The organism is Parviterribacter multiflagellatus, assembly GCF_056863265.1.
Genome location: NZ_JBXPIZ010000014.1, coordinates 53574 through 164850, shown reverse-complemented (window position 1 = coordinate 164850; position 111277 = coordinate 53574). Strand labels below are relative to the sequence as shown.

The window sequence follows — 111277 nt, the reverse complement described above, 5'->3', positions numbered from 1 at the left end:
AGTACGGCAACAGGTCGGCCTCGCGGGCGGCGCGCAGCTGCTCCTCGCGCTCGTGACCGCGGACCTTGGCGAAGACGTCGATCTGCGTGGGCATGAGCTAGGTTGGCCGACCGTGCCAGTTGACGTGACACCGGTGGGCTCGCGAGCGGAGCTCAAGGAGTTCATCGAGCTGCCGTTCCGGCTGCACTCTACCTCTGACCAGTGGATCCCCCCGCTGCGTCTCGAGCGCCACGCCTACCTCTCGCGGCGCCTGAACCCGTTCTTCGGCCACGGCGACGCGCGCCTCTTCCTCGCCCGGCGCGACGGGCGGGTGGTCGGGCGCGTGTCCGCGCAGTACGACGACAACTTCAACGCGTTCCACGGGACGAAGTGGGGCAACTTCGGGTTCCTCGAGTTCGAGGAGGACCCGGAGGTGCTGCAGGCGCTGCTCGACGCGGCGTCCGGCTGGCTCGCGGCGCGCGGCTTCACCGAGATGGTCGGGCCGTTCGACCTGACCATGAACGAGGAGGCCGGCATCCTGATCGAGGGGTTCGACGACACCCCGTCGATCCGCATGCCCTGGCACCCGCCGTACTACCAGCGGATGGTCGAGGAGGCGGGCCTGGAGAAAGCCGTCGACCTCCTCGCGTGGCACCTGGAGGTGTCGCGGCGCAAGGACATCATGCCGTTCATGTTCGACCTGGACCGGCAGGCCCGGGAGGAGCACGGCATCCGCATCCGCAAGATGACGCGGCGCTCGCTGCGACGTGACCTGGAGGCGTTCCGGGAGGTCTACAACGCCGCGTGGGCGCAGAACTGGGGGTTCGTCCCGTACTCGAAGGAGGACCTCGACGCGTACGCGTGGGACCTCCAGCTCCCGTTCCACCCGGACTGGTTCATGGTCGCCGAGACGCCCGACGGCGAGGTCGCCGGCGTGGCGATCTCGCCGCTGGACATGAACCAGGTGCTGCGCCGGATGAAGGGGTCGCTCCTGCCGCTCGGCTGGTGGCACTTCCTGCGCCGGAACTCCTACGTCGATCGCGTGCGCGTCGGCTTCCTCGGCGTCCACCCGGAGCACCAGCACACCGGCGTCGCCGCGTCGCTCTACATCGAGCACTACGACATGGCGGAGAAGGGCCAGGTCTACCGCGGCGAGCTCGGCTGGATCCTCGAGGACAACCCGATCAACCGGGGCATGGAGGCGTTGGGCGCGCACGTCGTCCGCAAGATGCGGGTGTACCGGCGCGACCTCGTCGGGAAGGCCGTCTAGCATGCGCCCCATGGAGACCGCCGCCGAGCCGACGACGACCGAGACCACCGCGGCCGAGGTCGTCGCCAGCGAGCCGCGCGTGATCGAGCCCGCCAAGCCGGCCGGCCAGGTCGTGACGCAGGCCGCGGCGGTGGCCGCGACGACCTTCGTCGCCGGCGCCGGCCTCGCCGCCGTGGTCCGCTCCCGCGCCCGCCGCGGCGGCCTGCTCCCGCGCCGCCGCCGCAACCTCCCGATCGTCGCGACGCGCTCCTTTCTCGTCGACGTCCACCTGCTCGACCCCCGCCGCTAGCCGCGGCGGGGCGGCCCGAACCACCGCTCCAGCGCGGCGGTGAGGCCCGCGTCGGTGCCGTCGCCGACCCACGCGACGTGGCCGTCGGGGCGGACGAGGACGGCGGAGGGGGCGTCGACCGCGCCGAGGACCGGGAGGTCCCACTCGCCGTCGTAGCCCGCGCGGACGTGCTGCACGCGGTCGGCCCACGGAGCGATGTCGAGGGTGTGCGTGAGGTCGAGCAGGACCGGGCGGGCGGCGTGAAGGTGGCCGTAGACCGTGGCGCCGCCGTCGAGGTCGAGGTCGGGCATCCGGCGGCCCAGGAGCGGGTGGCCGGGGCCGAGGTCGTAGTGGAGGCCGAGCCCGGAGAGGATCCCCGCGTAGCGCTTCGCCGCCGCGTCCTCACCCAGCAGGTCCGCGACGACCGTGCGCAGGGCGTTCGTGCGGTCGTCGGTGCGGTTGAGCGCGGTCATCGCCATGGTCAGGCGCAGCACCTGCGCGCCGATCGGGTGGCGCTCGGCGTGGTACGTGTCGAGCAGCGCGTCGGGCGACACGCCCCGCACGACCTGCGCGAGCTTCCACCCGAGGTTGACCGCGTCCTGCAGCCCGGTGTTGAGGCCCTGCCCGCCGACCGGCGAGTGGATGTGCGCGGCGTCGCCGGCGAGCAGCACCCGCCCGGCGCGGTACGCGTCCGCCTGCCGGGAGGCGTCGGTGAACCGCGAGATCCACGTCGGGCTGTGCGCGCCGAAGTCCGTCCCGTACACCTCGACCAGCCGCGCGCGGAGGGCGTCGAGCGTCAGCTCGCCCGGCCCCTCACCGTGCGGCTCCTCGCTCAGCATCACGCGCACCGGGCCGGCGTCGGCGTAGACCACCTCGCCGTCGACGATCTCGTACTCCAGCCGCCCGAGGGCGTGGAGCCCGTGCGCGTCCCGGCGCGTGCCGAGCTCGGGCTCCTCGGTCATCTCCACCTCGGCGATCAGCGCGCTGGTCGACGGCGCCGACCCCGGGAACGCGATCCCCGCCGCCTTGCGCACGAAGCTCCGGCCGCCGTCGCAGCCGACCACGTACGCCGCCCGCAGCGTGCGGCCGTCGGACAGCTCCAGCGCCACGCCGTCGTCGTCCTGCGCGAGACCCGTCACCTCGACCCCGCGGTGGAACGTGACCGGCAGCTCGTCGAGCCACCCGGCGAGGATCCGCTCGATGTGGTGCTGCCACAGGCCCAGCACGTACGGGTGCCGGGACGGGAACCCGCCGATGTCGAGCGGGATCATCGGGAAGCCCAGCGCCTGCACGACCTGCCCCTCGGCGAGGAACCGCTCGGCGACCCCGCGCTGGTCGAGCACCTCGATCGACCGCGCGTGCAGGCCGCCGGCGCGACCGCTCTCCAGCGTCGCGTCCGCGCGGCGCTCCACCACGCCGACGTCGATCCCGGCCAGCGCCAGCTCGGCTGCCAGCATCATCCCGGTCGGCCCGGCGCCGACCACTGCCACCGCATGCGTCAAGAGGTTCTCCCACTGCTCGTTTCCGGCTTGCGGCGAGGCATTGTGGGACACACAGGGGGGCTTGTTTCAAGCCCCCCTGTCGGCCATAATCTGGAACTGGAGAGGACGTCAGCGCCAGAAGTCGGGGTCCTTCTCGGTGTCGCCGCGCGCCGGCTTGCGGCCGCCGATGCAGATGACGTCCATGCCCTCGGGGCCCGCCTCGAACGAGCGCATCACCGGCGGCGCGACGCGCAGGACGTCCCACGTGCGCAGCTCCACGACCTCGTCGCCGAGCTTCGCCCGCCCGGAGCCGCCGACGACGACGTAGACCTCGTCCTGCTCCTTGTGCCGGTGGCCCCACGGCATCCGCGCGCCGGGCTCGTAGGTGAAGCGGCTCACGCCCAGCTCGGGGGAGCCGAGCACGCCGCGCGTGAAGCGCCACTGCATCGGGACGCCCTCCGGGGCCTTGTCCGCCACGTCGTCGAAGCTCGTCTTCTTCCACTCCATCACGCGCACGCTGCCAGACCGGCGCACCCGCCGCGGTCCGAGCCCGCGCAGGTCGTCTTCGCGGACGACACGTCAGACAGCTGACACCCGGCCCGCGAGGGTGGAGCGAGGACACCGTTCACCGCCGGACGGGCGGCTAGGGTCCCGCCGCGATGGTCGAGCGCTCGGTCGAGATCACCCCTCCGTGGCCGTTCAAGCTGCCGCGGATGCTGGGGCGCGACGGCGTGATGCTGCGTCGCGACGGCGTCCTGATGCGGCTCATCCACGTCGGCGACGAGGCCGTCGTCGTGCGCGCCCACCAGCCGGCGCCGGCGCGCGTGGTCATCCGCGCCGACGGGCCCAGCGCCGAGGCGTGCGAGCACGCGATCGAGCGGATGCGGTTCGCGCTCGCCGTCGACGAGGACCTGCGCGAGTTCCACGACCGGTTCGCCCGTGACCCGCTCATCGGGCAGATCGTCCGCACCCAGCCGTGGATCCGCCCCGTCCGCCGGCCCGAGCCGTTCGAGGCGCTCGCGTGGGCGATCACCGAGCAGCTCATCGAGTACGTGCGCGCCGCGGAGATCCAGCGGCGCATCCTGCGCCGCTACGGCCGGCGCTGCCGGCTGACCGGCCTGCGCGACCTGCCGGCGCCCGCGACGCTGGCCGCCGAGGCGCCCGTGAAGCTCCAGGCGCTGGACCTGAGCGCGCGCCGCTCGGTCGCGCTGGTGAAGGCCGCGCGCGAGGTGGCGTCCGGCCGGGTCGACCTCCACGCGCCCGACCACGAGCGCGGCTGGGAGCGGCTGCGCACGATCAACACGATCGGCCAGTGGACGCTCGACATCCTCGCGTACCTCGGCCAGGGCCGGATGGACGTCGTGCCGGCGGGCGACCTGAACCTGATCAAGTTCGTCGCCCGCCACGAGACCGGCAACCCGCACGCCCGCTCCACCGAGGAGGACGTGCGGGCGTTCTTCGCGCCCTACGAGGAGTGGGCCGGCCTGGCCGCCACGTACGCGCTCAGTCGGCCGTCGACTGCGGGCCCTCGCCGGGCAGGAACTCGGTGGTCAGGGCGTTCTTCGGATCGGCTCGCTGCGTGATGAGCTCGTTCTCGAACATCCACCGCGCGTAGGTCACCCACTCCGACTCCTCCATCCACCCGAACGGCTTGTTCTCGTCGTCGGGGAAGAAGACCGGCAGCGTCGCCTGCACCTGCGCGAGCTGCGACTCGCGGTCGAGGTCCTTGTTGGCCTCCAGCAGCGGGGCGATGCCGGTCTCGGGGTCGTCGCGCACGGCGGCGTGCCCGCGCCCGAGCGCCGCGACGAAGCGCCGCAGGACGTCGCCCTTGTCGCGTGCGTCGTCCTCGCGGGCGACGACGATCAGCTCCTGGTAGGTCGGGACGCCGAGCGCATCGACCTTGAGGATCGTCGGGTCCTTCTTGCGCCGGTCGAGCTCGACGCCCTCGACGTTCCAGAACGCGCCGAGCGTCGCGTCGACCCGGCCGGACTCCATCGCGGGGACGAGGTTGAACCCGACGTCGACCTTCTTGACGTCGTCCTCGGCCAGCCCCGCCTTGGCGAGGATCGCCTTCAGGTAGGCGTCCTGGTACGGGATGCCGGCGGTGCCGATCTTCTTGCCCTTCAGGTCCTCGGCGCGCTTCACCGCGCCCTTGCCCAGCGACATCACGCTGGTCAGCGGCTGCTGGACGATGGCCGCGATCGCGACGAGCTTGGCGCCCTTGTCGCGGGCGAGCAGCAGCTCCGGCTCGTAGGTGATCGCGAGGTCGGCGCGGCCCGCCTCCAGCAGCCGCAGCGGCGCGGCCGGGTCGCTCGGCACCTGCGGCTGGACGTCGAGCTTGACGTCGGAGAACGCGCCCGTCCCGATCGCGGCGTACAGGCCGGCGTGGTCGGCGTTGGGGACGTAGTCGAGGACGAGGTCCAGCCGGTCGGTCGCGCCGGAGCCGGCGTTGCCGTCCGTCGAGGGCTGGTCGCGCTCGCCGCACGCGGCGAGGCCGACCGCGCACAGCAGCGCGGCGAGGAGCAGGGGCAGGCGTCTCACAGGGTGGATCCTCCGGGTCGGTCGGCCCAGGGCGCGATGCGCCGCTCGGCCGTGTGCAGGGTGAAGAAGAGGGCGAGCGCGAACGCCGCGAGGACGACGACCGCCGCGAACGAGTCCGCCACGTCGTACTGCGCGTTCGCCTGCGTGATCATGTGGCCGAGGCCCTCCTCGGAGCCGGCGTCCTCGGCGAGCACCGCGGCGATCACCGCGATGGCGACGGCGAGCTTGGCGCCGCTGAGCGAGGCGGGCAGCGCGGCCGGCAGCTCGACCCAGCGAAGCACCTGCCAGCGCGACGCGTCGAGCGTCCGCATGAGCTTGAGCAGGTCCGCGTCGGTGCGGCGCAGCGCATCGAGCGTCGTGACGACGACGGGGAAGAAGCAGACGATGCCGACGATCGCGAGCTTGGGCAGGATGCCGAAGCCGAGCCACACGACGAGCAGCGGCGCGAGCACGGCGATCGGGACCGCCTGCGAGGCGACGAGCAGCGGGTAGAGCGCCTCGCGGGTGCGCGGGGAGACGTGCATCCCGACCGCCAGCAGGGCGCCGGCGACGAGCGCGATCACGATGCCGCCGCCGACCTCGACCGCGGTCGCGGTGAAGTTGTCCCACAGCAGCGCGCGCTCCTCGACGAGCGCCTTGGCGACCTCGGTCGGGGCGGGCAGGACGATGTCGGAGACGTCGCCCAGGTCGACGTACAGCTGCCAGGCGACGCAGGCGACCACGAGGAGGACCAGGGCGGGGAGGGCGCGCTTCACGCGAGGGCCTCCATCGCCCGGGCGCGCAGCGCGACGATCTCGGGGTCGGTGGTCGCGCGGGGGCGCGCGAGGTCGACGCGCAGGTCGGCGACGACGCGGCCGGGGCGGGGGGAGAGGACGACGACGCGGTCGGCGAGCACGAGCGCCTCCTCGACGTCGTGGGTGACGAGGAGGACCGTGCGCGGCTCGCGCTGGAGCGCGGCGGCCAGCCACTGCTGCGCGCCGGCGCGGGTGATCGCGTCGAGTGCGCCGAACGGCTCGTCGAGGCACAGCACCTCGCGCTCGGCCATCAGCGTCCGCACGAACGCGACGCGCTGGCGCATGCCGCCCGACAGCTCGTGCGGCCGCGCGTCCTCGAAGCCGTCGAGGCCGAGGTCGTGCAGGACCGGGCGGGCGCGCTCGCGGGCGGTGTCGCGGTCGAGCCCGGCGAGCCGGTGGGGGAGCGCGGCGTTGTCGAGCGCGCTGAGCCACGGCAGGAGCGCGTCGCGCTGGGGCATGAGGACGGCCGGCTCGGCGTCGACCGTGCCGCGCGACGGCTCGGCCAGCCCGCACACGAGGTCGAGCAGCGTCGACTTGCCGCACCCGCTGGGTCCGACGACGGCGACGACCTCGCCCACGGCGATCTCGAGCGTGACGTCCGCGAGCGCGTGGGTCGGGCCGTACTGGCGGCTGACGCCGTCCAGGCGCACGGCCAGCCCCGCGCGTGCGCGCGCATCCTCGTGCAGTGCTGTCGCTCCCTTCGCGGGCATTACCCCACAGGTTCGAAGGGTCAGCGCCGGATCGTGGCGCTCATCTCAGCCGGCCGCCTGCCAGCCCCCCTGATGGTCCGATGACCGAGCCAAGGCTACAGGTTGCACCCGCGATCGCCGTCCTGGTACGGATTGATCGTGCTCACGGACGCGCGCACGCTGCCCCCGGACGCCGAGCTCGACACGGAGGTGTGCATCGTCGGGAGCGGACCCGCGGGGCAGGCGGTGGCGCTGGAGCTGGACGGGCTGCCGGTGCGCGTGGCGGTGCTGGAGACCGGTGGGGAAGAGCCCGACCCGGCGCTCGACGACCTCGGCGTCAGCGACCCGGTGACGTTCGGCGGGCTGGAGCGCGTGGACGCGCTGCGCCGGTTCGGCGGCAACGCGAGCGCGTGGTGCGTGCAGACGTCGCGCACGGCGCACGGCATCCGCCTCGCGCCGTTCGGCACGGCCGACCTCGACGCGTGGCCGATCGGCTACGACGAGCTGGCCCGCCACTACCCGCGGGCGCTGCGCGTCTTCGACCTGCCGGGCACGGGCTTCGACGCCGACCCCTGGGCCGACGCTGACCGCCCGCCGCTCGCCCTCGACCCGGCGCTCGTCGCCACGCGGATGTTCCAGTTCGGCGACGGCGCGGTGTTCACCGAGCGCCACCGGCGCGTGCTGGCGGCGTCGCCGAACGTCACGGTCCTCCACCACGCGACCGCGCTCGGCCTGCACGGCGACCCGCTCACCGGCCGGGTCGCCGCGGTGCGCGTCGCGACGGCTCCCGGCCGGGAGCTGACCGTGCGCGCGCGGCACGTCGTGCTGGCCGGCGGCGGGCTGGGGAGCACGCGGCTCCTGCTCACGTCGGTGGCCGACGGGACCCTGCGGCTGGGGCCGGGCGCGCACCACCTCGGGCGGTGGTTCAACGACCACCTGCTGATCGAGGGCGGCCGCCTGCACCCGGCGTCGCCCCGCACGCTCGACGCGCTGCGGCTGTACGACCTGCGGACCGTGGACGGCGTGCCGGTGATGGCGCACCTGCGGCTCGCCGACGACGTCGTGCGCCGCGAGGGCATGCTCCAGCTGAGCGCCGCGTTCTTCCCGCGCGGCCGGCCGCTGAGCGCGCGCCAGCAGGCCGGCGTCGACGGCGTGCTCGGGCTGCGCGACGCGCTGCGCGCGCGGACGCCGTCGTCGCGCGAGGACGTGGTGCGGGCGGTGCGCGGGCTCGACGGCGTCGCCCGGCGTGGGGCGACGAGCGTGCTCGCGGCGCACAGCCACTGGTCGCGCGGCGGCTGGTCGGAGCTGCCGGCGGCGCGCCGGCGCCTGCTGCGCGAGGTGCAGGTCGACCACTCGGTCGAGCAGGCGCCGCACTACGACAACCGGATGCTCCTCGGCGCCGGGCGCGACGCGCTGGGGCAGCGGCGCATCACGGTCGACTGGCGCTGGCACGACGAGGACGTCGCGTCGACCATGCGGGCGCAGGAGCTGTACGCGCGGGAGCTCGAGCGCGCGGGCGTCGGCCGCTACGCGCTCGCCCGCCCCGACGGCCGCCCGCTCGTGCTCAGCCCGACCACGGGCCACTACCTGGGGACGACGCGGATGAGCCACGCCGCGCGCGACGGCATCGTCGACCCCGCGCTGCGCGTGCACGGCGTCGACAACCTCCTCGTCGTGAGCAGCTCGGTGTTCCCGACCGGCGGCTACGTGAACCCGACGCTCTCGATCGTCGCGCTGGCGCTCCGCGCGGCCGACGAGCTCCGGCGCGCGCACCGGCCGGCGCCCGTGACGCTCCGCGCCGCGGCGGAAGCACCGGCGCCGGCGTCCTCACCGACCGGTCGCGAGCGCGCGCTCGCCGGCGCGGCGCAGATGCTCGTCTCGCTCGCGGTCGCGCTGGCCGTCGCCGCGCTCCTCGCGCTCGCGGCGCTCCTCCTGCACCACTAGGAGGAGGTGTCCTCGTAGCGGTTCGTGCCCGGCACGCGCCGGACCGAGCCCCAGCCGAAGCGGGCGTAGAGCACGAGCATCGTCGCGCCGCACAGCGAGCCGAGCGTGTCCGCGATCAGGTCGCCGACGGTGTCGTCGTTGCCGGTCTGGAGCTTCGAGCCGAACGTGCTGTCGGAGGTGTACTCGAAGATCTCCCACACGCCGCCGACCGCCACGCCGAGCGCGAACGTCACGACGAAGATGCCCAGGTGGTGGTTGGGGAGCAGCTCCTCGCGCAGGTCGGGCAGGACCTCGATCCGTGCGAGGCACAGGTAGAGGACCTGCGACGTCAGCAGCGGCACGGTGAAGTGGACGACGTTGTCGTACCAGGAGATCGCGTCGTAGAGCCCGAGCGCCTCGCCCCAGCCGGTGAACGTCATCGCGACGATCACCGCGAGGTCGTACAGGCGCGGCAGCTCGGCCAGGCGCGCGAGCACGACGGCGACCGTCGCGACGAGCAGGTTCCCCACGCCCTTCGTGTCGCCCAGCGCCGCGAACAGCACGACGCCCGCGACGAACACGAGCCGCAGGACGTCGAGCGGGTCGCGGACCGGGCCCGGCCAGTCCCCGAGCAGCAGCCGCCGCAGCGGCCCGCCCTCAGCGTCGCGCGCGCTGGGCGACGGCGCCGTCATCCGTGCGCGGATCCGAGGCGGCGAGGCGGCCGCCGGTCTCCTCCGGCGGGATGCCCGGACGTGCCGGGACGAGCCCGGCGGCGTTGACGCGCGGCCGGGTGCCGTACTCGCCGAGGCGCTGCAGGCGGTGCCCCCGGCGCTCCAGCTCCGCGAGCGCGGCCGGGTCGAGGCGCGCGTCCTCGATCTCCACCGCGCCGCCGGTGCCGTTCATCGCATCGACGCGCGGCGCGTCGAGGGCCTGGTCGAGCGGCAGGTCGAAGTCGACGGACTGCACGATCGCGTTGAGGACGCCCATGATGATCCGCGCGCCGCCCGCGCCGCCGACCACGAGCGTCGGGCGGCCGCCGGGCTGGACGACGATCGTCGGCGACATCGACGAGCGCGGCCGCTTGCCCGGCGCGGGCGCGTTCGCGGTGCCGGGCGCGCCGAAGTCGGTCAGCTCGTTGTTGAGCAGGATGCCGGTACCGGGCGCGACGACCGCGCTGCCCATCTCCTGCTCGATCGTGCACGTCACCGCGACGGCGTTGCCGCGCGCGTCGATCACCGAGATGTGCGTGGTCGACTCCTCCGGGCGCGTCGGCGGGTCGGCGACCGGCGCGTACGTGCCCGCGCGGTCGGGCGCGATCTCGGCCGCGCGCACCCGCGTGTAGTTCGCGGAGATCAATGTGGCGGTGGGCTGCGGGACGAACGCCGGGTCCGCGACGTGGCGGCCGCGGTCGGCCCACGCGATCTTCTGCGCCTCGATGATGCGGTGCAGCGTGTCGGCCGAGCCCGGGCCGCTCGCGGTGAGATCGAAGTTCTGCAGGATGCCGAGCATCTCCGCGATCGCGATCCCGCCCGACGTCGGCGGCGGCATCCCGATGATCGTCCGGTCGCGGTAGGTGGAGCGGATGGGCGTGCGCCACACCGCCTCGTAGCCGGCGAGGTCCTTGACGGTGAGCAGCCCGGCGTCCTTCGTGGCAGGCCGCGGCGCGCGCATGTCGCGGACGATCCGCCGGCCGATCTCCCCGCCGTAGAGCGCCTGCGGGCCTTCGCGCATGATGCGCCGGTAGGTCGCGCCCAGCTCGGGCTGGCGGAGCGTCTCGCCCTTGGCGTACGGCGTGCCGTCGGGCTTGAGGTACGTCCGCACCGAGGCGGGGAAGTTCGCGAGCCGCGCCCGGTTGTCGGTGATCGCCTTCGCCAGCGACGCCGTGACCGTGACGCCCTCCCGCGCGTACGCCTCGCCGGGCGCCATCGCCTCGCGCAGCGAGATCGTCCCGTAGCGCTCCAGCGCCGCCGCCATCCCCGCGACCGTCCCGGGCACGCCGACCGTCAGGTGGCCGGTGAACGCCTTGTGCAGGCCGGGCGGGACGAGGGTGTCCTCGCGGAACGCGGCCGGAGCGGTCTCGCGGAAGTCGAGCGTACGCGCCGCACCGGTGCGCGAGCGGTAGACGAGGAACCCGCCGCCGCCGATGCCGCACGACTGCGGCCGCGCGACGCCCATCGCGAACACGGCGGTGGCGGCGGCGTCGATCGCGTTGCCGCCCCGGTCGAGCGCCGCGCGCGCGGCGCGGCTCGCCGCGGTGGACTCGGTCGCGATCACGCCCGCTGTGCCGGTGGCGGCGGCGCGGAAGCGCGAGCCGGGCTCGGCGGCCGGCGCGGCCGCGACGGCGGCGCACCACAGCGCCACGACGAGCATGAACACGACGGCGACACCCCTGCGCATGGCGCGGCTCTACCCGGCAGATCGGGGCGCGACGCGGACCGCGCTGGGGGTTCCGCCGATGCCGCGCTCCGCGAGCCGCCGGAGGATCGGCGTCATGCACCGACTCCGACGGCCGCTCCTCGCGGCGCTCCTCCTGGTCCTCGCCCTCCCCGCGGCCGCGTCGGCCGCCGCCGACCGCCGCTACGCGGTCACGCTGACCGGCATCCACGTGCTCGACTGGAAGTACGCGAGCCTCGACTACCCGGACCGCTGCAAGCAGTGGAGCGAGGGCTCGGGCCAGCAGACGCTCGGCTTCTCGACGCCGAAGGCGATGACCTTCAAGGGGAGCGGGTCCGACCCGCGCGAGTTCACGTTCTACCCCGACACCTCGCGGAGCTGGAACGAGGCGATCAAGGTCACCGCGACCCGCAAAGGGGAGTGGACCGCGCACAAGATCCCGCCGAACTGCACCCCGTGCGGGGACCTGAGCGAGTACGGGCCATGCCCGCCGGACGAGGACGACCTCCTCGCGCCGCTGTTCGTCTGCGGGACGAAGAAGCTCAAGCCCGGCTCGGTCAGCGCGGACTACGGGGGCGGGAAGCTCGAGGCCCTGCTCCAGCTTCCGCCGGTCGACGATCCCCCGCCCTTCACGAACTGCCCGCCGAACGTCGGCCGGGGCTCGCTCGCGAAGTTCCAGCAGGCGAACCCGCTGCCGGTGCTGTTCAGCGGCGAGGCGGTCGCGAGCCTCCCCAAGCTCGCGCGCGGCCGCAGGCTGACGCTGAAGGGGTCGGCCGAGCAGGGCTACGCCCTGCCGAAGGGCGACTACCCGGGCGACTGCCGCAAGGCCAAGGCCAAGGCCGATCGCGGCTACTGGGAGTGCGCGACGACCGACCTCACGCTGCAGATCCGCCGCACACGCTGACGGGTTCGAACCTGCCGCGATGACTCACGGGCTCGAACCCGGTCTTGACTTCGACCCGAGTTGAGGGCCGATACTCGGGAGGCACCCCATGACTGGAGCGCGACGACGATGAGCAGGGAGCTGGCGATCGAGGCGACGGGCCTCGTCAAGACCTTCGGTGAGACGCGGGCCGTGGACGGTGTCGACCTGGCGGTCGAGCAGGGCACGGTGTACGGCGTGCTCGGGCCGAACGGCGCGGGGAAGTCCACGACGATCCGGATGCTGGCGACGCTCAGCCGGCCCGACGGCGGGAGCGCGCGCGTGTTCGGCCACGACATCGTGCGCGAGGCCGACAAGGTCCGCGAGCGGGTGAGCCTGACCGGCCAGCTCGCGTCGGTCGACGAGGAGATCACCGGCCGCGAGAACCTCGTGCTGCTCGGGCGGCTGTGGGGCTACGACCGCGCCGCCGCCCGCGTGCGCGCCGACGAGCTGCTCGAGGCGTTCGGGCTCACCGAGGCCGCCGGCAAGCAGGTGCAGCACTACTCCGGCGGCATGCGGCGGCGGCTCGACATCGCCGCGTCGATCGTCGTGACGCCGGACCTGCTCTTCCTCGACGAGCCGACGACGGGCCTCGACCCGCGCTCGCGCAACCAGGTGTGGGACATCGTCCGGGCGCTGGTCGCGCAGGGGACGACGATCCTGCTCTGCACGCAGTACCTCGACGAGGCCGACCAGCTCGCCGCGCGCATCGCGGTGATCGACCACGGCCACGTGATCGCCGAGGGCACGCCGGGCGAGCTGAAGGCGTCGGTCGGGCAGGGCGCGCTGCACGTGCGGCTCGCCGACCCGGCCGCGCGCGAGGAGGCCGCGGCGCTGCTGGCGCCGGCGCTCGGCGCCGAGGTGCAGCGCGAGTCCGACCCGGCCGCGCTCTCCGTTCCGGTCACCGACCCCGACCGCGCCGCCGAGGCGGTCGCCGCGCTGGCCCGCGCGGACATCGCGCTGGCCGACTTCTCGCTCGGGCGCCCGTCGCTCGACGAGGTGTTCCTCGCCCTCACCGGCCACGCCGCCGAACCCACCGACGCCGACCTGGAGGAGGCCGCCGCATGAGCGCCACCGCACCACGTCCCGCCGAGGCGCTCGACGCGCCGATCGTCGACGAGCAGCGGCTCCACGCCGCGCTGCAGTCCGGCCCGCGCCCGGCCAAGCCCGGCGCCGGCGCCGCCGCGGTCGCCTTCGGGTGGCGCGGGATGCTGAAGATCAAGCACGTGCCCGAGCAGCTGCTCGACGTGACGATCACGCCCGTCCTGTTCCTGCTGATGTTCACGTACCTGTTCGGCGGCGCGGTCGCGGGCTCGACCGACGAGTACCTGCAGTTCCTGCTGCCGGGCGTGCTCGTCCAGGCCGTGCTCTTCACGACGGTGTACTCGGGTGTGACGCTCAACACCGACGTCACGAAGGGCGTGGTCGACCGGTTCCGCTCGCTGCCGGTGTCGCGCTCGGCGCCGCTCGTGGGCGCGATCCTCGCCGACACCGTCCGCTACGCGGTCGCGTCCACGATCGTCGTCGTGCTCGGCATCGTGCTGGGCTTCGACGTCGGCGGCGGGGTGCTCGGCGTGCTCGGGGCGGTCGCGCTCGTGGTCGGGTTCTCGTTCGGGTTCTCGTGGATCTTCACGACGCTCGGCCTCATCATGCGCGCGCCGAACGCGGTGATGAACACGGGCTTCATGGGCCTGTTCCCGCTGGTCTTCCTGAGCAACGTGTTCGTCCAGCCCGAGACGCTGCCGCGCGTGCTGGAGGGGTTCGTCGACGTCAACCCGATCTCCCACCTCGTCACCGCCGTGCGCGGCCTGATGGCGGGCAGCGCGGAGACCGGCGACGTGCTCCTCGTGATCGGCGAGGCGGTCGTCATCGCGGCGATCTTCCTGCCGCTGACCGTGCGGCTGTACCGCTCACGCGACTAGGCGTCTGGCGGTGACCTCGCGGTGGGTGCTTACCGCGAGGTCACCACGCACTTCCAGGTGCGATCTTGAAGGCGCTCCGCCGGCCGCCCATGGTGGTCGGCATGAACGCAGAGAGGACGCATGTGGCGGTGCTGGGGCTCGGGTCGATGGGGCGCGCGCTGGCGGGCGCGCTGCTCGACGCCGGGCACCAGGTGACCGTCTGGAACCGCACCGCCGGCCGCGCCGGCGAGCTGACCGCGCGGGGCGCGGGCGAGGCCGCGAGCGTGGCGGAGGCCGTGGCCGCGGCGGACCTGACGATCGTCTGCCTGCTCGACCAGGCGTCGGTCCACGAGGCGCTCGACGGCGTGGACGTCGCGGGCCGGACGGTCGTGAACCTGACGAGCAGCTCGCCCGCGCATGCGGAGGAGACGAGCGCGCTGCTGACCGGCCGCGGCGCGCGGTACGTCGACGGCGGCATCATGGCCATCCCGCCGATGATCGGCCAGGCCGGCGCGTTCCTCCTGTACAGCGGCGACGCCCAGGCGTTCGCCGACACCGAGACCGTGCTGGCCGCCTTCGGGCGCCCGGTGTTCCTCGGCACGGACGTCGGGCTCGCGGCGCTGTACGACTACGCGCTGCTGAGCGGGATGTACGGCCTGTTCGCGGGCGCCGAGCACGCGTTCGCGCTCGTCCGCAGCGCCGGCGCCGACACGCAGCGGTTCGCCGAGGAGCTGCTGATGCCGTGGCTGCAGGCGATGCTCGCGACGATCCCCGCCCAGGCGACCGCGCCGGGCCCCGGATCGGACGTCTCGCCGGTCGACATGCAGCGCGTCGGCCTGCGGGTCATGCTCGACGCGAGTCGCGCGGCGGGCATCGACGACGGCCTCACCGGGCACCTGCGCGCCTCGCTGCACGCGCTCGACCTCGCGGCCGCCGGCGCGCCCGCGTAGCCGCCGATGGCCACCCTCGCGCACGGTCCGGCTAGCCTCGGACGGACCGTGCGCGTCCAGCCCTACACCTGCGGCATCGATGCGGCGATGGACGTCGTCGGCGGCAAGTGGAAGGCGCTGATCCTCTGGGCCCTCGCGGAGCGCACGCACCGCTTCGGCGAGCTGCGCCGGGCGCTGCCCGGGGTCACCGAGAAGGTGCTGGCCCAGCAGCTGCGCGAGCTGGAGGCCGACGGCATCGTCCACCGCGAGGAGCACGACGAGGTCCCGCCGCGCGTCGAGTACTCCCTCACCGACGAGGGCCTTGCGCTCAACGCGGCGCTCGCCCCGCTGGGCGCGTGGGGCAGCCGGCGGATGGAGCGGCTCGGCCTGCCGCTGCACCCGGACGCCGCCTAGCGCGGCGGCGGCGTGACCGCGGCCGCGGCGAGCGCGGTGCGGACCGTGTCGGCGGTGGCGACTTCGAGGTGGGCGACCGAGAAGGCCTTGCCGGACGAGACCGCGACGCCGAGGTTCGCGAGCGCGGCGCGGCGCTGCAACGGCGATGCCGCGGTGCGGACGCGCTGGAGGCGGCGCGCGTCGGCGGTCGCGGTCGTGCGGGCGACGATGCTGCGCGAACGCAGGACGACGAGGTCGCCGGCGCGGGCCCAGCCGGCGGCGCGGTGGCGGGCGACGCCGAACGCGGCGGCAGGGAGGACGAGCGCGAGGGCGATGAGGCCGACCGGCGCGAACGCGATCCCGACGCCCGCGCCCACCACCAGCGCGAGCGTCACGGGCGGCGCGACGTAGCGGCGCAGCGCGCGCGGGGGCGGCGCCTGCAGCGCCACGCGGTCACCCGCCGCGCCGGCCAGCTCGGGGAGCAGCTCGTCCAGCACCGCCGCCACCTCGCTGCGGCGGACCAGCGGCAGGAGCGTCTGCGCCGTCGCCGCCTCGTTCGCGTAGCCCGCGGTCTCGATCCGCACCGTCGCGAGGCCGAACGGCTGGCGCAGCAGGCTCTCGACCACCCGCACCGCGTGGACGCGCGCGACCGGCACGGACGCGACGCGCCGCTCCAGGAACCCGCGCTGGATGCGCAGCCGGTCGCCCTCACGGGCCGCGCTGAAGCCCGCGAACGCGACGAGCGTCCCCGCGATCGACAGCAGCCACGCCGCCACCAGCGCGATCCCCACGACCAGCAGCGCGGCGCCGACGGAGTGGGGGAGCAGCCGCTCGGGGTCGCCGATCCCGATCACGTCGTCGGCCGTCTGCGACGCGCCGGCGACGACCGGCACGAGGACGCCGAACGAGCCCGACGTGAGCGCCGCTGCGAGCAGCGCGCCGCGGCCCAGCCGCCACGTCGCGCGCGCCCCGCCCGCGCCCGGGCCCAGCGGCGACTCGGGCCGCGCGGCGAGCGCCTCCTCCGGCCGCTCCTCGGCGCCCGCGCGGCGGACCGCGTCACGGAGCTCCTCCGCGTGCGCGGGCGTCACCGCCTTCAGCACGATCTCGCCCTGCTTGCCGCCGCCGGCCGCCTGGACGTGCAGCTCGACGACGCCGAACAGCCGCTGCACCGGCCCGTGGACGGTGTCGACCGCCTGCACGCGCTCCAGCGGGATCGCGACGATGCGCTCGCTCAGCAGGCCGGTCTTGAGGCGCACCTCGTCCGCGCGCAGCCACCACCACGACGTCTCCCACGTCAGCCACGCGAAGAAGACGGAGGCGACCAGGCCGAAGACGCCGTAGAAGAGGACGCCCGTCGCGTCGCCCGACCCGAGCAGGCCGATCGCCATCAGCGGCAGCACGATCCGGCCGATGCCGCCCACGGCCTCGGCGCCGATCGCGGCGACGTGGAACCGGCGCCCCTCGTTCGCCGCCATGCCCGTCAGACGTCGTCCCGCGTGCGGGCGAGGTCGGCCACGCGGCGGCGGATCGCCTCGGCCTCGCCCGGCTCCACCGCGGGGATCGCGGTCTTGCCCGCGGCCGTGTGGAACGTCACGGCGCGCAGGTCCATCGCGTTCTGCAGCAGGCCCGCCTCGGTGTCGACGTGCTGGACGCGGCGGATCGGCACGAGCGTGCGCGTGACGGTCCACACGCCGTGGCGCAGGTCGATCTCGTCGTCGCGGATCTCGTACCGCCAGCGCCGCCAGCGGACGGCGGGGACGAGGAACGTCAGCACGCCGCCGCCGACGAGCGGGATCAGCCACCACGGCGACCCGGCCGTGCTGCCGACGACGATCGTGGCGAGCAGCGCCGCGCCGCCGTACTGCACCGCCCACAGCCCGCGGGCGCGGCTGGGGAGCCGGTGCGCGGGCTCGGGTGCGGGGTCGCTCACGTCCAGCCCGTGGGCTGCGTGAGGGCCTTGACGAAGTCCTCGAGCTGGGTCGTCGTCCAGCACTCGAACGCGCGGCAGTGCTCCTCGTAGGCGGAGATCACCGAGTCGCCGTAGTTCCAGTACAGGCGCGGCTCGGGGTTGAGCCAGAACGTCCGGCCCGCCTTGGCGGCGATCGCGGCGAAGATGTCGGCGCGCGGGTCGCGGCCGTTGGTCCGCGCGTCGCCCAGGACGATCACGGTCGCGCGCGGGTGCAGCTCGTCCTCGACCAGCTCGCGGAACTCGGACCAGACGCGGCCGTAGTCGGTGTAGCCGGAGATGTCGGCCACGCCGGCGTCGCGGCCGATCGCCTCGCTCACCGCCTTGAAGTCGCGCTCCTTGAGGAAGACGTCGCTGACCTCGGACACGCGCTCGATGAAGACGAACGAGCGCATCTTGCGGAACGAGTCGTGCAGCGCGTGCATCACGCTGAGGAAGAACACCGACGCGCTCGTGACGGACGTGCTGACGTCGCAGAGGACGAAGATCTCGGGGCGGCGCGGGCGGACCGGCTTGGTCTTGATGACGACCGGCACGCCGCCGGTCTCCAGCGACGCGCGCATCGTGCGGCGGACGTCGACGTGGACGCGGCGCCGCTGGCCGCGGTGCTCCTGCCCCTGCGTCTTCAGGCGGCGCTTGAGCTGCGCGACGACGCGGTGGATCGCGGCGAGGTCCTGGACGGCGCCGGTGGGGAGCGCGCGGTCGAGCTCGGACAGCGCGCGCTTGGCGGGGAGCTGCTCGGTGCGCTCGATCTGGCCGCGCTCGAGCTCCCGCCGCAGGATCTGCTCGAACCGGCGGAGCTGGTCGCGGGGGAGGCCGTCGTGGCGCGGGTCCTCGGGCGGCAGCTCGGGCTGCGGCTCGGCCCGGAGCCCCAGCGCGCGCCGGATGCGCTGGACGTCGACGCCGATGACGCCGGAGCCGTTGCCCTGGCGGCCGAACGCGGCGATGGCCAGGCGGGCGAGGTCGCGCATCGCGCCCTCGGAGCCGTCGCGCAGCGCCGCCGCGATCTGCTGGCGGAGCACGTCGAGGTTCAGCTCGCCGACGTCGAACTCGTCCGCGCGCGGCTCCCCCTCGGCGCCTTCCTCTCCCGCGGCGCGCTCGCCTTCCTTGACCTGCAGGTCGACCGCGGCCTGCTCGGCGGCGCGGAAGAGCCAGCGGTCGAAGACGAGCTCGAACACCCTCCGGTCCTCGGGCGACTTGGCCATCGTCGCGGCCAGCGCCTCCTTGAAGATCTCGGGGTCGGTCCAGCCGACGTGCTCGAGCGCGGCGAACGCGTCGAGCAGGCCGGTCGTGCCGACCTGCAGGCCCTCCTCGCGCAGGTCCTCGCCGAGCTCGACGAGCCGCGCGGCGAAGCCTGCGGGGGCGGGCATCAGACCGGCCGGGGCAGCTTGACGCCGACGCGCTCGGCGACGAGGTCGAGGTCCGTGCGGTGCTTGACGATGACCGACAGCGTCTGGCTGAACGTCTCGCCGTCCACGTCCTCGGCGCCGAGCAGGAGCAGGGCGCGCGCCCAGTCGATCGACTCCGCGATCGACGGCGGCTTCTTGAGGTCGAGCTCGCGCACCATGTGGACGACCTCGACGAGGCGGCGCGCGACGTTGGCGTCCAGCTCCGGCGCGTGCAGGCGGACGATCTCCAGCTCGTGCTCGGTGTCGGGGTAGTCGAGCCACAGGTAGAGGCAGCGCCGCTTGAGCGCCTCGGTCAGCTCGCGCGAGTTGTTCGACGTGAGCAGCACGATCGGGTGCGTCTTGGACGTGACCGTGCCGAGCTCGGGGATCGACAGCTGGAAGTCGGAGAGGACCTCGAGGAGCATCGCCTCGAACTCCTGGTCGGTCTTGTCGATCTCGTCGATGAGCAGCACGACCGGCTCGGGGGAGGCGATCGCGGTCATCAGCGGCCGCTCGAGCAGGAACTCCTCGCCGAAGATGTCGTCCTGCACCTCCTCCCAGCCGGTGCCCGTGGCCTCGGCCTGGATGCGCAGGAGCTGCTTGCGGTAGTTCCACTCGTACAGCGCCTTCGCCTCGTCGAGCCCCTCGTAGCACTGGAGCCGCACGAGCTCGCGCCCGAGGTACTGGGAGAGCGACTTGGCGAGCTGCGTCTTGCCGACGCCCGCCGGCCCCTCGACGAGGATCGGCTTGCCGAGCTTGATCGCGAGGAGCGACACGAGCGCCGCGGAGGCGCTGGGCAGGTAGCCGACCGAGCGCAGGCCCTGGTCGACGTCGGCGGGGGTGGTGGGAGCGGCGACCATGCGGACCGTGGATGATAGGCGGCATGTGGCTCCTCGCTGCCTCCGACGTCCCTGCCGCCCCCGTGCTCATCTTCATGGTGGCCGGCGTGGCGCTCGCGATCTTCGGCCACCTCTACGGCTCCAAGTTCGTGGTGGGCTGCGGCATCTTCGTCGTCTTCCTGGCGACCATCGCGATGGTCGTCGGCGGCTACATCGCCTACAACGACGACCCCGGCGACCCGCGCCCCAAGGAAGACAACCGCACGTTCTGACGATCGTCAGGCCGCGGGGGCCGTGAGGTCCGGCGTCACGCCCGCGCGCGCGACGAGGTCGGCGAGGGTGGTGCGGGCGAGCTCGGCCTCGATGGCCGCGGCGGCGGCGCGGTCGAGGGCGGTGAGCTGGGTCTGGATGGCCTGGCCGGCGGTGCAACCCGGGGCGGCGGAGTGGAGGCCGAGGACCGGGTCGTCGCCGTTGACGACGCGCCAGACGTCGGCGAGCGTGGTCGACGCGGGGTCGGTGGTGAGGACCCAGCCGCCGGAGGGGCCGGGGCGGGAGGCGACCAGCCGGGCCTCGCGGAGGCGGCCGAGGAGGCGCCGGACGTGGACGGGGTTCGAGCCCGCGCTGCCCGCGAGGAACTCCGACGAGACGCGTCCCGTCTCCCCGGCGGCGGTCAGGAGCGTGAGGAGGTGGACGCCGAGCGCGAACTGGGTGTTGGTGGGCTGCGCCACACGACCCAGTCTATTCGTAGCTGTCGCTGCTACGGTAATTCGCAGTCACGGCACCTACGAATTCGGAGCGCACCCCGCATGCCCACCATCGCCATCACCGGCGCCGCCGGTCAGCTCGGCCGCCTCGTCGCCGACCGCGTCCTCGCCACCACCGCCCCGCAGGACGTCGTCCTGATCACCCGCGACCCCGCGAAGCTCGCCGACCTCGCCGCCAAGGGCGCGCAGGTCCGCCGCGGCGACTTCGACGATCCGGCCACGCTCCCGAGCGCCTTCGCGGGCGTCGAGAAGCTCCTGCTCATCTCGACCGACCGCATCGGCGACCGCGTCCCGCAGCAGGTCGCGGCGGTGCAGGCGGCCAAAGAGGCCGGCGTCGGGCACATCGCCTACACCTCGATCACGAACCCGAGCGACTCCAACCCGATCGTCGTCGCCGCCGAGCACCGCGCCACGGAGGAGGCGATCCGCGCCACCGGCGTGGCCTGGACGTTCCTGCGGAACTCGATCTACGCCGACATGGCCGTTCAGGTCGGCCAGGGCGCGATCGCGACCGGCCGCCTGGTCACCAACGCTGGCACCGGCGGCGTCTCGTACGTGACCCGCGAGGAGTGCGCCGCCGCCGCGGCCGCCGTGCTCACGACCGACGGCCACGCCGGCAAGGCGTACGACATCACCGGCCCCGACGCGCCCACGCCCGCGGACCTCGCGACGCTCTTCGCGGAGGTCGGCGGCTCGCCGGTCGAGCTCGTCCTCGTCGACGACGCCGCGGCCGCGAAGGGCCTGGAGGAGCACGCCGGCATGCCCGCGCCGCTCGCCCAGGGGATCGCGACCTTCGGCACCGGCGCGCGCCTGGGCTACAGCGCGCCCGTCAGCACCGCGGTGAAGGACCTCACCGGCGCGGACCCGACCCCGCTGCGCGACGTGCTCGCCGCCGCGCTGGCGCAGACCGCGGCGGCCTAGCGGGCCGCGGCCCGCTCGAGCCCCAGCCCCTCCGGCGCATGGAGCGCGCGCATCAGCGCCTCCGGCGCCGCCTGGGGCCGGTCGCGCAGCGACACCAGCACCATCGTCAGGAAGGCGAGCGGCACCGACACCAGCGCCGGCTGCACCAGCAGCGTGTCGGCGTTGGCCAGGCCGCCGGTCGCCATCCCGACGGCCACCGCGACCGTCGTCACGGACGCGCCGACGACCAGCCCCGCGGCGGCGCCCCGCGCGGTCAGCCGGGTCCACCAGATGCCGAGCAGCAGGAGCGGGCAGAACGTCGACGCCGCCAGCGCGAACGCCCACCCGACGAGCACGCTGATGTCGACGGCGCGCGTCGCCAGCGCGAGCACGACCGGCACGCCCATCGCCGCGACGGCGCAGATCCGGAAGCGCCGCAGCCGGTCGCGGACCCGGTCGCGCGGCGGCCGCACGCGGTCCCAGACGTCGTACGACAACGTCCCTGCGACGGACACGAGGAGCCCCGACGCGGTCGACATGAACGCCGCGAACGCGCCCGCTGCCACCAGCGCGCCGAGCGCGTCGCCCACCGGCCCGGGCCAGGCGGCCTCGGGGATGCGGAGCACCGCGAGGTCGGTCTCGCCGGTCACGTACAGCTCCGGCACGAGCGCCCGGCCGAGCAGGCCGTACACCGCGGGGAACAGGTAGAAGAGCCCGAGCAGGCCGAGCACGCGCACCGTCGTGCGCCGCGCCGCCGGCCCGTCGCGGTTGGTGTAGAAGCGGACGAGGATGTGGGGGAGCCCCATGGTTCCCAGGAACGTCGCGACGAGCAGCGAGTAGACGAACAGCGGCGACGCGCGCCCGTCGCCCACCGGGTCGGCCCACTCCTCACCCCGCATCGGCTCGATGCCCTCGGCCACCGGCACCGTGCGGCCCTCCGGCACGACGAACCGGCCTGCGGGCAGGGTCTCGCGCTCGCCGGTGTCGGGCCAGGTGACCTCGACCGGCTCCTCCAGCGTCACGACGAGACCCCCCGACGGCGCCCGCGGCAGCTCCTGCCCGAACAGCGCCGCCCGTTCCGGCAGCCCGCCGAGGTGCAGCACGAGCAGGCACGCCGGCAGCGCGATCGCGAACGTCTTGAGCCAGTACTGGTACGCCTGCACGTAGGTGATCCCGCGCATCCCGCCCAGCGCGACGTTCAGCGCGACCACGAGCGCCACCACCGCGAGCCCGAGCCAGTAGGGCCCGCCGGTCACCTCCCGCACCGTCAGGCCCGCACCCTTGAGCTGCGGCACGAGGTAGAGCGCGCCGATCAGCAGCACGACGGCGCTGGCCAGCGACCGCAGCCGCGCGCTCTGCAGCCGCGCCTCCGCGAAGTCCGCGACGGTGTAGGAGCCGAACCGCCGCAGCGGCGCCGCGACGAAGAAGAGCAGCGCCAGGTACCCGCCTGCGAAGCCGACCGGCAGCCACAGCGCCGCCGACCCGTACTTCATCTGCAGCCCCGCGATGCCCAGGAACGACGCGGCGCTCAGGTACTCGCCGCCGATCGCCGCCGCGTTCCACCACGGCGTCACCGCGCGCGAGGCGACGAGCAGGTCCGACGTCGTCCGCGCCAGCCGCACGCCCCAGGCGCCGATGCCGATCGCGCCGGCCGCCACGCCCGCGATCGCCAGCAGCGCGAGGCTCACTCGTCCCCGACCACGTCGCGGAACGCCTCGTCCAGCGCGTCGGCCCGCCGCTGGTAGAGCCACCCCAGCGCCACGTACGTCACCAGCGGCGGGACGATCACGAGCCCGATCGCCACCGGCACGCCGAGCACGTCGACGTCGCCCAGCGAGGGGACGAGCAGGATGAGCAGCGGGAGCGAGCCGACCAGCCCCGCGAGCACCACGAGCGCCAGCAGCGACAGCGACAGCTGCGCCCGCCGCAGCCGCCGCAGGTAGAGGTCGCCGTGGGCGGTCGCCTCCTCCAGCTCGGCGCGGGTCGACCGCGGCCGCGTCACGCCCGCAGCCGCCGCCGCAGCTCGCCGATCTGGCGCCGCGCGATCGGCACCCGCGACCCGTCGCCGAACACCAGCACCGCGGTGCCGTTCAGCAGCGGCCGCACCTCGACCGCGCGCGGCAGGTTCGCCAGGTAGCCGCGGTGGACGCGGACGAACCCGTGCGCCTCCCACCGCTGCTCGAGGTCGGTCAGCCGCCCGCGCAGGAGGAACCGGCCGTCGTCGGCCACGATCCGCACGTAGTCGCCGTTGGCCTGCAGGTAGAGGATCGACGCGCGCGGGATGAGCCGCGTCCCGCCGCCGCGGATGTTGTCGACCGGCACCACCGAGTCGTCCTCGGCCGGCGTCTCGCGCGTGCCGACGCGGGCCAGCGCCTCCCGCAGCCGCGCCGCGCTCACCGGCTTGACGAGGTAGTCGAGCGCGCGCACCTCGAACGCCTCCACCGCCGCGCTCTCGTACGCGCTGACGAACACCACGGCGGGCGGGTCGGCGAACCGGCGCAGCACCCGCGCCAGCTCGACCCCGTCCAGCCCGGGCATCCGGACGTCGAGGAAGAGCGCGTCGTACGTCCGGCGGCCGAGCATCTGGAGCGCGTCCTCGCCACTCGACGCGGTCTCGACCTCCGCCACGCCGGGCGCGCTGCGCAGGAGGTGGACGAGGTCCTCCAGCGCCGGGCGCTCGTCGTCGACCGCGAGCACGGACAGGGCGCCGGTCACGCGCGGACCCCCGCGCGGAACTTCGGCACGGTCATCGTCACGCTCGTCCCCGCGCCCTCCTCCGAGTCGACCGCCAGCCCGTAGTCGGCGCCGAACGTCTGCCGCAGCCGCGCGTCCACGTTCGACAGCCCGATCCCCGCGCCGCGGCCGCCGAGGACCGCCGCCGCGCGCTCGGCGCTCATCCCCGCGCCGTCGTCGCGGACGCACAGCTCGACGTCCGGGCCGAGGTCGCGGCCGCTGATCTCGACGTGCCCGACGCCGGCGCGCGACTCGACCCCGTGGCGGACCGCGTTCTCCACGAGCGGCTGGAGCGAGAGCACCGGCACGACCGCGCCGAGCACCTCGGGCGCGACCTGCACGCGGACGACGAGCCGCTCCCCGAACCGCGCCTGCTCGAGCCGCAGGTACTTCTGCACGTAGTGGAGCTCGTCGGCGAGCGTCACGTACGGGCGCTCGCGCCGGAACGCGTAGCGGATGAACTCGGCGAACTCGGTGAGCAGCTCGCGCGCGTCCTCGGGGCGGGAGCGGATGTAGCTCGCCACCGCGGCGAGCGCGTTGTAGATGAAGTGCGGTGAGATCTGCGCCCGCAGCGCGCGCAGCTCCGCCTCGGCCAGCCGCTCCTCCTGCGCCGCCACCGCGGAGAGCTCGAGCTGCGCGCTCACCAGCAGCGCGGCCTCGCCGAGCACCCGCGCGTCCTCGGGCCGCAGCCGCTCGTGCGCGGCGCGGAACGCGCACAGCGAGCCCACCAGCTCGTCGCCGATCCGCAGCGGCGCGACCACCGCGCCGAGCGCCGGCTCGACGTGCACGCGCCCGTTCGGCGCCGCCGCCAGCCCGTCCGGCACCGGGCCGTCCGCGCGCACGCCCTCGGGGACGTCGCCGTCGACCGCCAGCACCGTCTCCAGGTCGCACACCGCCACGGCGTCGGCGCCGGTCAGCGCGCGCAGGTGGGGGATCGCGCGGGCCGCGGTCGCGCGCGTCAGCCCGCGCCGCAGGTGGGGGAGCGTCGCGGCGGCGGCGTGGAGCGCCACGCGCGTGGCCTCCTCCGACGGCGCGAGCACGCGCCGCGGGGCGCGCACCAGGCGCGCGAGTGCCAGCGCCGACACCGTCAGCACCGCCCCCAGCACCGCTCCAAGCAAGACGTCCAGACCCCTCGCCTCCGCCCGGCAGCATGACAGCGCGGGCGGAGGGGAAGAGCCGATGGGGGCGCCGGCGCGGCTATGGCACCAGCACGACCTTGCCCGTCGTCGCGCGGGACTCGAGCGCCTCGTGCGCGGCGGCGGCGTCGCTCAACGCGAACTCGGTGACCAGCGGCTGCCACTCCCCGCGCGCGGCCGCTGCGAAGGCCGCCTCCTGCAGCGCGCGGATGCCGCCGGGGTGCGCGAACATCCGCGGCCCGATCGCGCCGTCGACCGTCAGGCCGCGCGCGGCGATCTCGTCGGGCGTGAAGCGGGTGATCGCGCCCTCCGACCAGCCGAAGATCACGTGCCGTCCGCCGGCCCCGAGCAGCTCGAACGCCGCCCGCCCGCGCACGCCGCCGATGCCGTCGTAGACGAGCGTCACGGTGCGCTCGCCGAGCGCCTCGCGCGCCGCGTCGGCCCACGCCGGGTCGTCGTAGTCGAGCGCGACGTCCGCGCCGAGCGACCGCACGAGCTCGGTCTTCGCCGGCCCGCCCGCCGCGCCGACGACGTACGCGCCCGCGTGCTTGGCGGCCTGGACGAGCAGCGAGCCGATGCCGCCCGCCGCCGCGGGCACGACCACCACGTCGTCCGCCGTCGGCGGCGCCGTCTCCAGCACGGCGACCGTCGTGCGGCCGGTCCCGACGAGCGCGACCGCCTGCGCGTCGGTGAGCCCGTTCTCGACCGGCAGGAGCTCGGACACCTCGCGCACGGCCAGCTCGGCGTAGCCGCCGCTCTTCATCCCCAGGTGCGTGGCGACCCGCCGGCCGAGCCACGCCGGGTCGACGTCGGGCCCGACCGACTCGACGACGCCCGCGACCTCGCGCCCGGGGATCATCGGCAGCGCCGGCGCGGCGGCGAAGGCGCCGATCTGCTCGCCCGCGCGGAGCTTCGTGTCGACGAGGTGCACGCCGGCCGCGCCGACGGCGATGCGGACCTCGCCGGGCCCCGGGGCCGGCGCGTCGGTCTGCTCGAGACGGAGGTTCGTGGCGGGACCGAAGTCCCGCAGGAGGATCGCGTTCATGGCTCCTCCCAGCATGGCCCTTCAACCATGGTTGAAGTCAAGGACCGCCTGTTCGAGGGCTGACTCGCGGTCGGCGCGGGCGGCGGCGAGGGGCGTAGGGTCTGCCGGTGGGACGACGGACCGCCTTGTCGAGCATCGCTGCGCTGCTGCTCGGCGGCACCCTCGCGACCCCGGCCGCGGCCGGCGGCGGCGACACCGTCTCGGTCGCGGACCCGGCAGGCGGCGCCCGCTGGACCGCGCGCGTGACGGCCGACGGCGACGCGACGTGCGTCAGCGTCCGGCGCGGCGACGACGCCAAGGAGCGCTGGTGCGAGGAGCTCGCGGGCGGCACGGTCTTCGACTACAACGTCCTGCGCGAGACCGCCGAGGACCCGCGCGCCGCCCGCACCATGATCGCGGTGACGTTCGCGCCGAGCGTCGTGCGCGCGCGGCTGCAGGCGCCCGGCCGGACGTTCGCCTACCGGCGCCGGGCGGGGGAGCCGCGGGTCCTCCTCGTCGTGCTGGCCGGCCTGGTCGACCGCCCGCCGCTGCGCGCGGTGGTGGAGCAGGACGACGAGCTGCGCGTCGTCCGCACCGCGCCCGTGCCCGAGCTCGACGTCGACGACCCGGCCGGCGCCGGGACGTGGCGGGCCGACGTCGCGCCGCCGGACGGCGGGCGCGTCTGCGTGAGCTGGGTGCGCGTCCCCGACCGGTTCGGCGCGCAGCCCCACCGGCTCCAGGGCGCGCCGCAGTGCGGCCGCGCGAACGCCGCGATGCCGGTCGCCACGGTCGAGACGGTGGACGGCCGCGTCGTCGTGGTCGGCCTGGCGGGCGAGGACGTGCGCGGGCTGACGCTCACCGTCGCCGGCGCGCCGCGCCCGCTGCCGATCGACGCTGACAGCCGCGCGTTCCTCGCGGTGCTCCCGGCGGGCACGGACGCGGCGCAGCTCGGCCTGACCGCGCGCCTGGCGGGCGGCCGCGACCTGCCGCGCGCGCTGGACCCGGCGGTGCGGCGGCGCTAGGAGGCTGCGGCTCCTAGCCGCGGTCGGGCGCCGGCGGGATCTCGCCGGGCTCGAGCGGCGGGCGCGGACGCTCGCGCGGGGCGCGCTGCTGGCGGGTCGGCTCCTCGTCGGACCACAGCGTCGGCTGGTCGTCGTCGTAGGCGGCGGGCCGCACGCGGCGGGTGGGAGCCTCGCCCGTCGGCGCCTCGCGCGACGGCATGTCGCGCGGCGGCGCGGCCTCGCGCGGCTCGCGGCGCGGACGCGGGCGCCGCGCGGGCTCCATGGCCGCGGGGTTCGGCGGCTCCGGACGCCCCACCTGGCGGATGCGCCACCCCGCCGCCGCGATGCCCGCGGCCGCGAGGAACGCGAAGAAGAAGCCCCACGTGATGCCGACCGTCGCGCCGACGCCCTCGACGTCCGGCCGGTCGAACACCCGCCAGAGCAGCAGCAGCGCCGCCCAGCCGCCCGCGGCGAGGATGACCGTCCCGTCGCCGCCGGGGAGGTGGAACGCCTTGCGCTCGCCCCGGGCGAACAGCAGTGCGAACACGCCGGCCGCCACCAGCAGCACGGCCGCCTCGACGAACGAGAAGACGCCGAACGCGCTGAGGTTCTGCGAGTCGAGCCCGCGGTTGCCCACCGCGACGCTCTTCTGGTACCAGGGGAGGAACAGCGTCACGAGCAGCGCCAGCGAGGCGAGCCCCGCGAGCTGCTGGTCGCGGTCGAGGTTCCGCAGCACGGCCTGCACGCGCGACGCCACCGGCTCAGGCCTCCAGCGCGTCGAGGCCCGCGAGGCGCCGCTCCACCAGCTCCCGCACCCGCTCGTCCACCGCCGGGTCGCGCGCGACGTCGCGCGCCTCCTCCAGCGCCTTGCGGGCGCGCCGCACGCGGTCGGCCTGGTCGCCCTCGTTCTTCAGCACGTTGTCCGCACGGAGCAGCAGCGTCCGGATGCGGTCTGCGGGGGTGGCGGTCACGTGCGCTGGAGCGTATCCAGCGCGGGCTGCCACCATGCGCCGCCATGGCGGAGCCGCAGACCCACCGGTACGGCGACCACCCCGAGCAGGTCGCGGACCTCCTCGTCCCGGACGCGAACCCGACCGGCCCGGACACCATCGTCCTCGTCCACGGCGGCTTCTGGCGCAAGCGCTACACGCGCGACCTGATGGCGCCGCTCGCCGCCGACCTCGCCCGCCGCGGCCTGGCGTCCTTCAACGTCGAGTACCGGCGCCTGCACACCGGCGGCGGCTGGCCCACGACCGCCGAGGACGTCGCCGCCGCGATCGCGCACCTGCGCACGGCGCTCGGCCGCAACCCCACCGCCGCGGTCGGCCACTCGGCCGGCGGCCACCTCGCGCTGCTGATGGCCGGGCACGTCCCGCGCGTGGTCGGCCAGGCCGCCGTGACCGACCTCGTCGACGCCTCGCGCCGGCGGCTCGGCGAGGGCGTCGTCGACAAGTTCGCGGGGGAGCAGCTCGAGGCCGCCTCGCCCATCGCCCGCGCCCCGCTGCCGGCGCGCGTCCTGCTCGTCCACGGCACGCTCGACGACATGGTCCCGGTCGAGCAGTCCGAGCGGCTCGCCGCGCGCGGCGGCGACGTGACCCTGCGCGTGCGGGAGGGCGAGGGCCACATGGAGCACATCGACCCGGCCAGCGGCGCGTGGAGGGAGGTCGTGGGGTGGCTGACGCGGACGTCCTGAGCGCCGAGCACGCCGCGGCCCTCGACGCCGCCGACCCGCTGCGCCACTTCACCGACCGCTTCGTCCGCACCGCGGGCGGGCCGCTGTACGTGGACGGCAACTCGCTCGGCCGCCTCCCGCACGCCACCGCGCAGGCCGTCGGCGACGTCGTCGCGGAGTGGGGGAGCCGCCTGGTCACCGCGTGGCCGGACTGGATCGAGCTGCCGCGCCGCATCGGCGACCTGCTCGCGCTCCACGTGCTCGGCGCGCAGCCGGGCGAGGTGCTCGCCTGCGACTCGACGACGGTCAACCTCTACAAGCTCGCGTCGGCGGTGCTCGCGCAGGAGCCCGGCCCGATCGTCGCCCTGCGCGACGACTTCCCCACCGACCGCTACGTCCTGCAGGGGCTGGCCGCGCGCCACGGCGTCCCGCTCCACCTCGCCGCGACGGTCGACGAGGCGCGCGCCGCCGCGGACTCCGCGCGGCTCGCGGTCCTCTCCGCCGTCGACTACCGCACCGGCGCGGTCGCCGACCTGGCGGGGTGGCGCGACGCTCGCGCCGAGGTCGTGTGGGATCTCAGCCACGCCGCCGGCGCCGTCGAGCTCGACCTCCACGCGCACGCGCGGCTGGCGGTCGGCTGCTCGTACAAGTACCTCAACGGCGGGCCCGGGGCGCCCGCCTGGCTCTACGTCAGAGCCGACCTCCAGGAGGAGCTGCGCACGCCGATCCAGGGCTGGTTCGGCCAGCGCGACCAGTTCGCGATGGGCCCCGACTACGACCCGGCGCCCGGCATCGACCGCTTCCAGGCGGGCACGCCGCCGATCCTCGCGCTCGCGGCCGTGCAGGCGGGCGTCGAGCTGGTGGCCGAGGCGGGGATGCGGGCGATCGCCGCCAAGCACCGCGCGCTCACCGGCCACTTCGTCACGCTCGCCGACGCGCTCCTCGCGCCGCTCGGCTTCACCGTCGGCTCGCCGCGCGACCCACGCCGCCGGGGCGGCCACGTCGCGCTCCGGCACCCGCAGGGCTGGCAGGTCTGCCGAGCCCTGATCGAGCGGGCCGGCGTCGTCCCCGACTTCCGCGAGCCCGACATCGTCCGGTTCGCGTTCCCGGCGCTGTACTCGACCTTCGCCGACGTCCGCGAAGCCGCCGTCCGGACGCGCGACCTCGTCGCGTCAGGCGCCCACGAGGCGGTCAGCGCCGAGCGCCATCGCGTCACCTGACCCGAGCGCCGCCGCCCGCGCCCGCTTGCGCGCGAAGAGGGCTTCGTCGGCCGCGACGACCAGCTCGCGCACGTGCGCCTCGCCCTCGGTCGTCGCCCAGCCGAACGTGATGCACACCGGCAGGCCGTCCGGCCGCCGCACGGTCTCGGCGACGGCCCGCTCGAGCCGCTCGCACACGACCGCGACCTCGGACGCGCACGTGCCGCGCAGCAGCACCGCGAACTCGTCGCCGCCCCAGCGGAAGACCTCGTCGCCCAGCCGCGCATGGTCGGCCAGCGCCGCCCCGACGTCGGCCAGGCAGCGGTCGCCCGCGAGGTGGCCGAAGCGGTCGTTGACCTCCTTGAAGTCGTTGAGGTCGCCGATCGCGAGCGAGATCACGCCGTAGTCCTGCGCGGTCGCGTCCACGGCCTCCTCGAACGCGCGCCGGTTGGCGAGCTGGGTGAGCGCGTCGGAGCGGGCGAGGCCGCGCTCCTGCAGGCGCTGGGCGCGGACGCGGGCCATGATCGTGAGCGTGAAGGCGGCCATGACGGCCCACGTCGTGAGCTGGACCAGCGTCTCCGGCAGCGCGTCGTGGTGGTCGTCGTACGCGACGGGCAGCAGCGCGGCGGCCATCACGCAGCCGGCGAACGGCACCGCGCGCCGGAGCGGGTGGCCAGCGCACACCATGAGGATCACGAGCAGCAGGAGCTGGTCGACCGGCGACTCCCAGCCGCCCGCCAGCCACTGGAGGACCGCCACCTTGACGACCGCCGTCCCGGCGAGGAACAGCATCGCGTCGAACGACGCGCGTGCCGGCCGGAGGACGTGCAGGACGACCAGGCCGAGCGCCACCTCCATCGCCGCCGCGACCGCCCAGCCCGCGTCCCCGACGGCCTCGGTGGGCGGCGCGATCGCCAGGCAGGCGACCGTGAGCGCGACGCCCAGGCCCCACCCCGTGGCGGTGAGCTGGCGCAGGTTGTCGAGGTTGAAGCCCGCGTACGTGGGCGGTGTCGGCATCCGGACCTACGTCGGTCCGGTTGCAAAGGACCTTGAGCGGTCTGGACGGAGAGGCAGGTCCGCGCGGCTAGGTGATGGGGATGTCCTGGACGTCGTCGCGGCCGTCGCCGCCCCGGCCGTCGCCGCCGCCCTCCAGCCGGCCGATCCACCAGTCCAGCACCGCCCGGACGAACTCCAGCAGCGAGCGGACGAGCTGCGCGAGCTGGGCCCGCAGGTCCGGCGGCAGCACGTCGCGGATCGCGTTGAGCAGGCCGATCAGCGCCTCCAGCTCCGCGTTCGCGCGCTCGGTCGAGCGCGGCACGTCCCAGCCCATCGGCGGCGGGCGGTCGGACGCGGCGCCGGCGGGCTCCGCCTCGGCCTCGGCGGCCGCGGCGGCGCGGGCGGCCGCGGCGTCCTCCGCCAGCTGCTGGGCGGCACGCTGCGTGGCCTCGAGGCGCTCGCGCAGCGCCTGCAGGGCCTCAGGCGTCGCTCGCGACGGGCGCTTGGGGGGCATCGAACTGGATCACCAGGGCATCGTCCTCGAAGGTGGCGGCTGAGGGGCGGTACCCAGCCAGGGCGGGCGGCAGCAGCATCGTGCGCTTGTGGGGGCCGACGCGGACGACCAGCTCGTCCCCGATGCGGCGGAGCTTGAGCTCCCCCTTGCGCGCGAACGGCAGGTCGAGCCGCAGCCGCGCCCCATCCTCGCCGACCTCCAGGCCCTGCGTGAACGACGTGTGCAGCACGTCACGCTCCACGTGGCCCGCGAACAGCGCGTCGCCGAGCCGGTCGAGCATCGCGTCGCCGCGCACCTCCTGCTCGAAGTACGGCGCGCGCAGCACGGGGACGGGCGCGAACGCCGCGTCGACCTCGGCCAGCGCGCGCTGCTGGGTCTCGCGCCACCCCGCGAAGTAGTCGCCGACGTCCTCCGGGAAGACGCGGTTGACGACCACCGCGTCGGTGAGGAAGCCGTAGAGGTTGAGGTAGGTGAACGTGCGGCGCGCCTCGTCCACGACCATGCGGTCGGGGTTCATGACGAGGCGCAGCGTCACGTGCTCGCGGTCCCGGAGGATGCCGTGCATCGCGACCATGTTGCCGATCAGGCGCCGCACCTCGTCGAGCACCCGTTCGCCGGGCAGCTCGACGTCGAGCATCGCGCGAGCGATGGGGCGCGCCGCGTCGAGCAGCCGCCCCTGCTGGGGGAACACGCGCTCCAGCCACCACCGCGCGACGTCGGGGAACGAGAGGAGCCGCAGCGTCTCGCCGGTCGGCGCGCAGTCGACGACGAGCACGTCGACGTCGCCCGCCTCGTAGTGGCGCTTGATCTGCAGCAGCGCGAACAGCTCGTCCGCGCCCGGCGGGACGGTCAGCTCGTCGGCCGTGATGCGGTCCACGCCGCGCTCGACCATCAGCGAGCCCGCCCACTCCTGCACCGCGGACCAGTTGGCCTCCAGCTCGTCCTGCGCCGTGATCTGCTGGGCCCAGAGCCGCGGCGCGACCTCGGTCGGCTCACCGCCCAGCGGCGTGCCGAGCACGTCGGCGAGCGAGTGCGCGGGGTCGGTGGAGACGACGAGCGTCCGCGCGCCCGCGGCGGCGCACCGGCGCGCGGTCGCGGCGGCCACGGACGTCTTGCCCACACCGCCCTTGCCGGTGTACAGGATGGTGCGGCAGGGCATCAGCCGCGCGAGTGTACGCTGACGCCGCATGACCAGGTGGCTGTCCCTGCTGCTGCTCGTCTGCGCCTCCACGCTGGGCCTCGCGGCCTGCGGGGGCGACGACTCGAGCTCCGACTCCGGCGACGTCGACGCGGTGCTGAAGGAGACCTTCGGCGACGGCAAGGAGGTCAAGAGCGGCCAGCTCGGCCTCTCGGTCCGCGTCAACACGAAGGGGCTGGCGAACGTGAACGGGCCGCTCGCGCTGAAGCTCAGCGGGCCCTTCCAGTCGCGCGGCGGGACCGAGCTGCCGAAGTTCGACTTCACCGCACAGCTCGACGTCAGCGGCCAGTCGCTCCGGGTCGGTGCGGTCTCGGCGGAGGACGCCGGCTACCTGACGCTCGCCGACCAGGCCTACGTCCTCTCCGACGAGCTCTACAAGTCGTTCAAGGACGGCTACGCCGAGCAGGCCAAGTGCACCGAGGAGAACGCCGGCAAGGACTCGGGCGTCTCGATCCGCACGCTCGGCATCGACCCCGCCAAGTGGCTCAGCGACGCCAAGAGCGCGGGCGAGGAGAAGATCGGCGGGGCCGAGACGACGCACATCACCGCGTCGATCGACGTGCCGGTCTTCCTCGAGGACGTCAACCGCATCCTCGGCCGGACGGGCAGCCAGCAGCCGGACGACCCGTGCGCCGACGACCCGCAGCAGGACGACCAGGCGACCGGCTCGCAGCTCTCCGCGAAGGACCGGCAGGCGATCGCCGACGGCGTCAAGAGCGCGAAGGTCGAGGTCTGGACGGGCAAGGACGACCGCACCCTGCGCCGCCTCAACATCAAGGTCGCGTTCGAGGTCCCCGAGGGCGAGCGCAAGGACCTCAACGGCCTGAGCAGCGGCGACATCACGTTCGACCTCTCGTTCGCCGAGCTCAACGAGGAGCAGGAGATCGAGGAGCCGAAGGACGCCAAGCCGCTGTCCGAGCTGGAGAGCGCGCTGGGCGGCTCGATCCCGGGCCTCGGCGGCTCCGGCGCGTCAGGCTCCGGCTCGGGTTCCTCCGGCACGGCCACCACGCCCTCCGCGGGCTCGACCTCGAAGTACGACGCGTGCGTGACCGAGGCCGCGGGCGACCTCACCAAGCTCCAGGAATGCGCATCCCTCATCGGCCAGTAGGACACGTCGCGCTGGGGGCGTGGAGCGGCGGCCGCTTCATGCACTTCGGCCAGCAGCTCGACGACGAGCGGCTGACCGCGCTGCTCACCCCCGGCGACGACATCGACACGGTCCTGACCGCCGACGTCTACGGCACGGGCGAGGCGGACCGCGTGGTCGCCCGCGCGCTGGCCGGGCGCGGGCGCGACACGTACACGCTGATCGGCGCGGTCGGTCACGACTTCTACGAGGGCGAGCGCGAGGGCGCGAAGGGGTTCCCACGCTTCACCGACCCGCGCCTGCGCGGGCCGGACGCCTACGCGTCGTACCTGCGCACCGCCACCGAGCTGTCGCTGGAGCGGCTCGGGGTCGACCACCTCGACGTCCTGCTCCTCCACAACCCCGACCGCGCGGGCTACACGTCCGAGGCGGTCTGGGACGGGATGAGCGCGCTGGTGGACGCAGGTCTCACCGCGAAGATCGGCGTCGCGCCGGGGCCGGCGAACGGCTTCACGCTCGACGTCATCGACTGCTTCGAGCGGTTCGGGGACCGGATCGACTGGGCGATGCTGATCCTCAGCCCGATGGAGCCGTGGCCCGGCGAGCTGGCGCTGGAGGCCGCCGAGCGCCACGGCGTGGACGTCATCGCGCGCGTCGTCGACTACGGCGGCCTGTTCTGGGACGACGTCGAGCCCGGCCACGCCTTCGCCGAGCGCGACCACCGGCTCTTCCGCCCGCAGGGGTGGGTCGAGGCCGGCCGCGAGAAGCTCGACCGCATGCGGCCGATCGGCGCGCGGCACGGCCTGACGCCGCTTCAGCTCTCCTGCGCGTGGGACCTCGCGCACGGCCCGGTCAAGTGCGTCGTCCCGACGCTGATCCAGGAGCCCGGCGGCCGCCCGGTCGAGGAGAAGCGCGCCGAGCTGGCCGCGGTGCCGGCGGTCTCGCCGCTGAGCGCGGCCGAGGTCGACGAGCTGCGCGCGATCGGCGACAACCACGGCTCGATGCTCCTCAAGGGCGCGACGCCGGACCACGACGGGCCCGCGCTGCCCGACCGCTGGGACGTCGACGAGCACCTCGCGCAGCTCGCGTCGCGGTGGGCGATCGACCCCGGCCGCGACCTGACCAAGACGCAGTAGATCCCGCCGGCCGACCCTCCGCCGCGGTCAACCCCTTGCGGCGGTGGGTAGGTTGGCCGCGGTGCGTGACGTCAAGAGCTTCCTGTTGAGCGGGTCCGGGTGGCCGTACCTGCTCGTCCCGTTCATCCCGATCGCGATCGCGCTCGAGCTGGCGCACACGTCGGCGGAGATCATCTTCGTCGCGGCCGCGCTCGGCGTGATCCCCACCGCCGCGCTGATGGGCCGCTCCACCGAGGAGCTCGCCCACCGCACCGGCCCGGGCATCGGCGGCCTGCTCAACGTCACGTTCGGCAACTTCCCCGAGCTGGTGATCGCGTTCTTCGCGCTGCGCGAGGGGCTGCAGGAGGTCGTCAAGGCCTCGCTGGTCGGCTCGATCCTCGGCAACATCCTGCTCGTGATGGGCGCCGCGATGCTCGTCGGCGGGGCGCGGCGCGAGAAGCAGACGTTCAACCACACGGCCGCCAACGCGCAGGTGCTGATGCTCCTGCTGGCCGGCGCGGCGCTCGTGCTGCCGGCGGCGTTCCAGCTCATCCACGGCGGCTCGCTGCCGCGGGTGGGGGCAGAGGAGGTCGACTTCGGCTCCGACCTGGAGACGATGTCCGCGATCGTCGCGGTGATCCTGCTCGGCTCCTACGCCGCCGGCCTGGTCTTCAGCCTCAAGACCCACCGCGGCCTGTTCAACCCGCACGAGGAGGACGCGCGCGAGGACGAGGAGGCATGGTCGATCAGGCGCTCGGTCCTCTCGCTGGCGGGCGCCGGCGTCGCGGTCGGCGTCATGTCGGAGATCCTCGTCGGCTCGATCACCGAGGCGTCCGAGGGCATCGGCATCAGCCCGTTCTTCGTCGGCCTGATCGTCGTCGCGATCGTCGGCAACGCCGCCGAGCACTGGGTCGCGATCTACTTCGCCGCCAAGGACAAGATGGACCTCAGCGTCAACATCGCGATCGGCTCGAGCGCCCAGATCGCGCTGTTCGTCGCGCCGGTGCTCGTGCTGCTCTCGTTCGTCGTCGGGGACCACCCGATGGCGCTCGTCTTCAACGGCTACGAGCTCGTCGCCGTGTTCCTCGCGATCCTCGTCGCCAACTTCGTCGTCAACGAGGGCGAGTCGACCTGGTTCGAGGGCCTCCAGATGCTGGCGCTGTACGCCCTGATGGGCGTGGTGTTCTTCTACGCATGAGCAACGCCGCACACTGGATCGGGCTCGTCGTCGCCCTGCTCTTCTTCCTGTGGATCGACCTGCACTTCTTCGCGCGCGGGCGGGAGCCGAGCTTCCGCGAGGGCGTCGTCTGGTCGATCGGCTGGCTCGTGCTCAGCCTGCTCGCCGCCGTCGCGCTGCTCGTCCTCGACGACTCCGAGCGGGCGGTCAACTACACGACCGTCTACCTCATCGAGCGGTCGCTGTCGCTCGACAACCTCTTCGTCTTCCTGCTGCTCTTCGCGTACTTCCAGACGCCGGTCGAGCTGCGGGCGCGGCTGCTCTTCTTCGGGATCATCTTCGCGCTCGTGCTGCGCGGCCTGGCGATCATGGGCGGCGTCGCGCTGATCGAGGAGTTCCACTGGATCGTGTACGTCCTCGGCGCGCTGCTGATCCTGCTCGCCTACCGGATCCTCCAGGGCGTCGACGAGAGCGCCGACCCGAACAAGAACCTCGTGGTGCGCGGCGTGCGGCGCGTGTTCCCGGTCACGACCGAGTACTACGGCAACGCGTGGTTCCACCGGCTCGACCACAAGCTCCACGCGACGCCGCTGTTCCTCTGCCTGGCGGCGATCGTGGCGGCCGACATCGCGTTCGCCATCGACTCGATCCCCGCCGCGTTCGCGATCACGCGCGACGAGTTCGCGATCTGGATGGGCAACGTCTTCGCGCTGCTCGGGCTGCGCGCGCTGTTCGTCCTCGTCGAAGGGCTGATCCGGCGCTTCCGCTACCTGGACCAGACGATCGCGATCGTGCTGGCCCTGGTCGGCGTCAAGCTGCTGATCGAGGACGTGGTGCACATCGGGCCGGTCGGGTCGCTGGCGATCGTGCTCGGGGCGTTCGCCATCGGGATCACGGCGTCAGAGATCGCCGACCGGCGCGAGGCTCACTCCAGCTCCTCGACGCCCTCCGGCTCGGGGTCGATCTCGTCGTAGTCCTCGTTGGGCGTCTCGCCCGACGGCCGCTGGGTCACCTGGAAGGACTCGAGCAGCTCGTCGCGCTGCGCCTCGTCGACCGGGACCTCGTCGGAGATGAGGACCCAGTCGGCCCCCTCGAACTCCTCCATGTTGAAGACCTCGGTGTCGACGTCGACGGTGTCGTCGACGATCACGACCACGTCGGTCTGCGGGTTGTAGTAGGTCCCGGGGCGGTTGGAGAGCTCGTCCAGCTCGAAGGTTCTGGGATCAGCCATGCTCGGCGTTGTACCCCATGGCGTCGTCGAGTTGCCTGCGCACCTCCGCCTCGACGTCCAACGGCGGCTGCCCGCGACGCGCCCGGCGGGCGTTCCTGGCGTGCACGAGCGCGCGCACCTCGGCCTCCAGCTCGGGGTCGACGGATGGCCGAGTCAGACGCGCCAGCTCCGCCTCGACGTCGCGGGGCGCCTCCCCGCGGGCCACGCGGCGCGCGTTGGCGGCGGTGAGCATCTGCCGCACCTCCTCGTCGCGGACGGCGGTGGAGGTGGTCTCGCTCGCGCGCCGGCGAGGGTCGTCCTCGAACAGCCCGCCGCGGCCGATGTGGTCGTAACGATCCCCACGAAGACTGGCGATCGCGACGATCGCGGCCGCGATCACCACGCCGAACAAGACGTATCCGAACGCGGCCTCCACGCCTAGAGTCTGCCGCATGTGGGCGAGGTTCAGGCGGAGGTCGATGGCGCCGCGGCGCCCGGTCCTGTTCGAGGATCAGTGGGCGCTCGCGCTCGTGACGGGGCTCGTGCTGATCGGCGGGATCGTGGCGCTGATCGTCGTCCTGGCGGCCTGAACGGGCACATCCGGGTGCCGGGCGCGGTACCCTCTCGGAATTGTTGACTCGCGAGTCAACGAAGGCTTTCACAAGCTTCCCCAAGGAGCCCAACCCCACATGGTCGACTTCACGCTCACCGACGAGCAGAAGAACCTCCGCGATCTGGCCCACGACTTCGCGGTGAACGAGATCCGTCCCAAGGCGTGGGAGTACGACAAGGACGGGACCTGGCCGATCGACATCCTCGAGAAGGCGTTCGAGGTCGGCCTGATGAACACCCACGCGCCCGAGGAGTACGGCGGCGCCGGCCTGTCCCACCTCGATGGAGCCATCATCGAGGAGGAGCTGTCCTGGGGCTGCTCCGGCATCACGACGTCGCTCGGCGCCAACGGCCTCGCGTCCGCCCCGGTCGCGATCGCCGGCTCCGAGGAGGTCAAGAAGGAGTACTTCACCTCCCTGACCGAGTCGCTGAAGTTCGCCTCGTTCTGCCTCACCGAGCCGGGCGCCGGCTCGGACGTGTCCTCGATGCGCACGAAGGCCGTCAAGAAGGGCGACGAGTACGTCATCAACGGCTCGAAGTGCTTCATCACCAACGGCACCTACGCCGACTGGTACACGGTCTACGCCAAGACCGACATGGATGCCGGCCACCGCGGCATCTCCGCCTTCCTGGTCCCGCGTGACGAGACGATCACGATCGACAAGAAGGAAGACAAGATGGGTCAGCGGGCGTCGAACACGGCGACCGTGACCTTCAACGACACCGTGATCCCGGCCAAGTACCTCCTCGGCCAGGAGAACAAGGGCTTCAAGGTCGCGATGCAGACCCTGGACTACACCCGTCCGGGCGTCGCCGCCATGGCGACCGGCATCGGCCGCGCCGCGTTCGAGTTCGCCTGCGACTACTCGAAGGAGCGCGTCCAGTTCGGCGTGCCGATCGCGATGCACCAGGCGATCCAGTTCATGCTCGCCGACATGGCGACCAAGGTCCACGCCTCGCGCCTGATGACCTGGAACGCCGCGACGCTGCTCGACCAGGGCAAGCGCAACACGCTCGAGTCCTCGCACGCCAAGCGCTTCGCGTCGGACTCCGCGATGGAGATCGCCACGGACGCCGTCCAGGTCTACGGCGGCTACGGCTTCATCAAGGAGTACCCGGTCGAGAAGCTCATGCGCGACGCGAAGATCATGCAGCTCTACGAGGGCACCTCGCAGATCCAGCGCCTCGTCATCGCCCGCGAGACCCTGCTCCCGCGCCGCGTCGAGGAGCCCGCGAAGGCCACGGCCTAGCGCTCTCGCAGCACCAGCCGTACCGGAGGGCCGTCCGTCGAGGACGGCCCTTCGTCGTTCTGTGGGCTGCGCCTTAGGATCCGCGCCATGGCCGCCGAGCGCACGAAGTTCCTGCTCACCGAAGACCGGATCCCGACGCACTGGGTCAACCTCGTCGCCGACCTGCCCGGCGACCCGCTTCCGCCGCTGAGCCCGCGCACCGGGCAGCCCGCGGGGCCCGAGGACCTCACGCCGATCTTCCCGCTCGGGATCATCCAGCAGGAGGTGTCGACCGAGGCCGAGGTCGAGATCCCCGAGGAGGTCCGCGAGGTCTACAAGCAGTGGCGGCCGACGCCGCTGGTGCGCGCGCGGGCGCTCGAGCGGGCGCTCGACACGCCGGCGCACATCTACTTCAAGTACGAGGGCGTGTCGCCGGCCGGCTCGCACAAGCCCAACTCCGCGGTGCCGCAGGCGTACGAGAACGCCAAGGCCGGCGTCAAGAAGCTCGTGACCGAGACGGGCGCCGGCCAGTGGGGCTCGTCGCTCGCCTACGCGTGCGCGAAGTTCGGGCTCGAGTGCGAGGTCTACATGGTCGGCTCGTCCTACGACCAGAAGCCGTACCGGCGCTCGATGATGCAGACGTGGGGCGCGACCGTGCACCGCTCGCCGTCCACGCGCACCGAGGCGGGCCGGGCGAACGCCGACAGCCCGACCGGCTCGCTGGGCATCGCGATCTCCGAGGCGGTCGAGGTCGCCGCGCAGGACCCGGACGCGAACTACTCGCTCGGCTCGGTCCTCTCCCACGTCTGCCTGCACCAGACGGTGATCGGCCAGGAGTCGATCGCGCAGATGGAGATGGCGGGGGAGGAGCCCGACGTCGTGATCGGCTGCGTCGGCGGCGGCTCGAACTTCGCGGGCATCGCGTTCCCGTGGCTGCGGCGCAACCTGCGCGACGGCGCGAGGACGCGGTTCGTCGGCGCCGAGCCAGCGGCGTGCCCGACGCTCACCCAGGGCGTCTACGCGTACGACTTCGGCGACACCGCGGGCCTGACGCCGCTGATGCCGATGTACACGCTCGGCCACGACTTCGTGCCGCCGCCCGTCCACGCGGGCGGCCTGCGCTACCACGGCGACGCGCCGCTGCTGTGCGCGGTCGTCAAGGCCGGCCTGGTCGACGCGCGTGCGGTCGCGCAGAACCCGGCGTTCGAGGCCGCGGTCCAGTTCGCGCGCACCGAGGGCATCATCCCGGCGCCCGAGTCCGCGCACGCGATCCGCGTCGCGGTCGACGAGGCGCTGGCCGCGCGCGAGGCGGGGGAGGAGCGGGTGATCCTGTTCAACCTCTCCGGCCACGGCCACTTCGACCTCGCCGCGTACGACGCGTACCTCGCGGGCGCGCTGGAGGAGCCGGCCTTCGACCGCTCCGGCGTCGACGCGGCGCTGGCCCGGCTGCCCGCGGGCACTCCGGTGCTCAGCTGAGCGCCCCTGGATCCGGAGGGCGCGTGCCGCGCCCGGTCGTCGGCGCGATCGTCCTCGGCACGCTCCTCAACCCGCTCAACTCGTCGATGATCGCCGTGGCGCTGGTGACGCTGCGGGAGGACTTCGACGTGTCGCTGGGCACCGTCACGTGGCTGATCACCGCGTTCTACGTCGCCGCCACGATCGGGCAGCCGCTCGCGGGGCGGCTGGCGGACCTGCTCGGCCCGCGCCGCGTGCTGTGCGCCGGTTGGGTCCTCGTCGGGCTGACGGGCGCGCTCGCGCCGCTGGCGCCGTCGTTCGGCTGGCTCGTGCTCGCGCGCGTGACGCTCTCGCTCGGGACGTCCGCGGCGTTCCCGGCCGGCCTGGCGATCCTCCGCCGCAGCGTGCCCGAGGGCTCGCCGCCGCCGACCGGCGCGCTCGCCGCGGTCAACGTCGCCAACGCGTCGAGCGCCGCGTTCGGGCCGGTGCTCGGCGGCGTGCTGGTCGGCACGGTCGGGTGGGAGGCGATCTTCCTCGTCAACGTGCCGCTCGCGCTGATCGGGCTGCCGCTCGCCCTGCGTGCGATCCCGCCGGACGGCCCGCGCGCGTCCGCGGGGGCCGCGCCCGCCGGGTTCGGGCCGCTCCTCCGCGACCGCGGCGTGCTCGCGGTGCTCGTCCAGTACGCGGCGGTCAACGTCGTCTTCTTCGCGATGTTCTTCGGCGTCCCGCAGTGGCTGGAGGACGCGCGCGGGCTGGAGCCGGAGGAGGCCGGGCTGCTGCTCGTCCCGCTGGCGGCGCTCGGCGCGCTGATCACGCCGCTCACCGCGCGCTTCGTCGCGCGCCGCGGCTGGCCGGCGGGCTTCGTGGCGGGCGCGGTCGCGCTGACGGCCGGCCCGCTCCTCCTGCTCACGGCCTCAACCGGCACGGCGCTGGCGGCCATGGCGGTGATCGTCGCCGTGCTCGGCATCCCCGGCGCGTTCACGAACATCTCGCTGCAGACCGGGCTGTACGAGCGGACCCCGCGCGAGCAGATGGGCGCCGCGGGCGGCCTCTTCCAGACGTTCCGCTACCTCGGGGCGATGACCGCGACCTTCCTGCTGGCGGTCGCGTTCGGGGCGTCGGCGACGACCGCGGGCCTGCACGCGGTCGCGGTCGTCGCCGCCGGGGTCGGCGCGGTGCTCGTCGGGTTCGGCGTGCGCCGCCTGCGTCAGTCGCCGGCCGACGGCGCCGGCTCGCCCTGACGCTCCAGCGCGCGGCCCTCGAGGTCGAGGTCGGGGAGGAGCCGCCCGAGCGGCCGGGGCAGCCACCACGCGCGCTCGCCCAGCAGCCCCATCACCGCCGGGATGAGCGTCATCCGCACGACGAACGCGTCGACGAGGATGCCGAACGCCAGCGCGAAGCCGACCGACTTGATGATCGCGTCCTGCTCGAGGATGAACCCGGCGAACACGGCGCCCATGATCAGCGCGGCGGCCGTGACGACCCGCGCGCCGTGGCGGAAGCCCGCGGCGACCGCCTGCGCCGGCGCCGCCCCGTGCACGTGCTCCTCGCGCATCCGCGACACCAGGAAGACCTGGTAGTCCATCGCGAGCCCGAACAGGATGCCCGTGATGATGATCGGGAGGATCGAGATGATCGGGGCGGGCTCGGCGACGCCGAGAAGGTCGGCCGCGAAGCCGTCCTGGAAGATCGCGACCACGCCGCCGAACGCCGCGCCGATGGTGAGCAGGAAGCCGGCGATCGCCGTCAGCGGCACGACGACCGAGCGGAACGCGACGGTCAGCAGCACGAACGCGAGCCCGACGATCACCGCGAGGAACGGGATCAGCGCCCGCCCGAGCCGGTCGGCCACGTCGATGTTGACCGCGGTCGGGCCGGTGACCAGCACCGCGCTCCGCGTCTCGCGCTCGAGCGCGGGTGCGCGGTCGCGCAGCCGTTCGACGAGCGCCTTGGTCGATGCAGCAGACGGGCCGCTCGCCGGGGTGAGCGTCAGCACCGCGGTGTCGCCGGCCCGGTTCAGCGTGGGCGCGCCGACGCTCGCGACGTCGTCCTGGCGCCGCAGCTCCGCGGCCACCGCGTCCGCCGCCCGCGCCGTGTCCGCACGGCCCGCGCCGGCGCCGCCGTCCACGACGATCGTCAGCGGCCCGTTGAAGCCGGGGCCGAAGCCCTCGGCGAGGAGGTCGTAGGCCTTGCGGTTGGTGGTGTCGCGCGCGGCGCTGGAGTCGTCGGACATCCCCAGCCGCAGGTCGAGCACCGGGATCGCGCATGCGCCGAGCGCCGCGACGGTGACCACCACGGCGGCCACGCGGTGGCGGAGCACGAGCTCCACCCAGCGCGCGCCGAGCGTCGGCCGCGCCGCCCGCGCGCCCGCGTGACGGCGGCGCCCCTTGGCGAGGCGCGGCCCGGCGTAGCCCAGCAGCGCGGGCACGAGCGTGAGCGCGATCAGCACCGCGATCGCCACCGTCCCGGCGGCCGCGAGCCCCATCGCCGTCAGGAACGGGATGCCGGCGACGCTCAGCGCGGCCAGCCCGATGATGACCGTGGCGCCCGCGAAGACGACGGCGCTGCCGGCCGTGCCGACGGCGCGCCCGGCGGATGCCTCGAGCGCCATCCCGGCCTGCAGCTGCGCGCGATGACGGGAGACGATGAACAGGGCGTAGTCGATCCCGACGGCGAGGCCGAGCATCAGCGCCAGCGTCGGGACGCTCTCGTTGAGGTCGACGAAGCCCGTCGCGGCGATGATCGCGGCGAGCCCCGTGCTGACGCCGACGATGGCGGTCAGCAGCGAGAGGCCGGCCGCGACGAGCGACCCGAACGTGATCGTCAGGACGACCGCCGCGATGGGGATGCCGATGATCTCGCCGAGCCCGGACTCGCCCTCCTCGACGACCGCGTCGCCGCCGAGCTCAACCTGCACGCCGGCCCGCTCGGCCGACTCCGCGGCCCGCTGCACCGCCTCGCGCGGGCCGTCCGCCAGCGTCTCGGCGGGCTCGTCGAACGCGACCTGCGCGAGCGCGATCCGGCCGTCCTCCGACACGCGGCCGCCCGCGAACGGGTCGCTCGCCTCCGTCACCCCGGGGACCTGCGCCACGCGTCGCACGGCGTCCTGGACGGCGGCCTGCCGGGCACCGCTGAGCCGCTCGCCCGGCGGGGCGGCGAAGACGATCCGCCCGGAAGCGGCGTTGGCCGCGGGGAGCCGCTCCTCCAGCAGGTCGATCGCGCGCTGCGACTCGGCGCCCGGGATCGAGAACGTGCCGCCGGTCGGGCCGCTGAGCGTCAGCGCGCCCGCGGCCACGACGCCGAAGACGGCGAGCCAGACGGCGAGCACGAGGCGGCGCCGGCGGAAGGCGGCGCGGCCGAGGCGGTCGAGGGCAGAGGCCATGGAGGGTCCTTGGTGGTCGGGAGCAGGGGCCTCCGAGCCTGCGGCCCGCGCGCCGTTCCGACGACCGCCGCCGGGCGTGAGCCGATCGCGCCTTTCGGAGGGGGTGCGCCGCGCCGAAGGCGCCTACCGTGTCGCCCATGTCCGTCCGGCGCCGCGCACAGCATCCCTGGCCGAGCGCCGGTGCGCTGGCGCTGTCGCTGCTCGGCGCCGCCGCGTGGGTCGGGCTCACGCTGCTCGTCGGAGACGACGTCGACGGGTCGACGTCGATCGACGCGGTGTGGATCGCGCTCACCGTCGTCGCGTTCGGCTGCATCGCCTTCCGCCGCACCGCCCCGGCGCTCGCGGCGGCCGTCGCGGTCACGGTCGCGCTCGTGATGGGGCTCGCGTCCGACTACCCGATGATCGCCCCGATCCCGATCGCGCTCGGCCTCGTGGGCCTGGCCGCGAGCGGGCTCACGCGGCCGCGGACGGCGCTGCTCGGCGCGTACACCGGCGCGGCGATGGCCGCGATCGGGTTCGTCGCGGCCGACGAGGAGCCGCTCCTCGCGACCATCGGCGGGTTCGCGGTGGGCATGGTGCCGGTGCTGATCGGCGCCGTCCTGCACGCCGAGCGCGCCCGCACGCGCGCGGCGGAGGAGCTCGCGCGCCGCGTCGAGGAGCTGCGCGACCGCGACGTCCAGCGCGCCGTCGCCGAGGAGCGCCTGCGGATCGCCCGCGACCTGCACGACATCACCGGCCATCACCTCAGCGCGATCGCGCTCCAGGCGGCGGGCGCGGGACGCATGACCGCCGACGAGGACGCCCGCGCGGCGCTGCACCGCATCCACGGCCTGACGCGCGACGCGCTCGGCCAGACCGGGCAGGCGCTGGGCATGCTCCGCCGCGAGTCCGAGCCGGCGACCCTCGCGCCGCCCCCGCGCCTCGCGCACGTCGACGGCCTGCTGGGGCCGGCGCGGGACGCCGGCGCCGCCGTCGCGCTGCGCACCGAGGGCGATCCGCGCCCGCTGCCCGAGGCGGTGGAGACGTGCGCCTACCGCGTCATCCAGGAGTCGCTCACGAACGTCGTCCGCCACGCGGGCGCGCGGACGGTCGAGGTCGTGCTCGGCTACGGGCCCGACGCCCTCACCGTGGCCGTCGAGGACGACGGTGCCGGCGGCGGCGCGCCGGGCCCGGGGAGCGGGATCACCGGGATGCGCGAGCGCGTTGCCCTCGCGGGCGGCGAGCTGACCGCCGGGCCGCGCGCGCCCGCCGGCTGGGCGGTCCGCGCCACGCTGCCGCTGGAGGCGCCGTGAGCGTCCGCGTCATCGTCGCCGACGACCAGGCGATCGCCCGGCAGGGACTGCGGATGATCCTCGACAGCGACCCCGGCATCGAGGTGATCGGCGAGGCCGTCGACGGCCTCGACGCGGTCGGGCAGACCGAGCGGCGGCGCCCCGACGTGGTGATGATGGACATCCGGATGCCGCGGCTGGACGGGCTGGAGGCGACCCGGCGGCTGCGCGACGTCCCTGGCGTCGAGGTGATCGTCATCACGACGTTCGACCTCGACGAGCACGTGATCGAGGCGCTGCGCGCGGGCGCGGTCGGCTTCCTGGTCAAGGACTCGCCGCCGGAGCGGATCATCGACGCCGTCCACGCGGTCGCGCGCGGGGATGCGCTCATCGCGCCGGAGGTCACGCGCCGCCTGCTCGACCGGTTCGTGGCGACCGTCCCCGCGCGCGCGGGCGACCCGCGGCTGGAGGAGCTCACGCCGCGCGAGCACGACGTGCTGCTGGAGATCGCGGCCGGCTGCAGCAACGCGGAGATCGCCGCGCGGCTCCACCTCGAGGAGAGCACCGTGAAGGGGCACGTCCGGCGGCTGCTGGCCAAGCTCGGCCTCGCCAGCCGCGTGCAGGCGGTCGTGTTCGCCTACGAGACCGGCCTGGTGGCGCCCGGGCGCCCGCGCGTCGGCCCCTGAGCTACGGGCGCGGCGCGACGGCCATCACGGCCACGACGACGGCGGGATCGAAGCGCGTCCCCGAGTTGCCGATCACGGTCTCGACGGCGGCGTCGTAGGTGGGCGCGCAGTCCCACGCCTCGGCGACGGCGATGATGCGCGACCCGAGCGGGATGAGCGTGCCCTTCAGGTGATCCGGGCCGCCCTGGCCGTCGAAGCGCTCGGCCACGTGGCGGACGAGCGTCGCGGTGCACTCGAGGCCCGGGCAGCGCAGCAGCGCCTGCTCGCCGACCACGCCCGGATGGCGGTCGTCCGGCGCTGCGAGCTCGCCGACGTCGTGCATGAGCGCGGCGAGGTCGATGACGCGGGACGCGCGCGGGGAGATTCCGAGCTCGCGGCAGATGCCGGACGCCAGCGCGCTCACGCGCACCGCGTGCTCGCCCAGACCCTGCTCCTCGAGCCGGGCCAGGAGGACCCGGGCGGGGTGGCGGGTGGCGGGTGCGGCAGGGAACGTGACGGGTGGCATGCCTCTTACACGCGGCTGGAGAGCCGCTGGACACATCGTGGTCCCGGTTGGCGCGTCGGCGCTCGCGTCGCTCGGGTCGGGGTGCTGCGCGACTAGGCTCTGACGCACCCCGTGGCACGTCGTAGGCCAGAGACAGAGCGCGCTGTGGCCGAGGCGGCCCCGCTCGGCGATGCGCAGGCCGCGGTGCGCGAGGCGCCGTCGGGCGCCGGCCGCGCCGACCCGCTGCTCGCCGAGCTGCGGCGCGGCGGGCTGCTGCCGCTGCTCGTCCTGCACTTCCTCGGCTCCGGCCCGTCCTACGGCAACCAGCTGATGGAGCGCGTGTCGGGCGTCACCGGCGGGCTCGTGGCGGTCAACCCCAACACGATGTACCCGCTGCTGCGGTCGCTGGAGGGCAAGGGCTTCGTCGCGGGGGAGTGGGAGCATCCTGAGCGCCGCTCGCGCCGCTTCTACCGGCTGACGCCAGAGGGCGAGGCCGAGCGCGACCGGCTCCGCGCGGAGATCGAGCCGTACCTCGACGCCGTCCAGCGGTCGGTCGAGCTGATCCGCTCCGAGGTGCTCTGAGCGTGGGACGCGCGCGGGCCCACATCGACCTGCCAGCGCAGGTCAGCGCCGCCGAGGCGCTCTGGTACGACACGTCCCGGTGGGCGACGTTCGTCGACGGCTTCCACCACGTCGAGAAGGTCGAGGGGGAGTGGCCGCGCCCGGGCTCGCGCCTGGTGTGGGACTCGGTGCCCGACGGCCGCGGCCGCGTCATCGAGCGGGTCGTCCACTACGAGGTCCGCGCCGGGCAGGTCGTGGAGGTCGAGGACGCCCGCATCACGGGCCGTCAGAGCATCACGTTCACGCCCCGCTCGCAGGCCGAGTGCCGGCTGTCGATCGAGCTCGACTACCGCATCAAGGACGCGGGCGTCCTGACCCCGGTCGTGGACCTGCTCTTCATCCGGCGGTCGTTCGGCGACTCCCTCGCGCGCACCTTGTCACGCTTCCGGCACGAACTGCGCGCCGAGCGTGACAGTTCCTTGGCCTAGGGACCGCTAGGTTCCCGCCCATGTTCGTGTTCAAGGCTGCCGTCGTCGGCGCTGGCACCATGGGCGGCGAGATCGCCCAGGCCATCGCCGCCTCTGACATCCCTGTCGTTCTGAAGGACGTCAAGCAGGAGTTCGTCGACGTCGGGCTCGCGAAGGCCCGCGAGGTGACGGAGGCCCAGGTCGCGCGCCTGGTGAAGAAGGAGAAGATCACCGAGGAGCAGGGCCGCGCGCAGGTCGAGGCGGTCCTCGGGCGCATCACCGGCACGACGTCCTACGAGGGCTTCGGCGACGTCGACTTCGTCATCGAGGCGGTCCCGGAGCGGCTCGACATCAAGCAGTCGGTGTTCGCCGAGCTGGACGACGTCACGCCCGGCCACGCGATCCTCGCGTCGAACACGTCGTCGCTGGCCATCAGCGACATCGCCGAGGCCACGCTGCGCCCCGAGAAGGTCATCGGGTTCCACTTCTTCTACCCGGCGTCGGTCATGCCGCTGCTGGAGATCGTGCTCGGCTTCGACACGGCGCAGGAGACCGTCGGCGCCGCGGTCAACTTCGCGCAGGCGATCCGCAAGCAGCCGATCACGTGCGACGAGGTCCCCGGCTTCGTCGTCAACCGCATCCTCTCGTCGTCGCTGTCCGAGGTGCACCGCGCGCAGGAGGAGGAGGGCCTGTCGATCCAGAAGATCGACCAGGTCATCCAGGAGGCCAAGCGCGCGCCGATGGGGCCGTTCTTCCTCATCGACCAGCTCGGCCTGGACACGGTCCTGCACGTCTCCGAGCACCTCGCCGACTCCTACGAGGGCGACCGCTTCTACGTCCACCAGGGCATGCAGCGCCTCGTGGCCGAGCGGCAGCTCGGCGCGAAGACCGGCGGCGCCGGCTTCTACAAGGACGGCCAGCCGCAGATCGCCGGCGACAACGACCCGCCGGAGGACCTGGCCGACCGGATGGCGCTGAAGGCCGTCCTCGAGGCGTGCCTGATCCTGGAGGAGGGCGCCGCGCAGACCCGCGCGATCGACCTCGGCATGATGGCCGGCGCCGGCATGGATCCGCGCCGCGGCATCCTGCCGCCGCTCATGTGGGCGGACATCGAGGGCCTCGACGTCGTGCTGGAGAAGCTCGAGGGCCTGGAGGAGCGCTTCGGCGAGCGGTTCGAGGTCCCGTCGCTGCTCCGGCGGTTCGTCGCCGGCGGCCGCCTCGGCCTCAAGTCCGGCCAGGGCTTCTTCCCGTGGCCGAAGCCGTCCGAGGGCTGGGCCGACGGCCCGGTCCAGCTCGAGAAGCGCGACGGCTACGCGATCGCCTGGATCAACAACCCGCCGGCCAACTCGCTCGCCCCGGAGGTCATCGAGGGCCTGGAGAAGGCCTGGGCGCACGTCGACGGCGACGACGCGACCCGCGCGTTCATCATCGCCTCGGCCAACCCGCTGCTCTTCTGCGCCGGCGCCGACATCAAAGCGTTCACCCGCGTCGAGACGCCGGAGCAGATCCGCGAGATGCTCGACCGGGCCCACGGCCTGCTGCGGAGCTTCGAGCGGTCGTCGACGATCACGATCGCCGCGGTCAACGCGCTCGCCTACGGCGGCGGCTGCGAGATCGCGATGGCCTGCGACATCCGCATCGCCGCCGAGTCCGCGCTGTTCGCGCAGCCGGAGATCAACCTCGGCATCGTCCCGGGCTTCGGGGGCACGCAGCGGCTGCCGCGGCTGGTCGGCCAGTCCAAGGCGCTGGAGATGAACCTCACCGGCGACGCGATCCTCGCCGAGGAGGCGTTCGAGTTCGGCCTCGTCAACGACGTGGTGCCGGACCACGAGCTGATCGACACCGCCGTCGCGTGGGCGCGCAAGCTCGCCTCGAAGGCGCCGGTCGCCGCGCAGCAGATCAAGCTCGCGTCGGCCAAGAGCGACCTCGACGAGGGCATCGCGGCCGAGAAGGACGCGTTCGCCGTCGCGTTCCAGTCCGAGGACGCGCGTGAGGGCATCGGCGCGTTCATCGCCAAGCGCACCCCGGAGTGGAAGGGGCGCTGACGCCTCCCACCCCGCCTCCCTCCGACCCCGCGCCGTCGTCCGACGGCGCGGCGGTCGCGCGCCTCGCGGAGCTGCTCCGCGAGGCGCGGTCGGTGGTGGCGCTGACCGGCGCCGGCATCTCGGTGCCGTCGGGCATCCCCGACTTCCGCTCGCCCACCACCGGGCTGTGGGCGAACGTCGACCCGATGGAGGTCGCCCACATCGACGTCTTCCACCGCGACCCGCACCGGTTCTGGAGCTTCTACGGCGACCGGTTCCACACGCTCGACACGAAGGAGCCCAACGGCGCGCACCGCGTGCTGGTGGAGCTCGAGCGGCGCGGGAAGCTCGACGCGGTGGTCACGCAGAACATCGACCGCCTGCACCGCAAGGCGGGCAGCGGCGACGTCGTCGAGGTCCACGGGACGATCGAGCGCTCCGCGTGCCTGGGCTGCGGGCCGGCGGCGCGGCGCTTCACGATCGACGAGGTGAGCGAGCGCCTCGACGCGGCCGCCGACGGCGTCCCGCGCTGCGACCACGACCACCCGCTCAAGCCCGGCGTCGTCCTGTTCGGCGAGCTGCTCCCGGAGGAGGCGCTGGAGCGGGCGTTCGCGCTCGCCGCCGGGGCGGACCTCCTGCTCTGCATCGGCTCGTCGCTGGAGGTCCACCCGATCGCCCAGCTCCCCGCGCTCACCCGCAAGGCGGGCGGCGCGGTGGCGATCGTCACCCAGGGCGCCACGCCCTACGACCGCGACGCCGACGTGAAGCTCGCCGGCGACGTGGTCGCGGACCTCGAGGCCCTGCTCGCCGCCCTGTGACCCGCCCGCCGCGCCCGATGGGCGCGGCGGGGGTTGTGAAAGGCGCGGGCGGTGCCGGCGGGGCTACCGCGCGAGCGTCACCGTCGACCCCACCGGCGTGCCGCCGGCGGTCTGGACGGTCAGCGTCGCCTTCAGCCTCTTCGCGCGCTTGAGCTTGCGCTTGGCCGCCGCGGTCGGCTTGAGCGTCACGCGCACCGTGCCGCCCTTCGCGCTCCGGCCGCTGCCGGTGGCGATCACCGTCGCGCGCTTGCCGAGGCCGAGCCGGCGCGCGGTCGCGGCGTCGACCTTCAGCGTCACCTTCGCGTCGCACGCGGTCACGCAGCTCACGGTGACGCCCAGGCCGGCGGGCTTCAGCAGCGCGCCGAGCTTCGCGCCCGCGACGAGCCGCGCCGCGGGCAGGATCGCGCCCGGCGAGGTCGGGCCGGTGCCGGCGGGGACCGTCGGGCGCGTGCCCGCGTCCCCGCCGGAGGGGGCGGGCGTCACCGTGCCGCCGCCCGGGGCCGGGGTCCCGCCGCCACCACCGCCGCCACCGGGCTTCTCGCCGCCGGGCTTGGACGGAGCGCCCGGATCCGGCGCGGGCGGCGGGGCCGTGCCGCCGCCGCCCCCGCCGGTGCCACCGCCGCCGCCCGGGGTGCCCGGCGTGGTGGGCGGCGGGGTGACCGGCTTGGTCCCGGTCGTGCGGAACGTCTTCGCGTCGCCCGTGGTCTGTGCCCCCTGCTCGTCGACGAACCGTAGGCGGAACTTGTAGTCGGTGCCCGGCGTCAGCCCGGTCCAGGTCTGGGCGACCGTGTAGTGCGGCCACTGCCCGTCGATCGCGATCGGCCCGGCGGTCACCGCGAAGTCGCCGTTGGCGAACCCGAGGTCGACGTACGCGTTGCCCTTGCGCCAGTACGAGCTCAGCACGCTCGTGGTCTTCGCGGTCGTGTTGGTCAGCTCGCTCGCCGCCCCCTCGGGGTAGCCGACCAGCGCGGGCCGGTCGAACACCGTGATCCACTGGAACGGCGAGGCCGGTGAGTTGATCCCGGACGTGAGCTTGGCGGTCGCCTGGGTGGCCTCGCCGCCGGCCATGCCCGCCAGCCGCTTGGTCGTGACGACCGGGACGACCACGAAGAACTCCTCGCCCGGGCCGATCAGCCGCTGACCGAGGTGGTAGCCGTTCGCGCTCCGCGGGGGCATCTTCGTCGCGTCGCACCACCAGCCCGACATCGGCGGGTCCTGCACGCGCCAGGTGAAGTTCGTGACCTCCTTGACCTGGTTGTCGAGGCCGACGTAGAAGCAGCGCACGCGGTCGTTCGCGTTCTGCGACTGCAGGTCGATCGCCAAGCTCGTGTTGGCGGGAAGCGCGAGCTCGGTCGCGATGTCGCTCATCCCGCCCGCGCACGTCTGCCCCATCCCCATCGCGTCGAGGCGGATCCAGTACTTGTCGCCGACCGCCGGGTAGCCGGCCTGCGGGTCGGTGTACCAGGACACCCACGACGCCGTGTTCGGGCCCGTGCCGGTCTTGCCCTCGTACCCGCACTGGTCGCCGACCTGGTAGACGGAGTTGCCGGGGGCCCAGAAGGGGTTGGGCCCCGCGGCGGACGCGGCGGACGGAGCGGCGGCGAGGGCGCCGGCCAGCGCGGCGGCCGCGAAGACGCCGCGCGGGGAGCGCAGGAGGGATCCGGGACTGAGCATGCCCCGATCCTGCGCGAGCCGGCGCCGCGGCTCATCGGGGGATCTCCTACGAGGGACCCCGATGTCCGGGTTGGGGGTGCCTCGGGGAGGGAGCCTGGCGCTAGCCGAAACCGCCGGCGGTCCGCGCGCGCAGCGCCGCCTCGATCCGCTGCAGGGCCCGCTCGACGTCCTCGATGGTCTCCGCGTCGAGCCCGCCCTGCAGCGCCGCGTTGGCGGCCGCGCCGACGGCGCCCCGCTCGTCGCGCAGCGCGCCGATCCGCGCCGCGAGGTCGCCGCGGTCGCGCCAGGGCTCGAGCTCGGCGATCGCCGCCTCCAGCGCCACCCGCAGCTGGAGCGCGGCCTCGCGGTACCGCTCCGCGTCCAGGTCCGCCCGCGCGCGCAGCGCCAGCTCCTCGCACGCGAGCGCCGCGTCGCGCCCCCCGAGCAGCGCCGCCAGCCGCTCCTGCGGGCGCAGCGCGGCGTCCCGGGCCGCCCGGCGCGAGACGCGCGCGCGGCCGGGCTCGACGGCGTCGGTCCACTTGCCGTCGGCGACCTCCTCGCCGCGCCCGTAGCCGACGCGCAGCGCGACGGCCTGCTCGAGCCGCACCTCGCGCACCGTCGCGTCGGCGGCCGCGACGCGGTGGAGCGCCAGCACGCGGTTGAGGACGGCCAGCTCGCCCTCCACGACGTCGCCCGCCGACGACAGCCACGCGGACGCGGCGGCTTCGTCGACCGGCTGGCCGCGGATGACGGTCGCGCGCGCCACCGCGAGCTCGGTCGGCGGCGGCGACGACGCGACCCGGCGCGCGCGCCGGCCCCGGCGGGGCGCCGCGCCGGTCACCCCGATCACGAGCACGCGCAGCTCGGACTCCGCCGCCGAGTCGCGCAGCACGTAGCGTCCCGGCTCGGGCCCGAGCTCCCACGGGAGCTCGAACTGGACGAAGACGAAGAGCGGGCTACTCGCCTCGGTGGGCAGTGCTGCCGCGCTCCGGCCCGACCGTGATCGCGTCCTTGGAGGGCTTCGTCCGGACCGTCGGGTTGTCGATCTTCCCGAGCCGGTCGATGAGCTTGATCCACTGCCCGGGCTTTAGCATGGCGTTGACCTGCTTGCCCATGCGGCTGTCCGGGTCGTACTGGGGGGTCCAGCCGACGTGGATGTGGTCGTGGTGGTCGCTCATCGCCAGCGTGTTGTCCGTCCCCTCGTACTCCATCAGGGTGATGATCTGGGCCGGCTTCATCGTCCCCTGCAGCGTCAGCAGGCGGCGGACGGCGAGGTCGGTGATCGAGCCCTTGCCCTGGTGGCCGAGGATCGGGATGCCGTTGATCTTGGCGATGTCAACGGCGGAACCGGTCGAGTGGTGCGAGACGTTGCCGGAGGCGGTGTACGTGGAGTGGCCGCACTGGAGCGACGTGACGGTCGGCCGCAGGCCCGACGCGGCGAGGAACTCGAGCGTCGCGAGCACGCGCCGGTCGATGCGCGACGCCTCGATGTCGCGCATGCCGCAGCCGTAGATCTCGACGCGCGGGTTCTTCAGCACGCGCCGCTCCAGCTCGGGCTTGGCCATGAGCAGGATCTGGCCGATCGAGGGGGTGCGCGCGTCGCGGCCGAAGAACGGGTTCTTGCCCTTGGCGCGGTAGATCGCGGTCGACTCGAGCAGCTTCCAGCCGTCGAGGATCGGCTTCGGGTCGATGCGCGGGGCGCCGCGGCCGGCCGGCCGGATCTCGAACAGCAGGTGCGACGCGCCCGCGGACGGCGTGCCGATGCGGCCGAGGATCGTGCCCCCGATGACCTTCGAGCCGACCTTCAGGCGCTTGAGCCGCATCTCGGCCGGGTCGATCCCGATGTCCTCGACGAAGTACTTCGAGAGCTTGTCGCCGGCGCCGAGCGAGCCGGCCTCCAGCAGCTGCTCCTCGCCGCCCGCGCGGAACGCCGCGGGGCGCTTGGGGGAGGCGAACAGGCGCTCCTTGGCGACCTTCAGCGCGGGGTCGTCGGCCTCCGGCGCCCGCGCGGCCTCGCGCTCCTTGCCGGTGGGCGTGGCCTTCCCGGCGCGCGCCTTGCGCTGCGTCCCCGCGCTCGCCGCGCGCGTCGGCTTGGGGTCCTTGGGGAGGTCGAGCTCCTCGGCGACCTTCGCGCGGCTCACCGTCTCCCGCTTGGGGACCGGGTGCTTGTCCGCGACCGACCCGAGGTGCGCGTAGGTGTACGTGTTGCCGTACGCGTCGCGCAGCTGGATGAAGCGCCCGAGCCGCTTCGACGTCCCGATCTTCACGATCTCGCCGTCCTGCACGGCGACCGCGGGGGAGCCGGCCTTGGCGAAGATCTCGATGCCGCGCCGCTCGGTGCTCGACTCGACCGGCAGCGCTGCGTTGCGCCCGCGCGAGACCCGCTTGACCGCCTCCTTCTCGGAGAGGTCGTCTGCGTACCGCGCGTCGGCGTGCACGGGGAACATGCCCTGCGTCAGCCCGGTGAGCGAGCCGACGAGGTCGGCCGGCAGGCCGCCGATCAGCCGCGCCCGCATGAGCACCGAGTCGACGTACCAGTCGGCGTGGTTGTAGGCGAAGATCGCGCGGCGCAGGTCCTTCTCCGCGCCGGCGGCCTTCAGGTACCGCGCGGCGGCGAAGATCGCGTCGACCGGGTTGTACGGGTCCTTGCGCTTGTCGCCGTTGGCGTCGACGCCGTACGCCTTCCACGTCGCCGGCATGAACTGCATCCAGCCCAGCGCGCCGGCGCTCGACACGTTCAGGTTGCGGCCGTAGTCGGTCTCGATCTCGTTGATGGCCGCGAGGATCTCCCAGCGGATGCCGTACTCGACGCCCGCCGCCTGGTAGATCGACAGCAGGAACGGCGGGATGCGGAACTTGTCGATGAAGAAGTTCGGCACGCCGATCGCCGCCGGGCCGGGCGTGGCGAGGGAGAGCCCCGGGTTGGTGAGCGCGGGGGCGCCGTCGGGCTGGCGCAGCGACGTCCCGCCGCCGCCCTCGTTCCCGCCCTCGTCGCCGTCGCGCCGCGGTCCGCCGCCGCGGCCCGTCACGGCCCCGGTCGCGTCGCGCAGCACGCTGCCGGTCGTCTCCTGGACGTGCCCGCTGGGCTGCCCGCCGCCGCCGGCGGGCTTGGGCTCGCCGTTCTGCTTGGGCTGGCCCGAGCCGCGCGCGGCCTCGGCGTCGTCGGCGCTCGCGGGCGACGGCGTCTGGCCGGTCTGCTCGGCGGCCGACGGCTGCTGCTGCTCCTGCGCCGGCTGCTCGGGGGCGGGCTGCTGCGGCGCGGGCTGCTGGGGGAGGCCCGGATCGACCTGGACGGGCGGCGCGGCCGGCGGGGTGCCGACCTCGGTGATGGAGACGATCCCGACGTTGACGCCCGGGATCGAGGAGGGCATGACGCCCGGGGGCAGGTCGAGCGTGACGGTGATCGTCGCGCCCGTGACGAGCTTGACCTGGAAGGTCCGCGGAACCGCGGCCGCGTCGTTCGTGACACCGCTCAGCGCGACCGTGGCGAGCCCTGCGGTCGTGAGCGCGGCTGCGAGCTTCCGCGAGTTCATCGTGGTCCTGCGTCCCTTTCCCCTACCTGCCATGTGACCCCGTCCACGACCCACAACGCGCGTGCAGGCCGAGACCTGCGGTTGATGTTGGACGTCCACCCGGGTTCGCACGCCGGTTCACCCTCGACCTGAGGGTGAGACTCGGCGGCAAGGGAGCGCGGGGGGTACCGTCCGCAGCGATGAGCGACGACGACATCAAGGGCCTCCGGCAGAAGCTCCAGTCCGGCGGCGAGGACGCGCTCGGCAAGCTCGCCGAGGAGCTGCTCTCCAGCCCCCTCGTCAGCAGCACGATCGCTCGCGCGTTCGAGGCGCGCGAGAAGGCCGTCCAGGCCCAGGAGGTCGCGTTCAGCGCCCTCAACATCCCGTCGGCGGCGGACATCGAGCGGCTCACGCGCCGCGTGCGCTCGGTCTCGCAGCGGCTGGAGGGGATCGAGGACGGCGTCGACCGCCTCGACGAGCGGCTCGCGGGCCTGAGCGGCGCGGCCGAGGTCGAGTCCCGTCTGGGCGCGATCGAGGAGCAGCTCACCGCCCTCGCCCGCCAGCTCGGCGAGCTGGCGGCGTCGCTGCCCGACTCCCCGGCCCCGGTGCCGCGCGAGCAGGAGCGTCTGAAGGTCTCGTAGGGGAGAGCCGCGTCCGGCGGCCACCTACCGTCGGACATGATGGGATCAGCGCAGGACCACCTCCTCCGGCTCACCGGCAACCCCGCGGCCGAGTTCCGCGAGCACCAGCTCGAGGCGATCACCGACCTCGTCGACGACCGCGCGCGGGTGCTCTGCGTGCAGCGGACCGGCTGGGGCAAGAGCGCCGTGTACTTCGTCGCGACCGCGCTGCTGCGCGAGCGCGGCGCGGGTCCGACGCTGATCGTCTCGCCGCTGCTCGCGCTGATGCGCAACCAGCTGGAGGCGGCGGCGCGGCTGGGGCTGCGGGCCCACACGGTCAACTCGACCAACCGCGACGAGTGGGCGCACGTGCAGGACCTGCTGGCGCAGGACGCGGTCGACCTGCTGCTCGTGTCGCCGGAGCGGCTCAACAACCCGACGTTCCGCGAGCGCTCACTGCCGCTGTTCGCCGAGCGCGCCGGGCTCCTGGTGGTCGACGAGGCGCACTGCGTCTCCGACTGGGGCCACGACTTCCGGCCCGACTACCGGCGCATCGGCGACCTGCTCGGGCTCCTGCCCGACGGCGTCGGCGTGCTGGGGACGACCGCGACCGCGAACGACCGCGTCGTCGCCGACGTGACCGAGCAGCTCGGCGCCGGCGGCGAGAACGGCGGCCTGCGCGTCTACCGCGGCCCGCTGGCGCGCACGTCGCTGCGGCTGGAGGTCGTCGACCTGCCGCACCCCGCGCACCGGCTCGCGTGGCTGGTCGAGCAGCTGCCGAAGATGGACGGCTCGGGGATCGTCTACACGCTCACCAAGCGCGACGCCGAGACCGTCGCGCAGTTCCTCACCGAGCACGGCGTGAGCGCGGAGGCCTACAGCGGCGACCGCGCGACCGAGGACCGGATCGGCGTGGAGGAGCGCCTCCTGCGCAACGACCTGAAGGCCGTCGTCGCCACCAGCGCGCTCGGCATGGGCTACGACAAGCCCGACCTCGGGTTCGTCGTCCACTACCAGGCGCCCGGCTCGGTCGTGGCGTACTACCAGCAGGTCGGCCGCGCCGGCCGCGGGGTCGACCACGCGGACGTCGTGCTGCTGCGCGGCGCCGAGGACAAGCGGATCCAGGACTTCTTCATCGAGCAGGCCTTCCCGCGGCGCGACCACGTCGCGCGGGTGATGGAGCTGCTGGAGGGCGCGGGCGAGCAGGGCCTGACGACGCGCGAGATCTCGTCCGGCGTCAACCTCGGCCTGTCGCGGCTGGAGGCGATGCTCAAGGTGCTCGACGTCGAGGGCGCGGTCGGCCGCAACGGCACGCGGTGGACGTCGCTCGGCGACACCGGGTGGGAGTACGACGAGGCGCGCTACCGCGGCGTCACCGAGCTGCGGCGGGCCGAGCAGGCCGCGATGGCGCGGTTCGGCGCCGACGGCCGCTGCCTGATGCGGACGCTGCAGGAGGAGCTCGACGACCCGGCCCCCGCCGACTGCGGCCGCTGCTCGGTGTGCGCCGGACCGCGGTGGGCGGGCGCGGAGCCGTCCGAGGAGCTCGTGCGCGCCGCCCAGATGCACCTGCGCTCGCAGCCGCTGTCGTTCGAGCAGAAGCGGATGGCCCCGGACGCCGAGGGCGTCATGCGGAAGATCCCCGAGGGCGTACGCGTCGAGGAGGGCCGCGCGCTCGCGCGGTTCGGCGACGCGGGCTGGTCGCGCGAGGTCGAGGCGGGCCTGGCCGCGGGCCGGCTGAGCGACGAGGTCGTCGAGGCCGCCGCCGCGCTCGTGCGCCAGTGGGGCGTGCCGGTCACGTGGGTCGCCGCGGTCCCCGCCCGTCGCGCCACGCCCGACGGGGCCGCGGACGTCGTCTCCGACCTCGCGGCGCGCGTCGCGGCGGCGCTCCAGCTCCCGTTCGTCCCCGCCCTGACCCGCGCGGCCGACCGCCCGCCGCAGGCGGAGATGCAGAACGCCGCGACGCAGGCGGCCAACGTCCGCGGCGCGTTCGCGGTGACCCAGCAGCCGCCCGCGGGCCCGTGCCTGCTGGTCGACGACCGCCGCCACAGCGGCTGGACGCTCGCGATGACCGGCGGGCAGCTGCGCCAGAAGGGCGCCGCCGCGGTCCACCCGCTCGCCCTCGTCTCCGCGTTCTAGCCCAGCAGGGCGGGGAGCGCCGCGTGCCCGACGCGTGTGGCGAGCGCGTCGCGGTCCTCCTCGCCCAGCGGCGCGTCGTCCGGCACCACGCCGAGGACGACCGCGGCCGCTGCGCCGCGGGCCGCGGCCATCGCGAGCACCGCCGCGGACGAGAGGTCGGTCGCGAAGCCGTGGTCGGCCGTGAAGACGTCGCGCGAGACCACCTCGCCGGCCGCGTCGCCGGCGAGGCGTGCGCGGAGCGCCGCCTCCGGCGCGAAGGTGCGCGCGGACGAGAGGGCGGCGCTCGTGCCGTCCTCCCCCCGCACCGCGTCCGCGACGAGCAGCGCGCCGGTGGGGTGGAGCGACGAGCGGCAGGTCCCGATCCGCACGAAGCGCGCCGCGCCGAGGTCGGCGAGCGTCGCGACGACCAGCGCCGCGGACGGCCCGCCCAGCCCCGTCGACTGGATCGTGAGCGGCTCCCCGTCCGCCTTCGCGGGCCCCGTGTAGCCCCACAGGCCGCGGTGGTGGTTGAACATCTTCGGCGTGTCGAGCAGCTCCTGGGCGAGGAGCAGCGCCCGCCCCGGGTCCCCCGGGAGCAGGACGCGCTCGGCGAGGTCGGTGGTCGGGTGGAGGTGGATCGGGTCGCGCGGCACGGCGCGAGAACTTAGAGTCCCGCGCACCATGGCCAAGAAGAAGGACAAGGGCACGTCCCGCGCCGATGCCGTGCGCAGCGCGGTCGACCAGGCCTTCCAGCAGGGCGCGGCCCAGGGCGCCGCGGCCGCCGCGGCGGCGGGTCAGGGCCGTGAGCGCGCGCAGGACATCGTCGACCAGCTCGCGCAGGCCGCGTTCCGCGTCCGCGACGTGCTCGAGGAGCTGCGCCCGCCCACCGGCGACGAGGTCGCGAAGCTCAAGGAGCAGATCGCCACGCTCGAGGAGCGCGTCGCGAAGCTCGAGGCGGACGCCGCCAAGCCGAAGCCCGCCGCGCGCCGCACGACCGCGGCGAAGAAGACGACGACGGCCCGCAAGCCCGCCGGCACCCGCAAGCCCGCGACGGGGGCCTAGCGATGGGCGCCGCGTTCTCCTCACCGGACGAGTTCGTCGAGGTCATGGACCGGACGTTCGCGATGATGTCCGAGGACCCGGAGATGGGCCCGAAGCTCCGTGAGGCCGACGTCCCGCAGCGCTTCGAGTTCACCGACCTCGACCTCGTCGTCAACATCCGCGCGGCCGAGGCCGACGAGGACGGCAACCTCGCGTGGGAGTGGAGCGACGAGGTCGCGTGGGAGCCGCGGGTCCGCATGACGATGTCCTCGGAGACCGCGAACAAGTACTTCCAGGGCAAGGAGAACGTCGCGATGGCCATCGCGCGCCGGCGCATCAAGACCGGCGGCGACGTGAAGGCGGCGCTCGCGCTCATGCCGATCACCAAGCCGATCTTCGAGCGCTACCGGGACATGGTCACCGACGAGTACCCGCACCTGCGGGTCTGAGCCCGGCCGCCGCGAGGAGCGCGCCGCGTGGCTGACGACGAGCTGACGCTCGCCGAGGTGGCGCGGCGCGTGGGGGTGACGCCCGCGACGCTCCGGCGCTGGGCCGAGAGCGACGTCATCCCCGGCCACCAGGGCGGCTCGGGGTGGACGCCCGCCGCGATCGCACACGCCCGCGTCGTCGCCCGGCTGCGCGAGCGCGGCCACACGCTCCAGTCGATCCGCGAGGCGGGCGCCGCGGGGCGGCTCGCGTTCGCCTACACCGAGGACCTCTTCCCGGCCGACGACGCGACGGTCGACGCCGCCGCGGCGGCCGCCGAGGTGGGGCTCGAGCCGGCGCTGGTGGAGCGCATCCTCGGCGCGGCGGGCTTCAGCGTCGGGACGCTGGAGCGGCTGACAGAGGAGGACCTGCAGCTCCTGCGCTACGCCGCGGCGGCGCTGAAGGCGGGGTTCCCGCTCGTCGCGCTCCTGCAGCTCATCCGCGTCTACGGCCAGGCGCTCGCGCAGATCGCCGACGCCGAGGTCCGGCTGTTCCACCTCTACGTCCACGAGCCGCTGATGCGCGACGGCGTGCCCGGCCTGGAGATGGCGGAGGAGATGGAGTCGCTGGCGCGCGAGATCCTGCCGCTCGCGTCGCCCGTGATGGACGCGCTGCACCAGCGGCTCGTCGCGCACTTCGTCGAGCAGGACGTCGTCGGCCACATGGAGGCGGACCTGGAGGGCGGGCTCGACCTCGGGCGGCTGCGCGTGGCGATCGCGTTCGCCGACCTGGCGGGCTACACGCGCCTGACGGAGGAGCTGGGCGACGAGGTGGCGGTCGACGCGGTGGACCGGTTCATCAACGCGGTCGAGACGACGCTGCCCGACGACGCGCGGGTCGTGAAGACGATCGGCGACGGCGTGATGGTCGTGGGCTCGGACGTCGGGGCGCTGGCCGAGTGGGCCGTCGGCTTCCAGGAGCTCGTGCGGGACGAGCGGCCGGTGCCGCGGATCGGCCTGCACGCGGGGGAGATCGTCTACCGCGACGGCGACTACTACGGGCGCGAGGTGAACCTGGCCGCGCGCGTCGTGGCCCGCGCGGCGGGCGGCGAGGTGCTGGTGACGCGGCCGGTGGTGAGCGCCACCGGCGGCGCGCTCGCGTTCGAGCCGATCGGCGAGGTGCGCCTGAAGGGCTTCACCGACCCGACCGAGCTGTTCCTCGCCCGCATCGCCCCTGCGGCCTGACAGCGATCTGCCGCCGGATCGGCCCCGCCCCGCGTACGCTCGGAGCCAGATGGCAGCGTCAGCAGACGTCCTCGAGCGGGTCCGGGCGACCGGGCTGCTGCTGTCCGGCGCGCCGGTCGTCGTGCTGCTCTCGGGCGGCCGGGACTCGGTCTGCCTGCTCGACTGCGCCGTCCGCATCGGCGCCGACGTCACCGCGCTGCACGTCAACTACGGGCTGCGAGGCGCGGAGGCCGACGCCGACGAGGCGCACTGCGCCGCGCTGTGCGAGCAGCTCGGCGTCCCGCTGCGCGTGATCCGCCCGCGCCGCGACGAGGGCGCCGGCGGGAACGTCCAGGCGTGGGCGCGCGACGTCCGCTACGCGGCGGCCGCCGCGCTGGCGACCGAGCTGACCGCACGGGCGGGGGAGCGGGGCGGCGCGCCGGGCGCGGTCGTCGCCGCGGGCCACACCGCGACCGACCAGGCCGAGACCGTCCTCTACCGCCTCGCCGCGTCGCCGGGCCGCCGCGCGCTGCTCGGGATGGCGCCGCGGGACGGCGCGCTCGTCCGGCCGCTCCTGGCGATCACCCGCGACGAGACCGCCGCGCACTGCACGGTCCGTGGGCTCGCCTGGCGCGAGGACGCCACGAACGGCTCCGACGCCTACGCCCGCAACCGGCTGCGCGCCCAGCTCGTACCGGCGCTGCGCCAGCTCCACCCGGCCGCGGAGCAGAACCTCGTGCGCACCGCCGAGCTGCTCCGCGAGGAGGCCGCGGTGCTCGACGACGTCGTCGCGACGGCGCTGGCGGGCCGCGACGACATCCCGCTCGACACCCTCCGCGCGCTGCCGCGAGCGCTGGCGCGCCTGGTCCTCCGCCGCCTCGCCCAGGACGCCGTGGGCGGCCTGTGCTCCCGCGTCCCGGCGCGGCTCGACGACGTCCTGGGCCTGGGTGACGGCGCCCTGGACCTGGGGGACGGGGTACGGGCCCTGGTCGAGGACGGCATCCTTCGCATCGTGCCCACACCCCCGCTCCCTGCTCATGCCTGACACCCACACCCGCGGCGAGATCCTCGTCCAGGCCGACGACCTGCAGCGCCGGATCCGCGAGCTCGGCGCCGAGATCACGCGTGACTACGAGGGGCGGGACCTGCTCCTCATCTGCGTCCTGAAGGGCGCGGTGCTCTTCATGTCCGACCTCATGCGCGAGATCGAGGTCCCGCTGGAGATCGACTTCATGGCCGTCGCGTCCTACGGCGATGCGACCGAGTCCTCCGGGGTAGTCCGGATCCTCAAGGACCTCGATGCCGCCATCGAGGGCCGCGACGTGCTGATCGTCGAGGACATCGTGGACTCCGGCCTGACCCTCCAGTACCTGCTCCGCAACCTGCGGGCCCGCGGGCCCAAGTCGCTGGAGGTCTGCGCGCTGCTGACGAAGCCGTCACGGCGCAAGGCGGAGGTCGGCGCGAAGTACATCGGCTTCGAGATCGACGACCGCTTCGTGGTCGGATACGGGCTCGACCACGCCGAGAAGCACCGCAACCTGCCGTACGTGGCGGCGTTGGACACCAGGTAGACTCGATCGACTGACCATGAGCCGGTTCTTCAAGAGCGCAGCATTCCCGATTCTGATCGTGGTGGTGCTGGCCTTCTTCGCCCAGCGCCTCATCTCGCCGAACGACGAGCCCGAGAAGCCCAGCTTCCCGGCCTTCCTGAACCAGGTCGAAGGCGGGCAGATCAAGTCCGTCGAGATGCGGCAGAAGGACAACACGCTCGAGGTCACCAAGAAGGACGACTCGAAGTACGAGGTCGGCTTCGTCGACGACTACGGGCAGGAGCTGACGCAGACGCTCCTCACCGCCGAGCGCGACCGCAAGCTCCAGGAGTTCGACGTCACCGGGCGCAAGTCCAACGGCTGGCTGTCGCTCCTGACCTACGTCCTGCCGTTCCTCATCTTCATCATCTTCTGGATCTTCCTGATGAACCAGATGCAGGGCGGCGGCTCGAAGGTCATGTCCTTCGGCAAGTCGCGGGCGAAGCGCATGAGCGTCGACTCGCCCAAGATCACCTTCCGCGACGTCGCGGGCGCCGACGAGGCGGTGGAGGAGCTCCACGAGATCAAGGAGTTCCTGGAGAACCCCAAGAAGTTCCAGGCGCTCGGCGCGCGGATCCCGAAGGGCGTGCTCCTCTTCGGCCCTCCCGGCACCGGCAAGACGCTCCTCGCGCGTGCCGTCGCCGGCGAGGCGGGCGTGCCGTTCTTCTCGATCTCCGGCTCGGACTTCGTCGAGATGTTCGTCGGCGTCGGCGCGTCCCGTGTGCGCGACCTGTTCGAGCAGGCCAAGCAGAACTCGCCCTGCATCATCTTCATGGACGAGATCGACGCCGTCGGCCGCCATCGCGGCGCCGGCATGGGCGGCGGTCACGACGAGCGCGAGCAGACGCTCAACCAGCTGCTCGTCGAGATGGACGGCTTCGAGATGAAGGACAACATCATCCTCATCGCGGCCACCAACCGTCCCGACATCCTCGACCCCGCGCTGCTGCGCCCGGGCCGCTTCGACCGCCAGATCGTGGTCGACCGGCCGGACCGCAAGGGCCGCGCGAAGATCCTCGAGGTCCACACCCGCGGCAAGCCGCTGGCCAAGGAGATCGACGTCGACACGCTCGCGGGGCAGACCCCGGGCTTCACCGGCGCGGACCTGGCCAACCTCGTCAACGAGGCGGCGCTGCTGGCGGCGCGCAACGGCAAGCGCGAGATCGGTCAGACGGAGCTCGAAGAGGGCATCATGCGCGTCGTCGCCGGCCCGGAGAAGAAGACCCGGGTCATGGGCGAGAAGGAGCGCCTGATCACCGCGTACCACGAGATGGGCCACGCGCTGGTCGGCCACTTCCTCGAGCACGCGGACCCGGTGCACAAGATCTCCGTCGTCGGCCGCGGCCAGGCGCTCGGCTACACGATCTCGATGCCGCAGGAGGACAAGTTCCTCACGACGCGCGCGGAGCTGCAGGACTCGATGGCGATGACGCTCGGCGGCCGCGCCGCGGAGGAGATCGTCTTCGGCGAGATCACCACCGGCGCGTCGAACGACCTCGAGAAGATCACGCAGACCGCCAAGCAGATGGTCATGCGGTTCGGCATGAGCGAGCGGCTCGGCCCGCGCGTCTTCGGGCACGACCACGGCCAGCCGTTCCTGGGCCGCGAGTTCTCGTCCGAGCCGGACTACTCCGACGAGCTCGCCCGCGAGATCGACGACGAGATCCGCCGCGTCGTGGAGTCCGCGCACCAGCGCGCCAAGGACATCCTCAACGAGCACCGCGACGACCTCGAGCGCATCTCCCAGATCCTCGTGCGTCGCGAGACGATCGAGAAGCACGAGTTCGAGGCGCTGCTCGAGGGCAAGACCGAGGAGGAGATCTTCGGGCCCGAGGACGAGGCGCCCGAGGCGCCCTCCGGCCCGCCCGAGCTTCCCGCCGGCGAGCGCGCCGGCCGTGAGTCCCAGCCCCGCCCGGTCCCGCGCCCCGGCCTCGCCGGCGCAGAGGCCCGCGGCATCCCGCCGGAGAAGCCGAACCCGGCCTGACGCTTCCGAGGCGCCGCGAGAGCGGCGCTTCGTCGTTCTAGGCTCGGGGGGTGAGCGCGCCGTCCTTCCAGGTCATGGGGATCGTGAACGTGACCCCCGACTCGTTCTCCGACGGCGGGCGGTACCTGCGGCACGAGGACGCGATCGCGCACGGCCGTGAGCTCGTCGCGGAGGGCGCGGACATCCTCGACGTCGGCGGCGAGTCGACGCGGCCGGGGGCGTCGCCGGTGGGGGCCGAGGAGGAGATCGCGCGGACCGTGCCGGTGATCGCGGCCCTGCGCGGGTCGGGGCGGCAGCTGTCGATCGACACGACGAAGCTCACGGTGGCCGAGGCGGCGGTCGAGGCGGGCGCGACGTACGTCAACGACGTCTCGGCGTTCCGCTTCGAGCCGGAGCTGGCGGGGTTCGTCGCCGACGCCGGCGTCGACTGCTGCCTCATGCACATGCGCGGCGAGCCGCGGACGATGCAGGAGGACCCGCGCTACGACGACGTGGTCGACGACGTCAAGGCGCACCTGGAGGAGCGGATGACGTTCGCGATCGCCGAGGGCGTCCGCGAGGAGCGCATCCACCTCGACCCGGGGATCGGCTTCGGCAAGACGGTCGAGCACAACCTCGAGCTGCTGCGGCGCCTGGACGAGCTGGCCACGTTCGGCCGCCCGATCCTGATCGGCGTCAGCCGGAAGGGGTTCCTGGGCAAGCTCACCGGCCGGGAGGTCACCGAACGGCTGCCCGCCACGATCGCCGCGAACGTCCTCGCCTACCGCCAGGGAGCGGCGATCTTCCGCGTCCACGACGTCGCTCCGGTGCGGGACGCGCTGACCGTGGCCGCTGCTACGTTCCCACCCACATGGCCGACGACGACGCAGACCGCGACGACCTCGACGGAGACGACGAGGACTTCGACGGCGGCGACGACGAGTTCCAGACCGTCGTCAGCATCGAGATCGTCGGGCTCTCGCTCTACACCCACCACGGGGTGACAGCCGCCGAGCGTGAGATCGGGCAGCGCCTGCTGGTCGACATCACGCTCGAGGTCGGGGAGCCCGATGCGACCGTGACCGACATGGTCGAGGACACCGTCGACTACGGCGAGGTCTGCAACACGGTCGCGCTCGTGGCCCAGCAGCGCTCGTACAAGACGCTCGAGCGGCTCTCCACCGCGATCGCCGACCGGCTGCTGCAGGACTACGCCGCCGAGTACGTCTCGGTGAAGTGCACCAAGCCCGAGCCGCCCATCGCGCTCCCGGTCGACGAGGTCTCCGTCACCGTCTGGCGCGAGCGCAGCGAGGACGACGAAGACTGACCGCGGGCGGTCGCACGATGGCCACGCCCGCCCGCCAGCGCCTCACCGCCCAGGAGCGCCGTGAGGACGTCCTCGCCGCCGCGATCGCCGAGTTCGCGATCACCGGCTACCACGGCACGCCCACCGAGGCGATCGCCAAGCGCGCGGGGATCTCGCAGCCGTACCTCTTCCGGCTCTACGGCACGAAGAAGGACCTCTTCCTCGCGTGTGTGGAGCGCTGCTTCGACCTGACGCTGCAGACCTTCCGGCGCGCCGCCGAGGCCGCGCCGCCGGACAAGGACAAGCTCGTGGCGATGGGCGAGGCGTACGTGGAGATGCTCGCCGACCGCGAGCTGCTGCTCTTCCAGCTCCAGAGCTACGCCGCGGCGGCGGACGCGGACGTGCGCGCGCTGTCGCAGCGGCGCTACGTGGAGCTGCGCGACGAGATCGCCCGGCTCGCCGGCGTCTCGCGCGAGGACGCCGTGCCGTTCCTCGGCCAGGGGATGCTGCTCAACATCGCGGCCGCGCTCGACCTCCAGCCCGAGGAGTGGCTGTGGGGGGAGCACGAGCAGTGACGGTCGGCTACCTCGGCCTCGGCTCCAACGTCGGGGACCGCCGCTCGCACCTCCAGGCCGCCGTCGACCTGCTGCCGCGGCACGGCGTGCGCGTCCTCGCGTCCTCGGCGACGTACGACACCGACCCGGTGGGGGAGGTGCTCGACCAGCCCGCGTTCCTCAACGCGTGCATCCGGATCGAGACGGACCTGACGCCGGAGGAGCTGCTCGACGCCTGCAAGGCGGTGGAGAAGGAGCGCGGCCGCGTGCTGGCCAACGAGCCGGGCTACGTCCGCCACGGCCCGCGTCCGCTCGACGTCGACCTCCTCCTGCTGGGCGACGTGGCGTACGCGAGCGAGCGGCTGACGCTCCCGCACGAGCAGGTCCTCTCGCGGCGCTTCGTGCTGGTCCCCCTCCTGGAGCTCGACTTCGAGCTCCAGACCCCCGACGGCACACCGCTCTCCGGTGCGTTGGCGCGCCTGCCGTTGGACGAGGGCGTGAGGCGGGTCGGCGACCCCCTCAAGGTGACCACCGGTCAGGCCGACAAGTCGAGCTGAACGCCCGGGTGCCGCTTGCCGCCCGCCCCGGGCGGCTCGCACCCGGACATGCCTTCCCCCAGCCGTCTCACCCTGCCCGTGCTCGCGGGCGCCCTCGCCTCGTGCGCCGGCCTCGTCGCGACCGCGGCCCCTGCCTCCGCGGCGCTGACCGTCGAGGTCTCCGGGCCGACCCTGCGCGTGACCGCCGGCCCCGGCGAGCTCAACCGCGTGACCGTGGGCGTGAGCAACGGCTCGTACCTCGTCCGCGAGGGTGGGACGGTCGTCGCGACCCGCTCCACCTCCGGCATCACGGGCCTCCGCGTCGACACGGGCGACCTCGACGACACGATCACGATCGACCCGGCCGTCACCGTCGGCACGACGCTGATCGACGGCGCCGGCAACGACACCGTCTCCGGCGGCGCGCGGAAGGACACGTTCGTCGGCTCGCCCGGCGACGACACGCTGAGCGGCGGCGCGGGCGACGACGCGTTCGGCGACGCCGGCGGCGAGGGCGCCGACACGCTCGACGGCGGCGCAGGCTGGGACGTCGCGGACTACTCGACCCGCACGGCCGCGCTGCACGTCGCGCTCGACGGCCTGCGCGGCGACGGCGCGGAGGGCGAGCACGACGACGTCCGCGCGACCGTCGAGGAGGTCGTCGGCGGCGCCGGCAGCGACCGGCTCGTCGGCAGCGACGCGAACAACACGCTGAAGGGCGGCGCGGGCGACGACAGCTTCGACGGCCGCGGCGGCGCCGACCGCTACGAGGGCAACAGCGGCCAGGACGCCGCCGACTACCGCGCCCGCACCACCCGCGTCGTGGTCAGCGCGGACGGCGCCGCGAACGACGGCGCGCCCGGCGAGGGCGACAACGTCGGCGGCGACGTCGACGACCTCTACGGCGGCGCGGCCGGCGACGAGCTGAACGGCAACAACGGCGGCAGCACGCTCGACGGCGGCGGCGGGGACGATCTCGTGCGCGCCGGCGGCGGCGACGACACGGTGCTCGGCGGCTGGGGCCACGACACGCTCGAGGGCGGCGACGGCGCCGACCGCCTCGCCGGCGGCGACGGCGACGACACGCTGCGCGGCGGAGGCCACGACGACGTCCTCGACGGCGGCTGGGGCGCCGACCGGCTCGACGGCGACGGCGGCACCGACGTCCTCGACTACCGCAGCCGCACCGGCGCGATCACCGTCGACCTGGAGCGCGGCGCGACCGGCGAGCCCGGCGAGGGCGACCGCCTGGAGGCCGTCGAGGGCGCGTGGACCGGCGCGGGCGACGACCGCCTGCGCGGCGACGACGGCGACAACCGCTTCGAGGCGGGCCCGGGCAACGACGTGCTCGAGGGCCGCGACGGCGCCGACCGGATGTCCGGCGGCGACGGCTGGGACCGCGTCGAGTACCCCGGCCGCCGCGGCGGCGTGAGCGTCTCCCTCAACGACGGCGCCGACGACGGCGCCAGGGGCGAGCGCGACGACGCGCGCCGCGACGTCGAGGAGGTCGTGGGCGGCAGCGGCGACGACAAGCTCACCGGCGACGACGAGGCCAACGTGCTGCTCGGCGGCGACGGCGAGGACACGCTCTACGGCAACGGCGGCGGCGACACGCTCGACGGCGGCGCCGACGAGGACACGCTCGACGGCGGGCGCGAGAACGACGCGCTGCGCGGCGGCGACGGCAGCGACCGGCTCACCGGCGGTAGCGGCGAGGACGCGCTCGACGGCGCCTCCGGCAACGACACCCTGTCCGGCAGCGACGGCCTCGACGGCCTCGACGGCGGCGCCGGCAACGACACGCTCGGCGGCGGCTCGGGCAACGACACGCTCGCCGCCGGTACCGGCAACGACCGGCTGAACGGCGACGACGGCGCGGACGTGCTCGACGGCGCGCAGGGCGCGGACACGCTCGACGGCGGCCGCGACGCCGACGCGCTGAGCGGCGGCGACGACGGCGACAGGCTGGGCGGCGGGGACGGCGACGACGCGCTCGACGGCGCGGGCGGCGACGACCAGCTCTCGGGCGGCAGCGGCAACGACGCGCTCTCCGGCGGCGCCGGCAACGACAAGCTCAACGGCGACGACGGCGACGACCGGCTCGCCGCGTCGCTCGGCAACGACACGCTCTCCGGCGGCAACGGCAACGACGGCCTGCTCGCGGAGGACGGCGACGACAAGCTCGGCGGCGACAACGGCGAGGACCGGCTCGACGGCGGCGCGGGCCGCGACGAGCTCGGCGGCGGCAACGACGCGGACGTGCTGCTCGGCGGCGCCGGGCCCGACGCCCTGCGCGGCGACGGCGGCGAGGACACCGTCGACTACTCCCAGCGCACCGGCAAGCTCCGCATCACCAACGACGGCAAGGCCGACGACGGCGAGCCCGGCGAGGCCGACAACGTCGATGGCTCGGTCGACCACGCGATCGGCGGCAGCGGCGACGACCTCATCCGGTTCGCCAGCGACTGGCCGCACCGGCTCTACGGCGAGGGCGGCAACGACACGCTCGACGGCGGCCCCAAGGCCGACCTGCTCCAGGGCGGCGCCGGCAACGACCAGCTGATCGGCCGCGGTGGGCGTGACACGTTCGACGCCGGCGCGGGCAACGACAAGCTCAGCGGCGCCGACGGCCTCAAGGAGACGCTCGTCTGCGGCGCCGGCAAGAAGGACTCCGCCGTCCGCGACAAGCGCGACAAGGGCGTCGGGTGCGAGAAGCTGCGCGTCGGCAAGGTCTCCTCGAACACCGGCACCACGACGGCGCCCGAGGACGCCGACGTCGTCCCGGTCGCCAGCACGAAGACCGGCAGGCTCGCCGGGACGAAGCGCGTCTACAAGGGCGGCGGCTTCACCGCGATCCCCGGCTTCCCGGGCGAGCGCATCGACCGCCGCCTGCTCAAGGACATCGCCTACCTGAAGGCCAAGTACAAGATCGCGATCACCGACGGCTACGCGCTGACCGGCCACGCGGCCGGCGGCGAGCACCCGCGCGGCCTGGCGATCGACGTCGTCCCCGGAGCCGGCGGCTCGTGGGCGAAGATCGACCAGCTCGCCAAGTGGGCCGAACCGCGCCAGGGCCGGGCACGCGCCCCGTTCCGCTGGGTCGGCTACAACGGCGACTCCGGGCACGGCCGCGGCCACCACCTCCACCTGTCGTGGAACCACGCGCCGGCGAAGCGCGGCAAGGCCGCCCGGTGGGTCGACACGCTCGCGTTCAAGGCGGGCCGGCCGACGGTCAAGCGCGTGCGCAACCTCATCCCGTTCGCGGGGCGCAACAACTCGCGGCTGGGCGGCAAGCCGTCCTACCGCAGCGGCCTGCGCGCCGTCGCGCGGTGCAAGGGCGCGGGGCAGCTCGTCCCGACGTGGAAGGCCGCCGGCCGCGCGTTCGGCATCCGCTGGACCGTGCTCGCCGCGATCACGCAGGTCGAGTCGGGCCACGGCTGCAACATGGGGCCGTCGTCGGCTGGCGCGATCGGGTGGACGCAGTTCATGCCCGCCACCTGGAAGATCTGGGGCATGGACGCCGACGGCGACGGCAAGGCGTCGCCCCACAACTCGGTCGACGCGGTGTTCTCGAGCGCGCGGTACCTGCGCGCGTCCGGCGCGCCGCGCTCCTACCGCAAGGCCCTGTTCGCCTACAACCACGCGCAGTGGTACGTGAACAAGGTCCTCGCGGTGGAGAAGCGGTTCCGCTAGGCCCCGGCCCAGTCCGACGGCGCCACACCGGCGGGCACCGAGCCGGGCCACGACGGGTACACGCGCCGGGCGAGCGCCGCCACGCGGGGGCTGGCCTCGATGATGGGCGCGACGTCGCCGATCGTCAGCAGCGCGCGCAGCACCGCGCAGATCTGCAGGTCGGCGGCGTTGAGCGCCTCGCCGCCGAGCACGCCCTCCTCGATCCAGCCGTCGACCCGCTCCACCGCCGCGGGGAGCGTCGCGAAGTCCGCCCGCACGGCCTCGTCGGTCCCGCCGTTGCGCCACTGCCCGACCGGCGTGAGCACCGGCCCGAGCGCCTTCGCCAGCGGCGCCGGCATCGGCAGCACGAGGTTGGCGTCCTTGACGTACGAGTAGGCGGCCTGCGGCCGCCGGCGCATGTGCCACCACAGCATCCGGCGCCCGTACGGCTGCAGCTCCTCGTCGCCCCAGCGCTCGGCCTCGCGCACCTGCTCGGCGATGCCCGCCGGGTAGAGCACGGGCGACGGCCACTCGTCCTCGATGCGCTGGCAGATCGCCCGCGAGCCGCTCACCTTCTCGCCGCTCGGGAAGCGCACCGCGGGAACGGTCGGCGCGCGGAACCGCACCTGCTGGTGGAAGACGTGGAACACCGGCGGCAGCTCGGTGAGGTCGTAGGCCACGCCCTTCAGGCGCAGCGCGGCCTCGACGCACGCGCACGGCGGCGAGGCGGGGATGACGTAGACGCGCGGGCGGGACATGCGCGGATCATGCCTGAGTAGGATCACCCGCCGCGATGCTCCTCGTCGTCGACGTCGGCAACACCCAGACCCACTTCGGGACCTTCAAGGGCACCGAGCTCGTCGAGCACTGGCGCTTCGCGACGGTCCGCACGTCGACCGCCGACGAGCTGGGCGCGGCGCTCCGCTCGCTGCTCGCGCTGCGCGGCGTGGAGTTCGGCGACCTGACGGCGGCGATCGTCTCGTCGACCGTCCCGCAGCTCGAGCCCGAGTGGCTGGAGATGTCGCGCCGCTATCTGCCGCAGGAGGCCCTCATCGTCGGCCCGGGCGTCAAGACGGGGATGGCGATCCGGTACGACAACCCGCGTGAGATCGGCGCCGACCGGCTCGTCAACGCCGTCGCGCTGCGCGACCGCTACGCCGGCGCCGCGATCTGCGTCGACTTCGGCACCGCGACGACGTTCGACATCGTCAGCGCGGCAGGGGAGTACCTGGGCGGCGTGATCCTGCCGGGCATCGAGGTCTCCCTCGACGCGCTGACCGAGCGCGGCGCGAAGCTCCCCAAGATCGACCTCGCCGCCCCGCGCGGCGTGATCGGCAAGTCGACCGTGGACGCGATCCGCAGCGGCATCCTCTACGGCTACGGCGGCGCGATCGACCGCATCCTGGAGCGCATCCACGACGAGCTGGGCGAGGAGGTCGACGTGGTGGCCACCGGCGGCCTGTCGAGCACGATCGTCCCGTTCACCGAGGAGATCGACGAGGTCGACGACCTCCTCACGCTGACGGGGCTGCGCCTCATCCACGAGAAGAACGCGTCGGGTTCCTAACCTGGAGGGCGCGATGAGGCGCCTGACCGAACCGTGGACCCTCGGCGGGATCGAGATCCCGAACCGCGTCGTGCTCGCTCCGCTGGCGGGCATCGGCAACTGGTTCGTGCGGCTGCAGGCCCACCGCTACGGCGCGGGCCTCGCGGTCTCGGAGATGGTGTCGAGCTTCGGCATCCACCACGGCAACGACAAGACGCGCAACGAGATGCTGCGCGTCCATCCCGACGAGGGCATCACGTCGATCCAGCTCTTCGGGCAGGACCCGGACGTCATGCGCTCCGCCGCGGCCTACGTGGCGGCCAACACCGACGCCAAGCTCATCGACCTCAACATGGGCTGCCCGGTCCCCAAGGTCATGAAGACCGGCGCGGGCGCCGCGATGCTCAAGGACCACGACACCGCCGTCGCCGTCGCGCGCGCCGCGCGAGAGGGTTCGAACCTGCCCGTCACCGTCAAGCTGCGCAGCGGCGAGAAGAAGGGCGACACGAGCGGCGTCGAGCTGGCCCACCGGCTGGTCGACGAGGCCGGCGTCGCGGGCATCACGTTCCACCCACGCAGTGCGCAGGTCCACCACAAGGGCACGCCCGACCTCGACCTCGCCAAGGAGCTGTGCGCCAGCCTGCCGGCGCCCGTGATCCTCTCCGGCGGCATGAACGAGCCCGAGTGGATCGTCGACGCCTGGGAGCACACCGGCGCGGAAGCGATCATGCTCGCCCGCGGCGCGCTCGGGAACCCGTGGCTGTTCGCGCGCCTGCTGGACGAACGGACGGCCGAGCCCACCCGCGACGAGATCCTCGCCGAGCTGGACTGGGTGATGGCCCGCGCGGTCGAGCACCTCGGCCCGGTGCGCGCCGGCCGCTACCTGCGCAAGTTCTACCCCTGGTACGTCGAGCGGCTCGCGCCGTGGACCGGGGGCGTCAAGGCGCCGGAATCGAAGCAGCTCCAAGCCGACCTCCAGGCGACGTCCACGGTCGAGGAAGCCCGCGCGGTCCTCACCCGCTGGGGAGCCTTGCAGCCCGCCTAGCGAGCGCTGCTACGCTACCTCGCCTTTCGCGCCCCCCGAACGCCTGGACCTGCCATGCCGAAGGACGTCATCCTCACCCCTGAGGGCCTCGAGAAGCTCAAGGCCGAGCTCGAGGAGCTCACCACCGTCAAGCGCCGCGAAGTCGCCGAGCGCATCAAGGACGCGCGGGAGTACGGCGACATCTCCGAGAACTCCGAGTACGACGACGCCAAGAACGAGCAGGCGATGCTCGAGTCGCGCATCCTCAGCCTCGAGGAGAAGCTCCGCTCCGCGACCGTCGTCGACGCGAAGGACATCAACACCGACGTGGTCGGCGTCGGCACCGCCGTGAAGATCAAGGACGAGGCCGGCAAGTCGGTCACGTACACGATCGTCGGCTCGACCGAGGCCAACCCCGCCGAGAAGAAGCTGTCCAACGAGTCGCCCGTCGGGCGCGCGCTGATCGGCCACGCCAAGGGCGAGACCGTCCAGGTGCAGCTGCCGAACGGCAAGGCGCGCGAGCTCACGATCGAGAAGATCGAGGTCGGAGGCTGAGCGACGACCTGCTCACGACGCGGCGCGCGAAGCTCGACGAGCTGCGCGCCGCCGGCGTCGAGCCGTTCCCACACGCGTACCCGGGCGTGACCCCGATCGCGGACGTCCACGCGGCGTTCGACGATCTCGAGGCCGGCGCCGAGACCGAGGAGCGTCGCCGCATCGCCGGGCGCCTCGTGTCCCGGCGCGGCCAGGGCAAGATGGCGTTCCTCGACCTCGAGGACCGCTCGGGCCGCATCCAGATCCAGTCGAAGGTCGACGTCCTCGGCGAGGAGAAGCACGCGCGACTGCTCGACCTCGACCTCGGCGACCTGATCGGCGTCGACGGCCGCGTCTTCAAGTCGCGCCGCGGCGAGCTGTCGGTGCAGGTCGAGGACTTCGACGTCCTCGCCAAGTCGCTGCGCCCGCCGCCCGACAAGTTCCACGGCGTCCAGGACGTCGAGCTGCGCTTCCGCCGCCGGGAGCTCGACCTGCTCGGCAACCCCGAGACGCGCGAGCTGTTCATCACGCGCGCGAAGGTCATCACCGCGATCCGGCGCTACTTCGACGACGCCGGCTTCGTCGAGGTCGAGACGCCCGTGCTGCAGCCGCTGTACGGCGGCGCGCTCGCCCGCCCGTTCACGACGCACCACAACCAGCTCGACCGCGACCTGTACCTGCGGATCGCCACCGAGCTGTACCTCAAGCGGCTGATCGTCGGCGGCCTGGAGCGCGTCTACGAGATCGGCAAGAACTTCCGCAACGAGGGCGTGTCGCACAAGCACAACCCCGAGTTCACGATGATCGAGTGGTACGAGGCGTACGCCGACTACGAGGACGAGGCGACGCGCCTCGAGACCCTCGTCGCGGGCGTCGCGGAGGCCGTCGGCTACGAGGGGGAGATCGACTGGTCGGCGCCGTGGCGGCGCATCACGCTCGCGGGCGCGATCGAGGAGAAGACCGGCATCGACGTGATGGCGCACCGCTCCGACGAGGCGCTGGCCGCGGCGATCAAGGCGCACCCCGAGGCGTCCGCGAAGGTGCCGACCGAGGGTCAGCAGTGGCCGCAGATGGTCGACGACCTGATGTCGAAGTTCGTCGAGGGCGACCTGATCCAGCCGACGTTCCTCATGGACTACCCGAAGGAGCTGTCGCCGTTCGCGAAGGACCACCGCTCCTCCGAGGGCGTCGTCGAGCGGTGGGAGGCCTTCGCCGGCGGCATGGAGATCGCCAACGCGTTCACCGAGCTGAACGACCCGGACGAGCAGCGCCGGCGCTTCGAGGCGCAGGTCCGGCTCGCCACCGGGGGCGACGAGGAGGCCCAGCCGTACGACGAGAGCTTCGTCGAGGCGCTGGAGCAGGGCATGCCGCCGACCGGCGGCGTGGGCATGGGCGTCGACCGGCTGGTGATGCTCATGACGGGGCGGCACGCGATCCGCGAGGTCGTGCTGTTCCCCGCCATGCGGGACTGACCGCGCGCCGGCGCGCCATCAGGTGTCGCCGCGGCGACATCTCGACGTCTGGACGATTGGCACCGCGCCGGAACTGACGTACTGTCGGTTCCGGCATGGAGGCCCGCTCGGGAGGTCGGATGGTGCTCGCCGCGGTGGTCGCGGCGCTCGTCGGCGCGTCCGCTCCGGCATCCGGCGCGACGCTCGCGCTCGACCGCCGCTGCTACGCGGAGGGCGAGCGGATCGACCTGGCCGGCGCCGGCTTCACGCCGCTCGGCCGCACCCGCCTGACGCTCGCGCGCTCCGACGCGCCGGCCGGCGGCAAGCCGCTGACCGCCAGCGACGAGCCGGTCGCCGACGCGGCGGGGCGGGTCAGCGGCGCCTACGTGGTCGAGGAGCGCACGGGCTGGTTCCACGCCGACGAGGAGCGCTTCCGCCTGCGCGTGCAGCTGACCGACCTGACGATGCCATCGGTGTTCGCCACCGAGGGCGTCTGGTTCAGCCGCTGGACGGTCTCGGTGATGGCGCCCGGCGGGCGGCTCGACCCCGACCGGCCGGCGGAGATCCGCGCCGTCGGGTTCACCGGCGACGAGGGCAAGCCGCTGTACGCGCACTACACGCGGGAGGGCGGCACGCGCGTGCGGTCGGTGCGGCTCGGGACGCTCCAGGGCTCGTGCGGCAACCTGACGGCGACGCTCGCGCGCGGCTTCCCGTTCCGCCCGGTGCCCGCCGGGCGGTGGAACGTCGCGTTCAACACGTCGGCGGCGAACCCCCGCGCGGAGGGGACGATCGCGCAGCGCGCCGCCCGCGTCCGCCGGGCGATCCCCTAGACGCCGCCGCCCGTCTCCGCCCGGCCCGCGTGATTCCCTAGGGGCCATTCCCGATGGTCGGATCGGCCGTCCCGCCCGATCCTGATCCCATGTCCGCTGACCTTCCTCCCAACGATCCCGAGCGTCCCGCCGACGACACGGCGCAGACGCAGCGCATGGAGGCGGACCCTGCCGGCCCGTCGTCGCGCCGCTTCCTGCGCAGCCGCTCCGACCGCGTGCTGGCCGGCGTCTCCGGCGGTCTGGGCCGCTACCTCGGCATCGACCCGATCATCATCCGCATCGCGTTCGTCGCGCTGACGCTGTTCGGCGGCGCGGGCGCGCTGCTGTACCTCGCGATGGCCATCCTCGTGCCGGTCGACGACCAGGTGCCCGGCGGCGCCGGCCCGGCCGCGCCGTCGCAGCAGAACCGCGCGCTCGTCGTCCTCGGCGTCGTCGTGCTCGTCGTCATCGCCGGCCCGCTCCTCTTCATCCCGGCGCTGTTCGCCGGCGGCGTCATCGTCCCGCTCGCCTGCCTCGTGCTGCTCGGGCTCGGCGTCGCGTGGCTCGTCACCGGCAACCGCCCGGAGCGCAACGCCGCCTCGCTGACGAAGGCGACGCTGCTCGGCCTCGGGATGCTCGTCCTGCTGACGCTGCTCGCGTTCGCCGGCTTCTGGGGCGCGGGCCTCGGCGGCGGCACGCTCGTCGCGATCGTCGTCATCGTCTCCGGCGTCGCGCTGGTGGCCGGCGCGTTCTTCAAGCCGGCGCGCTGGCTGATCCTCCCGGCGCTCGCGCTGGCGCTCCCGGCCGGCTTCGCCTCCGCCGCGGGCGTCGACCTCGACGGCGGCTACGGCGAGGAGCGCTACCGCCCCGCGACCGTCGCCCAGATCGACCAGGACGGCTACAAGCTCGGCGCCGGCGAGCTCGTCGTCGACCTGCGCGGCGTCGAGTTCCCCGCGGGCGAGCACCGCGTGGAAGCCGAGGTGGGCATGGGCGAGGTCGTCGTGCTGCTCCCCAAGGACGTCTGCGTCGTCACCGAGGGCAGCGCCGGCATCGGCGCGGTCTCCGTCTTCCAGCGCCAGACCGGCGGCGTCGACATCGACCTGGTCGACGACCGCGTCGCCAAGCCGGGCGAGCCGCGGGTCACCGTCGACGCGCACGCGGGCATCGGCCACGTCGAGGTCCGCAACACGTCGCGCACCCAGCGCTACGGCGACGTCCCGCGCCCCCCGCACCCGCCGCGGGTCGACGGCGACGGCCTGAACTGGGACATCGACACCAGCGGCGACGACCGGGGGGAGAACCGCGCCTGTGCGGCGTAGTCCCGACCTCCCGTCGCTGCTGGCGGGCGTCGTCGTGATCGCCCTCGGCGCGGTGCTGCTGGCTGACGCCGAGGGCGCGATCACGCTGTCGTTCGAGGTCCTCGCCCCTATCGCGTGCGCCGCGATGGGGGCGATCCTGCTCGTGCTCGGCCTGAGCCGCCCGCGTTGACCCCCGCCGCCCAGCCCGCATCCGCCAAGCCGCCGCTGCGGCGGGACATGGACGACGTCTGGATCGCGGGCGTCTGCTCGGGCTTCGCCCGCCGGATCGGCGTCGACGCGGGGTGGATCCGCCTGCTGATGGCGGCGCTCGTGGTCTTCGGCGGCTTCGGCATCCCGGTCTACGTGCTCGCGTGGGTGCTGATCGCGCCAGACGCCGACCGCGGGCACCGGCGCCTGCCGCGCACCGGCCGCGGGGCGGTCGAGGTCGCGCTCGGCGCAGGCCTGCTCGTGCTCGCCGCGCTGCTGACGCTGCGCGCGGTGGGCCTGTGGGTCAACGACGTCCTGACGTGGCCGCTGGTGCTGCTCGTCGGCGGCGCCGCGCTGATCTGGCGCACCTCGCAGACCGGCCCGCCGCCGTCGGTCGACGACCCGCATCCCGGCACGCCGCGGGCGCGGCCGGTGACGCCGGAGCGCGTCGCCGAGGTGCAGCGCGAGCGCGCCGGCTGGGCCGCCGCCGTCCTCTCCCGGACCGGCCTGGGCATCGCGCTGATCTTCGCGGCGGCGTTCGTCTTCGTCCGCGGCACCGGCGCGATCGCGCAGGCGTGGGACGCGCTGCTGGTCCTCCTGGTGGTCCTGCTGATGCTCGGGATCATCTTCGCCCCGTGGATCGTGCGGCTCGTGCGGTCGCTGGGGGAGGAGCGCAGCGAGCGCATCCGGTCGCAGGAGCGCGCCGAGGTCGCCGCCCACCTGCACGACTCGGTGCTGCAGACGCTCGCGCTGATCCAGAAGCGGTCGGAGGACCCGGCGCAGGTCACGGCCCTCGCCCGCCGCCAGGAGCGCGAGCTGCGCGCGTGGCTGTCGGGCCGTGTGCAGGCCAGCGACGGCCCGCGCAAGCTGCGCGCGGCGCTCGAGGCGGCGGCGTCCGAGGTCGAGCAGGCGCACGGCGCGGAGGTCGACGTCGTCGCGGTCGGCGACGCCGAGCTCGACGGGCGCCTCGACGCGGTCGTCGCGGCCGCGCGCGAGGCGATGAACAACGCGGCCCGCCACGGCGGCGGCCACGTCTCGGTGTACGTCGAGGCGGGCGGCGGCCACGCGCGGGTCTACGTGCGGGACCGCGGGCCGGGGTTCGACCCGGCTAGCGTCCCGGAGGACCGGCGCGGGATCAGCGAGTCGATCGTGGGCCGGATGCAGCGCCACGGCGGCAACGCGACGATCGTCAGCCGCCCCGGCGAGGGAACCGAAGTGGAGCTGAGCCTGTGATCCGTGTCGTGCTGGTCGACGACCACGCCCTGTTCCGGTCCGGCGTGCGCGCCGAGCTGGCGCCCGCCGAGAACCTCGAGGTGATCGGCGAGGCCGCGTCCGTCGCCGAGGCCGTCGAGTGCATCGGGCGGTTCGAACCCGACGTCGTCCTCCTCGACGTCCACCTGCCCGACGGCTCCGGCGCGGACGTGATCCCCAAGGCGCCCGGGCCGAAGTACCTCGCGCTCAGCGTGTCCGACGACCCGCAGGACGTCATCGCGGTCATCCGCGCCGGCGCGCGCGGCTACGTGACGAAGACGATCGCCTCCGACGAGCTGGCCGACGCGGTCGCGCGCGTCCACGAGGGGGACGCCGTCTTCTCGCCGCGCCTGGCCGGGTTCGTCCTGGACGCGTTCGCGCAGGTGCCGCCGACGGCCGCTCCCGCCGAGGCGCCGGCGCGTCAGGACACGGACGAGGAGCTCGACCAGCTGACCCCGCGCGAGCGCGAGGTCCTCCAGCACATCGCACGCGGCTACCTCTACAAGGAGATCGCCCTCCGGCTCGGCATCTCGGTCAAGACCGTGGAAGCCCACGTCTCGGCGGTTCTGCGCAAGCTCCAGCTCTCCACGCGTCACGAGCTGACACGGTGGGCGTGGGAGCGCTTGGAGCCGCCGAGCTGAGGGCACCCCCTGCGGTAGACTGACCCATGCCCTTTTCAGCCCGAGCGTTCATCCGATCCGGCCTCCGTGCCGAAGACCTGGGTGAGCATCGGGTGATTCCGCGTCCCTTCAACCGACTTCGCTTCCCCTCGTAGGAAGGACCAAGCAGCACCATGTTCGAGCGATTCACAGAGCGCGCCAGGCAGGTGGTCGTTCTCGCGCAGGAAGAGGCGCGCACGCTCAAGCACAACTACATCGGCACCGAGCACATCCTTCTCGGGCTGCTGCGTGAGGAAGAGGGCCTCGCCGCCCGCGTCCTCGAGTCGCTGGACATCACGGTCGAGCGCGTGCGTGCCCAGGTGGTGCGCATCGTCGGCTCCGGCGAAGAGGTCACTTCCGGCCAGATCCCCTTCACGCCGCGCGCCAAGAAGGTGCTCGAGCTCGCGCTTCGCGAAGCGCTGAGCCTCGGCCACAACTACATCGGCACCGAGCACATCCTGCTCGGCCTCGTTCGCGAGAACGAGGGCGTCGCCGCGCGCATCCTGCTCGACTTCGACGCGGACTCGGAGAAGATCCGCAACGAGGTCATCCGGATGCTCTCCGGTCCCGGTGGCCGTCGCTCCGGCGGCGGGCAGGGGCAGGGCGCAGGCGCCGGTGCGGGCGCTCAGGGCGAGGGCAAGAAGTCCTCGAAGCTGCTCGACCAGTTCGGGCGCAACCTGACGAAGCTCGCTGCCGACGGCAAGCTCGATCCGGTGGTCGGTCGCGAGACCGAGATCGAGCGGATCATGCAGATCCTCTCCCGCCGGACCAAGAACAACCCGATCCTCATCGGCGAGCCGGGCGTCGGCAAGACGGCCGTCGTCGAGGGCCTCGCCCAGCGGATCACCCATGGCGACGTGCCGGAGCTGCTGAAGAACAAGCAGATCTACACGCTCGACCTGGCGGCCCTCGTCGCGGGCTCGAAGTACCGCGGCGAGTTCGAGGAGCGCCTGAAGAAGGTGATGAAGGAGATCACCCAGCGCGGCGACATCATCCTGTTCATCGACGAGATCCACAACCTCGTCGGCGCGGGTGCCGCGGAAGGCGCGATCGACGCCGCCTCGATCCTCAAGCCGGCCCTCGCCCGTGGCGAGCTCCAGACGATCGGCGCCACCACGCTCGACGAGTACCGCAAGTACTTCGAGCGCGACAGCGCCCTGGAGCGCCGCTTCCAGCAGATCCGCGTCGACCAGCCGTCGACGGAGGAGACCGTGCAGATCCTCAAGGGCCTGCGCGACCGCTACGAGGCGCACCACAAGATCAACATCACCGACGAGGCGCTCGAGGCCGCGGCCGAGCTCGCCGACCGGTACATCTCCGATCGCTTCCTGCCGGACAAGGCCATCGACCTCGTCGACGAGGCCGCGTCCCGCATGCGCATCAAGTCGATGACGTCCCCGCCCGTGTACCGGGAGCTCGAGGACGAGATCGAGCAGACGCGCCGCGCCAAGGAGAACGCGATCGAGGCGCAGGAGTTCGAGAAGGCCGCGTCGCTCCGCGACAAGGAGCGGCGGCTGACGAACAAGAAGCGCGAGCTGGAGGAGCGCTGGGAGTCCGGCGAGTCCGGCGAGCGCGCCTCGATCGGCGAGGAGGAGATCGCCGACATCGTCTCCATGTGGACGGGCATCCCGGTCTTCAAGCTCACCGAGGCTGAGACCCAGAAGCTCATGCGCATGGAGGAGGAGCTCCACAAGCGCGTCATCGGGCAGCACGCCGCCGTCGAGGTCATCTCGAAGGCGATCCGGCGCTCCCGTGCCGGCCTGAAGGACCCGAAGCGGCCGACCGGCTCCTTCGTGTTCCTCGGCCCGTCGGGCGTCGGCAAGACCGAGCTGGCCCGGACGCTCGCCGAGTTCCTGTTCGGCGACGAGGACGCCATGGTGCGCATCGACATGTCGGAGTACATGGAGAAGCACGCCGTGTCCCGGCTCGTCGGCTCGCCTCCCGGCTACATCGGCTACGACGAGGGCGGCCAGCTCACGGAGGCGGTCCGCCGCAAGCCGTACAGCGTGCTGCTCCTCGACGAGATCGAGAAGGCCCACCCGGACGTCTTCAACATCCTCCTGCAGATCCTTGAGGACGGTCGCCTGACCGACTCCCAGGGCCGCACGGTGGACTTCCGGCACTGCATCGTGATCATGACCTCGAACATCGGGGCCTCGGAGATCGCGCGGAACACCCCGCTCGGCTTCGCGGTCACGGAGGACGAGACGGGCGTGTCGTACGACGACATGAAGACCCGGATCATGGGCGAGCTGAAGAAGGTGTTCCGGCCCGAGTTCCTCAACCGGATCGACGACGTCATCGTCTTCCACAAGCTGCAGAAGGACGAGATCAAGCAGATCATCGACCTCCTGCTGCTGCGGATCCGCGAGTCGATGGCGGAGCGCGAGCTGCAGCTCGACCTCACCGAGGCCGCGCGCGACCTGCTCGTCGAGAAGGGATGGGACCCGGCGATGGGCGCCCGGCCGCTGCGCCGCGCGATCCAGCGCTACATCGAGGACCCGCTGGCCGACTTCGTGCTGCGCTCGCAGCTCGAGGCCGGTGCGACGGTCATGGTCGACACGCTCGAGGACGGCCGCGAGCCCGAGGAGGGCGAGGAGCCGATCAAGCTCTCGATCATCGCCCCGAAGAAGGTGCCCGCCGCCGTTGGCGCGGGCTCCGAGGAGCAGCCGGCCGACGAGGACGCGCCCGCCCCGGCGGACGACGCCCCGCCGGCGGCGGAGCCGACCGAGTAGCGCCCCGGCGCACACCACGATTCACGCGAAGGGCGGCCGTCACGGCCGCCCTTCGTCGTTCCCGGCTGGGTGCCGTACGGTTTCGCGGTGGCGTTCACGCGGAGGAACCTCAAGGCCGACGTGGAGGACGTCGGGTCGAACTTCGACGGGCCGGCGGAGCTGGAGTTCCACCTGGCGACCAAGCCGCTGGAGCTCGAGCGGTCGGGGCTGAGCCATCAGCGCATCCCGGCCGGCTACCGCTTCCCGTACGGCCACACGCACCGCGAGCAGGAGGAGGTCTACGTCGTCGTCCGCGGCAGCGGGCGCATGAAGGTCGACGACGAGGTCTTCGAGCTGGTGGAGTGGGACGCGGTGCGCGTCCCGCCCGGCGCGTGGCGCGGGTACGAGGCCGGGCCGGACGGCCTGGAGATCCTCGTCATCGGCGCGCCCAACCTCGGGGCGTCGCCGCGCGACGACGTCGAGGGGCGCCGCGACTGGTGGGACGGCGACTGACGGCGGCTCAGCCGCCGAGCCGCAGCGTGCGGCTCGCGCGGGTGGTGCGGTCGCCGACCTTCACGGACGCGCGGGCGACGACCTGCGACGCGGCCGAGTCCCCGACGCGCGCGGTGACGCGGCGCGTGGTGGCGTAGCCCGGCGCGAGCGGCGCGAGCGTCCAGCACGCGCGCCGGCCGCCGGTGTGGCGGGCGAGCGTGAGGCCCTGCGGGAGCGTCGTGCACAGGCGCGCGCCGCGCGCCTTGCCCGAGCCCAGGTTCTGCACGGTCAGCGTGTAGCGGACGGTCCCGCCGGCGGTGGCGCGGCTCGCCCGGACGCGGAGCGTGAGGCGCGGGCGCGCGTTCAGCGACAGCTCGCGCGCGGCCACCGGCGCGGCGGTGGCGGACGCGGCCGTGACGGTGGTGACCGGCCCCGGGACGATCGTGTCCGGCGGGCCGGGCACGACGACCGGCGCCGGCGCGGGCTGCGCCCGGGTGTAGACGACGCAGCGCACGTCGCTCCCGCGCACGACCGCCAGCGCGAAGGCGGGCCCGGCGAGCGCCGTCGCGGGGAGGTCGGCCACCGGCACCGTCGCGCCGGCGCCGTCGCCGTCGCGGCACGACGCGTTCCGCCCGCCCTGGGGCACGACCGCGAAGTCGCTGCGGCGCGGCTCGGCGACCGTGACCGCCGCGGCCACGGCGCCCGCCCCGAACGTGAGCGGGAAGACGACCTCGCCGCTCGCGGCGTCGGTCGTCGCGAGCGTCGACGGCAGCCCGCCGACGTCCGGTGTCGCGGTCGCCGCCGTGAAGACCCAGCCGGCGCCCGCGGGCACCCAGCCGCCGACGTCCGTGCCGCTGCCCGCCGCGGGCGCGATGCGCCGCTCCACGGTCAGGGTCGCCGCGTCCGGCGGGGCGGCGGCAGCCGTCGCGGCGGGCCCGGCCAGCGCCGCGAGCAGCGCGGAGTTCACGAGCGTCGTACGTCTCACGCGCACAACAGTCGCACACTCCGAGGTGTTCGAGGATGGAACGATCGTCCAGAGTACGGTGGTACGCCTTGAGTGAGCCGCTGGTGGAGATCAAGGTGCGGGACAACGGCCCGCTGAAGGTCACCGGGCCCGTGCGGCTCATCGACGTCGACGGGCACGCGTGGGAGCTGCCCGCCGGCGAGGCGATCGCGCTGTGCCGCTGCGGGCAGTCGCGCACCAAGCCGTTCTGCGACCGCTCCCACCGTGAAGCGGGGTTCGAGAGCTGTGAGCGCGCACCGTCCTGACCGAGCGCCCGCCACGCGGGCCGTCCACGCCGGGCATCAGCCGGCGACCCAGGGCGCGCCGCTCCAGAGCGGCCCGGTCTTCGCCGCGCCCTTCCACCACGCCGGCGCGGTCGAGGACACGCCGTTCACCTACACCCGCTACGGCAATCCGACGTGGGCCGCCTACGAGGCCGCGCTTGCGGAGCTGGAGGACGCCGCGCGCGCGGTCGTCTTCCCGTCCGGCATGGCCGCCGTCAGCGCGGTCGTGTTCACCCTGCTGAAGCCGGGCGACGTGCTCGTCGCGCCCGGCGACGCCTACCCGGGCATCCGCGCGATCGCGGCCGAGCACCTCGTGCCGGCCGGGATCGAGGTGCGGTTCGCGGCGACGTCCGAGGACGACGTGCGTGCCAAGCTCGACGGCGCGACGCTCGTGTGGGTCGAGGTCCCGTCCAACCCGCTGCTCGACGTGCTCGACCTCGCGAAGCTCGCCGAGGACGTCCACGCCGCAGGTGCGCTCCTGGTCGTCGACAACACGGTCGCGACGCCGCTCGTCACGCAGCCGCTCGCGTACGGCGCGGACCTGGCGATGGCCAGCGCGACGAAGGCGCTCAGCGGCCACTCGGACCTGCTCATGGGCCACGTCGCCACCCGCGACGAGCAGCTCGCGCAACGGCTCGTCGACTACCGCACGCGCGTTGGCGCGATCCCTGGCCCGTTCGAGGCGTGGCTCGCCCACCGCTCCCTCGCGACGCTGGACGTGCGGGTCGAGCGCCAGTCCTCCACGGCGCTCGCGCTCGCGCAGGCCCTGCGCGGCCACCCGGACGTCGGCGGCGTCCGCTACCCCGGCCTGACCACCCACCCCGGCCACGCGGTCGCGGCGCGGCAGATGGGCGGCCGGTTCGGCTCGGTGATCGGGTTCGACCTGCCCGACGCGGCGTTCGCCCAGCGGTTCCTCGCCGCGTCCGAGCTCGTCACGGAGGCGACGAGCTTCGGCGGCGCGCACACGACCGCCGAGCGGCGCGCGCGGTGGGGCACCGACGCGGTGTCCGAGGGGTTCATCCGCCTCTCCGCGGGGCTCGAGGACCCGGCGGACCTGCTGGACGACGTCCGTCGTTCGCTTACCGCGGCGTCGTCCTCGCGGACGACGTAGATCCCGCGCAGATCGTCCTTCCGGCCGTCGCACGAGCGCCGTGCGAATGGTGGGATCGCAGGCATGAAGACGAAGCTGATCGGAGGCGCCGCGGCGCTCTCCCTCGTGGCCGGGGTGGGTGCGGTGTCCGCGCAGGAGGCGCCGCCGACGGTCGGTCTCGCCGTGAGCGCGAAGTCCGTGCAGATCACCGGGGCCGACGCGCTGAAGGCGGGCCCGACCACGCTGAAGTTCACCGCCGGCTCGAAGGGCGAGCTGGCCCCGGCCGTGCTCGAGCTCAAGCCCGGCGTGACGCGCGACCAGGTGGCGAAGGCCGCCAAGACGATCGGGACCATGCAGGGCGAGAAGCTCGGCGAGCTGATCGCGTCGACGTTCTTCCAGGGCGGCGGCGAGTACACCACGACCGTCGACCTCGACCCCGGCGACCACGCGGTCATCAGCTTCGGGCAGAAGGGGGCGACGATCGCCGGCTACTTCACGGTCGGGACCGAGCAGGGCACCGCGGTGGCGCCCGAGGCCGACGCGACGATCGACATGGACGACTACGCGTTCGACGGGCCGTCCACGCTGCCCCGCAAGGGCACGATCCGCGTCGCCAACGTCGGCAAGGTCCAGCACCACGCCCTCGTGATGCCGCTCAAGAAGGGCGTCGACACGAAGAAGGTGCTGAAGGACATCAAGGCCGGTAAGGAGCCGGCCTACGCGCTCGGCGGGCCGCCGAGCGCGCTGACCGAGATCGTCTCGCCGGGCACGACCAACGACGTCCGGACGGCGTCGAAGGCGGGCAAGTACCTGCTGGTGTGCTTCCTGCAGAACTCGCCCAAGCAGCCCCCGCACGCCGTGCAGGGCATGGCGAAGATCGTGACCGTCAAGTAGCGGCTCAGGCCGCGAACGTCACCTCGAGCGTGATCTCCTCGACGCCCGCGAGGGCGCGGGAGATCACGCAGCCGGCCTTCGCCTTGCCGGCGTACTCCTTGAAGGCGGCCTCGTCGATGCCCGGGACCTTGCCCTCGGTCTTGAGGACCATCTGCGTGATCGTCGGCTGGCCGTCGACCGGGCGCAGCTGGGCGCGGGCGGTCGTGCGGATGTAGTCCGGCGTGTGGCCGTCCTCACCGAGGATCGCGCTGAGCGCCATCGAGAAGCAGGCCGCGTGGGCGGCCGCGACGAGCTCCTCGGGGTTCGTGCCCTTCTCGTCCTCGAACCGGCTCTTGAAGCTGAACGCGCCGGTGTAGACGTCGTCGCCGACCGTGACCTGGCCGGTGCCCTCCTGGAGCGAGCCCTTCCACTCCGCGCTGCCGTTTCGCGTCGCCATGCGTCTCCTTCGTGTCAGGTGTGCGTCAGGTCTGTCCCGAGTGTGCCACTCGGCCCGCCGCGGAGCGCTTTGCCGCCGGGGCGGGTCGTAGCCTCGGCGGTCCTCCTCATGGCCCGGCCGACGACCATCCACGTGTGCTCCGAGTGCGGGCACCAGACCCCGCGCTGGGCGGGCAAGTGCCCCGGCTGCGGGGCCTGGAACTCGCTCGTGGAGGAGCGCGTCGCGCCCGCGGCCGCGGGCCGGCGCGGTGGCTCGGGCGGCGCCGCGGCGCCCGCCGCGCGGCCCGTGAAGCTCGCCGACGTCGCCACGGCGCCGGTGCCGCGCATCCAGACCGGCATCGGCGAGTTCGACCGCGTGCTCGGCGGCGGGCTCGTGCCCGGCTCGCTCGTGCTGCTCGGCGGCTCGCCCGGCATCGGCAAGTCGACGCTGACGAACATGGCGCTGGGCAACGTCGCGGCCGCGAAGCGCTCGACGCTCTACGTCTCGGGGGAGGAGTCGGCGGCGCAGATCCGGCTGCGGGCCGAGCGGCTCGGGCCGCACGCGCTCGACGTGCCCGTGCTCGCGGCGACGGAGCTGGAGACCGTGATCGCGACCCTGGAGGCCGAGCGGCCCGACGTCGCGGTGATCGACTCGGTGCAGACGCTTCACGCGGCCGAGCTGACCGGCGCGCCCGGGTCGGTCGGCCAGGTGCGCGAGGTCGCCTCGCGGATCATGGGCGTGGCCAAGGCGCACGGCATCGCGGTGCTGCTCGTCGGGCACGTGACGAAGGAGGGCTCGCTGGCCGGCCCGCGCGTGCTCGAGCACCTCGTCGACTGCGTGCTGCAGTTCGAGGGGGAGCGCGAGCGCACGTACCGGACGCTGCGCGCGCTGAAGAACCGGTTCGGCTCGACGAACGAGGCCGGCGTCTTCGAGATGCGCTCCGGCGGGCTGGTGGAGGTGCTCGACGCGTCCGCGCGGTTCGTGAGCGAGGCCACCCGCGCGCCGGGCTCGGTCGTGCTCGCGTCGATGGAGGGCACGCGCCCGCTGCTCGTCGAGGTGCAGGCGCTCGTCTCGCCGTCCGAGCTCGTCCCGCCGCGCCGCGTGTGCAACGGCATCGACCGCAACCGCCTGGCGCTCGTGCTGGCCGTGCTGGGGCGCCACGCGGGCGTCGGCACCGGCACGGCGGACGTCTTCGTCAACGTCGTCGGCGGCGTGCGGATCGACGAGCCGGGGGCGGATCTCGCGGTCGCGCTGGCCGTCGCGTCGGCGGCCCGCGGCGTCGCGGTGGGCGGCAGCGCCGACGCGCCCCCGATGGCGGCGTTCGGCGAGGTCGGCCTGACGGGCGAGCTGCGCTCGGTCGCGCACGCCGACCGCCGGCGGGAGGAGGCCCGCAAGTTCGGGCTCCAGCGCGTCGTCGGCCCGCCGGGCGACGGGACGCCCGAGGCGAAGACGCTCCGCGACGCGATCAAGCACGCCCTGGGCGCTCCGCGCGGCGAGTCCTCACGCGCCGCCTGAGCGCCGACGGCGTGTCACCGCAAGCCCGGCGGGGAAGGAACCCGCGAAGGGCCAGCGAACACCGCACGTTGCGGACGGCGCGAACATCAGCGGGAGATAAGCCGATTTCCGCTAGAATGACTAAGTGATGGCTCGCGGTACCGGGGAAGATCTGGCCGAGCTCGAAGCTCGTCAGGAGCCCCGGCTCGTCAAGGCGCTCGAGATGGTCGCGCCTGGTACCGCGCTCCGAGAAGGCATCGACAACATCGTCCATGCCCGTACCGGTGGCCTCATCGTCATCGGCGAGATCGAGGAGCTCAGCTTCCTGTTCAGCGGAGGCATCAAGCTCGACATCGACTACACGCCGGCCCTGCTCTACCAGGTGGCGAAGATGGACGGGGCGATCGCCCTGAACGCCAACGCCACCAAGATCTCCTGGGCCAACGTGCAGCTGGTGCCCGATCCGACGATCCTGTCGCTCGAGACGGGCACGCGCCACCGGACCGGCGAGCGCGTCTCGAAGCAGACCGACGCGCTCGTCATCGCCGTCAGCCAGCGTCGCGACGTGGTCTCGCTCTACGTCGACGGCGCGAAGTACATCCTGGAGGACATCCCCGTCGTGCTGGCCAAGGCCAACCAGGCCCTGGCGACGCTGGACAAGTACCGGACCCGCCTGGACCAGGTCTCCACCCGCCTCACGGCGCTGGAGTTCGAGGGCGGGGCCACCCTGCACGACGTCCTCACGGTGCTGCAGCGCTCCGAGATGGTCACCCGCATGGCCGTCGAGATCGAGCGGTACATCGTCGAGCTGGGCACGGAAGGCCGGCTCATCGAGATGCAGCTCGAGGAGACCATGGTCGGCGTCGCCGCCGACAAGCAGGCGCTCGTCCGCGACTACATCGTGGATCCGTCGGACGAGGCGTTCGCGGCCGCGCTGGATCAGCTCGGCCGCCTGCCGCATCAGGATCTCCTCGACTTCGGCCGGCTGGCCGAGGTGCTGGGCTACGACCGCAAGCTCAACACGCTCGACTACCCGGTCTCACCGCGCGGCTACAGGATCCTCGGGCGCATCCCGCGGCTCCCCAAGCTCGTGGTCGGCCAGATCGTGCGGGAGTTCGGCGGCCTCGACGGCATCCTCGCCGCGACGGACGCCGAGCTGGAGACCGTCGAGGGGGTCGGCGAGATCCGGGCCAAGGACATCCGCGAGGGCCTGCGCAGGCTGCAGGAGATCAACCTCGTGGATCGCTACCTGCAGACATGAACCAGACGGCTCGCCACTGACGGCTGGCCATGAGTGAGGAGGGCACCACCATTCCCGAGACGACCGACATCGACGAGACCATCCTGGAGGACCTGCTTCCCGAGCCCGAGTGCATCGACTTCGAGATCGGGGACTCGGTCGTGTACCCGCACCACGGCGCGGGGCGCGTCGTGAAGAAGGAGGCCAAGAACATCCTCGGTGAGGAGAAGCAGTACCTCACCATCAAGATCCTCCACAACGACATGACCGTCATGGTCCCGTGCGAGAACGCGGGCAAGGCGGGGCTGCGCCGGATCATCGACGAGGAGGCCATCAAGAAGGTCCTCGAGGTGCTCCAGGACGACGTGTCGGAGATGCCGAAGAACTGGAACCGCCGGTTCAAGCACAACCGCGACAAGATCAAGACCGGCGACATCCTGGAGCTGGCCGAGGTCGTCCGCAACCTCGCCCTTCGTGAGCACGAGAAGGGCCTCTCCACCGGCGAGAAGCAGATGTTCACGCGCGCGAAGAAGATCCTCGCGTCGGAGCTGATGTACGCGCTGGAGAAGGACGAGGACGAGGCGGAGGCCTACCTCGACGAGCTGCTCGCGGAGAGCGCCAACGAGAAGGCCCTCGCGGCCAAGTAGGCCGGAGGGAACGACGCGGAGTGGCTGTCGCCCTCCTCGTCGCCGCAGGACGAGGCGAGCGCCTTGGGTCGGGGCGACCCAAGGCGTTCGTGTCTGTTGGGGGGCGGCCGCTGCTCGAGTGGTCGCTCCTCGCGCTCCGCGGCGCGCCTGAGATCACCCGCATCGCCGTGGCGCTCCCGGCGGGCGTCGCGCTGCCGCCCGGATGGGACGACGTCGTGTGCGTCGAGGGCGGCGCGGAGCGGTCGCACTCGGTCAAGCGCGCATTGGACGCCGTGGGGGAGGGCGACCCGGTGCTCGTGCAGGACGCGGCGCGCCCGATGCTCGACGCCGCGCTGATCCGCCGGTGCGTGGAGGGGCTGGAGGGCGTCGACGCCGCGATCGCCGCCGCGCGCGTGGTCGACACGACCAAGCAGGCCGGCGCGGACGGGCTGGTGGAGCGGACGCTCGACCGCTCGCTGCTGTGGGCGGTGCAGACGCCGCAGGTCTTCCGCCGGGCGGCGCTGGAGCGCGTGCTCGCGCAGCCCGACGAGGTGCTCGCCGCCGCCACCGACGACGCGTCGCTGATCGAGGCGGCGGGCGGGAAGGTCCGCCTCGTGGAGGCGCCGCGGGAGAACCTCAAGGTCACGACGCCGATCGACCTGCGCGTGGCCGAGCTGCTGCTGGCCGAGCGCGCGGCGGCGTCGGGGACCCCGGCGGGCGCTTAGGGGGTTCCGCCGATGTCGCGCGGCGCCGCGCCGTGCAGCATCGCGCTCCATGAACGTGAGACGGATCTCCGCGGCCGGCGTGGCCGTGCTGGCTGCCGGCGGGATGACCGGCGCGACCCTCGGCACCGGCGAGAACCTGAGCTGGGTCCCGGCCACCGTGACGGCGCACGAGGAGGACGGCCACGCGGTCCTCACCGTCCAGCGCGACATGTGTCAGAGCGGCCGCTTCCGCATGTCGTGGTGGTCGCCCTTCGACCCCGAGCAGGACACCGCCGGTCCGGCGGACCACCCGGAGGCGCAGGGGATGCACACGTTCCTGCGCTGCACCGAGGGCAACCTCGACCAGGCGACGGTCACCGTGCCGATCTACGACGACTACGAGGACGAGGGCGACGAGCACTTCGGGGTCGGCATGGCGGTCGACCGCGGGACGTACACCAACGACACGACCCCGCTGCCCACGGGCGGCGTGCGCGAGGCGAAGGTCGTGATCCTCGACGACGACGGCGAGATCGGGTTGTCGACCGAGGACGTGACGGTGAAGGAGGCCGACGGCGTCGCGAAGGTGACGATGACGCCCAAGAACGTCGACGAGCCGACGTGGTTCGACATCGAGACGTTCGACGGCACCGCGAAGGCCGGCGAGGACTACGAGCCGGTCGACAGGTCCTTCCAGATCGAGGAGAACGAGCCGGTCTCGTTCGACATCCCGCTGAAGGTCGACGACGACCACGAGGACGACGAGCGGTTCCACGTGACGTTCGAGTACGGCGAGGAGCAGGCGCGCGCGTTCGTCACGATCACCGACCCGGAGGAGCCGACCGGGACGACGCAGACGACGGACACGACCTCGACCACGCCGACCACGCCGACCGAGACGCAGCCCGCGCCGGCGACGACCACGCCCGCGCCGGCGGCAGCGCAGCAGACGCAGCGCAGCACGACGCAGCTGCCGCCCGCGACGTGCGTCAGCCGCCGCCGCTTCTCGATCTCGCTCGGCACGTACCGCAGCGCGTCCGTGAAGGTCGCGGGCGCGACGGTCAAGACCGTGCGGCGCAACGGCAGGCTCGTCGCGCAGGTCGACCTCCGCGGGCGGCCCAAGGGCGAGTTCGCCGTGACGATCAGCGGGCGCGCGGCGAAGGGCGGCGCGAAGCGGACGGAGACCCGCCGCTACCGCACCTGCACCCCGCGCAAGCGCACCACAAGCCGGTAGGACCTGCGGCGGACACCCTGGCCCGCCCGGCAGCGCGGGGCCAAGGGTTCGCCAACGCCGGTCCGGCACCGTCGGGGCTGACATGCGACCCCGACACACCACCGCCGCCGCGGTCGTGCTCGCGCTCTTCGCGGGCACGGCCTTCGCGGCCGTCGAAGATCCCGGAGCCCCCGCCGTCCACCCGATCGCCGCCGGCACCGTCGGCGTCCACGGCGCCACCGTCCTGGAAGGCCGCGGCGCCGCGCGCCTGGCCGTCGTCCGCGGCGAGGGCGCGCCCGTCCGCCTGCGCTGGACCACCCGCGCAGGGACCGCCGAGGCCGGCGCCGACTACGAGGCCGGCGCGGGCATCGTGCGGTTCGAGCCCGGCGAGCAGGTCCGCACGCTGGAGATCCCGGTCCACACCGACGGCGAGCCGGAGAACACCGAGACGTTCCGCGTCGTCGTCGAGTCGCTGCCGGGGCTCGACGGGACCCACCGCAGCGCCGCCGCCACCGTGACGATCGAGGGCTAACCCGCGCGGGCGAACACGAGCTTCGTGTGCGGCTCGAGCAGCGCGGCCCCCGCGTCCTCCCACGGGACGACGCGGTCGGTCACGAGCTCGGGCCGCAGCCGCTCCGCGCGGACGAGGTTCAGGATGTGGGGGATCACGGGGCGCGCCGGCGCGCGGCCGACGTGGAGGTGGATGCCCTGCGTGTACATCTCCAGCAGCGGCAGGGGCGTGTCGTTGGCGAAGAGGACGCCCGCGTGCGTGCAGTCGCCGCCCGGCTCGGTCGCGCGGATCGCCAGGCGCAGCCCGTCGGCGCGGCCGGAGGCGTCGCCGACGATGGCGAACTCGCCGCGCGCGGGGTCCGCCTCCAGCACCTCCGCGCCGAGGTCGCTGGCCAGCGCGAGGCGCGCGGGGTCGTCGTCGACGTACCCGACGCGGCCGGCGCCGAGCGCGCGGGCGAGCGCGACGGCGTAGAGCCCGATCGAGCGCGCGACGCCGCCCAGGACGAGCACGTCCGCACCGGGCCGGCGGGCGAGGAACGGCGCGACCAGCCGGTAGGCGTCCGGCAGGTTGTCGCTGGCGCTGGCGACGTGGTGGGCGTCGAGCCCTTCGGGCAGCGGCACGAGCATCGCGTCGGCGAACGGGACCCGGACGAGGTCGCTCAGCAGGCCGCCGAAGTCGCCGCCGAACGCGCCGAACCCGTACATCGCCAGCGGCGCCACGCGCTCGCAGGCGTCGGTCCCGCCGCGCCGGCAGCGCTCGCACGTCCCGCACGAGATCTGGAACGGCACGACGACGCGATCGCCCAGCCGGACCGAGCGCACCGCGCGGCCGACCGCGACGACCTCCCCGACGCCCTCGTGGCCGAGCGCGATCGGCATGGGGAACGGGGTCCGCCCCGTGACGAGCGCGTGGTCCATGTCGCAGGTCGCGACCGCGAGGGGCCGGACGAGCGCCTGCCCGTCGTCCTCGAGGTCGGGCTCGGGCACGTCGCGCCAGGCGATGTCGCCGGCGGCCTGGAGGGTGAGCTGTCGCATCGCTGGGACCTCGTCTCGTTCGTCACAGTATACCGACCGGTATGTATACTCGCCGCCATGGTCGCCGCGCAACCTCCCGAGCGCCCCGCCCGCGAGCGCCTGCTCGCGGCCGCCGCGGGCCTCACCTACGCGCAGGGCATCGAGGCGACGGGCGTCGACGCCATCGCCCGCGAGGCCGGGGTGACGAAGCGGACCCTGTACCAGCAGTTCGGCTCGAAGGACGCGCTGATCGGCGCCGCGCTGGCCGCGCGCGACGAGCCCGCCATCGCCGCGCTGCGCACCGCGGTCGAGCGGCGCCAGGCGCAGGGGGCGCGGCCGCTCGACGCGCTCTTCACGACGCTCGGCCGCCTGTTCGAGCGCGACGGCTTCCGCGGCTGCGCGTTCCTCAACGCCGCCCTGGAGATCCCCGACCGCGACCACCCGCTCCACGCCGCGGTCGCACGGCACCTCGCGGGCCGTCGCGCGCTGGTCGGCGAGCTCGTGTGCGCGGAGGGGGTCGAGGATCCGGAGGTCGCCGCCGGCGTCACGCTCCTCGTCGAGGGCGCCTTCGCGCTCGCGGGCGCCACGGGCGACGCCGGCGCCGCCGAGCAGGCCCACCGCGCCGCGCGCGACCTCGTCGACGCGGCCCGCCGCGCCTGACGCGCGGGGAGGTGCGGGCGCGGCTGCTTGAATCAGCCGTCCCGTGCTGACCGACTACCACGTCCACCTGCGTCCGGACGACCTCGCCGCGACGCCCGCCGAGTACTTCACCGCCGCCAACGCCGACCGGTACCGCGAAGCCGCCGCGGACCGGGGGATCCAGGAGCTCGGCGTGGCCGAGCACATCTACCGCTTCACCGCCGCCCAGGACGTCTGGCAGCACGACCTGTGGCGCCGGTTCGGGATCGACGACCTCGACGCGTACTGCGGGTTCGTGCGCGAGGAGACCGACCTCAAGCTCGGCATCGAGGCCGACTTCATCCCCGGTCGCGAGGACCGGATGGCGAACCTCCTCGATGGCCGCGGCTGGGACTACGTCGTCGGCTCGGTCCACTTCCTCGGCGACCACGCCGTCGACTACGACCGCTACGACGTGTGGACCACCGGCGAGTCGCCCGACAAGGTCTGGAACCGCTACTTCGACGTGCTCGGCGAGTGCGCGCGCTCGGGCCTGTACGACATCCTCGCCCACCCCGACCTCGTGAAGATGTGGGGCAAGACGCGGCCGCAGCCCGAGGGCGACCTGCGCCGCTTCTACGACCGCGCGATGGAGGGCATCGCCGAGTCCGGCATCGCGGTCGAGGTCTCCACCGCGGGCCTCAGGAAGCCGACGGGCACCATCTACCCGGACCCCGCGTTCCTCGAGATGGTCATCGACGCCGGGAACCCGATCGCGCTCTCCAGCGACGCGCACTCCGCCGACCAGCTCGGCTTCCGCTACGACGAGGCGATCGAGCTGCTCGAAGGCCTCGGCGTGAAGGAGATCGTCACGTTCTCCAGGCGCGAGCGCACGCTCGTCCCGCTCGGCGCGTCGTGAGCTTCTCCACCGGCATCGGGTGGGACGTCCACCAGCTCGCCGAGGGCCGCCGCCTGGTCCTCGGCGGGGTGGAGATCCCGCACGACAAGGGGCTCCTCGGCCACTCCGACGCCGACGTGCTCACCCACGCCGTGATCGACGCGCTGCTCGGCGCGGCCGGCCTCGGCGACATCGGCGAGCACTTCCCCGACACCGACGCCGCCTACGAGGGCGCCGACTCGCTCGGGCTGCTCCGGGACGTCGTCGCGCTGCTCGGGCCGCGCGAGATCCTCCACGTCGACACGACGATCCTCGCCGAGCGCCCGAAGGTCGGCCCGCACAAGGCGGCGATCAAGGAGTCGCTGGCGGGCGCGATGGGCGTCGCTCCGGACCGCGTGAACGTCAAGGCGACGACCGGCGAGAAGATGGGCTTCGTCGGCCGTCAGGAGGGCGTGGCCGCGATGGCCGTCGCGACCCTCACGCGCGCCGCGGGCTGACCGCCGCGGCGGCGCGGGCCGTGGCGGCCGGCAGCCGCCGCCCGGCGAACTCCGCCGCCAGCGCCTCGGCCTCCGCGAGCGGCAGCGCCGGCGCCCAGTACCAGCCCTGCCCGAAGTGGCAGCCCAGCTCGCGCGCGGCGCGCACCTGGCGCTCGTCCTCCAGCCCCTCGGCCAGCACGCGCACGCCGAGCGCCGTCGTCATCCCGACCGCGGCGCGCACCAGGCCCTCGGCCCGCGGCGAGTCGCCCAGCCCGGCGGCCAGCGACTGGTCGAGCTTGACCACGTCGAGCGCGTACTCGTCGACCGCGGCGAGCGACGAGTAGCCCGTCCCGAAGTCGTCGAGCGACATCTCCACGCCGCCCGCGCGCATGTCCGCGATGACGCGCCGCGCGGCGTCGCCCTGGACCAGCAGGCCCTCGGTGATCTCGCAGACGAGCGTCCGGACGTCCGCGCCCGCCCGCGCGGCGGCGTCACGCACGAACGGCACGAGGTCGGGGACGAGCTCGCGCGGCGAGAGGTTGACGCCGATCCGCAGCGCCGTGTCGATGCCGCGGTCGGCGTTGATCCGCGCCGACACGCGCAGCGCCTGCTCGATCACCCACCGGCCGATCGGGCGGATGAGGTCGGTGTCCTCGGCGACCGGGATGAAGTCGCCGGGCGGAACGCGGCCCCACACCGGGTGCTCCCACCGGAGCAGCGCCTCGAAGCCGCTCAGCACCTCGCCGTCGAGCGCCACGATCGGCTGCAGCTCGATCCGCAGCTCGCCGCGGTCGATCGCACCGCGCAACGCGTGCTCGACCTCCAGCCGCTTGACCACCCGCGCGCGCAGCTCCGCGTCGAACAGCTCGAACCGGCCGCCGCCGCGCTCCTTGGCCCGGTACATCGCGGTGTCGGCGTCGCGCAGCAGCGCGCCCGGCGTCGTGTCGGCGTCCACGCCCGCGACCGCGACGCCGACGCTCGTGCGCACGTGCAGCGCGCGGCCCTCCACCGCGAACGGCGCGGCGAACGCGTCAACCACGCGCTGCGCGAGCACGCCGGCCTCGTCCGCGCTCCCCAGCCGCCCGCACGCGACGACGAACTCGTCCCCGCCGAGCCGCGCGACCACGTCGCCGTGGCGCAGCCGGTCGGTCAGCCGCCCCGCGACCTGGCGCAGGAGGTCGTCGCCGGCGTTGTGGCCGAGCGTGTCGTTGATCGTCTTGAAGCGGTCGACGTCGAGGAGGAGCAGCGCGAGCGGCCCGTCGCCGCGCGCCGTCGCCGCCAGCTCGTGCTCGAGGTGACCGAGCAGGAACGCGCGGTTGGCGAGCCCGGTGAGCGGGTCCTCCAGCGCGCGGCGGCGCATCTCCGCCTCGGCGTCGGCGCGGTCGAGCGCGCCCGAGAGCACGTCGGCGGCGGCCCGCAGGAAGCGCAGGTCGTCCTCGTCGAACGGGGTCCCGGGCCGCTCCACCACGAGCAGCTGCGGCGCGCCGCCGGGCGTCCGCCGGGCCCGCAGCGGGACGCCGGCCGCGCCGGGCCGCTCCGCCTCCTCGCCCGTCGCGACCGTGCAGCGCACGGCGCCGGTCGCGCCGCGGACGATCGGCGTCGCCGCGGGGAGGAGCACGTCCGGGTCGGGGTGGTCGAGCGCGAGGCGGCTCAGCTCGGCCAGCGCGGCGCTGCGGCGGTTCGCGCGCTTGCGCAGCGTCAGGTCGCGGATCTGCGAGAAGAAGTACGGCTCGTCCTCGTCCTCGTCGACGAGCACGCTGGTGACCTGCGCCTCGATGCGCGTGTGGCCGTCGGCGTGGAGGAACGTCCGCTCGAACGGCGCGATGTGCTCGCCGCCCTGGCGGTCCATGGCGACACGCGAGGGGTCGATCGGATCCTCGGGCGCGATCACCTCGCGGATCGGGCGGCCGACGAGCTCGTCCTTCGTGCGGCCGAGCATGTCGCACAGCGACGCGTTCACCCGCAGCCACCGCAGCTCGGGCCCGGAGCTGAGGAGCGCCATGCCGATCGCGGCGTCCTCGAAGCCGCGCTGGAAGCGGCGTCCCTCGCGGAAGCGCGCGAGCTGGCGGTAGCTGACGACGACCCGCACCGCCGCGATCGCGAGCGCGATGACCGCCAGCGTCTGCGCCACGGCCGGCACGTCGCCGGTGATGCGCTCGACGGCCAGCAGGACGAGCAGCACGACGATGCACAGCGACGGCAGGGCGAGCGCGCTGAGGCTGTCGGCGCGGACGCGGCGGCGCGGCGCCGGCGTCTGCCAGGCCGCGGCGGCGAGGAGCAGCATCCCGGCCGGGTACGCCGCGCGGCTGAGCCGGCCCGCGATCTCGCCCGCCGCGGTCGTCGCCGCCCACAGGTCGCTGGCGCAGACGATCGCGAGGCCGGCGGCGAGCGTGAGCCACATGCGCGATCCGCCGCGGCCGCCGAGGACCGCGCTCCACAGCAGCACGGCGATGAGCAGCACGTCGCCCTGCAGGTACGCCACGCCGCTCACCTCGTCGATCGAGTCGACGGTCTGCGCGCCGGTGAAGAGCGCCGTGGCGACGGCGGCGAGCGTGAACGCCCCGAGCGCGCCGTCGAGCGCGAGGCTCGGCGCGAGCGCCGGGACGCGGGCCCGGACGAGCGCGACCACGGCCGCGTAGGCGAGCGGGTAGAACGCCAGCCACGCGGCGTGTGCGGGCCACGGCGCCTCGGTCAGCGTGGCGCCGCCCGCCGCGGCGTAGAGCAGCGAGCCCGTCCCGTACGCGAGCAGCGCGGCGGCGAGCAGCGCCCACGCGGTGCGGTCGCGCTCGACCGTCGCGGCACGCGCCCCGATGAGCACCGCGACCGCCCCGTACAGCGCGGGGGCGAGCCAGTCGTGCGCGGCGGTCGCGTTCCCGGCGAGCAGCGCTGCATAGGCGACCGCGCCGGCAGCGACCAGGACGAACCCCGCGAGAGGCGGGGCCGGAAGCGTGCTCGTCGTGGGCAGGAGGCGACGGATCACGGGCGCGTTCTTCCCGTGTCGGCACGCCTCCGCGCGCGCATGAGGAACTGGGAGGTCTGGGTGAGCGGCGCGGTGCCAGGCTCAGCCGCGCGGCGGCAGCCAGAGCCGGGCGTTGCGGTCGGTCCGGCGGCCCGCGTCGCCGTTCGGGCGTCCGCCCTGGGCGTCCAGGTAGGCCAGCTCGCGGGCCGCCCCCGGGAGGTCGCGCGAGCCCGGGCCGCCCTCGTGGTCCACCATCCAGGTCTCGAGCGCGCGGGCGCCGCCGGGGCCGGTGACGAGCCTGACCATCCGCCCCTGCTGGGGCCAGTCGGCGAGCGAGGTGGTCGTGACGCGCCAGTAGCCGCCGGCCGCCGTGCGGACGGGCTCGAGCGCGTTGCGGTGGGTGTCGCCGGTGACCTCCGCGACGACGTCCGGGTCGCGCGCCAGGAGTCGCAGGGCCGCGTCGCCGCCCCGGCTGCGGTGCAGGCCGTGGTGGTCGGCGACGATCACCGCCCGCTCGCCCGCGGACGCCAGTGCGCGGCGCAGGAACGCGACCTGCCGGCTCGTCACGAGCCCCCGCTCGCCGCCGCCGCGGTCGGCGGTGTCGAGCACGATCACGCGCAGGTCCGTCGACACGTCGTGGACGTAGTCCAGGCGGCCGGCGTCGCCGCGAGCCGGGCCGGGGAGGGCGGCGGCGCGCCGCAGCCGCTCGACGAGCTCGCCGGCGCGCAGGTGGCGGCGCTCGGGGTCGGCCGGCACGGGCGTGGTCGTGCCGGGCAGGCCCTGCGCGAGCAGCTCCTCGATCGCGGCGCCGCGCGGGACGGTGCGGACGAGGTCGCGCAGGGCGGGGTCGAAGGTAAGCAGCGCCTCGTCGCCGGTCGCGATGGCGTCGGTGGTCGCCGACGGCGGCAGCTCGCCCTGGACCAGCACGTCGTGGTTGCCGAGCGCGGGCAGCCATGGCGCGCGGACGCCGGGGGAGAAGAACGGCGTCGCGGCGCGCTCGAGCAGGCGCGGGAACCGGGGCGCGTCGAGCGCCGGGCGGTAGAAGAGGCCGTCCGGGTTGGTGTCGCTCTGCACGCCGTCGTACGTGCGGCGGCCGCTGCCGGGGTCGACCGGGCCGCCCTGCACGACGTCGAGCAGCTGGTCGAGCTCGTTGCGCTGCGCGGAGTCGAGCAGGTCGCCGGTGAGGAGCACCGCGTCGGGGCGCTGCGTGTTGACGGCGCGCAGCGCGGCGGTGAGGACCTGCGGGCTGAGCGCCTCCTGCGGGCGGAACGTGGAGGAGAGCGGCGGGCCGAGGCGGTCGAGGAACGGCACGCGCGCCGGCGACTCCTCGTCGCGGACGTGGAGGTCGCTGAGCTGCGCCACGCGGGCGGTCTCGCGGAGCGGGCCGTCGGTGGGGGGCGCGAGGTCGGTGCGGTCGAGCAGGCGCTCGCCTGGCCCGCGCTCCAGCCGGCCGTCGCCGTCGCGGTCGACGATGGTCGCGGTGAGGGTCGAGCCGGGCGGGGTCGCGCCGCGCTCGTCGATGCCGCAGCCGGCCAGCGCCAAGGCCAGCACCGCGCCGACGGCGGTCACGCGCGAGCGGCGACGCGGCGCGCGGGTGCGGAGTGGGCGCGCCATCACGCCTCCTCCCGCAGCCCGGCGACGACCGGCTCGCGCACGAGCCGCGCGGCGACCGCCGCGACCGCCACCGCCCCGAGCGCCGCCAGCCCGCCGGCCGCGAGCGCGACGTGGCCGGCGCGCGGCGCGAGCGAGAGGCCCGCGTAGTCCGCGGCGAGGTCGGCGACGAACGGGCCGAGCACCAGCCACTCCAGTGCGAGGCCGAGCAGCGCCGCGGGCACGAGCACCGCCGCGCACGCGCCGCCGAGCAGCCGGGCGAGCGCGGGGCGGCCCGCGCCGGTCGTGCGCAGCACCGCGATCGTCGGGCGCCGCTCGCGGGCGGTGACCGCGAGCGCCTGCGCGAGGACGGCGAGGCAGACGAGCGCGACGGTCAGCGCGACGACGCGCAGGACGGTCGCGAGGACGTCGAGGAAGGCACGGTCGCGGGTCGTCGCCGCGGCCGCCTCGCTGGGCTGCGCGCCCAAGCGCGTCAGCTCCCGCCCGACCGCCGCCCGGTCCGCGCCCGGCGCCAACTGCACCGCCACCACCGGGTCGGTGAGCACGCCGTACGGCTCCAGCGCCTCGGACGCCACGTACGCGACCCGGCCGTCGTTCTCCAGCGCCCGCACGACGCCGCTCACCCGCAGCCGGATCTCCGCGCCGGTCGCCGTCGCCACCGCGAACGTGGAGCCCGGCCGCAGCCCGAGCGCGTCGGCCAGCCCGGCGCCGACCTCGACCTCGTCGACCGCGTCCCGCCGCCGTCCCTCGGCCAGCGGCGGCGCCTCGAACCCCGCGTCGGCGCGGGGGAACGCGACCAGCCGCAGCGGCTGCCCGAGCGCGTACGCCGCCGACGCCTCGACCGCCCACCGCGGCGCCGCTCCGTCGACGCCGTCGACCTGCCGCACGGCGTCGAGGCGGTCGAGGCCGATGCTCGCGGTGAGCGCGTAGTCCTTTCCCACTGTGCCGGGATCATCGCGCAACGCGCTGAGGAGGGAGGCGAGGCTGAGCAAGAGGACCAGCGTGCCACTTGCCGCCGCCAGCACCGCGACGGTCGTCGCCCAGCGCGCCCGGCGGGCCGTGGCGAGGCGGGCGCCGAGGGTGGCGAACCCGCCGCCTGCACGCCACCGCGACGCCGCTTCCGCACCCGCCCCACCGGCAGCCCGGCGCCGTGGGCGGCGGTGCGGCGCGGCGGCCAGCTCACCCCCGCGCAGCAGCGCGGCGACCGGCGCGCGCGTCGCCTGCCAGGCCGGCCAGGCGGACGTCGCGGCCACCAGCGCGACGATGACCGCCCACGCGCCGGCCAGCCACCACACCAGCGCGCCGCCCGGCCCGATCTCGTTCAAGGCGTCGAGCAGCCGCGTGCTCGGGCCCCGCATCGCCAGCGCACCCGCGGCAAGGCCCACGGCCGCTGCCGGCGCCGCCACGAGCGCCGCCCGCCGCGCCGTGCCGCCCACGACCCGCGCCCGGCTGAACCCGACCGCCCGCGAGACGCCGATCGCCGGCAGCCGCCGCGCGACCTCGCTCCGCGCGGTCGCGCCGAGCATCACGCCGGCCGTCCCCAACGCGACGACGCTGAACGCCACGAGCAGCGCGATGACGATCCCCGCCGCCTGCCCGATCAGCACCTGCACGCCCTCCCGCGTCACGAAGCGCAGGTCCTCCAGCCCGAACGACACCGCCCGCGCCTGCGTCAGCGTCACGTCCTCGCGCGCGCCCTCGGCCAGCCACGCGAGCGCGAGGTTCACGGGCAGCGGGCGGAACCGCGCGGGGATCGAGTCCGCCGTGACGTACGCGCGGGGCACGGCGGCGAGCGGGAACGCCACGTTGTCCGGCGAGCGCGCGATGCCGACGATCGTCCGCGCGCGCCGGTTCTCGACGTACAGCTGGTCGCCGACCTCGACGTCCCACGCGCGCGCCACGCCAGCCTCCAGCACCGCGTCGTCCGGCCCGCGCACGTCGCGCCCGGCGACGATCTCGTAGCCGCGCCGGCCGGGCTCGACGACGTGGATCGCGCCGCGCTCGCTGCGTCCCGTTCCCGCCTCCAGGTCGACCCGGCTGAGCTCCGTCCGGTACGCCCGCGTCGCGACGTTCGGCAGCGCGCCCAGCCGCGCGTCGACGTCCTCCCGCGACTCCTCGTCGAACCGCACGATGAGGTCCGGCAGGTCCGCGGCGTCGGCCGCCCGCTCGAACCCGCCCGACAGCGACACCGCGGCGGTCAGCGCGGTCCCCACGACGAGCGCCGCGGCCGCGACCGTGGCGGCGGCGAGCCAGGTCCGCGCTCCCCGCCGCCGGCGCCTCACACCAGCCGCCCCTGCTCCAGCCGGAGGACCCGGTCCGCGATCGCCGCCGCCTCCGGCTGGTGCGTCACCATCACGACCGCGCGGCCCTCGTCGGCGATCGCCCGCAGCAGCTCCAGGACGGTCGCGCCGGCGAGCGGGTCGAGGTTGCCGATCGGCTCGTCGGCGAGCACGACCGGCGGGTCGTTCACCAGCGCACGGGCGATCGCGAAGCGCTGCTGCTCGCCGCCGGACAGCTCGTGGGGGAGGGAGCCGGCGACGTCGCGCAGGCCGAGCCGGTCGATCAACTCCTGCGCGCGCTCCACGCCGGCCCGCCGCCCGCCGTTCGCGACCTGTGTGGGCAACAGCACGTTCTCCTCGCCGGTCAGCTCCGGGACGAGGTGGAAGAACTGGAAGACGAACCCCACCGCACGCGCCCGCAGCGCGGTCAGCCGGCGGTCGCTCGCGCCGTCGACGCGCTCCCCCGCGACCTCGATGGAGCCTGCGTCCGCGCGGTCCAGCCCGGCAAGCAGGTGCAGCAGCGTGGACTTGCCGCTGCCGGACCGCCCGACGATCGCGACGAGCTCCCCGGCGGCGATGGTGAGGTCGGCGCCGTCGAGCACCCGGCGGGCAGCGCGGCCGCTCCCGAACCCCTTCGTCAGCCCCCGTGCGGTGACCACCTGCATCGCACATCCCTAGCCTAAGGGCCGCGATGCTCCTCCAGGCCCGCACGCCCACCGTCGCGCGCGGGGTGGCTCTCCCTGTGTCAACCCCCGTGGCGCTCATCGCCGGCAGCCTCCTGCTCGGCTTCCTGAGCCTGCTCTTCCCGAGCGCGCCGACGTACGACCCGTTCGCCTGGATCATCTGGGGCCGCGAGATCTTCCACCTCGACCTCAACACGGTCGACGGCCCGTCCTGGAAACCGCTGCCGGTGATGGTCACGACCGTGACCGCGCCGCTGGGGGAGGCGTCCCCGTACATCTGGCTCGCGGTCGCGCGGGCGGGGGCGTTCGCCAGCGTGGCGCTCGCGTGGATGCTCGCCGCGCGGATGGCCGGGCACGCCGCCGGGTTCGTCGCGGCGGGCGGCCTCGCGCTGATGCCGTGGTGGATCCGCCACAACGCGCTCGGCAACTCGGAGGGCGTGATGGTCGCGCTCGTGTTCGCCGGCGTGCTCTTCCACCTCGACCGGCGGCGCGGCTGGGCGTTCGTGATGATGATCGGCGCGGGCCTGCTGCGGCCGGAGGTGTGGCCGTTCCTGGGGCTCTACGCGCTCTTCTTGCTGTGGGAGGATCGTGAGCGCCTGAGGTGGCTCGCGGCCGGCTTGGTCTCGATTCCGATCCTGTGGCTGGGGCCGGAGCTGTGGGGCTCGGGGAACGCGTTCCGCGCGTCCGACCGCGCGCAGCAGCCGAACCGCGACAGCCCCGCGTTCGCCGAGAACCCGGGCCTCGAGGTGACCAAGGACGCGATCGCGCTGGCGCCTGCCGCGGCGGTCGTCGGTTTCGTGCTCGCGCTCGTGCTGGCCGCGCTCGCGCTGCGCCCGTCGCTGCTGCCCGCGGCGCTGCGCGAGCGGCTCCCCGAGCGCCGGCCCGCGCTGACCGCCGCGCTGCTCGGCGTGCTCGCCATCGCGTGGATCGGGCTCGTCGCCGTCATGACCCAGCGCGGGTTCAGCGGCAACGCGCGCTACCTGATCGTCCCCGTCGCGCTGCTCATCACGCTCGGCGCGGTCGGCGTCGTGTGGGCGCTGCGCGCGCTCGTCCCGCCGCGCGCGTTCGCCGCGCCGCAGGCCGCTGCCGCCACCGTCGCGGCGACGGTCGCCGCGGCGGCGCTCGGCGCGGTGTTCGTCGTGCCCGACGCGGACTCGCTCGGGCCGACCTTCCGCGGCGTCGAGTACCAGGCCGACCTCTACCACGACCTCGGCACGCTGATCGAGCGCGGCGGCGGCAAGGACGCGCTGAACGCGTGCGGCCACGCGTTCACCGGGCCGTTCCTCGTCCCGCAGGTCGCGTGGCGGCTGGGCGTGCACACGTCGGAGGTCGACCTGCGTCCCGTGCCGCCGGCAGTGGTCTTCCACGTCCGGCTCGTCGCGGGCGCCCCGATCGGGCCGGCGCTCGACAAGGCCCGGCCGCACGAGCTGGCGCGCGCCGGCCACTGGCTCCTGACGGCGGACTGCGAGCCGCGGCGATGAGCTCCGTCGCGGCACCTGGGGGCGGGCGCGTCGGCGCCGGCCGGCTGAGCGCCGCGTGGGCGCGGGCCGTCGCGCTGGCGCGGGCGCGGCCGCGGACCGCGGCGGCGCTCGGGGTCGCCGGGCTCGTGCTCGTGTCGCTGTGGCTGCGCACGCGCGCCCTCGACGCGGGCTTCTGGATCGACGAGGGGATCTCGGTCGGGATCGGCTCGTTCGGCTTCTTCGACATCCCGGGCGTGCTGAAGCAGGACGGCTCGCCGCCGCTCTGGTACATGACGCTCCACGTCTGGATGCAGCTGTTCGGCACGAGCGAGACGGCGACCCACGCGCTGTCGCTCGTCTTCACGCTCGTGATGGTCCCCATCGCGTGGTGGGCCGGGCGGTCGCTCTTCTCGGCGAAGGTCGGCTGGGCCGCGGCGGCGCTCGCGGCGCTCAACCCGTTCCTGACCTACTACGCGCAGGAGACGCGGATGTACACCGCGTCGGCGCTGCTCGGGCTGCTCGTCGCGGCGACGTTCCTGCACGCCTACGTGGCGCGGGAGCGGCGGTACGTGCCGCTGTTCAGCGTCGCGCTGACGCTCATGCTCTACACGCACAACTGGGCGATCTTCCTCGGGGTCGGGACGGTCGTGGCCGGTGTCGCGCTGTGGAAGTGGGCGGCGCCGGAGGAGCGACCGGCGTTGCTGCGCGACGGGCTGATCGGCTACGGGATCGTCGCGGTGCTCTACCTGCCGTGGGTCCCGACGCTGCTCTACCAGGCGGCCCACACCGGCGCGCCGTGGGCCGAGCAGCCGGACCTGCAGGCGCTGCTGGTGGCGGTCGGGCTGCTGCTCGGCGGCGCGACACCCGCGATCGCGCTGCTGCTCGTGGCGGGCAACGGGCTCGCGGGGCTGATCCGGACCGAGCGCGACCACCGCGTCGCCGTGCTCGTGCTGATGACGGTCGTCGCCGCGTTCGTCGCCTGGGGCCTGTCGCAGATCTCGCCGGCGTTCTCCAACCGCTACCTGGCCGCGTTCATCGGGCCGCTGATCCTGATCGCCGCGGTGGGGCTGGCGAACGCGGGGCGGCTCGGGCTCGTCACGTTCATCCTCGTGCTCGCGTTCTGGTTCGACCCACGCACCGCGCAGATCAAGACGAAGTCGAACGCGCGGTCGGTGGGGACGAGCATCCAGACGCTCGTGACCGCCGGTGATCTCGTCGTGTCGACGCAGCCCGAGACCTTGCCGCTCGTGAAGTACTACCTACCGCAGGGCGTGCGGTACGCGAACTCGATCGGCCTGGTCGAGGAGCCGCGCGTCTTCGACTGGACCGACGCGCTCGACAAGCTCGAGGCCGCCACCCCCGCCGCCACGATCGACACCTTCCTCGCCACGTTGCGCCCCGGCCAGGAGATCGTGCTCGTCCAGCCGATCCTCCGCACCGCCCGCTGGGGCGCCCCCTGGACCTCCCTCGTTCGCCGCCGCACGGTCCAGTGGGAGCGCACGCTCGACAAGGACCCCCGCGTGCGCCGCGAGGCCCTCGTCCCAGTCTTCGGCTACGACCGCCTCCCGCGCGGCGTCCGCGCGATCGTCTACCGCGTCAAGTAGCCGGCCCGCGGGTAGCCCTCGTCACGGAGCCCGTCCCGCCCCGCGCGAGCCGCTGCTCGCGACAGCCGTCACGACCTTCCGACCGGCGCGTTAGCGACTGTTAGGAACCGTTAGGAGAGGCTGGAAATCTCAGCCTTCTCGGGAAGGGTGTAGGCCATGGCAACGACCGCGGACTTCCCTGCCGTCACCGACGGCGGTTCCGACACCAAGCCGTATGTCGTCATCGGCGGTGGGCCCGCGGGCCTGACGGCGGGCTACCTGCTCGCCAAGGCCGGCAAGCGGGTGATCGTCTTCGAGGCCGACGAGCAGGTCGGCGGCATCGCGAAGACCGTCGTCGATCCGTACGGCTACCGCTTCGACCTCGGCGGCCACCGGTTCTTCACCAAGAACCAGGAGGTCAACGACCTCTGGCTCGAGATCATGGGCGACGAGTTCCTGATGCGTCCTCGCATGTCGCGCATCTTCTGGCGCGGCCGCTACCTCGACTACCCGCTCAAGGGCACCGACGTCATCAAGAAGCTCGGGCCGGTCGAGCTGACGCTCTGCGGGTTCTCCTACCTGTGGGCCGCGATCAAGCCGAAGGGCCGCGAGGACAACCTCGCGCAGTGGGTCTCCAACCGCTTCGGCAAGCGCCTCTACGGCCACTTCTTCGAGTCCTACACCGAGAAGGTGTGGGGCGTCCCCGCGACCGAGGTGCGCGCCGAGTGGGCCGCGCAGCGGATCAAGGGCCTGTCCTTCTTCTCCGCCGCGAAGGCCGCCTTCTTCGGCAACAAGGGCAACATCAAGACGCTCATCGACAAGTTCCAGTACCCGCGCTACGGCCCGGGTCAGATGTGGGAGAAGATGACCTCCCGCATCGAGGAGATGGGCGGCGAGGTCCGGCTCAACACGCCGGTCACGAAGATCGAGATCGACCCGGCCACGAACCGCGTCACCTCGGTCCACACGCCCGACGAGGTCATCGAGCCCAAGGACGTCATCTCGTCGCTGCCGCTGCGCGACACGGTGAAGATGGCGTCGCCGGCCGCGCCGGAGAAGGTCCGCACCGCGGGCCAGACCCTGCGCTACCGCGACTTCCTCACGGTCGCGCTGGTGATCGACGGCGAGGACCCGTTCCCGGACAACTGGATCTACATCCACGAGCCCGGCGTGCAGGTCGGCCGCATCCAGAACTTCCGCTCGTGGAGCCCCTGGATGGTCCCGGATCCGGACACCGGCTGCGTCGGCCTGGAGTACTTCTGCTTCCAGGGCGACCACCTGTGGAACATGAAGGACGAGGACCTCGTCGCGCTGGCGACCAAGGAGCTCGAGCAGCTCGGCCTGGTCACCGCCGACCGCGTCAAGCGCGGCTACGCGGTCCGCGTCCCGCTCGCGTACCCGATGTACGACGAGTCGTACGCCGAGCAGGTCGCGACGATCCGCGAGTGGCTCGACCCGATCAAGGGCCTCACCCAGGTCGGCCGCAACGGGCTGCACCGGTACAACAACTCGGATCACTCGATGCTCAGCGCCATGCGCGCGGTGGACAACCTCATCGCGGGCGGCGACCACGACATCTGGGCGGTCAACGTCGAGTCGGCGTACCACGAGGAGCAGACCGACGCGGACGCCGAGCACGCGTACAAGAAGGTCCCGCTCACCCCGGCCGCCGAGGCCGAGGAGCGCGCGATGGCCGAAGCGGCCTAGACGCACCACTTCCAGGCTGGTTGAACCGAAACGGGCGCGCCGCACGGCGCGCCCGTCGTCGTTCCGGGACGATCCCGCACCACGTCGGACAGACCGGAAAAGTGCTGTTTGGCATGAGCGGTCTGGACCCTGGTAGGCGTACGTCGTACCCACCTGGAGGTCACGATGACGTCACGGATGACGCCCCTGCGGCTCGTCGCCGCAGCTCTCGCCTGTCTCACCGGCCTGTTGGCCGCCGCCGCACTCGCGCTCGCCGACGGGGAGGACGACCCGTCGTTCGGCACCGGAGGCACGGCGTTCTCGCTGTTCTTCGAGCACGAGGCGATCAGCTACCCCACCGGCGCGCCCTACGCCGACCAGGCGCCCGACGGGACCGTCGTGCAGGGCTCGCTGCTCACGTCGTTCGCCGCCGATCGTGGCAAGGGCCAGGAGGATCGGTACACCCTCGCGGTCACGCGCAGCACCTCCGCCGGAACGCTCATCCCGACCTTCGGGACGTCCGGGACGGGCGCCGCGTTCCACGACCTCGAGGCGGAGCACGCGCGGCTGCTCGACGTCCGGGTCCTCGACGACAACACCATCGTCGCGGCGGTCGCGATCGTCCCGGACGACGGGCAGGGGACGGGGCCCGACACGGCGCCGGTCCCCGCGCGCCGCGGCGTCCCGCTCGACGGACCGGTCCTCCTGCTCGTGACGTTCCCGGCTGACGGCAGCAGCTCGAGCGCCGAGACCTTCGTCGGCCCGTCGATGTGCGTGGAAGCCCGCGCCGCCGAGATCGACGCCGCGGGCGAGGCCGTGATCCTGTGGCACGAATGCGACGGCTCCGACATCGTCGGCCGCACGCTGGACGGGAAGACCACGACGCTCCCAGGCTTCACGATCGGCTGGGACCTGACCCTCGGGCCCGACGACGCGCCGTACGTGCTCGGAGTCGAGCAGCTGCTCGGCAAGCGCGGTGCCGACTCCGACGTCGACAGCGAGGTCATCAAGCTCACGACCGGTCTGGACGTCGACCCCGCCTACCAGGGGCCCGACCATCCGTTCGATGGCGCCCCGGTCGACATCAGCGTGGACGGCTCCGGCCGCGCCGCCGTCTGGTACCAGCCGATCCGGTTCACCGAAGACCGGCTCGCGATCGGCGGGCGCTGGACGATCGGGCGGCTGAACGCCGACGGCACGACCGACACCGCGTGGGGGACGGACGGCGAAGCGGCCTTCGAGGGCGAGCAGTTCTCCTGGCCGATGGTCCCCGACCCGTGGGACGCCTGCCTCGACGACCCGACCGACCGGTGCCGCGTCTGGCAGCTCAAGTCGATGGCGGAGGGGCGCGTGCTCGTGAGCGGCCCCGCGGCGCACACGATGCCGGTCCGCGGCCCGGGGTTCTCCGGCAACGAGTGGACGCTCGCGCGCCTCGACGCCAACGGCGATCCCGATGTCACCTGGGACGACAACGGCGTCGGCGACCCGGCCGCGGGTGACGGCATCAAGACCGTCTACTTCGAGGGCAACGCCGCCACCGAACCGGTGTTCCTGAACGTCGGCACGCCGGACCTGCAGACCGATCGCAAGGTGCTGCTGCCGTTCACCGCGTACGACGACGAGATCGGCGACATCGAGCGCGTCGCGGACTTCGACTCGCGCCTCGTGCTCGGTGTGGAGCGGCTGAACGCCGCGACGCCCCCGCCGCCGCCCCCGCCCGTCACCCAGACGCAGCCGTCGCAGAACCCGCCGGCCGCGACGACGCCGAAGCCGGTCGCGATCGCGTCCAAGACGTGCAAGTCGCGGCGCGAGTTCAAGATCCGGCTGCGGACCGGGCGCAAGAAGAGCGAGCAGTCCGCGATCGTCAAGGCCGACGTGCGGGTGAACGGCAAGAAGGTCTCGGTGTCCAAGGAGGCGCGGCGGCGGTCGGTCGTGAACCTCAAGGAGCTGCCGAAGGGCCGCTTCAAGGTGACGATCAAGCTGACGCTCGCCGACGGCGGCGTGGTCCGCGAGACCCGGCGCTACCGCACCTGCACGAAGAAGATCGAGCACGAGCTGGGGCCGCTGCGCACCAGCCCGCCGAAGAAGAAGGGCGGGAAGTAGCGGCGGGTCACCGGGTCGGTCCGGCGGCTGCGGCGGGCGCGGGCTCGCGGCGGTCGCCGGCCGTCCGGCCCGGCAGCAGCAGCGCAGGCAGCACCGCCACCGCGGTGAGCCCGATCGTCCACCAGAACGTCGTCCCAAAGGCGGCGGTGGCGTCGCCGGTCTCGAGCCCGCGCTGGAGGATCACGGCGAGCACGGCGGTGCCGAGCGAGCCGCCGATCTGCTGGACGATCCGCAGCGACGTCGTCGCGCGCGGGATCGCGCTCTGCGGCAGGTCGGTGTAGGCCGCCGACATGATCGGCACGATCGCGGCGCCGAGGCCGGCGCCCCGGAGCACGAGCGCGACGCTCAGCAGCACCTCGCTCGTCCCCGCGCTCACGAGCGCGTGCGGCACCGTCGCCGCGGTCGCGAGCGCCATCCCGCCCAGCACGAGCGTGCGCGGGGCGACCCGGTCGCCGCGGCGCGAGACGAGCACGAGCGCCGCCATCGTCCCGGCGCCCTGCGGTGCCAGCAGCAGGCCGGCCTCGATCGCGCTGTGGCCGCGGGCGATCTGCTCGAACAGCGGCAGCACGAACATGCCGCCGAAGAGCGAGATGCCGGAGACGAGCATCAGCCCGGCGGACGCCGCGAACGACCGCGCCCGCAGCAGCCGCAGGTCGATGATCGGGGTGACGCCGGCGCGCAGCGCGTGCGCCGCGAAGGCCGCCAGGAGCAGGAGGCCGGCCACGACCGGCACGACCACGCCCGCGCCCCCGAGCTGGCCCGTGTCGCCCGCCTGCGCGAAGCCGTAGACCAGCGCCGCGAGGCCGGGGGAGAGGAGCGCGAGCCCGAGCACGTCGAGCGGGTGGCGCTCCCCCGAGCGCGGCGTGGCGGGCAGCCAGCGTGCCGCCAACCCGAGCGCGACGAGGCAGACCGGCACGTTGACGAGGAAGATCCAGCGCCAGCTCGCGCCGTCCACGATCACGCCGCCGATCACCGGCCCGAGGATCGGCCCGAGCTGCGCCGGCACGGCGATCAGCGCCATCGCCTTCGCCATCCGCCGCGGCCCGGCCGCCTGCGCGAGCAGCATCTGCGCGAGGGGCATGAGCATGCCGCCGCCCAGGCCCTGCACGACGCGGAAGGCGATGAGGCTCGTCGCGTCCCACGCGAGGCCGCAGAGCAGCGAGCCGCCGAGGAACCCGGTCAGCGACAGCATCCACATCCGGCGGCCCCCGAAGCGCTCGACGCTCCAGCCGGTGAGCGGGATCGCGACGGCCAGCGCCAGCAGGTAGGCGGTCCCGACCCACTGGATGGTCGACAGCGACGCGTCGAGCTCGCGCCCGAGCGCGTCGATCGCCACCGAGACGATCGTCGCGTCGAGGATCGCGGCCATCGCCCCGACGAGCAGGACGATCGCGAGGCGGCGCAGGGCGGGGTCGAGCTGGTCGCCGGCGGCCTGCGCGGCGGCGTGTGAGGACGAGGCGGCGGACATGGCGATACACCGTATCGCATGAACCGATACGCCGTATCGCATTGAACGTACGGCGTATCGCCACCGCGCTAGCATCGGCGGGGTGACCGGCTCGATCTGGACCCGCCCGTCCGCCGCCGCGACGGCGCCCGCGCCGCGCTCGACGCTGACCCGCGCGGGGATCGTCGAGGCCGCCGTCGCGGTGGCCGACGCCGAGGGCCTGGACGCCGTCTCGATCCGCCGCGTCGCCGCCGACCTGAAGGCACGGCCGATGAGCCTCTACAACCACATCGAGCGCAAGGACGACCTCGTCGAGCTGATGGTCGACCACGTCGTGGCCGAGTCGCTGCTGGGGGACGCGCTCGCCGGCGGCTGGCGCCAGGCGCTGCGGCAGATCGCC

General features: G+C 74.0%; 107 protein-coding genes and 1 pseudogene (2 of these 108 only partly in view). 68 read left to right on the top strand and 40 right to left on the bottom strand.

Going from position 1 to position 111277, the window contains the following annotated elements:
- On the bottom strand, nucleotides 1–94 hold the 5' end (the start) of the coding sequence (locus AC1UE5_RS27020; RefSeq protein ID WP_482929051.1) for an aminotransferase class I/II-fold pyridoxal phosphate-dependent enzyme. It extends 1145 nt beyond the left edge of the window; only the first 94 of its 1239 coding nucleotides appear in the window; its start codon is at nucleotides 92–94; its stop codon lies off the left edge, out of view.
- Nucleotides 95–112: 18 nt separating this feature from the next.
- Between AC1UE5_RS27020 and AC1UE5_RS27015 the strand changes: the two genes are divergently transcribed.
- Both AC1UE5_RS27015 and AC1UE5_RS27010 read left to right on the top strand, forming a co-directional pair.
- Nucleotides 113–1249: a GNAT family N-acetyltransferase gene (locus AC1UE5_RS27015; protein ID WP_482929050.1), complete on the top strand. Its 1137-nt coding sequence runs from the start codon at nucleotides 113–115 to the stop codon at nucleotides 1247–1249.
- Between the two features lie 10 nt (nucleotides 1250–1259).
- The gene (locus AC1UE5_RS27010) at nucleotides 1260–1538 is read left to right on the top strand and encodes a hypothetical protein (RefSeq protein WP_482929049.1); all 279 of its coding nucleotides are present in this window, start codon (nucleotides 1260–1262) and stop codon (nucleotides 1536–1538) included.
- Here AC1UE5_RS27010 and AC1UE5_RS27005 read toward each other — a convergent pair.
- Nucleotides 1535–3007, bottom strand: coding sequence for an FAD-dependent monooxygenase (locus AC1UE5_RS27005; RefSeq protein ID WP_482929048.1), 1473 nt, complete (start codon nucleotides 3005–3007; stop codon nucleotides 1535–1537). The genes AC1UE5_RS27010 and AC1UE5_RS27005 overlap by 4 nt on opposite strands.
- 120 nt (nucleotides 3008–3127) lie before the next feature.
- Complete coding sequence (locus AC1UE5_RS27000; RefSeq protein WP_482929047.1) at nucleotides 3128–3505, bottom strand: cupin domain-containing protein; 378 nt, start codon at nucleotides 3503–3505, stop codon at nucleotides 3128–3130.
- Between the two features lie 152 nt (nucleotides 3506–3657).
- Here AC1UE5_RS27000 and AC1UE5_RS26995 point away from each other — a divergent pair, with 152 nt between their 5' ends.
- Nucleotides 3658–4581 (top strand): DNA-3-methyladenine glycosylase family protein, encoded by a 924-nt coding sequence (locus AC1UE5_RS26995; protein WP_482929046.1) that lies wholly within the window; start codon nucleotides 3658–3660, stop codon nucleotides 4579–4581.
- On the opposite strand, the gene AC1UE5_RS26990 is transcribed toward AC1UE5_RS26995, so the two are convergent.
- From AC1UE5_RS26990 to AC1UE5_RS26980, 3 genes are read right to left on the bottom strand one after another with little or no spacing between them, the layout of a single operon-like run.
- The gene (locus AC1UE5_RS26990; protein WP_482929045.1) at nucleotides 4502–5539 is read right to left on the bottom strand and encodes an ABC transporter substrate-binding protein; all 1038 of its coding nucleotides are present in this window, start codon (nucleotides 5537–5539) and stop codon (nucleotides 4502–4504) included. The two genes, AC1UE5_RS26995 and AC1UE5_RS26990, sit on opposite strands and share 80 nt — an antisense overlap.
- Nucleotides 5536–6294, bottom strand: coding sequence for an ABC transporter permease (locus tag AC1UE5_RS26985; RefSeq protein WP_482929044.1), 759 nt, complete (start codon nucleotides 6292–6294; stop codon nucleotides 5536–5538). The genes AC1UE5_RS26990 and AC1UE5_RS26985 overlap by 4 nt, the downstream gene beginning before the upstream one ends.
- Entirely contained in the window at nucleotides 6291–7043 is a 753-nt protein-coding gene (locus tag AC1UE5_RS26980) for an ABC transporter ATP-binding protein (RefSeq protein WP_482929043.1), read from the bottom strand. The genes AC1UE5_RS26985 and AC1UE5_RS26980 overlap by 4 nt, the downstream gene beginning before the upstream one ends.
- A 138-nt stretch (nucleotides 7044–7181) precedes the next feature.
- On the opposite strand from AC1UE5_RS26980, the gene AC1UE5_RS26975 reads away from it, so the two are divergent.
- Nucleotides 7182–8966 (top strand): GMC oxidoreductase, encoded by a 1785-nt coding sequence (locus AC1UE5_RS26975; protein WP_482929042.1) that lies wholly within the window; start codon nucleotides 7182–7184, stop codon nucleotides 8964–8966.
- Here the strand turns inward: AC1UE5_RS26975 and AC1UE5_RS26970 are convergent.
- Nucleotides 8963–9637, bottom strand: coding sequence for a DUF2238 domain-containing protein (locus tag AC1UE5_RS26970; RefSeq protein ID WP_482929041.1), 675 nt, complete (start codon nucleotides 9635–9637; stop codon nucleotides 8963–8965). The genes AC1UE5_RS26975 and AC1UE5_RS26970 overlap by 4 nt on opposite strands.
- Complete coding sequence (gene ggt, locus AC1UE5_RS26965; RefSeq protein WP_482929040.1) at nucleotides 9603–11342, bottom strand: gamma-glutamyltransferase; 1740 nt, start codon at nucleotides 11340–11342, stop codon at nucleotides 9603–9605. Before ggt ends, AC1UE5_RS26970 begins: the two co-directional genes overlap by 35 nt.
- A 94-nt stretch (nucleotides 11343–11436) precedes the next feature.
- Here ggt and AC1UE5_RS26960 point away from each other — a divergent pair, with 94 nt between their 5' ends.
- From AC1UE5_RS26960 to AC1UE5_RS26940, 5 genes are all read left to right on the top strand, one after another.
- Nucleotides 11437–12243, top strand: a complete 807-nt coding sequence (locus AC1UE5_RS26960; RefSeq protein ID WP_482929039.1) for a hypothetical protein — start codon at nucleotides 11437–11439, stop codon at nucleotides 12241–12243.
- 108 nt (nucleotides 12244–12351) lie between these two features.
- Complete coding sequence (locus tag AC1UE5_RS26955; RefSeq protein WP_482929038.1) at nucleotides 12352–13329, top strand: ATP-binding cassette domain-containing protein; 978 nt, start codon at nucleotides 12352–12354, stop codon at nucleotides 13327–13329.
- A complete protein-coding gene (locus AC1UE5_RS26950) occupies nucleotides 13326–14183 on the top strand; it encodes an ABC transporter permease (protein WP_482929037.1) in 858 nt (285 codons plus the stop codon). Before AC1UE5_RS26955 ends, AC1UE5_RS26950 begins: the two co-directional genes overlap by 4 nt.
- 101 nt (nucleotides 14184–14284) lie before the next feature.
- Nucleotides 14285–15112 carry an NAD(P)-dependent oxidoreductase gene (locus AC1UE5_RS26945; protein ID WP_482929036.1) on the top strand — a complete coding sequence of 276 codons (828 nt, stop codon included), beginning with the start codon at nucleotides 14285–14287 and terminating at the stop codon, nucleotides 15110–15112.
- 6 nt (nucleotides 15113–15118) lie between these two features.
- Nucleotides 15119–15505, top strand: coding sequence for a winged helix-turn-helix transcriptional regulator (locus AC1UE5_RS26940; protein ID WP_482929035.1), 387 nt, complete (start codon nucleotides 15119–15121; stop codon nucleotides 15503–15505).
- On the opposite strand, the gene AC1UE5_RS26935 is transcribed toward AC1UE5_RS26940, so the two are convergent.
- The 4 genes from AC1UE5_RS26935 to AC1UE5_RS26920 are packed head-to-tail and all read right to left on the bottom strand — an operon-like array spanning nucleotide 15502 to nucleotide 19698.
- Nucleotides 15502–16959 carry a PH domain-containing protein gene (locus tag AC1UE5_RS26935; protein ID WP_482929034.1) on the bottom strand — a complete coding sequence of 486 codons (1458 nt, stop codon included), beginning with the start codon at nucleotides 16957–16959 and terminating at the stop codon, nucleotides 15502–15504. The two genes, AC1UE5_RS26940 and AC1UE5_RS26935, sit on opposite strands and share 4 nt — an antisense overlap.
- A gap of 5 nt (nucleotides 16960–16964) precedes the next feature.
- Nucleotides 16965–17414: a PH domain-containing protein gene (locus AC1UE5_RS26930; RefSeq protein ID WP_482929033.1), complete on the bottom strand. Its 450-nt coding sequence runs from the start codon at nucleotides 17412–17414 to the stop codon at nucleotides 16965–16967.
- Nucleotides 17411–18820, bottom strand: coding sequence for a VWA domain-containing protein (locus AC1UE5_RS26925; RefSeq protein ID WP_482929032.1), 1410 nt, complete (start codon nucleotides 18818–18820; stop codon nucleotides 17411–17413). Before AC1UE5_RS26925 ends, AC1UE5_RS26930 begins: the two co-directional genes overlap by 4 nt.
- The gene (locus tag AC1UE5_RS26920) at nucleotides 18820–19698 is read right to left on the bottom strand and encodes an AAA family ATPase (RefSeq protein ID WP_482929031.1); all 879 of its coding nucleotides are present in this window, start codon (nucleotides 19696–19698) and stop codon (nucleotides 18820–18822) included. The genes AC1UE5_RS26925 and AC1UE5_RS26920 overlap by 1 nt, the downstream gene beginning before the upstream one ends.
- A 23-nt stretch (nucleotides 19699–19721) precedes the next feature.
- On the opposite strand from AC1UE5_RS26920, the gene AC1UE5_RS26915 reads away from it, so the two are divergent.
- Nucleotides 19722–19949 (top strand): hypothetical protein, encoded by a 228-nt coding sequence (locus AC1UE5_RS26915; protein WP_482929030.1) that lies wholly within the window; start codon nucleotides 19722–19724, stop codon nucleotides 19947–19949.
- A gap of 6 nt (nucleotides 19950–19955) precedes the next feature.
- Here AC1UE5_RS26915 and AC1UE5_RS26910 read toward each other — a convergent pair whose 3' ends face one another.
- Nucleotides 19956–20405 carry an Rrf2 family transcriptional regulator gene (locus AC1UE5_RS26910; protein ID WP_482929029.1) on the bottom strand — a complete coding sequence of 150 codons (450 nt, stop codon included), beginning with the start codon at nucleotides 20403–20405 and terminating at the stop codon, nucleotides 19956–19958.
- A gap of 78 nt (nucleotides 20406–20483) precedes the next feature.
- Between AC1UE5_RS26910 and AC1UE5_RS26905 the strand changes: the two genes are divergently transcribed.
- Complete coding sequence (locus AC1UE5_RS26905) at nucleotides 20484–21362, top strand: SDR family oxidoreductase (protein ID WP_482929028.1); 879 nt, start codon at nucleotides 20484–20486, stop codon at nucleotides 21360–21362.
- Here AC1UE5_RS26905 and AC1UE5_RS26900 read toward each other — a convergent pair.
- From AC1UE5_RS26900 to AC1UE5_RS26880, 5 genes are all read right to left on the bottom strand, one after another.
- Nucleotides 21359–23029, bottom strand: a complete 1671-nt coding sequence (locus tag AC1UE5_RS26900) for a sodium/solute symporter (protein ID WP_482929027.1) — start codon at nucleotides 23027–23029, stop codon at nucleotides 21359–21361. The two genes, AC1UE5_RS26905 and AC1UE5_RS26900, sit on opposite strands and share 4 nt — an antisense overlap.
- Nucleotides 23026–23343 carry a hypothetical protein gene (locus AC1UE5_RS26895; RefSeq protein WP_482929026.1) on the bottom strand — a complete coding sequence of 106 codons (318 nt, stop codon included), beginning with the start codon at nucleotides 23341–23343 and terminating at the stop codon, nucleotides 23026–23028. Before AC1UE5_RS26895 ends, AC1UE5_RS26900 begins: the two co-directional genes overlap by 4 nt.
- The gene (locus AC1UE5_RS26890; RefSeq protein WP_482929025.1) at nucleotides 23340–24056 is read right to left on the bottom strand and encodes a LytR/AlgR family response regulator transcription factor; all 717 of its coding nucleotides are present in this window, start codon (nucleotides 24054–24056) and stop codon (nucleotides 23340–23342) included. The genes AC1UE5_RS26895 and AC1UE5_RS26890 overlap by 4 nt, the downstream gene beginning before the upstream one ends.
- A complete protein-coding gene (locus AC1UE5_RS26885) occupies nucleotides 24053–25192 on the bottom strand; it encodes a histidine kinase (protein WP_482929024.1) in 1140 nt (379 codons plus the stop codon). The genes AC1UE5_RS26890 and AC1UE5_RS26885 overlap by 4 nt, the downstream gene beginning before the upstream one ends.
- A gap of 79 nt (nucleotides 25193–25271) precedes the next feature.
- The gene (locus tag AC1UE5_RS26880; protein ID WP_482929072.1) at nucleotides 25272–26255 is read right to left on the bottom strand and encodes a zinc-binding dehydrogenase; all 984 of its coding nucleotides are present in this window, start codon (nucleotides 26253–26255) and stop codon (nucleotides 25272–25274) included.
- 107 nt (nucleotides 26256–26362) lie between these two features.
- Here AC1UE5_RS26880 and AC1UE5_RS26875 point away from each other — a divergent pair, with 107 nt between their 5' ends.
- Nucleotides 26363–27256 (top strand): hypothetical protein, encoded by an 894-nt coding sequence (locus tag AC1UE5_RS26875; RefSeq protein ID WP_482929023.1) that lies wholly within the window; start codon nucleotides 26363–26365, stop codon nucleotides 27254–27256.
- Between the two features lie 13 nt (nucleotides 27257–27269).
- On the opposite strand, the gene AC1UE5_RS26870 is transcribed toward AC1UE5_RS26875, so the two are convergent.
- Both AC1UE5_RS26870 and AC1UE5_RS26865 read right to left on the bottom strand, forming a co-directional pair.
- Nucleotides 27270–27992, bottom strand: a complete 723-nt coding sequence (locus AC1UE5_RS26870; protein ID WP_482929022.1) for a hypothetical protein — start codon at nucleotides 27990–27992, stop codon at nucleotides 27270–27272.
- A 4-nt stretch (nucleotides 27993–27996) separates the two neighbouring features.
- A complete protein-coding gene (locus AC1UE5_RS26865) occupies nucleotides 27997–28206 on the bottom strand; it encodes a hypothetical protein (protein WP_482929021.1) in 210 nt (69 codons plus the stop codon).
- Nucleotides 28207–28250: 44 nt separating this feature from the next.
- On the opposite strand from AC1UE5_RS26865, the gene AC1UE5_RS26860 reads away from it, so the two are divergent.
- On the top strand, nucleotides 28251–28928 hold the full coding sequence (locus AC1UE5_RS26860) for an alpha/beta hydrolase family protein (RefSeq protein WP_482929020.1): 678 nt from the start codon (nucleotides 28251–28253) through the stop codon (nucleotides 28926–28928).
- A complete protein-coding gene (locus AC1UE5_RS26855) occupies nucleotides 28907–30127 on the top strand; it encodes a kynureninase (protein ID WP_482929019.1) in 1221 nt (406 codons plus the stop codon). Before AC1UE5_RS26860 ends, AC1UE5_RS26855 begins: the two co-directional genes overlap by 22 nt.
- On the opposite strand, the gene AC1UE5_RS26850 is transcribed toward AC1UE5_RS26855, so the two are convergent.
- The 3 genes from AC1UE5_RS26850 to AC1UE5_RS26840 all read right to left on the bottom strand — a co-directional run bounded on the left by AC1UE5_RS26850 (nucleotide 30080) and on the right by AC1UE5_RS26840 (nucleotide 32775).
- Nucleotides 30080–31123 (bottom strand): GGDEF domain-containing protein, encoded by a 1044-nt coding sequence (locus AC1UE5_RS26850; RefSeq protein WP_482929018.1) that lies wholly within the window; start codon nucleotides 31121–31123, stop codon nucleotides 30080–30082. The two genes, AC1UE5_RS26855 and AC1UE5_RS26850, sit on opposite strands and share 48 nt — an antisense overlap.
- A gap of 67 nt (nucleotides 31124–31190) precedes the next feature.
- Complete coding sequence (locus AC1UE5_RS26845) at nucleotides 31191–31616, bottom strand: hypothetical protein (protein WP_482929017.1); 426 nt, start codon at nucleotides 31614–31616, stop codon at nucleotides 31191–31193.
- Nucleotides 31582–32775 carry an ArsA family ATPase gene (locus AC1UE5_RS26840; protein ID WP_482929016.1) on the bottom strand — a complete coding sequence of 398 codons (1194 nt, stop codon included), beginning with the start codon at nucleotides 32773–32775 and terminating at the stop codon, nucleotides 31582–31584. The genes AC1UE5_RS26845 and AC1UE5_RS26840 overlap by 35 nt, the downstream gene beginning before the upstream one ends.
- A gap of 28 nt (nucleotides 32776–32803) precedes the next feature.
- On the opposite strand from AC1UE5_RS26840, the gene AC1UE5_RS26835 reads away from it, so the two are divergent.
- The 4 genes from AC1UE5_RS26835 (at nucleotide 32804) to AC1UE5_RS26820 (ending at nucleotide 37167) form a co-directional block, all read left to right on the top strand.
- Nucleotides 32804–33922, top strand: coding sequence for a hypothetical protein (locus AC1UE5_RS26835; RefSeq protein ID WP_482929015.1), 1119 nt, complete (start codon nucleotides 32804–32806; stop codon nucleotides 33920–33922).
- A complete protein-coding gene (locus AC1UE5_RS26830; protein WP_482929014.1) occupies nucleotides 33898–35037 on the top strand; it encodes an aldo/keto reductase in 1140 nt (379 codons plus the stop codon). The genes AC1UE5_RS26835 and AC1UE5_RS26830 overlap by 25 nt, the downstream gene beginning before the upstream one ends.
- A 61-nt stretch (nucleotides 35038–35098) precedes the next feature.
- Nucleotides 35099–36214 carry a calcium/proton exchanger gene (cax, locus tag AC1UE5_RS26825; protein ID WP_482929013.1) on the top strand — a complete coding sequence of 372 codons (1116 nt, stop codon included), beginning with the start codon at nucleotides 35099–35101 and terminating at the stop codon, nucleotides 36212–36214.
- Nucleotides 36211–37167 carry a TerC/Alx family metal homeostasis membrane protein gene (locus AC1UE5_RS26820; protein ID WP_482929012.1) on the top strand — a complete coding sequence of 319 codons (957 nt, stop codon included), beginning with the start codon at nucleotides 36211–36213 and terminating at the stop codon, nucleotides 37165–37167. The genes cax and AC1UE5_RS26820 overlap by 4 nt, the downstream gene beginning before the upstream one ends.
- Here the strand turns inward: AC1UE5_RS26820 and AC1UE5_RS26815 are convergent.
- A complete protein-coding gene (locus AC1UE5_RS26815; protein ID WP_482929011.1) occupies nucleotides 37119–37424 on the bottom strand; it encodes a hypothetical protein in 306 nt (101 codons plus the stop codon). The two genes, AC1UE5_RS26820 and AC1UE5_RS26815, sit on opposite strands and share 49 nt — an antisense overlap.
- Nucleotides 37417–37839, bottom strand: a complete 423-nt coding sequence (locus AC1UE5_RS26810; RefSeq protein WP_482929010.1) for a hypothetical protein — start codon at nucleotides 37837–37839, stop codon at nucleotides 37417–37419. Before AC1UE5_RS26810 ends, AC1UE5_RS26815 begins: the two co-directional genes overlap by 8 nt.
- Nucleotides 37840–38092: 253 nt before the next feature.
- Here AC1UE5_RS26810 and AC1UE5_RS26805 point away from each other — a divergent pair, with 253 nt between their 5' ends.
- The 3 genes from AC1UE5_RS26805 (at nucleotide 38093) to AC1UE5_RS26795 (ending at nucleotide 41940) form a co-directional block, all read left to right on the top strand.
- Nucleotides 38093–39265, top strand: a complete 1173-nt coding sequence (locus AC1UE5_RS26805; RefSeq protein WP_482929009.1) for an acyl-CoA dehydrogenase family protein — start codon at nucleotides 38093–38095, stop codon at nucleotides 39263–39265.
- 87 nt (nucleotides 39266–39352) lie between these two features.
- Nucleotides 39353–40720 carry a TrpB-like pyridoxal phosphate-dependent enzyme gene (locus AC1UE5_RS26800; RefSeq protein ID WP_482929008.1) on the top strand — a complete coding sequence of 456 codons (1368 nt, stop codon included), beginning with the start codon at nucleotides 39353–39355 and terminating at the stop codon, nucleotides 40718–40720.
- A gap of 23 nt (nucleotides 40721–40743) precedes the next feature.
- Entirely contained in the window at nucleotides 40744–41940 is a 1197-nt protein-coding gene (locus AC1UE5_RS26795; protein WP_482929007.1) for an MFS transporter, read from the top strand.
- Here AC1UE5_RS26795 and AC1UE5_RS26790 read toward each other — a convergent pair.
- Nucleotides 41907–44081: an MMPL family transporter gene (locus AC1UE5_RS26790; RefSeq protein WP_482929006.1), complete on the bottom strand. Its 2175-nt coding sequence runs from the start codon at nucleotides 44079–44081 to the stop codon at nucleotides 41907–41909. The two genes, AC1UE5_RS26795 and AC1UE5_RS26790, sit on opposite strands and share 34 nt — an antisense overlap.
- 137 nt (nucleotides 44082–44218) lie before the next feature.
- On the opposite strand from AC1UE5_RS26790, the gene AC1UE5_RS26785 reads away from it, so the two are divergent.
- Nucleotides 44219–45373 (top strand): sensor histidine kinase, encoded by a 1155-nt coding sequence (locus AC1UE5_RS26785; RefSeq protein ID WP_482929005.1) that lies wholly within the window; start codon nucleotides 44219–44221, stop codon nucleotides 45371–45373.
- Complete coding sequence (locus tag AC1UE5_RS26780) at nucleotides 45370–46038, top strand: response regulator (protein ID WP_482929004.1); 669 nt, start codon at nucleotides 45370–45372, stop codon at nucleotides 46036–46038. Before AC1UE5_RS26785 ends, AC1UE5_RS26780 begins: the two co-directional genes overlap by 4 nt.
- A gap of 1 nt (nucleotide 46039) precedes the next feature.
- Here AC1UE5_RS26780 and AC1UE5_RS26775 read toward each other — a convergent pair whose 3' ends face one another.
- Entirely contained in the window at nucleotides 46040–46543 is a 504-nt protein-coding gene (locus AC1UE5_RS26775) for an HD-GYP domain-containing protein (RefSeq protein ID WP_482929003.1), read from the bottom strand.
- 144 nt (nucleotides 46544–46687) lie between these two features.
- Between AC1UE5_RS26775 and AC1UE5_RS26770 the strand changes: the two genes are divergently transcribed.
- From AC1UE5_RS26770 to AC1UE5_RS26755, 4 genes are read left to right on the top strand one after another with little or no spacing between them, the layout of a single operon-like run.
- Complete coding sequence (locus tag AC1UE5_RS26770) at nucleotides 46688–47104, top strand: PadR family transcriptional regulator (RefSeq protein ID WP_482929002.1); 417 nt, start codon at nucleotides 46688–46690, stop codon at nucleotides 47102–47104.
- Nucleotides 47105–47106: 2 nt separating this feature from the next.
- Nucleotides 47107–47571, top strand: coding sequence for an SRPBCC family protein (locus tag AC1UE5_RS26765; RefSeq protein WP_482929001.1), 465 nt, complete (start codon nucleotides 47107–47109; stop codon nucleotides 47569–47571).
- A 20-nt stretch (nucleotides 47572–47591) separates the two neighbouring features.
- On the top strand, nucleotides 47592–49595 hold the full coding sequence (locus AC1UE5_RS26760; protein ID WP_482929000.1) for a 3-hydroxyacyl-CoA dehydrogenase/enoyl-CoA hydratase family protein: 2004 nt from the start codon (nucleotides 47592–47594) through the stop codon (nucleotides 49593–49595).
- Entirely contained in the window at nucleotides 49580–50392 is an 813-nt protein-coding gene (locus tag AC1UE5_RS26755) for an SIR2 family NAD-dependent protein deacylase (RefSeq protein ID WP_482928999.1), read from the top strand. The genes AC1UE5_RS26760 and AC1UE5_RS26755 overlap by 16 nt, the downstream gene beginning before the upstream one ends.
- A 63-nt stretch (nucleotides 50393–50455) precedes the next feature.
- Here the strand turns inward: AC1UE5_RS26755 and AC1UE5_RS26750 are convergent, their stop codons facing one another.
- The 3 genes from AC1UE5_RS26750 to AC1UE5_RS26740 all read right to left on the bottom strand — a co-directional run bounded on the left by AC1UE5_RS26750 (nucleotide 50456) and on the right by AC1UE5_RS26740 (nucleotide 55578).
- Nucleotides 50456–52066 (bottom strand): hypothetical protein, encoded by a 1611-nt coding sequence (locus AC1UE5_RS26750; RefSeq protein WP_482928998.1) that lies wholly within the window; start codon nucleotides 52064–52066, stop codon nucleotides 50456–50458.
- Between the two features lie 100 nt (nucleotides 52067–52166).
- On the bottom strand, nucleotides 52167–52937 hold the full coding sequence (locus AC1UE5_RS26745) for a hypothetical protein (protein WP_482928997.1): 771 nt from the start codon (nucleotides 52935–52937) through the stop codon (nucleotides 52167–52169).
- Between the two features lie 64 nt (nucleotides 52938–53001).
- Nucleotides 53002–55578: a lytic murein transglycosylase gene (locus tag AC1UE5_RS26740; RefSeq protein ID WP_482928996.1), complete on the bottom strand. Its 2577-nt coding sequence runs from the start codon at nucleotides 55576–55578 to the stop codon at nucleotides 53002–53004.
- A gap of 179 nt (nucleotides 55579–55757) precedes the next feature.
- On the opposite strand from AC1UE5_RS26740, the gene AC1UE5_RS26735 reads away from it, so the two are divergent.
- Complete coding sequence (locus AC1UE5_RS26735; protein WP_482928995.1) at nucleotides 55758–56198, top strand: hypothetical protein; 441 nt, start codon at nucleotides 55758–55760, stop codon at nucleotides 56196–56198.
- 39 nt (nucleotides 56199–56237) lie between these two features.
- The gene (locus AC1UE5_RS26730; protein ID WP_482928994.1) at nucleotides 56238–58313 is read left to right on the top strand and encodes a RecQ family ATP-dependent DNA helicase; all 2076 of its coding nucleotides are present in this window, start codon (nucleotides 56238–56240) and stop codon (nucleotides 58311–58313) included.
- On the opposite strand, the gene AC1UE5_RS26725 is transcribed toward AC1UE5_RS26730, so the two are convergent.
- Complete coding sequence (locus AC1UE5_RS26725) at nucleotides 58310–58945, bottom strand: phosphorylase family protein (protein ID WP_482928993.1); 636 nt, start codon at nucleotides 58943–58945, stop codon at nucleotides 58310–58312. The two genes, AC1UE5_RS26730 and AC1UE5_RS26725, sit on opposite strands and share 4 nt — an antisense overlap.
- 28 nt (nucleotides 58946–58973) lie before the next feature.
- Here AC1UE5_RS26725 and AC1UE5_RS26720 point away from each other — a divergent pair, with 28 nt between their 5' ends.
- The 11 genes and pseudogenes from AC1UE5_RS26720 (at nucleotide 58974) to AC1UE5_RS26670 (ending at nucleotide 70623) form a co-directional block, all read left to right on the top strand.
- Nucleotides 58974–59354 carry a hypothetical protein gene (locus AC1UE5_RS26720; protein WP_482928992.1) on the top strand — a complete coding sequence of 127 codons (381 nt, stop codon included), beginning with the start codon at nucleotides 58974–58976 and terminating at the stop codon, nucleotides 59352–59354.
- Between the two features lie 2 nt (nucleotides 59355–59356).
- Nucleotides 59357–59782 carry an SCP2 sterol-binding domain-containing protein gene (locus AC1UE5_RS26715; protein WP_482928991.1) on the top strand — a complete coding sequence of 142 codons (426 nt, stop codon included), beginning with the start codon at nucleotides 59357–59359 and terminating at the stop codon, nucleotides 59780–59782.
- A 27-nt stretch (nucleotides 59783–59809) separates the two neighbouring features.
- On the top strand, nucleotides 59810–61003 hold the full coding sequence (locus AC1UE5_RS26710) for a MerR family transcriptional regulator (RefSeq protein WP_482928990.1): 1194 nt from the start codon (nucleotides 59810–59812) through the stop codon (nucleotides 61001–61003).
- A gap of 49 nt (nucleotides 61004–61052) precedes the next feature.
- Nucleotides 61053–62027, top strand: coding sequence for a tRNA lysidine(34) synthetase TilS (gene tilS, locus AC1UE5_RS26705; RefSeq protein ID WP_482928989.1), 975 nt, complete (start codon nucleotides 61053–61055; stop codon nucleotides 62025–62027).
- A complete protein-coding gene (hpt, locus tag AC1UE5_RS26700) occupies nucleotides 62020–62553 on the top strand; it encodes a hypoxanthine phosphoribosyltransferase (protein WP_482928988.1) in 534 nt (177 codons plus the stop codon). Before tilS ends, hpt begins: the two co-directional genes overlap by 8 nt.
- Before the next feature lie 16 nt (nucleotides 62554–62569).
- Nucleotides 62570–64555 carry an ATP-dependent zinc metalloprotease FtsH gene (ftsH, locus tag AC1UE5_RS26695; RefSeq protein ID WP_482928987.1) on the top strand — a complete coding sequence of 662 codons (1986 nt, stop codon included), beginning with the start codon at nucleotides 62570–62572 and terminating at the stop codon, nucleotides 64553–64555.
- 74 nt (nucleotides 64556–64629) lie between these two features.
- Nucleotides 64630–65331 (top strand): annotated as a pseudogene (gene folP / locus AC1UE5_RS26690) (dihydropteroate synthase); the annotation flags it as partial.
- A 74-nt stretch (nucleotides 65332–65405) separates the two neighbouring features.
- Nucleotides 65406–65861: a dihydroneopterin aldolase gene (gene folB / locus AC1UE5_RS26685; RefSeq protein WP_482928986.1), complete on the top strand. Its 456-nt coding sequence runs from the start codon at nucleotides 65406–65408 to the stop codon at nucleotides 65859–65861.
- A gap of 17 nt (nucleotides 65862–65878) precedes the next feature.
- Entirely contained in the window at nucleotides 65879–66415 is a 537-nt protein-coding gene (locus AC1UE5_RS26680; protein WP_482928985.1) for a TetR/AcrR family transcriptional regulator, read from the top strand.
- Nucleotides 66412–66951: a 2-amino-4-hydroxy-6-hydroxymethyldihydropteridine diphosphokinase gene (gene folK / locus AC1UE5_RS26675; protein WP_482928984.1), complete on the top strand. Its 540-nt coding sequence runs from the start codon at nucleotides 66412–66414 to the stop codon at nucleotides 66949–66951. Before AC1UE5_RS26680 ends, folK begins: the two co-directional genes overlap by 4 nt.
- Nucleotides 66952–66999: 48 nt before the next feature.
- On the top strand, nucleotides 67000–70623 hold the full coding sequence (locus AC1UE5_RS26670) for a lytic murein transglycosylase (protein ID WP_482928983.1): 3624 nt from the start codon (nucleotides 67000–67002) through the stop codon (nucleotides 70621–70623).
- Here AC1UE5_RS26670 and AC1UE5_RS26665 read toward each other — a convergent pair.
- Entirely contained in the window at nucleotides 70620–71360 is a 741-nt protein-coding gene (locus AC1UE5_RS26665; protein ID WP_482928982.1) for a glutathione S-transferase N-terminal domain-containing protein, read from the bottom strand. The genes AC1UE5_RS26670 and AC1UE5_RS26665 overlap by 4 nt on opposite strands.
- A gap of 35 nt (nucleotides 71361–71395) precedes the next feature.
- Between AC1UE5_RS26665 and AC1UE5_RS26660 the strand changes: the two genes are divergently transcribed.
- From AC1UE5_RS26660 to AC1UE5_RS26610, 11 genes are all read left to right on the top strand, one after another.
- Nucleotides 71396–72169 (top strand): type III pantothenate kinase, encoded by a 774-nt coding sequence (locus AC1UE5_RS26660; protein ID WP_482928981.1) that lies wholly within the window; start codon nucleotides 71396–71398, stop codon nucleotides 72167–72169.
- Between the two features lie 13 nt (nucleotides 72170–72182).
- The gene (locus AC1UE5_RS26655; protein ID WP_482928980.1) at nucleotides 72183–73193 is read left to right on the top strand and encodes a tRNA dihydrouridine synthase; all 1011 of its coding nucleotides are present in this window, start codon (nucleotides 72183–72185) and stop codon (nucleotides 73191–73193) included.
- Between the two features lie 54 nt (nucleotides 73194–73247).
- Nucleotides 73248–73727, top strand: a complete 480-nt coding sequence (greA, locus tag AC1UE5_RS26650) for a transcription elongation factor GreA (RefSeq protein ID WP_482928979.1) — start codon at nucleotides 73248–73250, stop codon at nucleotides 73725–73727.
- Nucleotides 73724–75178: a lysine--tRNA ligase gene (lysS, locus tag AC1UE5_RS26645; RefSeq protein WP_482929071.1), complete on the top strand. Its 1455-nt coding sequence runs from the start codon at nucleotides 73724–73726 to the stop codon at nucleotides 75176–75178. Before greA ends, lysS begins: the two co-directional genes overlap by 4 nt.
- A 95-nt stretch (nucleotides 75179–75273) precedes the next feature.
- The gene (locus AC1UE5_RS26640) at nucleotides 75274–75987 is read left to right on the top strand and encodes a hypothetical protein (RefSeq protein ID WP_482928978.1); all 714 of its coding nucleotides are present in this window, start codon (nucleotides 75274–75276) and stop codon (nucleotides 75985–75987) included.
- 89 nt (nucleotides 75988–76076) lie between these two features.
- Complete coding sequence (locus AC1UE5_RS26635; protein WP_482928977.1) at nucleotides 76077–77285, top strand: PspC domain-containing protein; 1209 nt, start codon at nucleotides 76077–76079, stop codon at nucleotides 77283–77285.
- Nucleotides 77275–77454, top strand: coding sequence for a hypothetical protein (locus AC1UE5_RS26630; protein ID WP_482928976.1), 180 nt, complete (start codon nucleotides 77275–77277; stop codon nucleotides 77452–77454). The genes AC1UE5_RS26635 and AC1UE5_RS26630 overlap by 11 nt, the downstream gene beginning before the upstream one ends.
- Nucleotides 77451–78704 carry an ATP-binding protein gene (locus AC1UE5_RS26625; protein WP_482928975.1) on the top strand — a complete coding sequence of 418 codons (1254 nt, stop codon included), beginning with the start codon at nucleotides 77451–77453 and terminating at the stop codon, nucleotides 78702–78704. The genes AC1UE5_RS26630 and AC1UE5_RS26625 overlap by 4 nt, the downstream gene beginning before the upstream one ends.
- A complete protein-coding gene (locus tag AC1UE5_RS26620; RefSeq protein ID WP_482928974.1) occupies nucleotides 78701–79363 on the top strand; it encodes a response regulator in 663 nt (220 codons plus the stop codon). Before AC1UE5_RS26625 ends, AC1UE5_RS26620 begins: the two co-directional genes overlap by 4 nt.
- A gap of 152 nt (nucleotides 79364–79515) precedes the next feature.
- Nucleotides 79516–82116: an ATP-dependent Clp protease ATP-binding subunit gene (locus tag AC1UE5_RS26615; protein WP_482928973.1), complete on the top strand. Its 2601-nt coding sequence runs from the start codon at nucleotides 79516–79518 to the stop codon at nucleotides 82114–82116.
- A gap of 87 nt (nucleotides 82117–82203) precedes the next feature.
- Nucleotides 82204–82608 carry a cupin domain-containing protein gene (locus AC1UE5_RS26610; RefSeq protein WP_482928972.1) on the top strand — a complete coding sequence of 135 codons (405 nt, stop codon included), beginning with the start codon at nucleotides 82204–82206 and terminating at the stop codon, nucleotides 82606–82608.
- 7 nt (nucleotides 82609–82615) lie between these two features.
- Here AC1UE5_RS26610 and AC1UE5_RS26605 read toward each other — a convergent pair whose 3' ends face one another.
- Nucleotides 82616–83572: a hypothetical protein gene (locus AC1UE5_RS26605; protein WP_482928971.1), complete on the bottom strand. Its 957-nt coding sequence runs from the start codon at nucleotides 83570–83572 to the stop codon at nucleotides 82616–82618.
- Between the two features lie 68 nt (nucleotides 83573–83640).
- On the opposite strand from AC1UE5_RS26605, the gene AC1UE5_RS26600 reads away from it, so the two are divergent.
- The 3 genes from AC1UE5_RS26600 to AC1UE5_RS26590 all read left to right on the top strand — a co-directional run bounded on the left by AC1UE5_RS26600 (nucleotide 83641) and on the right by AC1UE5_RS26590 (nucleotide 85858).
- On the top strand, nucleotides 83641–83856 hold the full coding sequence (locus tag AC1UE5_RS26600) for a CDGSH iron-sulfur domain-containing protein (RefSeq protein ID WP_482928970.1): 216 nt from the start codon (nucleotides 83641–83643) through the stop codon (nucleotides 83854–83856).
- Nucleotides 83837–84985 carry a cystathionine gamma-lyase gene (locus AC1UE5_RS26595; RefSeq protein ID WP_482928969.1) on the top strand — a complete coding sequence of 383 codons (1149 nt, stop codon included), beginning with the start codon at nucleotides 83837–83839 and terminating at the stop codon, nucleotides 84983–84985. The genes AC1UE5_RS26600 and AC1UE5_RS26595 overlap by 20 nt, the downstream gene beginning before the upstream one ends.
- Before the next feature lie 63 nt (nucleotides 84986–85048).
- Complete coding sequence (locus tag AC1UE5_RS26590; RefSeq protein ID WP_482928968.1) at nucleotides 85049–85858, top strand: hypothetical protein; 810 nt, start codon at nucleotides 85049–85051, stop codon at nucleotides 85856–85858.
- A 4-nt stretch (nucleotides 85859–85862) separates the two neighbouring features.
- On the opposite strand, the gene AC1UE5_RS26585 is transcribed toward AC1UE5_RS26590, so the two are convergent.
- Nucleotides 85863–86294, bottom strand: a complete 432-nt coding sequence (locus AC1UE5_RS26585) for an OsmC family protein (RefSeq protein ID WP_482928967.1) — start codon at nucleotides 86292–86294, stop codon at nucleotides 85863–85865.
- Nucleotides 86295–86402: 108 nt separating this feature from the next.
- On the opposite strand from AC1UE5_RS26585, the gene radA reads away from it, so the two are divergent.
- The 6 genes from radA (at nucleotide 86403) to AC1UE5_RS26555 (ending at nucleotide 92082) form a co-directional block, all read left to right on the top strand.
- Complete coding sequence (radA, locus tag AC1UE5_RS26580; RefSeq protein ID WP_482928966.1) at nucleotides 86403–87788, top strand: DNA repair protein RadA; 1386 nt, start codon at nucleotides 86403–86405, stop codon at nucleotides 87786–87788.
- Between the two features lie 127 nt (nucleotides 87789–87915).
- Entirely contained in the window at nucleotides 87916–89028 is a 1113-nt protein-coding gene (disA, locus tag AC1UE5_RS26575; protein WP_482928965.1) for a DNA integrity scanning diadenylate cyclase DisA, read from the top strand.
- 29 nt (nucleotides 89029–89057) lie between these two features.
- On the top strand, nucleotides 89058–89654 hold the full coding sequence (locus tag AC1UE5_RS26570; protein WP_482928964.1) for a CarD family transcriptional regulator: 597 nt from the start codon (nucleotides 89058–89060) through the stop codon (nucleotides 89652–89654).
- 20 nt (nucleotides 89655–89674) lie between these two features.
- Nucleotides 89675–90358: a 2-C-methyl-D-erythritol 4-phosphate cytidylyltransferase gene (gene ispD / locus AC1UE5_RS26565; RefSeq protein ID WP_482928963.1), complete on the top strand. Its 684-nt coding sequence runs from the start codon at nucleotides 89675–89677 to the stop codon at nucleotides 90356–90358.
- A 49-nt stretch (nucleotides 90359–90407) separates the two neighbouring features.
- A complete protein-coding gene (locus tag AC1UE5_RS26560; RefSeq protein WP_482928962.1) occupies nucleotides 90408–91571 on the top strand; it encodes a Calx-beta domain-containing protein in 1164 nt (387 codons plus the stop codon).
- Between the two features lie 82 nt (nucleotides 91572–91653).
- The gene (locus AC1UE5_RS26555; RefSeq protein ID WP_482928961.1) at nucleotides 91654–92082 is read left to right on the top strand and encodes a Calx-beta domain-containing protein; all 429 of its coding nucleotides are present in this window, start codon (nucleotides 91654–91656) and stop codon (nucleotides 92080–92082) included.
- Here AC1UE5_RS26555 and AC1UE5_RS26550 read toward each other — a convergent pair.
- Entirely contained in the window at nucleotides 92079–93095 is a 1017-nt protein-coding gene (locus tag AC1UE5_RS26550) for a zinc-dependent alcohol dehydrogenase (RefSeq protein ID WP_482928960.1), read from the bottom strand. The two genes, AC1UE5_RS26555 and AC1UE5_RS26550, sit on opposite strands and share 4 nt — an antisense overlap.
- 57 nt (nucleotides 93096–93152) lie before the next feature.
- Between AC1UE5_RS26550 and AC1UE5_RS26545 the strand changes: the two genes are divergently transcribed.
- From AC1UE5_RS26545 to ispF, 3 genes are read left to right on the top strand one after another with little or no spacing between them, the layout of a single operon-like run.
- The gene (locus AC1UE5_RS26545) at nucleotides 93153–93734 is read left to right on the top strand and encodes a TetR/AcrR family transcriptional regulator (protein WP_482928959.1); all 582 of its coding nucleotides are present in this window, start codon (nucleotides 93153–93155) and stop codon (nucleotides 93732–93734) included.
- A gap of 43 nt (nucleotides 93735–93777) precedes the next feature.
- Nucleotides 93778–94611, top strand: a complete 834-nt coding sequence (locus tag AC1UE5_RS26540) for a histidinol-phosphatase (RefSeq protein ID WP_482928958.1) — start codon at nucleotides 93778–93780, stop codon at nucleotides 94609–94611.
- Nucleotides 94608–95087 carry a 2-C-methyl-D-erythritol 2,4-cyclodiphosphate synthase gene (ispF, locus tag AC1UE5_RS26535; protein WP_482928957.1) on the top strand — a complete coding sequence of 160 codons (480 nt, stop codon included), beginning with the start codon at nucleotides 94608–94610 and terminating at the stop codon, nucleotides 95085–95087. The genes AC1UE5_RS26540 and ispF overlap by 4 nt, the downstream gene beginning before the upstream one ends.
- On the opposite strand, the gene AC1UE5_RS26530 is transcribed toward ispF, so the two are convergent.
- The 4 genes from AC1UE5_RS26530 to AC1UE5_RS26515 all read right to left on the bottom strand — a co-directional run bounded on the left by AC1UE5_RS26530 (nucleotide 95068) and on the right by AC1UE5_RS26515 (nucleotide 102580).
- Nucleotides 95068–98046: a putative bifunctional diguanylate cyclase/phosphodiesterase gene (locus AC1UE5_RS26530; protein WP_482928956.1), complete on the bottom strand. Its 2979-nt coding sequence runs from the start codon at nucleotides 98044–98046 to the stop codon at nucleotides 95068–95070. The genes ispF and AC1UE5_RS26530 overlap by 20 nt on opposite strands.
- An 81-nt stretch (nucleotides 98047–98127) precedes the next feature.
- Nucleotides 98128–99639 carry a metallophosphoesterase family protein gene (locus AC1UE5_RS26525; RefSeq protein ID WP_482928955.1) on the bottom strand — a complete coding sequence of 504 codons (1512 nt, stop codon included), beginning with the start codon at nucleotides 99637–99639 and terminating at the stop codon, nucleotides 98128–98130.
- Entirely contained in the window at nucleotides 99639–101918 is a 2280-nt protein-coding gene (locus tag AC1UE5_RS26520) for an ABC transporter permease (RefSeq protein ID WP_482928954.1), read from the bottom strand. The genes AC1UE5_RS26525 and AC1UE5_RS26520 overlap by 1 nt, the downstream gene beginning before the upstream one ends.
- Nucleotides 101915–102580, bottom strand: coding sequence for an ABC transporter ATP-binding protein (locus tag AC1UE5_RS26515; RefSeq protein ID WP_482928953.1), 666 nt, complete (start codon nucleotides 102578–102580; stop codon nucleotides 101915–101917). Before AC1UE5_RS26515 ends, AC1UE5_RS26520 begins: the two co-directional genes overlap by 4 nt.
- Before the next feature lie 89 nt (nucleotides 102581–102669).
- Between AC1UE5_RS26515 and AC1UE5_RS26510 the strand changes: the two genes are divergently transcribed.
- The 4 genes from AC1UE5_RS26510 to AC1UE5_RS26495 all read left to right on the top strand — a co-directional run bounded on the left by AC1UE5_RS26510 (nucleotide 102670) and on the right by AC1UE5_RS26495 (nucleotide 109430).
- Nucleotides 102670–104079, top strand: a complete 1410-nt coding sequence (locus AC1UE5_RS26510) for a glycosyltransferase family protein (protein ID WP_482928952.1) — start codon at nucleotides 102670–102672, stop codon at nucleotides 104077–104079.
- Nucleotides 104076–105662: a glycosyltransferase family 39 protein gene (locus AC1UE5_RS26505; RefSeq protein WP_482928951.1), complete on the top strand. Its 1587-nt coding sequence runs from the start codon at nucleotides 104076–104078 to the stop codon at nucleotides 105660–105662. Before AC1UE5_RS26510 ends, AC1UE5_RS26505 begins: the two co-directional genes overlap by 4 nt.
- 156 nt (nucleotides 105663–105818) lie before the next feature.
- The gene (locus AC1UE5_RS26500; RefSeq protein ID WP_482928950.1) at nucleotides 105819–107348 is read left to right on the top strand and encodes an NAD(P)/FAD-dependent oxidoreductase; all 1530 of its coding nucleotides are present in this window, start codon (nucleotides 105819–105821) and stop codon (nucleotides 107346–107348) included.
- A 177-nt stretch (nucleotides 107349–107525) separates the two neighbouring features.
- Nucleotides 107526–109430: a hypothetical protein gene (locus AC1UE5_RS26495; RefSeq protein WP_482928949.1), complete on the top strand. Its 1905-nt coding sequence runs from the start codon at nucleotides 107526–107528 to the stop codon at nucleotides 109428–109430.
- Between the two features lie 7 nt (nucleotides 109431–109437).
- Here the strand turns inward: AC1UE5_RS26495 and AC1UE5_RS26490 are convergent, their stop codons facing one another.
- Nucleotides 109438–110898 carry an MDR family MFS transporter gene (locus tag AC1UE5_RS26490; protein WP_482928948.1) on the bottom strand — a complete coding sequence of 487 codons (1461 nt, stop codon included), beginning with the start codon at nucleotides 110896–110898 and terminating at the stop codon, nucleotides 109438–109440.
- Nucleotides 110899–110980: 82 nt separating this feature from the next.
- Between AC1UE5_RS26490 and AC1UE5_RS26485 the strand changes: the two genes are divergently transcribed.
- On the top strand, nucleotides 110981–111277 hold the 5' portion of the coding sequence (locus tag AC1UE5_RS26485; RefSeq protein WP_482928947.1) for a TetR/AcrR family transcriptional regulator. The gene runs 321 nt beyond the window's last position; 297 of the gene's 618 nt are visible here — the first part of the coding sequence; the start codon lies at nucleotides 110981–110983; its stop codon lies beyond the right edge, outside the window.

Bases quoted from the DNA above. Each gene is read 5' to 3' on its own strand.
- AC1UE5_RS27010 (WP_482929049.1), top strand. From the start codon at position 1,260: ATGGAGACCGCCGCCGAGCCGACGACGACCGAGACCACCGCGGCCGAG.
- AC1UE5_RS27000 (WP_482929047.1), bottom strand. From the start codon at position 3,505: ATGGAGTGGAAGAAGACGAGCTTCGACGACGTGGCGGACAAGGCCCCG.
- AC1UE5_RS26995 (WP_482929046.1), top strand. From the start codon at position 3,658: ATGGTCGAGCGCTCGGTCGAGATCACCCCTCCGTGGCCGTTCAAGCTG.
- AC1UE5_RS26980 (WP_482929043.1), bottom strand. From the start codon at position 7,043: ATGCCCGCGAAGGGAGCGACAGCACTGCACGAGGATGCGCGCGCACGC.
- AC1UE5_RS26970 (WP_482929041.1), bottom strand. From the start codon at position 9,637: ATGACGGCGCCGTCGCCCAGCGCGCGCGACGCTGAGGGCGGGCCGCTG.
- ggt (WP_482929040.1), bottom strand. From the start codon at position 11,342: ATGCGCAGGGGTGTCGCCGTCGTGTTCATGCTCGTCGTGGCGCTGTGG.
- AC1UE5_RS26960 (WP_482929039.1), top strand. From the start codon at position 11,437: ATGCACCGACTCCGACGGCCGCTCCTCGCGGCGCTCCTCCTGGTCCTC.
- AC1UE5_RS26955 (WP_482929038.1), top strand. From the start codon at position 12,352: ATGAGCAGGGAGCTGGCGATCGAGGCGACGGGCCTCGTCAAGACCTTC.
- AC1UE5_RS26950 (WP_482929037.1), top strand. From the start codon at position 13,326: ATGAGCGCCACCGCACCACGTCCCGCCGAGGCGCTCGACGCGCCGATC.
- AC1UE5_RS26945 (WP_482929036.1), top strand. From the start codon at position 14,285: ATGAACGCAGAGAGGACGCATGTGGCGGTGCTGGGGCTCGGGTCGATG.
- AC1UE5_RS26940 (WP_482929035.1), top strand. From the start codon at position 15,119: ATGGCCACCCTCGCGCACGGTCCGGCTAGCCTCGGACGGACCGTGCGC.
- AC1UE5_RS26935 (WP_482929034.1), bottom strand. From the start codon at position 16,959: ATGGCGGCGAACGAGGGGCGCCGGTTCCACGTCGCCGCGATCGGCGCC.
- AC1UE5_RS26925 (WP_482929032.1), bottom strand. From the start codon at position 18,820: ATGCCCGCCCCCGCAGGCTTCGCCGCGCGGCTCGTCGAGCTCGGCGAG.
- AC1UE5_RS26920 (WP_482929031.1), bottom strand. From the start codon at position 19,698: ATGGTCGCCGCTCCCACCACCCCCGCCGACGTCGACCAGGGCCTGCGC.
- AC1UE5_RS26915 (WP_482929030.1), top strand. From the start codon at position 19,722: ATGTGGCTCCTCGCTGCCTCCGACGTCCCTGCCGCCCCCGTGCTCATC.
- AC1UE5_RS26905 (WP_482929028.1), top strand. From the start codon at position 20,484: ATGCCCACCATCGCCATCACCGGCGCCGCCGGTCAGCTCGGCCGCCTC.
- AC1UE5_RS26880 (WP_482929072.1), bottom strand. From the start codon at position 26,255: ATGAACGCGATCCTCCTGCGGGACTTCGGTCCCGCCACGAACCTCCGT.
- AC1UE5_RS26860 (WP_482929020.1), top strand. From the start codon at position 28,251: ATGGCGGAGCCGCAGACCCACCGGTACGGCGACCACCCCGAGCAGGTC.
- AC1UE5_RS26850 (WP_482929018.1), bottom strand. From the start codon at position 31,123: ATGCCGACACCGCCCACGTACGCGGGCTTCAACCTCGACAACCTGCGC.
- AC1UE5_RS26845 (WP_482929017.1), bottom strand. From the start codon at position 31,616: ATGCCCCCCAAGCGCCCGTCGCGAGCGACGCCTGAGGCCCTGCAGGCG.
- AC1UE5_RS26840 (WP_482929016.1), bottom strand. From the start codon at position 32,775: ATGCCCTGCCGCACCATCCTGTACACCGGCAAGGGCGGTGTGGGCAAG.
- AC1UE5_RS26835 (WP_482929015.1), top strand. From the start codon at position 32,804: ATGACCAGGTGGCTGTCCCTGCTGCTGCTCGTCTGCGCCTCCACGCTG.
- AC1UE5_RS26830 (WP_482929014.1), top strand. From the start codon at position 33,898: ATGCGCATCCCTCATCGGCCAGTAGGACACGTCGCGCTGGGGGCGTGG.
- AC1UE5_RS26820 (WP_482929012.1), top strand. From the start codon at position 36,211: ATGAGCAACGCCGCACACTGGATCGGGCTCGTCGTCGCCCTGCTCTTC.
- AC1UE5_RS26815 (WP_482929011.1), bottom strand. From the start codon at position 37,424: ATGGCTGATCCCAGAACCTTCGAGCTGGACGAGCTCTCCAACCGCCCC.
- AC1UE5_RS26805 (WP_482929009.1), top strand. From the start codon at position 38,093: ATGGTCGACTTCACGCTCACCGACGAGCAGAAGAACCTCCGCGATCTG.
- AC1UE5_RS26800 (WP_482929008.1), top strand. From the start codon at position 39,353: ATGGCCGCCGAGCGCACGAAGTTCCTGCTCACCGAAGACCGGATCCCG.
- AC1UE5_RS26790 (WP_482929006.1), bottom strand. From the start codon at position 44,081: ATGGCCTCTGCCCTCGACCGCCTCGGCCGCGCCGCCTTCCGCCGGCGC.
- AC1UE5_RS26785 (WP_482929005.1), top strand. From the start codon at position 44,219: ATGTCCGTCCGGCGCCGCGCACAGCATCCCTGGCCGAGCGCCGGTGCG.
- AC1UE5_RS26775 (WP_482929003.1), bottom strand. From the start codon at position 46,543: ATGCCACCCGTCACGTTCCCTGCCGCACCCGCCACCCGCCACCCCGCC.
- AC1UE5_RS26760 (WP_482929000.1), top strand. From the start codon at position 47,592: ATGTTCGTGTTCAAGGCTGCCGTCGTCGGCGCTGGCACCATGGGCGGC.
- AC1UE5_RS26750 (WP_482928998.1), bottom strand. From the start codon at position 52,066: ATGCTCAGTCCCGGATCCCTCCTGCGCTCCCCGCGCGGCGTCTTCGCG.
- AC1UE5_RS26740 (WP_482928996.1), bottom strand. From the start codon at position 55,578: ATGAACTCGCGGAAGCTCGCAGCCGCGCTCACGACCGCAGGGCTCGCC.
- AC1UE5_RS26735 (WP_482928995.1), top strand. From the start codon at position 55,758: ATGAGCGACGACGACATCAAGGGCCTCCGGCAGAAGCTCCAGTCCGGC.
- AC1UE5_RS26730 (WP_482928994.1), top strand. From the start codon at position 56,238: ATGGGATCAGCGCAGGACCACCTCCTCCGGCTCACCGGCAACCCCGCG.
- AC1UE5_RS26720 (WP_482928992.1), top strand. From the start codon at position 58,974: ATGGCCAAGAAGAAGGACAAGGGCACGTCCCGCGCCGATGCCGTGCGC.
- AC1UE5_RS26715 (WP_482928991.1), top strand. From the start codon at position 59,357: ATGGGCGCCGCGTTCTCCTCACCGGACGAGTTCGTCGAGGTCATGGAC.
- tilS (WP_482928989.1), top strand. From the start codon at position 61,053: ATGGCAGCGTCAGCAGACGTCCTCGAGCGGGTCCGGGCGACCGGGCTG.
- hpt (WP_482928988.1), top strand. From the start codon at position 62,020: ATGCCTGACACCCACACCCGCGGCGAGATCCTCGTCCAGGCCGACGAC.
- ftsH (WP_482928987.1), top strand. From the start codon at position 62,570: ATGAGCCGGTTCTTCAAGAGCGCAGCATTCCCGATTCTGATCGTGGTG.
- folB (WP_482928986.1), top strand. From the start codon at position 65,406: ATGGCCGACGACGACGCAGACCGCGACGACCTCGACGGAGACGACGAG.
- AC1UE5_RS26680 (WP_482928985.1), top strand. From the start codon at position 65,879: ATGGCCACGCCCGCCCGCCAGCGCCTCACCGCCCAGGAGCGCCGTGAG.
- AC1UE5_RS26670 (WP_482928983.1), top strand. From the start codon at position 67,000: ATGCCTTCCCCCAGCCGTCTCACCCTGCCCGTGCTCGCGGGCGCCCTC.
- AC1UE5_RS26665 (WP_482928982.1), bottom strand. From the start codon at position 71,360: ATGTCCCGCCCGCGCGTCTACGTCATCCCCGCCTCGCCGCCGTGCGCG.
- AC1UE5_RS26660 (WP_482928981.1), top strand. From the start codon at position 71,396: ATGCTCCTCGTCGTCGACGTCGGCAACACCCAGACCCACTTCGGGACC.
- AC1UE5_RS26655 (WP_482928980.1), top strand. From the start codon at position 72,183: ATGAGGCGCCTGACCGAACCGTGGACCCTCGGCGGGATCGAGATCCCG.
- greA (WP_482928979.1), top strand. From the start codon at position 73,248: ATGCCGAAGGACGTCATCCTCACCCCTGAGGGCCTCGAGAAGCTCAAG.
- AC1UE5_RS26640 (WP_482928978.1), top strand. From the start codon at position 75,274: ATGGAGGCCCGCTCGGGAGGTCGGATGGTGCTCGCCGCGGTGGTCGCG.
- AC1UE5_RS26635 (WP_482928977.1), top strand. From the start codon at position 76,077: ATGTCCGCTGACCTTCCTCCCAACGATCCCGAGCGTCCCGCCGACGAC.
- AC1UE5_RS26615 (WP_482928973.1), top strand. From the start codon at position 79,516: ATGTTCGAGCGATTCACAGAGCGCGCCAGGCAGGTGGTCGTTCTCGCG.
- AC1UE5_RS26590 (WP_482928968.1), top strand. From the start codon at position 85,049: ATGAAGACGAAGCTGATCGGAGGCGCCGCGGCGCTCTCCCTCGTGGCC.
- AC1UE5_RS26585 (WP_482928967.1), bottom strand. From the start codon at position 86,294: ATGGCGACGCGAAACGGCAGCGCGGAGTGGAAGGGCTCGCTCCAGGAG.
- radA (WP_482928966.1), top strand. From the start codon at position 86,403: ATGGCCCGGCCGACGACCATCCACGTGTGCTCCGAGTGCGGGCACCAG.
- disA (WP_482928965.1), top strand. From the start codon at position 87,916: ATGGCTCGCGGTACCGGGGAAGATCTGGCCGAGCTCGAAGCTCGTCAG.
- AC1UE5_RS26570 (WP_482928964.1), top strand. From the start codon at position 89,058: ATGAGTGAGGAGGGCACCACCATTCCCGAGACGACCGACATCGACGAG.
- AC1UE5_RS26560 (WP_482928962.1), top strand. From the start codon at position 90,408: ATGAACGTGAGACGGATCTCCGCGGCCGGCGTGGCCGTGCTGGCTGCC.
- AC1UE5_RS26555 (WP_482928961.1), top strand. From the start codon at position 91,654: ATGCGACCCCGACACACCACCGCCGCCGCGGTCGTGCTCGCGCTCTTC.
- AC1UE5_RS26550 (WP_482928960.1), bottom strand. From the start codon at position 93,095: ATGCGACAGCTCACCCTCCAGGCCGCCGGCGACATCGCCTGGCGCGAC.
- AC1UE5_RS26545 (WP_482928959.1), top strand. From the start codon at position 93,153: ATGGTCGCCGCGCAACCTCCCGAGCGCCCCGCCCGCGAGCGCCTGCTC.
- AC1UE5_RS26525 (WP_482928955.1), bottom strand. From the start codon at position 99,639: ATGGCGCGCCCACTCCGCACCCGCGCGCCGCGTCGCCGCTCGCGCGTG.
- AC1UE5_RS26515 (WP_482928953.1), bottom strand. From the start codon at position 102,580: ATGCAGGTGGTCACCGCACGGGGGCTGACGAAGGGGTTCGGGAGCGGC.
- AC1UE5_RS26505 (WP_482928951.1), top strand. From the start codon at position 104,076: ATGAGCTCCGTCGCGGCACCTGGGGGCGGGCGCGTCGGCGCCGGCCGG.
- AC1UE5_RS26500 (WP_482928950.1), top strand. From the start codon at position 105,819: ATGGCAACGACCGCGGACTTCCCTGCCGTCACCGACGGCGGTTCCGAC.
- AC1UE5_RS26495 (WP_482928949.1), top strand. From the start codon at position 107,526: ATGACGCCCCTGCGGCTCGTCGCCGCAGCTCTCGCCTGTCTCACCGGC.
- AC1UE5_RS26490 (WP_482928948.1), bottom strand. From the start codon at position 110,898: ATGTCCGCCGCCTCGTCCTCACACGCCGCCGCGCAGGCCGCCGGCGAC.